General features: G+C 72.1%; 107 protein-coding genes, 3 pseudogenes and 1 riboswitch (2 of these 111 only partly in view). Of the genes and pseudogenes, 49 read left to right on the top strand and 61 right to left on the bottom strand.

Going from position 1 to position 111,995, the window contains the following annotated elements; genetic code table 11:
- A protein-coding gene (locus LCH29_RS12150) for a barstar family protein (RefSeq protein ID WP_446461692.1) crosses the window boundary here: on the bottom strand, positions 1-31 show its 5' portion. It extends 305 nt beyond the left edge of the window; the window shows 31 of its 336 coding nt (coding positions 1-31); the start codon lies at positions 29-31; the stop codon falls past the left edge of the window.
- Between the two features lie 87 nt (positions 32-118).
- Between LCH29_RS12150 and LCH29_RS12145 the strand changes: the two genes are divergently transcribed.
- Positions 119-658: a YbhB/YbcL family Raf kinase inhibitor-like protein gene (locus LCH29_RS12145; RefSeq protein WP_446461691.1), complete on the top strand. Its 540-nt coding sequence runs from the start codon at positions 119-121 to the stop codon at positions 656-658.
- A gap of 104 nt (positions 659-762) precedes the next feature.
- Positions 763-1,266 (top strand): HNH endonuclease, encoded by a 504-nt coding sequence (locus LCH29_RS12140; RefSeq protein WP_446461690.1) that lies wholly within the window; start codon positions 763-765, stop codon positions 1,264-1,266.
- 70 nt (positions 1,267-1,336) lie between these two features.
- Here the strand turns inward: LCH29_RS12140 and LCH29_RS12135 are convergent, their stop codons facing one another.
- The 3 genes from LCH29_RS12135 to LCH29_RS12125 form a co-directional block, all read right to left on the bottom strand.
- A complete protein-coding gene (locus LCH29_RS12135) occupies positions 1,337-2,305 on the bottom strand; it encodes an SPFH domain-containing protein (RefSeq protein ID WP_123103165.1) in 969 nt (322 codons plus the stop codon).
- A gap of 137 nt (positions 2,306-2,442) precedes the next feature.
- Positions 2,443-2,868: an NfeD family protein gene (locus tag LCH29_RS12130; RefSeq protein ID WP_009718995.1), complete on the bottom strand. Its 426-nt coding sequence runs from the start codon at positions 2,866-2,868 to the stop codon at positions 2,443-2,445.
- 106 nt (positions 2,869-2,974) lie between these two features.
- Positions 2,975-3,766, bottom strand: coding sequence for an ABC transporter ATP-binding protein (locus LCH29_RS12125; protein WP_446461689.1), 792 nt, complete (start codon positions 3,764-3,766; stop codon positions 2,975-2,977).
- Positions 3,767-3,876: 110 nt separating this feature from the next.
- Here LCH29_RS12125 and LCH29_RS12120 point away from each other — a divergent pair, with 110 nt between their 5' ends.
- Positions 3,877-4,680: a hypothetical protein gene (locus tag LCH29_RS12120; protein WP_446461688.1), complete on the top strand. Its 804-nt coding sequence runs from the start codon at positions 3,877-3,879 to the stop codon at positions 4,678-4,680.
- Positions 4,681-4,779: 99 nt separating this feature from the next.
- Here the strand turns inward: LCH29_RS12120 and LCH29_RS12115 are convergent, their stop codons facing one another.
- The 3 genes from LCH29_RS12115 to LCH29_RS12105 all read right to left on the bottom strand — a co-directional run bounded on the left by LCH29_RS12115 (position 4,780) and on the right by LCH29_RS12105 (position 6,954).
- Positions 4,780-5,010, bottom strand: coding sequence for a chaplin (locus LCH29_RS12115; RefSeq protein WP_446461687.1), 231 nt, complete (start codon positions 5,008-5,010; stop codon positions 4,780-4,782).
- A gap of 137 nt (positions 5,011-5,147) precedes the next feature.
- Entirely contained in the window at positions 5,148-5,804 is a 657-nt protein-coding gene (locus tag LCH29_RS12110) for a response regulator (RefSeq protein WP_446461686.1), read from the bottom strand.
- Entirely contained in the window at positions 5,797-6,954 is a 1,158-nt protein-coding gene (locus LCH29_RS12105; protein WP_446461685.1) for a GAF domain-containing sensor histidine kinase, read from the bottom strand. The genes LCH29_RS12110 and LCH29_RS12105 overlap by 8 nt, the downstream gene beginning before the upstream one ends.
- A 459-nt stretch (positions 6,955-7,413) precedes the next feature.
- Here LCH29_RS12105 and LCH29_RS12100 point away from each other — a divergent pair, with 459 nt between their 5' ends.
- On the top strand, positions 7,414-8,184 hold the full coding sequence (locus LCH29_RS12100; RefSeq protein ID WP_446461684.1) for a transglycosylase SLT domain-containing protein: 771 nt from the start codon (positions 7,414-7,416) through the stop codon (positions 8,182-8,184).
- A gap of 96 nt (positions 8,185-8,280) precedes the next feature.
- On the opposite strand, the gene LCH29_RS12095 is transcribed toward LCH29_RS12100, so the two are convergent.
- Positions 8,281-10,890 carry an FHA domain-containing protein gene (locus tag LCH29_RS12095; protein ID WP_446461683.1) on the bottom strand — a complete coding sequence of 870 codons (2,610 nt, stop codon included), beginning with the start codon at positions 10,888-10,890 and terminating at the stop codon, positions 8,281-8,283.
- Positions 10,891-11,220: 330 nt separating this feature from the next.
- Here LCH29_RS12095 and serB point away from each other — a divergent pair, with 330 nt between their 5' ends.
- Positions 11,221-12,456 (top strand): phosphoserine phosphatase SerB, encoded by a 1,236-nt coding sequence (serB, locus tag LCH29_RS12090; RefSeq protein WP_009718987.1) that lies wholly within the window; start codon positions 11,221-11,223, stop codon positions 12,454-12,456.
- 101 nt (positions 12,457-12,557) lie between these two features.
- Here the strand turns inward: serB and LCH29_RS12085 are convergent, their stop codons facing one another.
- The 4 genes from LCH29_RS12085 to LCH29_RS12070 all read right to left on the bottom strand — a co-directional run bounded on the left by LCH29_RS12085 (position 12,558) and on the right by LCH29_RS12070 (position 14,999).
- Positions 12,558-13,076 carry a SixA phosphatase family protein gene (locus LCH29_RS12085; protein WP_063731852.1) on the bottom strand — a complete coding sequence of 173 codons (519 nt, stop codon included), beginning with the start codon at positions 13,074-13,076 and terminating at the stop codon, positions 12,558-12,560.
- A gap of 119 nt (positions 13,077-13,195) precedes the next feature.
- Complete coding sequence (locus LCH29_RS12080) at positions 13,196-13,411, bottom strand: hypothetical protein (RefSeq protein ID WP_446461682.1); 216 nt, start codon at positions 13,409-13,411, stop codon at positions 13,196-13,198.
- A gap of 164 nt (positions 13,412-13,575) precedes the next feature.
- Positions 13,576-13,692, bottom strand: a complete 117-nt coding sequence (locus tag LCH29_RS12075) for an SGM_5486 family transporter-associated protein (RefSeq protein WP_257231780.1) — start codon at positions 13,690-13,692, stop codon at positions 13,576-13,578.
- Between the two features lie 23 nt (positions 13,693-13,715).
- Positions 13,716-14,999, bottom strand: coding sequence for a CynX/NimT family MFS transporter (locus tag LCH29_RS12070; RefSeq protein WP_446461681.1), 1,284 nt, complete (start codon positions 14,997-14,999; stop codon positions 13,716-13,718).
- Between the two features lie 194 nt (positions 15,000-15,193).
- Between LCH29_RS12070 and LCH29_RS12065 the strand changes: the two genes are divergently transcribed.
- Positions 15,194-15,874, top strand: coding sequence for a FadR/GntR family transcriptional regulator (locus LCH29_RS12065; RefSeq protein WP_446461680.1), 681 nt, complete (start codon positions 15,194-15,196; stop codon positions 15,872-15,874).
- Positions 15,875-15,882: 8 nt separating this feature from the next.
- Here LCH29_RS12065 and LCH29_RS12060 read toward each other — a convergent pair whose 3' ends face one another.
- From LCH29_RS12060 to fabG, 3 genes are all read right to left on the bottom strand, one after another.
- Positions 15,883-16,239 (bottom strand): hypothetical protein, encoded by a 357-nt coding sequence (locus LCH29_RS12060; RefSeq protein WP_446461679.1) that lies wholly within the window; start codon positions 16,237-16,239, stop codon positions 15,883-15,885.
- Positions 16,240-16,446: 207 nt separating this feature from the next.
- Positions 16,447-17,217 carry an enoyl-ACP reductase FabI gene (fabI, locus tag LCH29_RS12055; RefSeq protein WP_446461678.1) on the bottom strand — a complete coding sequence of 257 codons (771 nt, stop codon included), beginning with the start codon at positions 17,215-17,217 and terminating at the stop codon, positions 16,447-16,449.
- Positions 17,218-17,222: 5 nt separating this feature from the next.
- Positions 17,223-17,927, bottom strand: coding sequence for a 3-oxoacyl-[acyl-carrier-protein] reductase (gene fabG / locus LCH29_RS12050; RefSeq protein WP_446461677.1), 705 nt, complete (start codon positions 17,925-17,927; stop codon positions 17,223-17,225).
- Between the two features lie 470 nt (positions 17,928-18,397).
- On the opposite strand from fabG, the gene LCH29_RS12045 reads away from it, so the two are divergent.
- From LCH29_RS12045 to tyrS, 5 genes are all read left to right on the top strand, one after another.
- Positions 18,398-19,126, top strand: a complete 729-nt coding sequence (locus LCH29_RS12045; RefSeq protein WP_446461676.1) for an HAD family hydrolase — start codon at positions 18,398-18,400, stop codon at positions 19,124-19,126.
- Positions 19,054-19,488: a LysR substrate-binding domain-containing protein gene (locus LCH29_RS12040; protein WP_446461717.1), complete on the top strand. Its 435-nt coding sequence runs from the start codon at positions 19,054-19,056 to the stop codon at positions 19,486-19,488. Before LCH29_RS12045 ends, LCH29_RS12040 begins: the two co-directional genes overlap by 73 nt.
- 100 nt (positions 19,489-19,588) lie before the next feature.
- Entirely contained in the window at positions 19,589-21,121 is a 1,533-nt protein-coding gene (locus LCH29_RS12035) for a TldD/PmbA family protein (protein ID WP_446461675.1), read from the top strand.
- Entirely contained in the window at positions 21,118-22,503 is a 1,386-nt protein-coding gene (locus LCH29_RS12030) for a metallopeptidase TldD-related protein (RefSeq protein ID WP_446461674.1), read from the top strand. The genes LCH29_RS12035 and LCH29_RS12030 overlap by 4 nt, the downstream gene beginning before the upstream one ends.
- A 110-nt stretch (positions 22,504-22,613) precedes the next feature.
- Positions 22,614-24,032 carry a tyrosine--tRNA ligase gene (gene tyrS / locus LCH29_RS12025; protein ID WP_446461673.1) on the top strand — a complete coding sequence of 473 codons (1,419 nt, stop codon included), beginning with the start codon at positions 22,614-22,616 and terminating at the stop codon, positions 24,030-24,032.
- 96 nt (positions 24,033-24,128) lie between these two features.
- Here tyrS and LCH29_RS12020 read toward each other — a convergent pair whose 3' ends face one another.
- Positions 24,129-24,410, bottom strand: a complete 282-nt coding sequence (locus LCH29_RS12020; RefSeq protein ID WP_009718963.1) for a GlsB/YeaQ/YmgE family stress response membrane protein — start codon at positions 24,408-24,410, stop codon at positions 24,129-24,131.
- A gap of 213 nt (positions 24,411-24,623) precedes the next feature.
- On the opposite strand from LCH29_RS12020, the gene LCH29_RS12015 reads away from it, so the two are divergent.
- Both LCH29_RS12015 and LCH29_RS12010 read left to right on the top strand, forming a co-directional pair.
- Positions 24,624-25,049, top strand: a complete 426-nt coding sequence (locus LCH29_RS12015; RefSeq protein WP_446461672.1) for a DUF3099 domain-containing protein — start codon at positions 24,624-24,626, stop codon at positions 25,047-25,049.
- A 211-nt stretch (positions 25,050-25,260) separates the two neighbouring features.
- Positions 25,261-25,500: a hypothetical protein gene (locus LCH29_RS12010; RefSeq protein ID WP_446461671.1), complete on the top strand. Its 240-nt coding sequence runs from the start codon at positions 25,261-25,263 to the stop codon at positions 25,498-25,500.
- A 40-nt stretch (positions 25,501-25,540) separates the two neighbouring features.
- Here the strand turns inward: LCH29_RS12010 and moaA are convergent, their stop codons facing one another.
- From moaA to LCH29_RS11990, 4 genes are all read right to left on the bottom strand, one after another.
- The gene (moaA, locus tag LCH29_RS12005) at positions 25,541-26,530 is read right to left on the bottom strand and encodes a GTP 3',8-cyclase MoaA (RefSeq protein WP_446461670.1); all 990 of its coding nucleotides are present in this window, start codon (positions 26,528-26,530) and stop codon (positions 25,541-25,543) included.
- A 125-nt stretch (positions 26,531-26,655) separates the two neighbouring features.
- Positions 26,656-28,275 carry a solute symporter family protein gene (locus LCH29_RS12000; protein ID WP_446461669.1) on the bottom strand — a complete coding sequence of 540 codons (1,620 nt, stop codon included), beginning with the start codon at positions 28,273-28,275 and terminating at the stop codon, positions 26,656-26,658.
- Positions 28,272-28,394 carry a hypothetical protein gene (locus tag LCH29_RS11995; RefSeq protein WP_446461668.1) on the bottom strand — a complete coding sequence of 41 codons (123 nt, stop codon included), beginning with the start codon at positions 28,392-28,394 and terminating at the stop codon, positions 28,272-28,274. Before LCH29_RS11995 ends, LCH29_RS12000 begins: the two co-directional genes overlap by 4 nt.
- Entirely contained in the window at positions 28,391-28,747 is a 357-nt protein-coding gene (locus tag LCH29_RS11990) for a DUF485 domain-containing protein (protein ID WP_358623421.1), read from the bottom strand. The genes LCH29_RS11995 and LCH29_RS11990 overlap by 4 nt, the downstream gene beginning before the upstream one ends.
- A 349-nt stretch (positions 28,748-29,096) precedes the next feature.
- Between LCH29_RS11990 and LCH29_RS11985 the strand changes: the two genes are divergently transcribed.
- On the top strand, positions 29,097-30,617 hold the full coding sequence (locus tag LCH29_RS11985) for a S8 family peptidase (RefSeq protein ID WP_446461716.1): 1,521 nt from the start codon (positions 29,097-29,099) through the stop codon (positions 30,615-30,617).
- Between the two features lie 90 nt (positions 30,618-30,707).
- The gene (locus LCH29_RS11980; protein ID WP_446461667.1) at positions 30,708-31,229 is read left to right on the top strand and encodes a hypothetical protein; all 522 of its coding nucleotides are present in this window, start codon (positions 30,708-30,710) and stop codon (positions 31,227-31,229) included.
- Here the strand turns inward: LCH29_RS11980 and LCH29_RS11975 are convergent.
- Together LCH29_RS11975 and LCH29_RS11970 are read right to left on the bottom strand one after the other, a co-directional pair.
- Positions 31,204-31,857 (bottom strand): lysoplasmalogenase, encoded by a 654-nt coding sequence (locus LCH29_RS11975; protein WP_446461666.1) that lies wholly within the window; start codon positions 31,855-31,857, stop codon positions 31,204-31,206. The two genes, LCH29_RS11980 and LCH29_RS11975, sit on opposite strands and share 26 nt — an antisense overlap.
- Entirely contained in the window at positions 31,854-32,774 is a 921-nt protein-coding gene (locus LCH29_RS11970) for a sterol desaturase family protein (RefSeq protein ID WP_446461665.1), read from the bottom strand. Before LCH29_RS11970 ends, LCH29_RS11975 begins: the two co-directional genes overlap by 4 nt.
- A 162-nt stretch (positions 32,775-32,936) precedes the next feature.
- On the opposite strand from LCH29_RS11970, the gene LCH29_RS11965 reads away from it, so the two are divergent.
- From LCH29_RS11965 to LCH29_RS11945, 5 genes are all read left to right on the top strand, one after another.
- On the top strand, positions 32,937-33,917 hold the full coding sequence (locus LCH29_RS11965) for a DEDDh family exonuclease (protein ID WP_446461664.1): 981 nt from the start codon (positions 32,937-32,939) through the stop codon (positions 33,915-33,917).
- Positions 33,918-34,114: 197 nt separating this feature from the next.
- Positions 34,115-34,348, top strand: a complete 234-nt coding sequence (locus LCH29_RS11960; protein ID WP_009718952.1) for a hypothetical protein — start codon at positions 34,115-34,117, stop codon at positions 34,346-34,348.
- Positions 34,349-34,426: 78 nt separating this feature from the next.
- Entirely contained in the window at positions 34,427-35,239 is an 813-nt protein-coding gene (locus LCH29_RS11955) for an SURF1 family cytochrome oxidase biogenesis protein (RefSeq protein WP_446461663.1), read from the top strand.
- A gap of 30 nt (positions 35,240-35,269) precedes the next feature.
- Positions 35,270-37,051, top strand: coding sequence for a glycoside hydrolase family 15 protein (locus LCH29_RS11950; RefSeq protein ID WP_446461662.1), 1,782 nt, complete (start codon positions 35,270-35,272; stop codon positions 37,049-37,051).
- A 4-nt stretch (positions 37,052-37,055) separates the two neighbouring features.
- Positions 37,056-37,811 (top strand): SDR family oxidoreductase, encoded by a 756-nt coding sequence (locus LCH29_RS11945; RefSeq protein ID WP_446461661.1) that lies wholly within the window; start codon positions 37,056-37,058, stop codon positions 37,809-37,811.
- A gap of 666 nt (positions 37,812-38,477) precedes the next feature.
- Here LCH29_RS11945 and amaP read toward each other — a convergent pair.
- The 5 genes from amaP to LCH29_RS11920 are packed head-to-tail and all read right to left on the bottom strand — an operon-like array spanning position 38,478 to position 40,643.
- The gene (amaP, locus tag LCH29_RS11940; RefSeq protein WP_446461660.1) at positions 38,478-39,023 is read right to left on the bottom strand and encodes an alkaline shock response membrane anchor protein AmaP; all 546 of its coding nucleotides are present in this window, start codon (positions 39,021-39,023) and stop codon (positions 38,478-38,480) included.
- Positions 39,024-39,032: 9 nt separating this feature from the next.
- Positions 39,033-39,605, bottom strand: coding sequence for a DUF6286 domain-containing protein (locus LCH29_RS11935; protein ID WP_446461659.1), 573 nt, complete (start codon positions 39,603-39,605; stop codon positions 39,033-39,035).
- Positions 39,602-39,940, bottom strand: coding sequence for a hypothetical protein (locus tag LCH29_RS11930; RefSeq protein WP_446461658.1), 339 nt, complete (start codon positions 39,938-39,940; stop codon positions 39,602-39,604). Before LCH29_RS11930 ends, LCH29_RS11935 begins: the two co-directional genes overlap by 4 nt.
- The gene (locus LCH29_RS11925; protein ID WP_009718945.1) at positions 39,924-40,115 is read right to left on the bottom strand and encodes a hypothetical protein; all 192 of its coding nucleotides are present in this window, start codon (positions 40,113-40,115) and stop codon (positions 39,924-39,926) included. The genes LCH29_RS11930 and LCH29_RS11925 overlap by 17 nt, the downstream gene beginning before the upstream one ends.
- 51 nt (positions 40,116-40,166) lie before the next feature.
- Complete coding sequence (locus LCH29_RS11920) at positions 40,167-40,643, bottom strand: Asp23/Gls24 family envelope stress response protein (protein WP_446461657.1); 477 nt, start codon at positions 40,641-40,643, stop codon at positions 40,167-40,169.
- A gap of 88 nt (positions 40,644-40,731) precedes the next feature.
- Here LCH29_RS11920 and LCH29_RS11915 point away from each other — a divergent pair, with 88 nt between their 5' ends.
- The gene (locus LCH29_RS11915; protein ID WP_446461656.1) at positions 40,732-41,469 is read left to right on the top strand and encodes a hypothetical protein; all 738 of its coding nucleotides are present in this window, start codon (positions 40,732-40,734) and stop codon (positions 41,467-41,469) included.
- 3 nt (positions 41,470-41,472) lie between these two features.
- On the opposite strand, the gene LCH29_RS11910 is transcribed toward LCH29_RS11915, so the two are convergent.
- Genes LCH29_RS11910 through LCH29_RS11895 form a run of 4 tightly spaced genes read right to left on the bottom strand, consistent with a single transcriptional unit; the run spans position 41,473 to position 45,254 of the window.
- Positions 41,473-41,931: a MaoC family dehydratase gene (locus LCH29_RS11910; protein WP_446461655.1), complete on the bottom strand. Its 459-nt coding sequence runs from the start codon at positions 41,929-41,931 to the stop codon at positions 41,473-41,475.
- A 32-nt stretch (positions 41,932-41,963) separates the two neighbouring features.
- The gene (locus LCH29_RS11905) at positions 41,964-43,448 is read right to left on the bottom strand and encodes an acyl-CoA synthetase (RefSeq protein ID WP_446461654.1); all 1,485 of its coding nucleotides are present in this window, start codon (positions 43,446-43,448) and stop codon (positions 41,964-41,966) included.
- A 7-nt stretch (positions 43,449-43,455) separates the two neighbouring features.
- Positions 43,456-44,328 (bottom strand): amidohydrolase family protein, encoded by an 873-nt coding sequence (locus tag LCH29_RS11900; protein WP_446461653.1) that lies wholly within the window; start codon positions 44,326-44,328, stop codon positions 43,456-43,458.
- Positions 44,325-45,254 (bottom strand): SDR family oxidoreductase, encoded by a 930-nt coding sequence (locus tag LCH29_RS11895; protein WP_446461652.1) that lies wholly within the window; start codon positions 45,252-45,254, stop codon positions 44,325-44,327. Before LCH29_RS11895 ends, LCH29_RS11900 begins: the two co-directional genes overlap by 4 nt.
- Positions 45,255-45,391: 137 nt before the next feature.
- On the opposite strand from LCH29_RS11895, the gene LCH29_RS11890 reads away from it, so the two are divergent.
- Entirely contained in the window at positions 45,392-45,862 is a 471-nt protein-coding gene (locus tag LCH29_RS11890; RefSeq protein WP_446461651.1) for a MarR family winged helix-turn-helix transcriptional regulator, read from the top strand.
- Here the strand turns inward: LCH29_RS11890 and LCH29_RS11885 are convergent.
- Positions 45,856-46,485 carry a response regulator gene (locus tag LCH29_RS11885; RefSeq protein ID WP_446461650.1) on the bottom strand — a complete coding sequence of 210 codons (630 nt, stop codon included), beginning with the start codon at positions 46,483-46,485 and terminating at the stop codon, positions 45,856-45,858. The genes LCH29_RS11890 and LCH29_RS11885 overlap by 7 nt on opposite strands.
- Positions 46,482-50,753, bottom strand: coding sequence for a HAMP domain-containing protein (locus LCH29_RS11880; protein ID WP_446461649.1), 4,272 nt, complete (start codon positions 50,751-50,753; stop codon positions 46,482-46,484). The genes LCH29_RS11885 and LCH29_RS11880 overlap by 4 nt, the downstream gene beginning before the upstream one ends.
- 96 nt (positions 50,754-50,849) lie before the next feature.
- On the opposite strand from LCH29_RS11880, the gene LCH29_RS11875 reads away from it, so the two are divergent.
- From LCH29_RS11875 to LCH29_RS11865, 3 genes are all read left to right on the top strand, one after another.
- Positions 50,850-52,748 (top strand): SpoIIE family protein phosphatase, encoded by a 1,899-nt coding sequence (locus LCH29_RS11875; RefSeq protein WP_446461648.1) that lies wholly within the window; start codon positions 50,850-50,852, stop codon positions 52,746-52,748.
- A 116-nt stretch (positions 52,749-52,864) separates the two neighbouring features.
- Positions 52,865-54,325 (top strand): aldehyde dehydrogenase family protein, encoded by a 1,461-nt coding sequence (locus LCH29_RS11870; RefSeq protein ID WP_446461647.1) that lies wholly within the window; start codon positions 52,865-52,867, stop codon positions 54,323-54,325.
- Positions 54,326-54,402: 77 nt separating this feature from the next.
- Positions 54,403-55,521 (top strand): NAD(P)-dependent alcohol dehydrogenase, encoded by a 1,119-nt coding sequence (locus LCH29_RS11865; protein ID WP_446461646.1) that lies wholly within the window; start codon positions 54,403-54,405, stop codon positions 55,519-55,521.
- An 11-nt stretch (positions 55,522-55,532) separates the two neighbouring features.
- Here LCH29_RS11865 and LCH29_RS11860 read toward each other — a convergent pair whose 3' ends face one another.
- From LCH29_RS11860 to LCH29_RS11835, 6 genes are all read right to left on the bottom strand, one after another.
- The gene (locus tag LCH29_RS11860; protein WP_446461645.1) at positions 55,533-56,312 is read right to left on the bottom strand and encodes an enoyl-CoA hydratase/isomerase family protein; all 780 of its coding nucleotides are present in this window, start codon (positions 56,310-56,312) and stop codon (positions 55,533-55,535) included.
- A gap of 129 nt (positions 56,313-56,441) precedes the next feature.
- A complete protein-coding gene (locus LCH29_RS11855; protein ID WP_009718933.1) occupies positions 56,442-56,663 on the bottom strand; it encodes a helix-turn-helix domain-containing protein in 222 nt (73 codons plus the stop codon).
- A gap of 368 nt (positions 56,664-57,031) precedes the next feature.
- Positions 57,032-58,630, bottom strand: a complete 1,599-nt coding sequence (locus tag LCH29_RS11850; protein ID WP_446461644.1) for an ABC-F family ATP-binding cassette domain-containing protein — start codon at positions 58,628-58,630, stop codon at positions 57,032-57,034.
- Between the two features lie 173 nt (positions 58,631-58,803).
- Positions 58,804-60,243, bottom strand: a complete 1,440-nt coding sequence (locus LCH29_RS11845; RefSeq protein WP_446461643.1) for a hypothetical protein — start codon at positions 60,241-60,243, stop codon at positions 58,804-58,806.
- 315 nt (positions 60,244-60,558) lie between these two features.
- Positions 60,559-61,689, bottom strand: a complete 1,131-nt coding sequence (locus LCH29_RS11840; protein WP_446461642.1) for an alpha/beta hydrolase — start codon at positions 61,687-61,689, stop codon at positions 60,559-60,561.
- Positions 61,690-61,735: 46 nt separating this feature from the next.
- Positions 61,736-62,494: a class II aldolase/adducin family protein gene (locus tag LCH29_RS11835; RefSeq protein ID WP_446461641.1), complete on the bottom strand. Its 759-nt coding sequence runs from the start codon at positions 62,492-62,494 to the stop codon at positions 61,736-61,738.
- Positions 62,495-62,699: 205 nt separating this feature from the next.
- On the opposite strand from LCH29_RS11835, the gene LCH29_RS11830 reads away from it, so the two are divergent.
- The 10 genes from LCH29_RS11830 (at position 62,700) to cobC (ending at position 74,014) form a co-directional block, all read left to right on the top strand.
- Positions 62,700-64,019 (top strand): inorganic phosphate transporter, encoded by a 1,320-nt coding sequence (locus LCH29_RS11830; protein WP_446461640.1) that lies wholly within the window; start codon positions 62,700-62,702, stop codon positions 64,017-64,019.
- Positions 64,020-64,034: 15 nt separating this feature from the next.
- A complete protein-coding gene (locus tag LCH29_RS11825; RefSeq protein ID WP_009718927.1) occupies positions 64,035-64,265 on the top strand; it encodes a hypothetical protein in 231 nt (76 codons plus the stop codon).
- A gap of 130 nt (positions 64,266-64,395) precedes the next feature.
- A riboswitch (cobalamin riboswitch) is annotated at positions 64,396-64,601 on the top strand.
- A 110-nt stretch (positions 64,602-64,711) separates the two neighbouring features.
- Positions 64,712-65,695 (top strand): cobalamin biosynthesis protein, encoded by a 984-nt coding sequence (locus LCH29_RS11820; RefSeq protein ID WP_446461639.1) that lies wholly within the window; start codon positions 64,712-64,714, stop codon positions 65,693-65,695.
- A complete protein-coding gene (locus tag LCH29_RS11815; RefSeq protein ID WP_446461638.1) occupies positions 65,692-67,224 on the top strand; it encodes a cobyric acid synthase in 1,533 nt (510 codons plus the stop codon). Before LCH29_RS11820 ends, LCH29_RS11815 begins: the two co-directional genes overlap by 4 nt.
- A gap of 61 nt (positions 67,225-67,285) precedes the next feature.
- The gene (locus tag LCH29_RS11810; RefSeq protein ID WP_446461637.1) at positions 67,286-69,451 is read left to right on the top strand and encodes a putative cobaltochelatase; all 2,166 of its coding nucleotides are present in this window, start codon (positions 67,286-67,288) and stop codon (positions 69,449-69,451) included.
- Complete coding sequence (cobO, locus tag LCH29_RS11805; protein ID WP_063731950.1) at positions 69,451-70,047, top strand: cob(I)yrinic acid a,c-diamide adenosyltransferase; 597 nt, start codon at positions 69,451-69,453, stop codon at positions 70,045-70,047. Before LCH29_RS11810 ends, cobO begins: the two co-directional genes overlap by 1 nt.
- Positions 70,041-71,471, top strand: a complete 1,431-nt coding sequence (locus tag LCH29_RS11800; RefSeq protein WP_446461636.1) for a cobyrinate a,c-diamide synthase — start codon at positions 70,041-70,043, stop codon at positions 71,469-71,471. The genes cobO and LCH29_RS11800 overlap by 7 nt, the downstream gene beginning before the upstream one ends.
- Before the next feature lie 18 nt (positions 71,472-71,489).
- A complete protein-coding gene (locus tag LCH29_RS11795; protein WP_446461635.1) occupies positions 71,490-72,011 on the top strand; it encodes a cobalamin biosynthesis protein in 522 nt (173 codons plus the stop codon).
- 64 nt (positions 72,012-72,075) lie between these two features.
- Positions 72,076-72,915 (top strand): sirohydrochlorin chelatase, encoded by an 840-nt coding sequence (locus tag LCH29_RS11790; protein ID WP_446461634.1) that lies wholly within the window; start codon positions 72,076-72,078, stop codon positions 72,913-72,915.
- A complete protein-coding gene (gene cobC / locus LCH29_RS11785; protein WP_446461633.1) occupies positions 72,875-74,014 on the top strand; it encodes an Rv2231c family pyridoxal phosphate-dependent protein CobC in 1,140 nt (379 codons plus the stop codon). Before LCH29_RS11790 ends, cobC begins: the two co-directional genes overlap by 41 nt.
- A 268-nt stretch (positions 74,015-74,282) precedes the next feature.
- On the opposite strand, the gene LCH29_RS11780 is transcribed toward cobC, so the two are convergent.
- Entirely contained in the window at positions 74,283-75,185 is a 903-nt protein-coding gene (locus LCH29_RS11780) for an SCO1860 family LAETG-anchored protein (RefSeq protein ID WP_446461632.1), read from the bottom strand.
- Positions 75,186-75,438: 253 nt separating this feature from the next.
- Entirely contained in the window at positions 75,439-76,542 is a 1,104-nt protein-coding gene (locus LCH29_RS11775; RefSeq protein WP_446461631.1) for an amidohydrolase family protein, read from the bottom strand.
- 274 nt (positions 76,543-76,816) lie between these two features.
- Here LCH29_RS11775 and LCH29_RS11770 point away from each other — a divergent pair, with 274 nt between their 5' ends.
- The 6 genes from LCH29_RS11770 (at position 76,817) to thpD (ending at position 81,835) form a co-directional block, all read left to right on the top strand.
- Positions 76,817-77,383 (top strand): SigE family RNA polymerase sigma factor, encoded by a 567-nt coding sequence (locus LCH29_RS11770; protein WP_446461715.1) that lies wholly within the window; start codon positions 76,817-76,819, stop codon positions 77,381-77,383.
- On the top strand, positions 77,383-78,162 hold the full coding sequence (locus LCH29_RS11765) for a hypothetical protein (protein WP_446461630.1): 780 nt from the start codon (positions 77,383-77,385) through the stop codon (positions 78,160-78,162). Before LCH29_RS11770 ends, LCH29_RS11765 begins: the two co-directional genes overlap by 1 nt.
- A gap of 391 nt (positions 78,163-78,553) precedes the next feature.
- Positions 78,554-79,102 (top strand): diaminobutyrate acetyltransferase, encoded by a 549-nt coding sequence (gene ectA, locus LCH29_RS11760; RefSeq protein WP_179933575.1) that lies wholly within the window; start codon positions 78,554-78,556, stop codon positions 79,100-79,102.
- Between the two features lie 132 nt (positions 79,103-79,234).
- A complete protein-coding gene (ectB, locus tag LCH29_RS11755) occupies positions 79,235-80,497 on the top strand; it encodes a diaminobutyrate--2-oxoglutarate transaminase (protein ID WP_446461629.1) in 1,263 nt (420 codons plus the stop codon).
- Between the two features lie 41 nt (positions 80,498-80,538).
- The gene (locus tag LCH29_RS11750) at positions 80,539-80,943 is read left to right on the top strand and encodes an ectoine synthase (protein ID WP_446461628.1); all 405 of its coding nucleotides are present in this window, start codon (positions 80,539-80,541) and stop codon (positions 80,941-80,943) included.
- Positions 80,944-80,947: 4 nt separating this feature from the next.
- Entirely contained in the window at positions 80,948-81,835 is an 888-nt protein-coding gene (gene thpD / locus LCH29_RS11745) for an ectoine hydroxylase (protein ID WP_446461627.1), read from the top strand.
- A gap of 90 nt (positions 81,836-81,925) precedes the next feature.
- On the opposite strand, the gene LCH29_RS11740 is transcribed toward thpD, so the two are convergent.
- Positions 81,926-82,969, bottom strand: coding sequence for an aminotransferase class V-fold PLP-dependent enzyme (locus LCH29_RS11740; protein WP_446461626.1), 1,044 nt, complete (start codon positions 82,967-82,969; stop codon positions 81,926-81,928).
- A 194-nt stretch (positions 82,970-83,163) separates the two neighbouring features.
- Complete coding sequence (locus tag LCH29_RS11735; protein ID WP_446461714.1) at positions 83,164-84,744, bottom strand: aldehyde dehydrogenase (NADP(+)); 1,581 nt, start codon at positions 84,742-84,744, stop codon at positions 83,164-83,166.
- Positions 84,745-84,830: 86 nt separating this feature from the next.
- Here LCH29_RS11735 and LCH29_RS11730 point away from each other — a divergent pair, with 86 nt between their 5' ends.
- The 4 genes and pseudogenes from LCH29_RS11730 to LCH29_RS11715 all read left to right on the top strand — a co-directional run bounded on the left by LCH29_RS11730 (position 84,831) and on the right by LCH29_RS11715 (position 87,497).
- On the top strand, positions 84,831-85,601 hold the full coding sequence (locus tag LCH29_RS11730) for an IclR family transcriptional regulator (protein ID WP_063731971.1): 771 nt from the start codon (positions 84,831-84,833) through the stop codon (positions 85,599-85,601).
- Positions 85,602-85,710: 109 nt separating this feature from the next.
- A pseudogene (locus LCH29_RS11725) lies at positions 85,711-86,250 on the top strand (hypothetical protein); the annotation flags it as partial.
- Positions 86,235-86,435 (top strand): annotated as a pseudogene (locus LCH29_RS11720) (response regulator transcription factor); the annotation flags it as partial. The pseudogenes LCH29_RS11725 and LCH29_RS11720, both read left to right, overlap by 16 nt.
- Before the next feature lie 81 nt (positions 86,436-86,516).
- The gene (locus tag LCH29_RS11715) at positions 86,517-87,497 is read left to right on the top strand and encodes an aldo/keto reductase (protein ID WP_446461625.1); all 981 of its coding nucleotides are present in this window, start codon (positions 86,517-86,519) and stop codon (positions 87,495-87,497) included.
- A gap of 319 nt (positions 87,498-87,816) precedes the next feature.
- On the opposite strand, the gene LCH29_RS11710 is transcribed toward LCH29_RS11715, so the two are convergent.
- From LCH29_RS11710 to LCH29_RS11650, 13 genes and pseudogenes are all read right to left on the bottom strand, one after another.
- The gene (locus LCH29_RS11710) at positions 87,817-89,037 is read right to left on the bottom strand and encodes a right-handed parallel beta-helix repeat-containing protein (RefSeq protein WP_446461624.1); all 1,221 of its coding nucleotides are present in this window, start codon (positions 89,035-89,037) and stop codon (positions 87,817-87,819) included.
- Positions 89,038-89,319: 282 nt separating this feature from the next.
- A complete protein-coding gene (locus LCH29_RS11705; protein ID WP_446461623.1) occupies positions 89,320-90,621 on the bottom strand; it encodes a pectate lyase family protein in 1,302 nt (433 codons plus the stop codon).
- A gap of 42 nt (positions 90,622-90,663) precedes the next feature.
- A complete protein-coding gene (locus LCH29_RS11700; RefSeq protein ID WP_446461622.1) occupies positions 90,664-91,476 on the bottom strand; it encodes a rhamnogalacturonan acetylesterase in 813 nt (270 codons plus the stop codon).
- A gap of 82 nt (positions 91,477-91,558) precedes the next feature.
- Complete coding sequence (locus LCH29_RS11695; protein ID WP_446461621.1) at positions 91,559-92,890, bottom strand: ABC transporter substrate-binding protein; 1,332 nt, start codon at positions 92,888-92,890, stop codon at positions 91,559-91,561.
- Positions 92,887-93,375: pseudogene (locus tag LCH29_RS11690) on the bottom strand (pectinesterase family protein); the annotation flags it as partial. The pseudogene LCH29_RS11690 and the gene LCH29_RS11695, both read right to left, overlap by 4 nt.
- Before the next feature lie 458 nt (positions 93,376-93,833).
- The gene (locus tag LCH29_RS11685) at positions 93,834-95,369 is read right to left on the bottom strand and encodes a family 43 glycosylhydrolase (protein ID WP_446461620.1); all 1,536 of its coding nucleotides are present in this window, start codon (positions 95,367-95,369) and stop codon (positions 93,834-93,836) included.
- Positions 95,366-96,190: a DUF6807 domain-containing protein gene (locus tag LCH29_RS11680; RefSeq protein WP_446461619.1), complete on the bottom strand. Its 825-nt coding sequence runs from the start codon at positions 96,188-96,190 to the stop codon at positions 95,366-95,368. The genes LCH29_RS11685 and LCH29_RS11680 overlap by 4 nt, the downstream gene beginning before the upstream one ends.
- Entirely contained in the window at positions 96,187-97,395 is a 1,209-nt protein-coding gene (locus LCH29_RS11675; RefSeq protein ID WP_446461618.1) for a Gfo/Idh/MocA family protein, read from the bottom strand. Before LCH29_RS11675 ends, LCH29_RS11680 begins: the two co-directional genes overlap by 4 nt.
- Positions 97,396-97,438: 43 nt before the next feature.
- Positions 97,439-98,350: a carbohydrate ABC transporter permease gene (locus LCH29_RS11670; protein ID WP_446461617.1), complete on the bottom strand. Its 912-nt coding sequence runs from the start codon at positions 98,348-98,350 to the stop codon at positions 97,439-97,441.
- The gene (locus LCH29_RS11665; protein WP_446461616.1) at positions 98,347-99,252 is read right to left on the bottom strand and encodes a carbohydrate ABC transporter permease; all 906 of its coding nucleotides are present in this window, start codon (positions 99,250-99,252) and stop codon (positions 98,347-98,349) included. The genes LCH29_RS11670 and LCH29_RS11665 overlap by 4 nt, the downstream gene beginning before the upstream one ends.
- Before the next feature lie 91 nt (positions 99,253-99,343).
- Positions 99,344-101,074, bottom strand: a complete 1,731-nt coding sequence (araD, locus tag LCH29_RS11660) for an L-arabinonate dehydratase (RefSeq protein WP_446461615.1) — start codon at positions 101,072-101,074, stop codon at positions 99,344-99,346.
- Positions 101,071-101,973 carry a dihydrodipicolinate synthase family protein gene (locus tag LCH29_RS11655; protein ID WP_446461614.1) on the bottom strand — a complete coding sequence of 301 codons (903 nt, stop codon included), beginning with the start codon at positions 101,971-101,973 and terminating at the stop codon, positions 101,071-101,073. The genes araD and LCH29_RS11655 overlap by 4 nt, the downstream gene beginning before the upstream one ends.
- Before the next feature lie 26 nt (positions 101,974-101,999).
- Complete coding sequence (locus LCH29_RS11650; RefSeq protein WP_446461613.1) at positions 102,000-102,716, bottom strand: GntR family transcriptional regulator; 717 nt, start codon at positions 102,714-102,716, stop codon at positions 102,000-102,002.
- A 142-nt stretch (positions 102,717-102,858) separates the two neighbouring features.
- On the opposite strand from LCH29_RS11650, the gene LCH29_RS11645 reads away from it, so the two are divergent.
- Positions 102,859-103,392: a kinase gene (locus tag LCH29_RS11645; RefSeq protein WP_446461713.1), complete on the top strand. Its 534-nt coding sequence runs from the start codon at positions 102,859-102,861 to the stop codon at positions 103,390-103,392.
- Positions 103,393-103,432: 40 nt separating this feature from the next.
- Here the strand turns inward: LCH29_RS11645 and LCH29_RS11640 are convergent, their stop codons facing one another.
- Both LCH29_RS11640 and bla read right to left on the bottom strand, forming a co-directional pair.
- Entirely contained in the window at positions 103,433-103,753 is a 321-nt protein-coding gene (locus LCH29_RS11640; protein ID WP_446461612.1) for a hypothetical protein, read from the bottom strand.
- A gap of 109 nt (positions 103,754-103,862) precedes the next feature.
- Complete coding sequence (bla, locus tag LCH29_RS11635; RefSeq protein WP_446461611.1) at positions 103,863-104,774, bottom strand: class A beta-lactamase; 912 nt, start codon at positions 104,772-104,774, stop codon at positions 103,863-103,865.
- Between the two features lie 138 nt (positions 104,775-104,912).
- Here bla and LCH29_RS11630 point away from each other — a divergent pair, with 138 nt between their 5' ends.
- Positions 104,913-105,803, top strand: coding sequence for a LysR family transcriptional regulator (locus LCH29_RS11630; RefSeq protein WP_446461610.1), 891 nt, complete (start codon positions 104,913-104,915; stop codon positions 105,801-105,803).
- Entirely contained in the window at positions 105,800-106,702 is a 903-nt protein-coding gene (locus LCH29_RS11625; protein WP_446461609.1) for a serine hydrolase, read from the top strand. The genes LCH29_RS11630 and LCH29_RS11625 overlap by 4 nt, the downstream gene beginning before the upstream one ends.
- Before the next feature lie 445 nt (positions 106,703-107,147).
- On the opposite strand, the gene LCH29_RS11620 is transcribed toward LCH29_RS11625, so the two are convergent.
- Positions 107,148-108,746 carry a VWA domain-containing protein gene (locus tag LCH29_RS11620; RefSeq protein WP_446461608.1) on the bottom strand — a complete coding sequence of 533 codons (1,599 nt, stop codon included), beginning with the start codon at positions 108,744-108,746 and terminating at the stop codon, positions 107,148-107,150.
- Positions 108,743-109,933, bottom strand: coding sequence for an AAA family ATPase (locus LCH29_RS11615; RefSeq protein ID WP_446461607.1), 1,191 nt, complete (start codon positions 109,931-109,933; stop codon positions 108,743-108,745). Before LCH29_RS11615 ends, LCH29_RS11620 begins: the two co-directional genes overlap by 4 nt.
- A gap of 799 nt (positions 109,934-110,732) precedes the next feature.
- Here LCH29_RS11615 and LCH29_RS11610 point away from each other — a divergent pair.
- Entirely contained in the window at positions 110,733-111,323 is a 591-nt protein-coding gene (locus LCH29_RS11610) for a L,D-transpeptidase (RefSeq protein ID WP_446461606.1), read from the top strand.
- 152 nt (positions 111,324-111,475) lie between these two features.
- Here LCH29_RS11610 and LCH29_RS11605 read toward each other — a convergent pair whose 3' ends face one another.
- A protein-coding gene (locus LCH29_RS11605; RefSeq protein ID WP_446461605.1) for a hypothetical protein crosses the window boundary here: on the bottom strand, positions 111,476-111,995 show its 3' portion. Its footprint extends 641 nt past the window's final position; 520 of the gene's 1,161 nt are visible here — the last part of the coding sequence; the start codon falls outside the window, past its right edge; the stop codon is at positions 111,476-111,478.

Below are 111,995 nucleotides of genomic sequence, written 5' to 3'. Positions count from 1 at the left end.
GCAGGGGGAGGACGGGGGTCGGGCCGGTCATGGGCGCCATGGTGCCAGCCCGCGGCGGCCGGGTCTCGTTAGGCTGGCCGGACAGCTGATCAACCGCGATCATCAGGAGGTTTTCGACGTGTCCGATCAGAACCGGCGTCCGCTCCCCCATGACTTCCATCCGCCGGTGCCCGCGTTCACCGTGGTGAGCGACGGGGTGGAGGCGGGCGGCACGCTGCCGTCCGCCCAGGTGTACGCGGAGGGGAACACCTCGCCGCAGCTCCGCTGGGAGGGGTTCCCGGAGGGGACCAAGAGCTTCGCGGTCACCTGCTACGACCCGGACGCGCCGACCGGCAGCGGGTTCTGGCACTGGGTGCTGTTCGACATTCCGGCGACCGTGACGGAGCTGCCGACCGGAGCGGGCGGCGGTGACTTCGCGGGGCTTCCCGAGGGTGCCGTGCACGCCCGTAACGACTTCGGCACCCGGGACTTCGGCGGGGCCGCGCCGCCGCCCGGGGACGGGCCGCACCGCTATGTGTTCACGGTGTACGCGGTGGACACCGAGAAGCTGGGCCCGGACGCGGACGCTTCGCCCGCGGTGGTCGGCTTCAACCTGCGGTTCCACACGCTGGGCCGGGCGCATCTGATCGCCGAGTACGAGGTTCCGGCGGCGGGCTGACGCCGCGAAATTGCGTTGTCCCCGGCCGTCCTCCCGGCCAGAGTTGATCCCGGCCCGCCCGCCACGGAGAGGCGGGCGCGGCCGGGATGCGGGAGGTGGTCGGGATGCGCGAGACGCTGGTTCTGAACGCGAGCTTCGAGCCGCTGTCGACGGTGACGCTGCGGCGTGCGGTGGTGCTGGTCCTCCAGGAGAAGGCCGTCGTCGAACGCGCCCATCCCGGGCTGCGGGTGCGCGCCGCGGAGATCGATCTGCCGGTGCCGCGGGTGATCCGGCTGTGCCGTTACGTACGGGTGCCGTTCCGAAGACGTGCTCCGTGGTCGCGGCGCGGGGTGCTGGTGCGGGATCAGCACCGGTGCGCGTACTGCGGGCGGCGGGCGACGACCGTGGACCACGTGGTGCCGCGGTCGCGCGGCGGCGGGGACACCTGGCTGAATACCGTGGCGTCCTGCGCGGAGGACAACCACCGCAAGGCGGACCGGACTCCGGAGCAGGCGGGGATGCGGCTGCTCAACTCGCCGTTCGAGCCGACGCCTTCGGACGCGCTGCTGCTGGCGCTGGGGGCGGCCGGGCGGGACGGGCTGCCGGAGTGGCTGGCGCTGCCCGCCTGAGCGCCCGTAAGCCGCCGGGACGACGGAAGGGCCGGTACCCCGCGGGGTACCGGCCCTTCCGTCGTCGGCGTCAGTCGATCCTGGGCTGCTCGCGGCGCGGGGCGGCCTCCTTGCCGGTGCCCGTCGGGGCGGCCGGGGCGGCGCCGCCGCCGTTCCCGCCGGTCATCGGGCCGAAGTTGCCGATGGCCCCGCCGAGGCCCTTGAGGGCGTCGCCGATCTCGCTGGGCACGATCCAGAGCTTGTTGGCGTCGCCCTCGGCGATCTTCGGCAGCATCTGGAGGTACTGGTAGGAGAGCAGCTTCTGGTCCGGGTCTCCGGCGTGGATGGACTCGAAGACCGTACGGATCGCCTGGGCCTCGCCCTCGGCGCGCAGCGCGGCGGCCTTGGCCTCACCCTCGGCCCGCAGGATCGAGGACTGCTTCTCACCCTCGGCGCGGAGGATCTCGGACTGCCGGACGCCTTCGGCCTGGAGGATCGCGGCGCGCTTGTCGCGGTCGGCGCGCATCTGCTTCTCCATCGAGTCCTGGATGGAGGTCGGCGGCTCGATGGCCTTCAGCTCGACGCGGTTGACGCGGATGCCCCACTTGCCGGTGGCCTCGTCGAGGACGCCGCGCAGCGCCGCGTTGATCTCCTCACGGGAGGTCAGGGTGCGCTCCAGGTCCATGCCGCCGATGATGTTCCGCAGGGTGGTGACGGTCAGCTGCTCGATCGCCTGGATGTAGCTGGCGACCTCGTAGGTGGCGGCCCGGGCGTCGGTCACCTGGTAGTAGATGACGGTGTCGATGTTCACGACCAGGTTGTCCTGGGTGATCACCGGCTGCGGCGGGAACGGGACGACCTGTTCGCGGAGGTCGACGCGGTTGCGGATCGAGTCGATGAACGGGACGACGATGTTGAGGCCCGCGTTGAGGGTGCGCGTATAGCGGCCGAAGCGTTCCACGATGGCGGCACTGGCCTGCGGGATGACCTGGATCGTCTTGATCAGTGCGATGAAGACGAGCACCACCAGGATGATCAGGACGATGATGATCGGTTCCACAGCGGCTCCCCGTGCCCTTCATGCGTGCTTCTGGATGATCGGGATGATCAAGTCCGGTCTTGTGGGTGGAGTCTGTCAGATCGACGGCCGACTCCGCAGCTGAGCGGGGTGGGGCTCAGCTCTTGGTACTACGACGTCTACATGACGACGGCGGTGGCGCCGTCGATCTCGACGACGTCGACCTGCTGGCCCGGTTCATAGGCCTGGTCGGGGTCGAGCGAACGGGCGGACCAGATCTCACCGGCCAGCTTGATGCGGCCGCCGCCGCTGTCGTCGACCCGTTCGAGGACGACGGCCTGTCGGCCTTTCAGCGCCTCGACGCCGCTGCGCAGCCCGGGTTGCTGTTGTCGGCTGCGGACCGCCATCGGGCGGACGACGGCGACCAGCGCGACGGAGACGGCACAGAAGACGATGACCTGGAGCACGACGCCGCCGCCGAGCGCGTCGGTGATCGCACCGGCGACCGCGCCGACCGCGACCATCCCGAATTCGGGCATCGCGGTCAGCACGAGCGGAATGCCCAGTCCTACGGCGGCGATCAGCCACCACACCCACGGATCCACAAGGTCATGGTAGTTCTCATGGTCCGTCGGGGAACAGGGCGCAGTTCGGGGTGCGGAAAGCATGCGCCATGTCCGGGGCGGGGGTTCAGGCCATCGGAGGGCGGTTTCAGGTCAGCGGCAGGCCCTGGGCGGTCCAGCGGTCGCCGTTGCGCTCGACGAGCAGCGGGAGCCCGAAGCAGCGCGAGAGGTTACGGGAGGTCAGCTCCATGTCGATGGGCCCGGCGGTGAGCACCTTGCCCTGACGGATCATCAGCACGTGGGTGAAGCCCGGGGGGATCTCCTCGACGTGATGTGTCACCATGATCATCGACGGCGCGTACGGGTCGCGGGCGAGCCGTCCGAGGCGGCGTACGAGGTCCTCGCGACCCCCGAGGTCGAGCCCTGCCGCCGGCTCGTCGAGAAGCAGCAGTTCGGGGTCGGTCATCATCGCGCGGGCGATGAGGGTGCGCTTGCGCTCACCCTCGGAGAGGGTGCCGAACTTGCGGTCGAGGTATGCGTTCATGCCGAGCCGGTCGAGGAAGGCCCGGGCCCGTGCCTCGTCGACCTGGTCGTAGTTCTCCTGCCAGTGCGCCGTCATGCCGTACGCGGCGGTGAGCACGGTCTGGAGGACGGTCTGGCTGCGCGGCAGCTTGTCGGCCATGGCGATGCCCGCCATGCCGATGCGCGGGCGCAGCTCGAAGACGTCCACGGCGCCGAGCCGCTCGCCGAGGATCCGGGCGGACCCGCCGCTCGGGAAGAGGTAGCTCGACGCGAGGTTGAGCAGGGTGGTCTTCCCGGCGCCATTGGGGCCGAGGATCACCCAGCGCTCCCCTTCTTTGATCGACCAGGAGACCTCGTCCACCAGAGCCCGACCGTCGCGGACCACGGATACGTCCACCAGCTCCAGAACCTCGCTCATGAGCGCGTTGTCTCCCATTGCAGTCTCGAGTGTCGCGTGCGCCTGTGGGCGCAGCCCCCAGAGGAAAACCTACGCCACGCATTGTCGGTGCCAGTCCTTAGGCTGGTCCCATGCTCGATGAACCACGTTCAGGGCGCCTCGCAGCCTGGGGAAATGCCCTTCTCGCCGGACTTGTCTCCCCGGACGACGCCGCGCACCGGATCGCCGGGGAGGACGCGTCGCACCGGGTGGCGGAGCTGCCCGGCGAGTCCGGACCGGTCGGACTGACGCTGGCGCTGGGGCGGCTGAGAGCGCTCGGGGCCAAGGGGCTGCGGGTGGCGCTGCCGATAGCGGGACATCCGCTGGGGCTGAGCGGCCCGCCGGAGTTCAACGAGAAGGCGCTCGACGCGGGCGAGGCGGTGCTGGCCACGGGGGTGGCCCTGGGTCTGGTGCCCGAGGTGTCGGCGGTGGGACCCGAGGGCGATCAGCACATCGAGGTTCTGTGGCGCTGCCTGCCGGTACGGGAGGCGCCTCCGGCGGATGTGCCGTCGCTCGGCGAGGCCGAGCGGGAGCTGGCCGAGGCGCTGCGGGAGGCGACCGAGGTGCTGTCCCGGCTGAACGTGGCCGGGGCCGGTCCGGCCGCCCAGGCGGCGCTGGAGGCGTACCGGGCGCGGGCGGAGCGGGGGCGCGAGGTGCTGGCGCCGGGCTATCCGCCGCGGGCGCTGCGGGTGCTGGAGCTGGCGCAGCGGGTGGGCGCGCTGATCGCCATCGCGTACGCGCCGGGCGGGGACGGCAAGGATCACGGCGGGGCGGTGAGCGCGTCGGAGATCGCGGCCCGGGCGGAGGCACTGCGTCCGGTGGAGCGCACGGCGCGGCGGGCGCAGGTGGCCGCGTACAACGCGTATGTGGAGGAGCTGGAGCGGGGCGGGTCCTGACGCCCCGGGCGCATGCCCGGGCCATGGGGTCGGCCCCGGAGGCGATGCCTCCGGGGCCGGCCGGGGTGGTGCGCGGTGCCTCTGCTCCGAGGGGAGGGCTCAGTCGCAGAAGCTCGGGTTCATGGCCCCGATGACCGAGACGGTGTTGCAGGAGACACCCACCGGCACATGGACGGGCACCTGGGCGTTGTTGCCCGAGACGACACCCGGGGACATCGTCGCCCCGCCGTCGGCCATGGGACCGTCCTGGGCGGAGGCGACACCCGCACCGGCGACGGCAAGACCGCCGGCCGCGATGGTGATGGCAGCGATCCTCTTGATGTTCTTCACTTCTCAAGACCCTTCGTCCATAACGCGTCGCTGCGGCGAATCGCCGCAGTACGCCGTGAAGAACGGCCGGGGGCGGGCGGAGTTGCGCTGTTCGGGTGACATACACACGTTGGTGTGATTGCACGGAGAAACGCTGTTCATGCCCCGATTCCATGGCGTACCGCCCAGAGTGCGGCCTGAGTGCGGTCGGCCAGGTCCAACTTCATAAGAATGTTGGACACATGTGTCTTTACGGTCTTTTCGGACAGTACGAGCCTGCGCGCGATCTCCCGGTTCGACCGGCCGTCCGCGATCAGCCCCAGCACTTCCCGCTCCCGGTCGGTGAGGGAGCCCCCGCGCCCCTGGCCGCCGCCCGCCCCGTCCTGGGAGAGCAGCGCGTCGGCCACCTCGGGCTGGAGCACCACATGCCCGGCGTGGACGGACCGTATGGCGCCGGCGAGGGCGTCCGGGTCCACGTCCTTGTAGACGTAACCGGCCGCGCCCGCGCGCAGGGCGGGGACCACGGTGCGCTTCTCGGTGAAACTCGTCACGACCAGCACCCGGGCCGGGTTGCCCAGGTCACGCAGCTTGCGCAGCGCCTCGATGCCGTCGATGCCGGGCATCTTGACGTCCATCAGGACGATGTCGGGGCGCAGCTCCTCGGCCCGGGCGATGCCCTCCTCCCCGTCCGAGCCCTCGCCGACCACGTCGATGTCGTCCTGGACCTCCAGGAAGGTCCGCAGGCCGCGCCGCACCACCTGGTGGTCGTCGACGAGCAGTACCCGGATCGCCGCTCCGTCCCGTCGCTCACCCACCGGGCACCTCCATCTCGATCACGGTTCCCTTGCCGGGCGCCGACTCCACGGTCAGTCCGCCGCCGACGCCGCTCGCCCGGTCGCGCATCGACACCAGCCCCAGGTGCCGCCCCGCCCGGCGCACGGCCGAGGGGTCGAAGCCGCCGCCGTCGTCGCTCACCCGCAGCAGGGCGCCCTGCCCGTGCCGGGAGAGGGTGACGTCGACCCGGCGGGCGTCGGCGTGGCGCAGCGCGTTGTGGAGGGCCTCCTGGGCGACCCGCAACAGCGCCTCCTCCTGGGCGGCGGGCAGCGCCCGTATGCCGAGGGCCTCGAAGGTGACCCGGGCGGTGTGGGCCCGGTCCAGGACCTGCACCTGGGTGCGCAGGGTCGCGACCAGTCCGTCCTCGTCGAGCGCGGCGGGGCGCAGCTCGACGACGGCGGAGCGCAGCTCGTCGGCGGCCTCGGCGGCGAGGGCCGTGACCTGATGCAGCTCCTCCTTGGCGCGGACCGGGTCGCGGTCCACGAGCGCGGCGGCGGCCTGGGCCGTCAGCCGCAGCGAGAAGAGCTTCTGGGAGACGGCGTCGTGCAGCTCGTGGGCGAGCCGGGCGCGCTCCCCCGCGATGGTCAGCTCGCGGCTGCGCTCGTAGAGCCGGGCGTTGGTGAGGGCGATGGCGGCGTGCTGGGCGAGGATGGCCAGCAGTTCCTCGTCCTCGGCGGTGAAGCCGCAGCCGCCCTCCGGTTTTGCGCAACGCTTGTTGGCCAGGAAGAGCGCGCCGAGGACTTCCTCCCCATCCGCAATGGGAAGTCCAATAAAGTCCGACATGTCCGGATGCTCTGGAGGCCAGCCTTCGAATCGCGGATCCCGCCGGACATCGGCCAGCCGCTGCGGGGTGGCGTCCTCGAGCATCGCGGCGAGGATCCCGTGCTGGCGGGGCAGCGGCCCGATGGCCCTCCATTGCTCGTCACTGACGCCATCTACTACGAACTGGGCAAAACCCCCGTGGTCGTCCGGAACACCCAGCGCCGAGTACTCCGCATCGAGCAGCTCACGGGCGGACACAACGATGGTCTTTAGGACATCCCGGACTTCCAGATGCCTGCTCATCGCGAGGAGCGCGCTGCTCACCCACGCCAGCCCCGCCCCGGCTCCACTGCCCGGCCCTTTGGTCATGGGCCTCACCGTACCGGCGCCGCGGCGGGGTGCGTACAGGCCTTTCGGCAGTGCTTCATTGCGACCCGAGACGTAGTTCGGGACCTAGGCCGAGGGGAGCGGGAGAAGCGCCGGAAGAGGCTGTTACAAGGGCCGGAAATTCAGCCACACTCCGCATTTGCTCGGGCACACCTCGCAATATTAAAGAGCTCGTAATGTGACCCCTGACACAGGACCCACATCACTTACGAACTCGGTTAGTGGATGTTTCAACCCGGGGTGAGCGGGGACGACGCCCGTTCTTCCAGGCAAGGAAGACATACTTATCCACTAAGCAGCATCGTATGTCACACCTTTGCCACAGCATTTTGCGGACGCTAAGAATTTCCCCCAGTCGCACGGCGCCGTAGATCCAGACACGGCGCACAAGGCGCCGATTTGGCCTGCGACACATAGCGATTGGAAGAGGTCTACTCCGCCATGCCCCTGCCGAGCATCTCTGGCTACAACCGCCTGAACAAGAAGACCAAGTACTCCGCCGCCGGCATCGCCGCGGCCGGCGCTGCCGCCATAGCCTTCGCACTCGTCCCCGGTGGCAACGCCGATGCCACGTCGACCGCCAAGGACCTGCCGGCGAAGCCGGTCGCCTTCACCTCGCAGAAGGTCGACAGCAAGGCCCAGCAGGAGGTTCTGCTGAAGCAGGCCGCCCTTACGAGCAAGCAGGCGCAGGCCGAGGCCGCGCAGAAGAAGGCCGCGGAAGCGGCCGCCGCGAAGAAGGCCGCCGCCGAAGCGGCCGCCAAGAAGGCCGCCGCGGAGAAGGCTGCCGCCGCCAAGGCCGCCGCGGCGAAGGCCGCCAAGGAGAAGGCCGCCCAGGAGGCCGCGAGCCGTGCCGCCGCGCGCGCCAAGCTCGCCGCCGCCAAGAAGACCTACCCGAACAACCTCGACGGTTGGATCCGGGAGTCCCTCGACATCATGAAGAAGCACAACATCCCGGGTACCTACAACGGCATCTACAAGAACGTCATCCGGGAGTCCGGCGGTAACCCGCGGGCCATCAACAACTGGGACATCAACGCCCAGAACGGCGTCCCGTCCAAGGGTCTGCTCCAGGTCATCCTCCCGACCTTCCAGGCGTACCACGTCCCGGGCACGCCCTTCGACCAGTACGACCCGGTCGCCAACATCGTCGCCGCGTGCAACTACGCCGCCGACCGGTACGGCTCCATCGACAACGTCAACGGCCCGTACTAAGCCCGGCGTTCACACGCCGAAGGGCGGCGGCACCCCCTGTGTGCGAGGGGTGCCGCCGCCCTTCGGGCCGTACTGCGACGCGTGCCGCTCCGTGCGCTACTTGCGCATGACCTCCGGCTCATGGCGGCGCAGCAGCCGCGCCACCGCGAACGCGCAGATGATGCCGAGCGCCATCAGGATGCCCATGTCGATGGCCCACTGGGCCGTGGTGTGCTCCCACAGCGGGTCGGTGTCCAGCGGCTTCTTGCGGTCCCAGGGCGCCATCAGGTGGCCCGGGCCGGGGCCCAGGTCCAGCGTCGCGCCGACCGCGCCGACCGCCCAGCGGGCGGGCATCAGATACGCGAACTGCTCGATGCCCGGCGATCCGTAGATCTTGAACAGGATGCCGGTGAACACGACCTGGATGATCGCGAACATGACCAGCAGCGGCATGGTCTTCTCGGCGGTCTTCACCAGCGAGGAGATCACCAGGCCGACCATCATCGAGGTGAAGCCGATCGCGATGATGGCCACGCACATCTCGACGGCCGGCGGCATGATCAGCGCCTCTTCGGGCAGCTCACGGGTCGAGAAGCCGATGGCGCTGATGATCACGCCCTGGAAGGCGGTGATCACGCCGAGCACGATCACCTTGGACATCAGATAGGCGGAGCGGGACAGGCCGACGGCCCGTTCCCGTTCGTAGATCACCCGTTCCTTGATCAGTTCTCGTACGGAGTTGGCCGCGCCCGAGAAGCACATGCCGACCACGAGGATCAGGGTGATCGTGCCCGAGTCCTGGTTGAACTGGCCCTTCGGCGCTCTGGTGAAGCCGAAGTCCGACGGGATCACGGTACTGACCGCGCCGAGCACGGCGGGCAGGATCACCATCAGCGCCAAGAAGCCGCGGTCGGAGGCGATGACCGAGACGTAGCGGCGTATCAGCGTCCACAGCTGGGAGCCCCAGCCCTGCGACTTCTGCATCCGCGCGGGCGGCGCCTGCACATCGACGGACTGCGGGGCGACGGCGTCGATGTCCGCGGCGTACATCTGGTAGTGCTGCGAACCGCGCCAGCGGCCCGACCAGTCGTAGTCGCGGTAGTTCTCGAACGCGGAGAAGACGTCCGCCCAGCTGTCGTAGCCGAAGAAGTTGAGCGCCTCGTTCGGCGGGCCGAAGTAGGCCACCGCACCGCCCGGCGCCATCACCAGCAGCTTGTCGCACAGCGCCAGCTCGGCGACCGAGTGGGTGACCACCAGGACGGTACGGCCGTCGTCGGCGAGGCCGCGCAGCAGCTGCATCACGTCGCGGTCCATGCCCGGGTCGAGACCGGAGGTCGGCTCGTCCAGGAAGATCAGCGACGGCTTGGTGAGCAGCTCCAGCGCGACCGAGACCCGCTTGCGCTGACCGCCGGAGAGCGCGGTGACCTTCTTGTCGCGGTGGATGTCGAGCTTCAGCTCGCGCAGCACCTCATCGATCCGGGCCTCGCGCTCGGCCGTCGCGGTGTCGCCGGGGAAGCGGAGCTTGGCGGCGTACCGGAGGGCCTTCTGGACGGTCAGCTCCTTGTGCAGGATGTCGTCCTGCGGGACCAGACCGATGCGCTGACGCAGCTCGGCGAACTGCTTGTACAGGTTCCGGTTGTCGTAGAGGACGTCGCCCTCGTTGGCCGGACGGTAGCCGGTGAGCGCCTTCAGCAGCGTGGACTTGCCGGAGCCGGACGGGCCGATGACCGCGATCAGCGACTTCTCGGGAACGCCGAAGGAGACGTCCTTGAGGATCTGCTTGCCGCCGTCGACGGTGACGGTGAGGTGGCGGGCCGAGAAGGAGACGTCACCGGTGTCGACGAACTCTTCCAGCCGGTCGCCGACCAGCCGGAAGGTGGAGTGGCCGACGCCGACCGTGTCGTTCGGGCCGATCACCTGCTGACGGACCGGCTGACCGTTGACGTACGTACCGTTGTGGCTGCCGAGGTCGCGGATCTCGAAGCGGCCGTCGGGCAGCGCCCGGAACTCGGCGTGGTGGCGGGAGACCTGGAGGTCGGAGACGACCAGCTCGTTCTCCAGCGCACGACCGATGCGCATCACCCGGCCCGCGTCCAACTGGTGGAACGTGGTCGGGCTGCGGTCGCCCTGGCCGGTCCGCGCCTCGCCGGAGCCGCCGGGGCCGCCGCCGTGGCCGTTCTGCGCGTGGTGGTCGCGCGGGTTCTGCTGCTGCGGTACGAACGGCTGCTGCTGCGGGGGCTGCTGCCACCCCTGGGGCTGCGCCGGAGGCTGCTGGCCCTGCTGCGGCCAGCCCGCGCCGGGCTGCTGCTGATACGGCTGCTGCGGGGGCTGCTGGTACTGCTGCGGCGCCTGCTGGGGCTGCTGCTGTGCCTGCTGAGGGGCGCCCATGGCCCCCTGCGGGCTGTACGCGGCGGCACCCGCGCCCGCCCCCGAAACGTTCAGGCGGGGGCCATCGGTGGCGTTGCCGAGATGCACCGCCGAACCTGGACCGATTTCCGTCTGTTGGATTCGCCGGCCTTGCACATAAGTGCCGTTGGTACTGCCGTGATCTTCAACTACCCAACTGCGCCCGCCCCAGCGCACCGTGGCATGCCGCCAGGAGACTCTGGCGTCGTCCAGCACCATGTCGCCCTGTGGGTCACGCCCCACGCTGTATGACCTGGATGGATCAAGCGTCCAGGTTCGTCCGTTCAATTCCAGTACGAGTTCCGGCACTCCATGCCCCACTAGTTGTCCCCCGAGCTACCCCCTGTCAGGGAGTCTAGGGATGGCGAACATCGTGAGGAACTATTTCAGGCTCAGCCGCTTAACCGGAAGTCGGGTTTTGAGCAAGACGGCAACTCGGGCATGTTGGTTCATCCGGAAAACCCCAGAAAGCGGTAAGCGCGCACGGATGGTGCCGACCATGGACGATCCGGGCAACGTGACACGATCATGATCAGCGGCCGGGACGGTGACGCGGTGACGTCCGGCAGATGAACGTTCCCCACCACTTGGCCGTCCACGACGCGGGCTGCCGCGCGCCGGGCGGCGGCGGCCGGATACGGTGGTAAGACCATGAGCGCATCGCAGATTCCTCCTGCCACCGCCGTCCCGGCCGACGGCGATCCCACCCTCCTTGTCAAGATCTTCGGCAAGGACCGTCCCGGCCTCACCGCCGGGCTCTGCGACACCCTCGCCGCGTACGGCGTGGACATAGTCGACATAGAGCAGGTCGTCACCCGGGGCCGCATCGTGCTGTGCGTCCTGGTCACGGCCCCGAAGGGCGACGGGGCGGAGGGAGAGCTGCGGGCCACCGTGCACAGCTGGGCCGAGTCGCAGCGGATGCAAGCCGAGATCATCTCGGGCCGGGGCGACAACCGTCCGCGCGGCACCGGCAGGTCGCACGTCACCGTGCTGGGGCATCCGCTGACCGCCGAGGCGGTGGCCGCGATCGCCTCCCGTATCACCGGCACCGGCGGCAATATCGACCGTATTTTCCGGCTCGCGAAGTATCCGGTGACGGCCGTGGACTTCGAGGTGTCCGGCGCCGAGACGGAGCCGCTGCGCACCGCGCTGGCCACCGAGGCGGCCGACATCGGGGTCGACGTGGCGGTCGTGGCGTCGGGGCTCCAGCGCCGGGCCCAGCGGCTGGTGGTCATGGACGTCGACTCGACGCTGATCCAGGACGAGGTGATCGAGCTGTTCGCGGCCCACGCGGGCTGCGAGGCCGAGGTCGCCGAGGTCACGGCCCGGGCGATGCGCGGTGAGCTGGACTTCGAGCAGTCGCTGCACGCGCGGGTCGCGCTGCTGGCGGGGATCGACGAGTCGGTGGTGGAGAAGGTGCGCGCGGAGGTCCGGCTGACGCCCGGCGCCCGCACCCTGATCCGTACCCTCAAGCGCCTGGGCTACCAGGTGGGCGTGGTCTCCGGCGGCTTCACGCAGGTCACCGATGATCTCCAGGAGCGGCTGGGGCTGGACTTCGCCTCCGCCAACACCCTGGAGATCGTGGACGGCAAGCTCACCGGGCGCGTGATCGGCGAGGTGGTGGACCGGGCGGGCAAGGCCCGGCTGCTGCGACGCTTCGCGGCCGAGGCGGGGGTGCCGCTGGTGCAGACCGTCGCGATCGGTGACGGGGCGAATGACCTGGACATGCTGAACGCGGCCGGGCTCGGGGTCGCCTTCAACGCCAAGCCGGTCGTACGGGAGGCCGCGCACACCGCGGTGAACGTGCCGTTCCTGGACACCGTGCTGTATCTGCTGGGCGTGACCCGCGAAGAGGTCGAGGCCGCGGACGCGCACGAGGAGGACTGACTGCTCCGGTTCCGCCCGTCTCGGTGTTGCAAGGCGGGCGGAACGGTACGGCGGCGGAACGGTAGGGCGGTACGGCGGCGGAAGGGTACGGCGGCGGGCGTTTACTCGTGCGGCGCCCAGAAGTCGTCGAGGCGGCCGACGCCGTGCTCCACCGACTTCCACGAGCCGTTGAAGGTCACCACCGCGATCGCGGAGGTGGGGAAGCCGGTGCGGGCCATCCGCTCCCGGGTGCCCTCCGCGGCCTGGCCCGCGAGGGCGTCGGCGAGGGCGTGCACCCCGGGGTTGTGGCCGACCACCAGCAGGTCGGTGATGTCGTCGGACGTCTCGTTCAGGACCGCGATCAGTTCGCCGAGTGAGGCGTCGTACAGCCGCTCCTCGTAGACCGTCTTGGGGCGCTGGGGCAGCTCGTGGACCACGAGCTTCCAGGTCTCCCGGGTACGCACGGCCGTGGAGCAGAGGGTCAGTTCGGGGACCAGACCGGCTTCGGTGAGCCGGCGCCCGGCGAGTGGGGCGTCCTTGCGGCCGCGCTCCGCGAGCGGCCGCTCATGGTCTGCCACCTCGGGCCAGTCGGCCTTGGCGTGTCGGAGAATGACAATCCTGCGGGGCACATCGACGCTCATGCGTCCCAGCTTCGCATGAAACGGCTGGCGAGGCGCAGGGTGTTGAAACGGTGCTCACCAAAGTGAGCGCACAAAGCGGGTGCCCCCGCGCACCGGAGGGTGCCCCCGCGCACGGTCGATCACGCTCCCAGGTGACCGAGGGTCTGGCGCACCAGCTCCAGGAACTGCGAGAGGGCACCGGAGCCGTCGGCGGCCTGTGCGTCGGACGGCCCGGTGAGCAGGAGCAGCAGCGCCGCGAAGGCGAGGGCGGGCAGCGCGAGGGCCCACCACGGCAGCCGGACGTCCATGCCACCGTCCGCCGGGTTCGCGGGCCGGGTGGGGGTGCGGGCGGACATGGGGATCGCCTCCGGTCGGGGAACCACGCTGCTTCGGATGGTTCGACGGTACGGAGCGGGCGGGCCGGTTCCCATCCGGTGATCCACCCAGTTCCCCCTGACCCTGGCCCCCTAGGGGATGGTGGTGCTGCCCCCACCCCCGCCGGTGCGGGGGCGGGCGGGCGTCAGGGGGAGACGATGGTGGCGATCACGCCGATGACCACAGTGATCCCGAGCATCACGCCCAGGATGAGGAGGAGCTTCTTCTGGCCGTCCGGCGGGTTCTCATCGAGCACTGGCATGGGCTCAGTGTCCCACCCGGCGGTCAGATCTCGTCTTCGAGGGTGCGGTCACGCCCGGCCAGCAGGCCCGTCACGATCTGCGGCACCATCAGCCCGGCCATCAGCGCGAGCGGCGCCCCCCAGCCCCCGCTGTGCTGGTACAGCGCGCCGACCAGCAGCGGACCCGGGATGGACAGCAGATAGCCGGTGCTCTGGGCGAAGGCGGAGAGCCGGACCACGCCCGCGCTGGTCCTGGCCCGCATGCTGATCATCGTGAGGGCGAGCGGGAAGGCGCAGTTGGCGACGCCGAGCAGGACGGCCCACACCCAGGCGCCGCCCGCCGGGGCCAGCCACAGACCGGTGTAGCCGATGAGCCCGCAGACGCCGAGGACCACGGCCAGCACGCCCTGGTTGCGCAGCCGGGCCGCCACGCGGGGCAGGACGAACGCCAGCGGGACGCCCATGGCCATGATGACCGCGAGCAGCACCCCGGAGGTGGAGGCGGAGACCCCCGCGTCGCGGAAGATCTGCGGCATCCAGCCCATGGTGATGTACGCGGCGGTGGACTGGAGGCCGAAGAAGACGGCCATCGCCCAGGCGGTGGGGCTCCGGGTGATCCGGGCGCCCGCCGCGCCGGACGCGGACTGGTCGGAGGCGGGCTCCGGGGCGGCCGCTCGCTCGGTCCGGCGGTGCGTACGGTCGCGGGCGAGGAACAGCCAGGGCACCATCGCGACCCCGGCGAGCACCGCCCACACCCCGAGCCCGGCGCGCCAGCTGCCGCCCAGCGCGTCGGTCATGGGCACCGTGGCGGCCGCGGCGCTGGCCGTGCCCAGTGACAGCCCCATGGAGTAGAGGCCGGTCATCGAGCCCACCCGGTCCGGGAACCAGCCCTTGACGATCACCGGCATCAGGATGTTGCTGACCGCGATCCCGGCCAGGCCGAGGGCGCTGGCGCACAGGAAGGCCACGGTCCCGCCCGCCAACGGGCGCAGCGCCAGGCCCGTGGCGATGGCCACGAGACCGGTGCAGACGACGGCCCCGGGACCGAAGCGGCGGGCCAGCCGGGGCGCGGTGATGCCGAAGACGGCGAAGCAGGCCGCGGGCATCGAGGTGAGCAGCCCGGCGATGGTTCCGCTCATGCCGAGGTCGTCGCGGACCTCCTTCAGGAGTGGGCCGAGGCTGGTGACGGCGGGGCGCAGGTTCAGCGCGGCCAGCAGCAGGCCGACGACCACGATGCGGCGGCGCCACGGCGAGGGCGCGGGGTGCGGTTCGTGGTCCCGTTGGGCGGGGGCCGCGGGGTCGAGCGTCGCGAGGTCGTCGTTGGACATGCCGACCATCATAGAATCATGGGATGAATGCCTGTCCAGTTGATATGTAACCGCGGGGTGACAACCAGACGGCATCATGGAACGGCTCGTGATGGAACGGCTCGTTTCGCAGCCCCAGCAAGCCCAGCAGTCCCAACAGGCCCAGCAGTCCCGACAGGCCCAACAGGCCAGCAGGCCCCAGGCACAGGAGAGTCATGCCGCTGACGTCGACCCAGCGCTCCGCCCTCGCCGACCAGGTGATCGCCCAGCTGCGCGCCCAGATCACCTCGGGCGAATGGCCGGTGGGCTCGCGGATCCCGACCGAGCCCGAACTGGTCGAGCAGCTCGGGGTGGCGCGCAACACCGTGCGCGAGGCGGTGCGCGCGCTGGCGCACAACGGCCTGCTGGACATCCGGCAGGGCTCGGGCACGTACGTCCTCGCGACCAGCGAGCTGGCCGGGGTGATGCACCGCCGCTTCGCGAGCGCCGACCCTCGGCACGTGGCCGAGCTGCGCAGCGCCCTGGAGACGAAGGCCGCGCAGCTGGCCGCGGAGCGCCGTACCGAACAGGACGTCAAGCAGATCGACGCGCAGCTGGACCGGCGCGAGCGGGCCTGGGAGTCCGGTGACGCGGACGTGTTCGTGGAGGCGGACGCGACACTCCACATGGCGATCGTGGCCGCCGCCCACAACGACGTACTGGAGGCGCTCTACGCGGACCTGGGAGCGGTCGTACGGGACTTCCTGCGCGCCGACGTGGCCGACGGCATGAGCCCCGAGGCGTACGTGGACCACGCGCGGCTGGTGGAGGCCATCCGGCAGCGGGACGGGGAGCGGGCGGCGGCCGAGGCGAGCACCCACCCGTTCGCCTGCCGCCTCGGGCCCGAGGCCGACTGAGCGCCCCCTCAGCGGCGGCGGTGGGTGACCCACGCCCGGCGGATGTCCTTCCAGCAGCGCTCGTCCAGCTCCACGTGCTGCGCCGGGCCCACCTCCACCCGGCGGCTGTCCATGTCCGGGTCCCACCAGCGGGCGCATTCGACGTGCAGCTGCACCCGGTCGGCGTCGGGGTAGGGGTTGAAGCAGCTGGCGGTGGCGTGCGAGCCGCGCAGCGCCGTGGAACAGGCGGCCTCGCGCGGCCGGGGGCGCTCCTGCGGGGCGGACGCGACAGAGGCAACGGACGCGACGGAGTCGGAGGCGGCGAGGACGCACCCGATCGCGGCGACGATCAGCGAGGCGACCGCGAAGCGACGGGGCGTACGCATGGCAGGACCTCCTCGGCCGGGCTGTCGCTCCGCGAGTCGTGCCTTGTCGTGTGGTGTCTCCACCCTGCGTGCGGCGCCACCCGCCCGCCCGCCCGCTGGTCCGAACGGGTGAGGTGTTGATACGCACCCCCGACATGCGAACGGCCGCCGCCCCTGCCCCGCTTTCGCGCGGGACGGGACGGCGGCCGTAGCGACGCGTCCGGGTGCTCAGGCGCCCATCATGTGCACGCCGCCGTCGACGTGCACGATCTCGCCGGTGGTGCGCGGGAACCAGTCGGACAGCAGGGCGACGACACCGCGGCCCGCGGGCTCCGGGTCGGTGAGGTCCCAGCCGATCGGGGCCCGGTGGTTCCAGACGTCGGCCAGCTCCTCGAAGCCCGGGATGGACTTCGCGGCCATGGACTTGATGGGCCCGGCCGAGACCAGGTTGCAGCGCACGTTCTTCTCGCCCAGGTCGCGGGCGAGGTAGCGGCTGGTCGACTCCAGGGCGGCCTTGGCCACGCCCATCCAGTCGTACTTCGGCCACGCGAACTGGGCGTCGAAGGTCAGGCCGACGATGGAGCCGCCGCGCGGCATGACCGGCAGGCAGGCCATGGTGAGCGCCTTGAGGGAGTACGCCGAGACGTGCACGGCGGTGCCGACGTCCTCCCAGCTGCCCTCCAGGAAGTTGAACGCACCCTGCGGGCCGAAGGCGATGGAGTGCACGACCCCGTCGAGGCCGACGCCCTCCCCCAGGTGCTCGCGCACCTTGTCGGCGAGCCCGTCGAGGTGCTCCTGGTTCTGCACGTCCAGCTCGATGACCGGGGCGGGCTTGGGCAGCCGCTTGGCGATCCGCTCGACGAGGGAGACCCGGCCGAAGCCGGTCAGGATGACCTCGGCGCCCTCCTCCTGGGCGAGCTTCGCGGCGTGGAAGGCGATCGAGGACTCGGTGATGACGCCCGTGACGAGGATGCGCTTACCGGCGAGAATTCCACTCATGTCGTTCAGTGACCCATGCCCAATCCGCCGTCGACAGGGATGACGGCTCCAGTGATGTACGCGGCCTCGTCGGAGGCCAGGAAGCGGACCGAGGCGGCGATCTCCTCGGGCTGCGCGTAGCGCGCGAGCGGCACCTGCTTGACGATGTTCTCGCGCTGATCGTCGCTGAGCGCGCGCGTCATGTCCGTGTCGACGAAACCGGGCGCGACCACGTTGACGGTGATGTTCCGCGAGCCCAGCTCCCGGGCGAGCGAACGGGCGAAGCCCACCAGGCCCGCCTTGGACGCGGCGTAGTTCGCCTGCCCGGCCGAGCCCATGAGCCCGACCACCGACGAGATCAGCACCACGCGCCCCTTACGGGCCCGCAGCATGCCCCGGTTCGCCCGCTTGACCATGCGGAACGTACCGGTGAGGTTGGTGTCGAGGACGGAGGCGAAGTCCTCCTCCGACATCCGCATCAGCAGCTGGTCACGGGTGACCCCGGCGTTGGCCACCAGAACCTCGACCGCGCCGTGCTTCTCCTCGATCTCCTTGTACGCCTGCTCGACCTGCTCGGGCTCGGTGATGTCGCACTTCACCGCGAGAAAGCCGGCCGGCGGCTCGCCGGACCGATAGGTGATGGCGACCTTGTCGCCTGCGTCGGCGAAGGCCCGGGCGATGGCGAGGCCGATGCCGCGGTTGCCTCCGGTGACGAGAACCGAGCGGCTCAAGGGACCACCCTCTCTTGTAGAAGTCATGCCGGTCGCCACGCCGCACGTACGGGTGCCGACCCTTGCACTAACGAAAACTATCGGGCTCCGGGCGGCTCCGGAGAATCGAGCACACACAGGGGCGTGTGGCCGACCCTGTCGAGTCCCTACAGAAACCCCGCGCCAGCCGCCGATGCCCGGCCTGTGCGGGGAGCACTCGATCTCCGCCGCACTCGGTCCCTTATGGTGCGGACTACCCCCACCTGCGCGGGGAGCACTCGAGCACGACATGTACAAGAGAAGGTGGTCCCGGACCACCCCCGCCTGCGCGGGGAGCCCCCCTTGTACTGGCCTCGGGTGTACTCCGCGGCCGGTCCACCCCCACCCAGGCGGGGGTGGACCGATCCTTCACCTGATCTTGGCCGACGCTATGGAGTGGTCCCCGCGCAGGCGGGGCGCAGCCAGCGAAGGGTCTTGGCTACGCTGCCCGGATGATTCGCGCGGTGGTGCTCGACGTCGGCGAGACCTTGATCCGGGATGACCGGGGCTGGGCGGCGTGGGCCGACTGGCTGGGCGTTCCCCGGCACACCCTCTCGGCGCTGGTTGGCGCGGTCGTGACGCAGGGGCGCGACAACGCTGAGGCGCTGCGGCTCGTCCGACCCGGTATCGATATCGCTGCCGAGCGGGCCGCCATGGAGGCCAGCGGCGTCATCGAGCAGCTGGACGAGTCCGATCTCTATCCGGATGTACGTTCGGCCCTCGCAGCTCTTCGCCAACGCGGCGTGCGCGTCGTCATCGCGGGCAACCAGACGGCGCGTACCGGACAGTTGCTGCGGGACCTCGGGCTGCCGGTTGATGCGGTCGCCACCTCGGGAGAGTGGGGTGTGGCCAAGCCGGAACCCGGGTTCTTCGCCCTCGTCCTGGAGCTTGCGGGAACGGCTCCCGGTGAAACCGTCTACGTAGGCGATCACCCCGCGAACGACACGGGCCCGGCGAAGGCGGCGGGCCTGCGCGCCGCGCATCTGCGGCGTGGGCCCTGGGGCCATCTCTGGTCGGGTACGCCCGAGGCAGCTGCCGCTGACTGGCAGGTCGACTCGTTGTCGAGGGCGGGCCGCAGCCGGATGACACGCGGTTCGAGCAGAGCCCCCTGCTGGAGGAGCCGTACTTCCTGCTGGTGCCCGCCGACCACGCGCTGGCGCGGGCGGGGTCGGTGCGGCTGAAGGACGCGGCGGGCGAGGACTGGATCGTCGCAGACCCGGGCACCTGCGACCACGCGCAGCGGGTACGGGTGCTGTGCGCGGCGGCCGGGTTCTCGCCGCGGATCGTGCACGCCGCCACCCAGTGGTTGACGGTCTGGTCGCTGGTCGGGAACGGGCTGGGCGTCTCGCTGATCCCGCGGCTGGCCGAGGGCGGCTCGGCGGTGCGGGTTCCGTTGGCGAGCGGGACCATGCCGACGCGGCGGATCCTCACCTGCGTACGCCGGGGCAGTCGGCGGAACCCGCTCGTCGACCTCGGGATGCGGGCGCTGGACGACGCGGCGCGCGGCCACGGGGCCAGGGACGACTGGCCCCGATCCGCCTGACGGCTCACCGCCGCCCGCACCGGGTAACGCGATGGACACCCCCGGTGTCGTAGCGGCATGGTTCACTGCGGTCGGACATACATCGACGAAGGGGTCGCCCGTGTCGCACGAGATCGATCCGTCCTTCCTCGCGCTGCCGTTGCACGCGCTCGCCGACGCGGCGCTCGCGCGGGCGCGGGCGTTGGGGGCCGAGCATGCGGACTTCCGGTTCGAGCGGGTGCGCAGCGCCTCGTGGCGGCTGCGGGATGCCCGGGTCGCGGGGTCGTCCGACATCACGGACCTGGGGTATGCGGTGCGGGTGGTGCACGGGGGGAGCTGGGGGTTCGCGTCCGGCGTGGACCTGTCGATGGACGCGGCGGCGCGGGTGGCCTCGCAGGCCGTGGCGATGGCGAAGCTGTCGGCCAAGGTGATCGAGGCGGCCGGGTCGGACGAGAGGGTGGAGCTGGCGGACGAGCCGGTGCACGCCGACAGGACGTGGGTGTCGTCGTACGAGATCGATCCGTTCGACGTGCCGGACACGGACAAGACGGGACTGCTGGCCGAGTGGAGTGCGCGGCTGCTGGCGGCGGACGGGGTGGCGCATGCGGACGCGTCGCTGCTGACCGTCCATGAGAACAAGTTCTACGCGGATACGGCGGGCACCACGACCACCCAGCAGCGGGTGCGGCTGCATCCGCAGCTGACCGCGGTGGCGGTGGATCCGGCGAGCGGCGAGTTCGACTCGATGCGCACGCTGGCCCCGCCGGTCGGCCGCGGCTGGGAGTACCTCACCGGGGGCGGGGCCGGTAGCTGGGACTGGGACGCGGAGCTGGCCGAACTGCCCGGTCTGCTGGCGGAGAAGATGGCGGCTCCGTCGGTCGAGGCGGGCACGTACGACCTGGTGATCGATCCGTCCAATCTGTGGCTGACGATCCATGAGTCGATCGGCCACGCGACCGAGCTGGACCGGGCGCTGGGGTACGAGGCGGCGTACGCGGGGACGTCGTTCGCCACCTTCGACCAGCTGGGCAGCCTTCGGTACGGCTCGGAGATCATGAACGTCACCGGCGACCGGACCGCCGAACACGGGCTGGCCACGATCGGGTACGACGACGAGGGCGTCGCCGCGCAGTCCTGGGACCTGGTGAAGGACGGCAGGCTGGTGGGGTATCAGCTGGACCGCAGGATCGCCCGGTTGACCGGTCTGGGCCGGTCCAACGGGTGTGCGTACGCTGATTCGCCGGGGCATGTGCCGGTGCAGCGGATGGCGAACGTGTCGCTGCGGCCCGACCCCGGCGGCCCGGCCACGGACGGGCTCATCGGCGATGTCGAGAACGGGCTCTATCTGGTCGGCGACCGCTCCTGGTCGATCGATATGCAGCGCTACAACTTCCAGTTCACGGCGCAGCGGGCGTACCGCATCCGGAACGGGGAGCTGGCCGGGCAGGTGCGGGACTTCGCGTACCAGGCGACCACCACCGACTTCTGGGGCTCGATGACGGCGGTCGGCGGGCCGGAGACGTACGTCCTGGGCGGCGCCTTCAACTGCGGCAAGGCCCAGCCCGGCCAGGTCGCGTCGGTGTCGCACGGCTGCCCCTCCGCGCTCTTCCGCGGCGTGAACATCCTCAACACCACCCAGGAGGCGGGAGCATGAGCGTGAAGCCGCACGAGATCGTGGAGCGCACCCTGGAGCTGTCCCGCGCGGACGGCTGCGTGGTGATCGCGAACGAGACGTCGACCGCCAACCTCCGCTGGGCGGGCAACGCGCTGACCACCAACGGCGTCACCCGCGGCCGCACCCTGACCGTGGTGGCCACCGTGGACGGCGCGGAGGGCACCGCCTCCGGGGTGGTGTCCCGGTCGGCCGTGACCGCCGAGGAGCTGGAGCCCCTGGTACGGGCCGCCGAGGCGGCCGCGCGGGACGCGGGCCCGGCCGAGGACGCCCAGCCGCTGGTCGAGACCCGGGCCGCCTCCCCCGACTTCACCGACTCCCCCGCCGAGACCTCCTCGGAGGTGTTCGCGGCGTTCGCGCCCGCCCTCGGCGAGGCGTTCGGCGCCGCCCGCGCGGGCGGCCGGGAGCTGTACGGGTTCGCCAGCCATGAGGTGGTCTCCAGCTATCTGGGCACCTCCGGCGGGCTGCGGCTGCGCCACGACCAGCCGAGCGGCACGCTGGAGCTGAACGCCAAGTCGCCGGACATGACGCGCTCGGCCTGGGCCGGGCGGGCGACCCGCGACTTCACGGACGTCGACCCGGCCGCGATCGACGCCGAGCTGGCCCGGCGGCTGCGCTGGGCCGAGCGGAAGGTCGAGCTTCCGGCGGGCCGCTACGAGACGCTGCTGCCCCCGACCGCCGTCGCCGATCTGCTGATCTACCAGCTGTGGTCCTCGTCGGCCCGGGACGCGGCGGAGGGCCGTACGGTCTTCAGCAAGCCGGGCGGCGGCACCCGGGTCGGGGACACGCTGTCGGAGCTGCCGCTGACGCTGCGCAGCGACCCGCACGAGCCGGGTCTCGAGGCGGCGCCGTTCGTGATCGCGCACTCCTCCGGGGACGACGCGTCGGTGTTCGACAACGGGCTGCCGCTGCCCGCCACCGACTGGATCCGGGACGGGGTGCTGAAGCACCTGGTCACCACCCGGCACTCGGCGGGGCTGACCGGGCTGCCCCTGGCGCCGGGGATCGACAACCTGATCCTGGACGCGGGCGGCACCCGCTCGCTGGAGGAGATGGTCGCCTCGACCGAGCGGGGCCTGCTGCTGACCTGCCTGTGGTACATCCGCGAGGTCGATCCGGCCACCCTGCTGCTGACCGGGCTGACCCGGGACGGGGTGTACCTGGTGGAGGGCGGCGAGGTCGTCGGCGAGGTGAACAACTTCCGGTTCAACGAGTCGCCGGTGAGCCTGCTGTCCCGCGCCACCGAGGCGGGGCGCACCGAGCCGACCCTGCCGCGCGAGTGGGGCGACTACTTCACCCGGGCGGCGATGCCCGCGCTGCGGATCCCGGACTTCAACATGAGCTCGGTCAGCAAGGGGGTGTGAGACGGCAGGGGGGTGGGACCGGCCGGACGATATTGAGTCCGGCCGTGCGGGACCGGCGAATAGACTGGTCCCCGCCCACCCGTCCGCCTCCCACTCTCACCAGGAACCCCATGACACGCCTCGGCGCATCCGTCGCCCGCGCCCGCGAGCTGCTCGACCAGGACCTCTCCTCCGACAAGACCGTCGAGCAACTGCTCGCCGAGACGTCCGCCCGGCGCTCCCTCGATCTGAGCGACCTGTCGGCACAGGAGCAGGCCGAGCTGATCGCCTCCCGTACGGTCGAGGTCCTGCCGGGGATCAAGGAGCTGGCCGAGCGGATCGAGGAGCGCCGGGCCGCGGGCCAGGGCCTCGCCATCAAGCTGGGCATCGATCCGACGGCCGCCGATGTGCACCTCGGCCACACCGTGCCGATGATCGTCCTCAACCGCTTCCAGCGGATGGGGCACGACGTCACGCTGCTGATCGGTGACTTCACGGCCAAGATCGGCGACCCGTCGGGGCGTACGGCCGAGCGGCCGCCGCTCACCGACGACGACATCGCGCGGAACCTCGCGGGCTACCAGGAGCAGGTCCGGCCGTTCTTCGACTTCGAGAAGGTCAGCTTCCGGCAGAACAGCGAGTGGCTGTCGCCGTACACCTTCCCGGAGTTGCTGGGGCTGCTCGCCCAGGTGCCGGTGTCGCAGCTGCTCCAGCGCGAGGACTTCCGCAACCGGCTGGCCGCGGGGTCCGGGCTGACCATGTCCGAGCTGTTGTACCCGATCGCGCAGGGCCTGGACTCGGTGGCGTTGGAGAGCGACGTGGAGCTGGGCGGCGCCGATCAGCTGCTCAACCTCCAGATGGGCCGCAAGCTGATGGAGCTGCGCGGCCAGCAGCCGCAGCTGGTCGTCACCATGCCGCTGATCGAGGGCACGGACGGCACCGGCGCCAAGATGTCCAAGTCCAAGGGCAACTACGTGGCGCTCAGCGCGCCCGCCGACGATGTCTTCGGCAAGATCATGTCGATCCCGGACCGGCTGATGAAGCCGTACCTGGAGGCGTGGACGGAGTGGACGGACGCGGAGATCGCCGCCGCGACCACCCGGCTGGAGACCAAGTCCCTGCACCCGATGGACCTCAAGAAGGTGCTGGCGGGTGAGGTCGTGGCGGCGCTGTACGGCGTCGAGGCGGCGATGAAGGCGCGCGCGGGGTTCATCGCGCAGTTCTCCAAGAAGAGCTTCACCGACGTCGGGACGCTGCCGGTGGTCGACGCCGCGGAGCACGGCGGCGAGACCATCGCGACCGTGCTGAGCAAGGTCCTGGAGTTCCAGCCGAGCGCGTCGGCGGCCCGCCGGGTCGCCAAGCAGAACGGTCTGCGGCTGGTCGTGGAGGCCGAGGACGGCCAGAAGGCGATCGTGCTCGCCGAGGCCCAGGCGGTACGGCCGCTGGCCGAGGTGGTCGCGGAGGTGCTGGCGGACGCCGGGCTCGCCCCGGCCTCCGGCGGGGTCTACCTCAAGGCCGGACGGAAGATCGCCCAGCTCCAGGGCGTGTGACCCGCCACATCCCGGACGGAGCGGCGGCCGGTGCGCTTCCACCATGCGCGCCGGCCGCCGCGGCTTCCGCAGTGCGCCCCCGGCCCTCGGCCCCGCTCAGGCCCGTTCTCTCCTGCCGCCGTGGCGGATCGTCTGCCACAGCGGGGTGCCGAGCGCGACGATCACGATGGCTCCGGCCAGCTGGAGCAGATGCCGGATCCAGTCGAATCCGCCGGTGTGCCTGACCCCGATCCATCCGGCCACCGCGTTGCCGACGATGGCTCCGAGGATGCCGTAAATGCAGGTCAGCCACAGCGGGATGTCTTGCTTGCCCGGCAGGATCGCCCTGGCGATCACACCGAGGATGATTCCTACGACGATCGCCCACAGCCAGTTCATGTCGCCTCCTGACGCGGCGGGGGATGCGCGTTTCCTCCCAGTGTTCGACCGTTTTCGCTACGGCGCATGTTGAACCGTCCCGTACGTGCCGTGGCGTACGGGCGTCGCCACCCATCGGGGTGCCCCGGTCTCGAACCGTATGGGGGCGCGGCGTAACGTTGAGTACGTATCGGAGCGGGGGGTACCTGCTCGGGGACCAGGTGGTGGAACGTGATGCGGAAGCACAGCGAGACCGAGGTCTTCCGGATCACCGGGGCCCGTCAGGGGCTGGCCGACGACGTGCGCGGTCGGCAGCGGCGCTATGTGATCTCGATGTCGGTGCGGACGGTGGCGGTCGTGCTGGCGGCCGTGCTGTGGAACGTCGAGCGCCATGTGGCCATCGTTGCCCTGGTGCTGGGTGTGCTGCTGCCCTATGTGGCGGTGGTGATCGCGAACGCGGGCCGGGAGAACGCCCCTTCGCTCCCCACGACCTTCGTCCCGACGCCGATGCGCCCGATGCTCACCGCGGGCCGGGACGAGGCACCATCGGATGCGGAACCGCCACCGGCGCCGCATTCGGCACCGCATGCGGCATCGGCGGAACCCGGTCCGGAAGATGCCGCACACACCAGCGAGGATGGACGCGGGGGACACGGCTGACCTGCCGCGTTTCCGGAAGCTCAGGAAAACCTCAGATCAATCATGCTGTTCCGGTGCACCGCGCCCTATCCCTCGTGACATACTTCGTACGCGCTCCGCATCCCCCGTCGGAGCGACGGACCGACGCCGGGCGGCTCCCCCCGTGGCTGCCCGGCGTCGTCATGTCCGCGCCACTTTCTGTCAAGACGACGGTGTCCGTAGCATCTGCGGTGTGAACATCCTCAACGCCGCCACCGAGACCGACACCCCGATCTGCTCCGCCAAGGGCTGCCGCGCCCCCGCCGTCTGGGTGCTGGCCTGGAACAACCCCAAGCTCCACACCCCGGAGCGGCGGAAGACCTGGCTGGCGTGCGAGGAGCACCGCGAGCACCTGTCGAAGTTCCTGGGCATGCGCGGCTTCCTGAAGGACGTCGTGGCCCTGGAGGAGTGGTCGGCCGCCGAAAACCAGTGAGCGGCCGCGGACGCCGGTGAGCGCCCGCGGACGCCGGTGGTCAGCCGCCGATCGCCGACATCGGGCGGTCCGGCTGGAGGAACGACGGGTCGTCCAGCCCGGACCCCGCCTTCTTCCCCCACATCGCCTGCCGCCACAGCCGGGCGATCTCCTCGTCCGGCGCGCCGGAGCGCAGCGCGCCCCGCAGGTCGGACTCCTCGCGCGCGAACAGGCAGGTGCGGACCTGTCCGTCGGCGGTGAGCCGGGTGCGGTCGCAGGCGCGGCAGAAGGGGCGGGTGACGGAGGCGATGACGCCGACGCGGGCCGGGCCGCCGTCGACGAGCCAGCGCTCGGCGGGGGCGGAGCCGCGCTCGTCGTCGCCCTCCGCGGTGAGGGTGAAGCGGGTGCGCAGGCTCTCCAGGATGTCCCCGGCGGTGATCATGCCCTCGCGCTGCCAGCCGTGCTGGGCGTCGAGCGGCATCTGCTCGATGAAGCGCAGCTCGTAGCCGCTGTCCAGGGCCCAGGCGAGCAGGTCGGGGGCCTCGTCGTCGTTGAGCCCGGGCATCAGCACGGCGTTGACCTTGACCGGGGTGAGCCCGGCGGCGTGCGCGGCGGCGAGGCCGCGCATCACGTCGCCGTGGCGCTTGCGCCGGGTCATGGTCTGGAAGACGTCGGGGCGCAGGGTGTCGAGCGAGACGTTGACCCGGTCCAGACCGGCGTCGCGCAGGGCGGCGGCGGTGCGCTCCAGCCCGATGCCGTTGGTGGTCAGCGACATCTCGGGGCGCGGGGTCAGGGCGGCGCAGCGCTCGACGATGGAGACGAGGCCGGGGCGCAGCAGCGGCTCACCACCGGTGAAGCGGACCTCGGTGACGCCGAGGTCCGTGACGGCGATCCGGATCAGCCGGACGATCTCGTCGTCGGTGAGCAGATCCGGTTTGGCGAGCCATTGGAGTCCCTCTTCCGGCATGCAGTAGGTGCACCGCAGGTTGCACCGGTCGGTCAGGGAGACACGCAGGTCGGTGGCGACTCGACCATAGGTGTCGATCAGCATGTCGGCGGCCCCTCACGGTTCGCTTGCGTGACTGCGGTCAATTGTCCCGCACCGTACGCGAAGGCACTGACAGCGAGGGGCCGCCGGGGGTTGTCAGGGGTGTTCGGCAAGACACCCCTGAGGCCTCAGTGGGCGCCGTGTCCGGTGAGCGAGCGGACCTCCAGTTCCGCGTACTTGGCCTTGTCCGGCTCCTCCTTGGAGACGATCGTGCCCAGCCAGCCGAGCAGGAAGCCCAGCGGGATGGAGATCAGGCCGGGGTTCTCCAGCGGGAACCAGTGGAAGTCGACGTCCGGGAACATCGAGGTCGGCTTGCCGGAGACGACGGGCGAGAAGAGCACCAGGAAGACGGAGGAGATGAGCCCGCCGTAGATCGACCAGAGGGCGCCCTGCGTGGTGAAACGTTTCCAGAACAGGCTGTAGAGGATGGTGGGCAGATTGGCGGAGGCCGCGACCGCGAAGGCGAGGGCGACGAGCCCCGCGACGTTGAGATCTCGCGCGAACACCCCGAGGACGACGGCGACGGTGCCGATGCCGACGGTGGCCCAGCGGGCGGCCCCGATCTCCTCCTTCTGCGTCGCCTGGCCCTTGCGGATCACGTTGGCGTACAGGTCGTGGGCGAAGGACGACGAGGAGGCGAGGGTGAGCCCGGCGACCACGGCGAGGATGGTGGCGAACGCCACCGCGGAGATCACCGCGAGCAGGATCGCGCCGCCGGTGGAGTCCGCGCCGCCGCCGATCTCCTCGGCGAGCAGGGGCGCCGCGGTGTTGCCGGACTTGTTGGAGGCGATGATCGCGTCGTGGTCCAGCAGGGCCGCCGCGCCGAAGCCGAGCGCGATCGTCATCAGGTAGAAGCCGCCGATGATGCCGATCGCCCAGTTGACCGACTTACGGGCGGCCTGGGCGGTGGGGACGGTGTAGAAGCGGATGAGGATGTGCGGCAGTCCGGCGGTGCCGAGGACCAGCGCGATGCCGAGCGAGAGGAAGTCGAGCTTGGAGGTGGCGTTGACGCCGTACTTCAGGCCCGGCTCCAGGAACGCGCTGCCCATGCCGCTGTTCTTGGCCGCCTCGCCCAGCAGCTCGGAGACGTTGAAGTTGAACTTGAGCAGCACCAGGAAGGTGATCAGCAGCGTTCCCGCGATGAGCAGGACGGCCTTGACCATCTGCACCCAGGTGGTGCCCTTCATGCCGCCGATGGTGACGTAGAGCATCATCACCACGCCGACCAGCACGACGATGAGGATCTTCCCGGCCTCGCTGGTGATGCCCAGCAGCAGCGAGACGAGGACGCCCGCGCCCGCCATCTGGGCCAGCAGGTAGAAGATCGACACGACGATGGTGGAGACGCCCGCGGCGGTGCGCACCGGGCGCTGGCGCATCCGGTAGGCGAGCACGTCGCCCATGGTGTAGCGGCCGGAGTTGCGCAGCGGCTCGGCGACCAGGAGCAGGGCGACCAGCCAGGCGACGAGGAAGCCGATGGAGTACAGGAAGCCGTCGTAGCCGGAGAGCGCGATGGCTCCGGCGATGCCGAGGAAGGACGCGGCGGACATGTAGTCGCCGGAGATGGCGAGCCCGTTCTGGAAGCCGGAGAACTGTCTGCCGCCGGCGTAGAAGTCGTTGGCGTCCTTGGTCTGCCGGCCCGCCCAGACGGTGAGGGCCAGGGTCGCCACGACGAAGACCGTGAAGAGCGTGATGATCAGCGGACGGTTGTCCGAAGCGCTCTCGGCCGCAAGTAGGTAGTTACTCACGCCGTGCCCCTTCCATTCGCCCCGCCGCGGTAGCGGCTGATGTCACTGCCGCCCACGCGGCGCAGAGGCGCGGCTTTGCGTGTCGTCTGCGGCCCGGCGGCCGCGTGTGCGTCGCTCATGAGCCATCCCCCAGCCGGGCCTTGATGGCCTCCGCGCGCGGATCGAGCTTGGCGGCGGCGTGCCGGGAGTACCACCAGGCGATGAGGAAGGTGGTCAGGAACTGGGCGAGGCCGAACACCAGGGCGACATTGATGTTGCCGACGAGCTTGGTGCCCATGAAGCCGCCCGCGTAGTTGGACAGCAGGACGTAGAGCAGGTACCAGCTGACGAACGCGATGGTCAGCGGGAAGGCGAACGACCGGTGTGCGGTGCGCAGTTCGCCGAATTCGGGGCTCGCCTGTACCTCGTCGTACGGGGGGCGATGATGCTGCCGCTGATCGTCGGGACGATCGCTGGCCGGTGCGGTATCCACGGTCTCTCCTGGTGAGTGGGTCTGACGGGGACGTACGACGGCGACGGTGATCCGGATCACGCATGGTAAAGCGGGAGCGAAGCCCACAACAGGGTCTGGTGGTTGAAAGACGGAGGGAAAAATCGCTGATGCGTTTGGATCCGGGCGCTGTGGCGGGTTTTCTTCCGGAATGTATTGATACCCGGCGATGATCAGCGATAGCTTCGCTCGTCATGTACCCGCCCACGCGCATCCGCGCTGCGGCGGTCGTTACGGATGAGGTGGAGACCCCATGGCTCAGCTGAGATCGGATGCCCCCAGACCCGGGACAGGTTCCACTGCGCGAGAGAAGACTTCCGGATCGCGGGGGCTGACGCCACGGGCCGTCGCCATACCCGCCGCCTTAGCGCTCACCGGCGCGCTGGCGTTCCTGCCGACCTCGGCGGGCGCGATCGGGCAGGACCAGCACATGCCCGCCGCCCCGGCGGCGACCGCCGACGGCCCGTCGCTGAGCTACGTCGTCAACGTCCGGCCGGGCCACCACGACGGCTCGCGGATCGGGAAGGCGATCAAGCAGGCCGGCGGCACGGTGGTCACCTCGTACGACCGGATCGGCGTCATCGTCGCCCACTCGGCGAACCCCGACTTCGCCAAGACCCTCCGTACGGTCCGCGGCGTCGCCTCCGCCGGTGCCACCCGCACCGCGCCGCTGCCCGCCCAGTCCACCGGCGACACCGGCGCCCCGAAGCTGCTGAGCGAGAAGGAGCGCAAGGCGGTCGCGGCCCGCGCCGAGGCCGGTCAGGACCCGCTGGAGCCGCTCCAGTGGGACCTGCCCGCCATCAAGGCGGACAAGGCCCACGAGAAGACCCTCGGCAGCCGCAAGGTGACGGTCGCGGTCATCGACACCGGCGTGGACGACACCCACCCCGACCTGGCGCCCAACTTCGACCGCAAGGCGTCGGTCAACTGCGTGTCCGGCAAGCCGAACACGGCCGACGGCGCCTGGCGGCCGAGCGCGGAGGAGAGCCCGCACGGCACCCACGTCGCGGGCGAGATCGCCGCCGCGAAGAACGGCATCGGCGTCACCGGGGTCGCCCCGGGCGTCAAGGTGTCCGGCATCAAGGTGTCCACGACCGCCGGGTTCTTCTACACCGAGGCCGTCGTCTGCGGCTTCATGTGGGCCGCCGAGCACGGTGTCGACGTCACCAACAACAGCTATTACACCGACCCGTGGTACTTCAACTGCACCGGGGACCCGGACCAGAAGGCCCTGGTCGACGCGGTGCGCCGGGCCTCGTCGTACGCCGAGCGCAAGGGCGTGGTCAACGTGGCCGCCGCGGGCAACGAGAACTACGACCTCACCTCCGACAAGATCACCGACACCTCCAGCCCGAACGACACCACTCCCGGTGAGCGGGTCATAGACCCCAGCACCTGCCTGGACATCCCGACCCAGCTGCCGGGTGTCGTCACCACCGCCTCGACGGGCGCCAAGGGGCTCAAGTCGTCGTTCTCCAACCACGGTCTCGGCGTCATCGACGTCGCGGCCCCCGGCGGCGACAGCACCGTCTACCAGAAGCCCGCGCCCCCGGCCGAGGACGGACGGATCTACAACACGCTCCCGGGCGGCAAGTACGGCTACATGGCGGGCACCTCGATGGCCTCCCCGCACGCGGCGGGCGTCGCGGCGCTCATCAAGAGCACCCACCCCGGGGCCTCCGCCGCACAGGTGAAGGCCCTCCTGAAGGCCCAGGCCGACGACACCGCCTGCCCGACGTCGTACGACATCGACGGCGACGGCGAGATCGACGCGGTGTGCGAGGGCGGCAAGGGCTACAACGGCTTCTACGGAGCCGGGCTCGTGGACGCCCTGGACGCGGTCAAGAAGTGACGCGCTGACAGGATGTACGGGCCGCCGGGCAGCGCTTCCGCCCGGCGGCCCGTACGTGTTCCCGGGAAGCGCGCGAGAGGATCCGCCGCCGTGTACCACGACGATTCCTGGGGCCCGCTGCCGCCGAGGTCGGCCACCCCGCTGGTGTTCCGGTTCGTTCTGAGCGTGCTGATCCTGCCGCTGTGGTGGCTGCTGCTGGCGGTGCTCTTCCTGGTCTTCCTCGCGTTCGCCCTGGTGGCCGACATCTTCACCCTGATCCCCGGGTTCGAGAAGGGGTTCGGAAAGGTGATGGACCGCTTCCACGAGGCGGCAGAGCTGTGGCCCGCCTGGTCCGTGACCTGGCCGGAGCTGCGGCACGAGGGCGACGCGGACTACTACCGGGCGCGGGCCGACGGGAAGCTCGCCGGTCTGACCGCCCGGCAGCTGGCCGCCCGGGAGGCCGGGAAGGCACCGCCGCCCGGCCCGTACGACATCCCGGTGCGCGACTACCGCGCCGTGGGCGCGGGCCATGTCGTCGAGGTGGCGCGGGCCCAGGGCTGGGACCTGAGCCACGACCTGCCCTCCGACCCGGCCCGGATCGTCCGGCTCAGACGGCTGCCGGAAGCGCCCTGAGCGGCGCTTCGCGGGCCGTTCGGCGCAGCAGTCCAGCGGTCAGCAGGTATTGCGCGGCGCTATAGGTGGCCATGATCCAGAACTGGGGTACGGGCAGCTGCGGCCAGTCCGCGAGACCGGCCGCGATCAGGCCGTCGGAGAGCAGGAACAGCGCCCCGCCGAGCCCGGCCCACGGGCCCGCCCGCAGCGCGCCCAGGGCCATCGCCGTCAGCAGCAGGCCGTACGCCGCGACCGGGACGCGCAGCCCCGCGTCCAGCCCGGGCCACAGCGCGGCCGTGCTGCCGAGCCACACCGCTCCGTAGCCCGCCGCCACCCATGGCGCCGTACGCGGCCGCCCGGACCGCGCGAACAGGGCGAGGTAGCAGAGGTGCCCGGCCGCGAAGCAGCCCATTCCGGCCAGGAAGGCGGTCTCGCCGCCGAGTTGCAGAGCTACGTCCCCGCCGCAGCCGCACAGCAGGGCCGCCACCAGCGGGCGCGGCCCGCCGCGCAGCAGGACGTGCGCCGCGAGGACCGGCATCAGCGCGGGCTTCGTCAGATGGACGAGCGTGGTGGCGTCCGCGAGCAGCGCGCCCAGATGGGTGGCGGCCAGCAGCGCGAAGAGCCCGGCCAGGGCGCGCGCGGCGCTCATACGGCGCGCTCCGGCTCCGGCTCGCGCTCCCCCGCGCCCGCCGCGCCGGGCGGCGCCGCACCCGCCGCACCCACCGCGTCGGGCGGCGCCGCGGGTGCCCAGCCCGGGCCGCGGAAGACCCGCCCGGCCCGCTCGCGCCAGTCGCGGGCGGCCGCGATGTCCCGGGCGATGGCCGCGTACTCATGGGTGGCCACGCGCAGCGGGTTGTAGGTGTCGATGTTCTTGGTGAGCCCGAAGACCGGGCGATGGGTCTCGGGGACGAACGACCGGAAGAGCCGGTCCCAGACGATGAGGATCCCGCCGAAGTTGCGGTCCAGATAGCCCCCTTGGGAGGCGTGGTGGACGCGGTGGTGCGACGGGGTGTTGAAGACGAACTCGATCGGGCGCGGCAGGGTGCCGATCCGCTCGGTGTGGATCCAGAACTGGTAGACGAGGTTCACCGACGAGCAGAACGCGACCGCGGCCGGGTGCACGCCGAGCGCGATCATCGGTACGTAGAACGGCCACACCGTCCAGGTGGTCCACGGTTGCCGCAGCGCGGTGGTGAAGTTGAACTTGCGGCTGGAGTGGTGCACCACATGACAGGCCCACAGGATGCGGATCACATGGTGGCCGCGGTGCGACCAGTAGTAGAAGAAGTCCTGCGCGAGCAGCATCAGCGGCAGCGTCCACCACTCCACCGGGACGCGCAGCGGGGTGAGTTCGTACACGGCGGCGTAGACGGCCACGATGGGGACCTTCCACACCAGGTCGAAGACGAGGCTGCCGAGCCCCATGGTGACGCTCGTCGCGGCGTCCTTGGCCGCGTATCCGGCGGCGTCCTCATCGGGGTGCAGGCGGTAACTCACCATCTCCACGACGGTGAGCAGCACGAAGGCGGGTATCGACCACAGCACGGCGTTGGGCAAATGCGGCATACCGGCAACATAGAACCGGTTTCGCCGCACCGCCAGAGGTAGTTACCAACAAGTATGCTAGACGTGATGTCAACAACGAGCCCGGGCCGGTCGGCTGACGGCACGTGCCCACCCGGGCCCGGCGGCCCGGAGTGTCGGCGCCGGCCCGTATCCTCATGGACCATGCTCGAAGACCCCACGGCAGCCGCACCGCGAACCGCGTCAACACCCTCGTGGCCGGAGGCCTATCCGCAGGGGTATGCGGTGGTCGACGTCGAGACCACCGGTCTCGCCCGCGACGACCGGATCGTCTCCGCGGCGGTCTATCAGCTCGACGCCCGGGGCGCGGTGCAGGACCGCTGGTACACGCTGGTCAACCCGCAGCGCGATCCGGGGCCGGTGTGGATCCACGGCCTCACCCGGGAGACGCTCACCGACGCCCCGCTCTTCCCGGACATCGCCGCCGCGTTCGCCGAGCGCCTCGACGGCCGCGTCCTGGTCGCGCACAACGCCGCGTTCGACTGGTCGATGATCGCCCGCGAGTTCGCCCGGTCGAAGACCGAGGCGCCGGTGCGTCAGCGGCTGTGCACCATCGCCCTCTCCAAGGAGCTCGGGCTGCCGCTCGCCAACCACAAGCTGGAGACCCTGGCCGCGCACTACGGGGTCGTCCAGGAGCGGGCCCACCACGCGCTGGACGACGCGCGCGTGCTCGCCGAGACCTTCCGGCCGAGCCTCCACCGGGCCGCCGAGGCCGGGGTGCGGCTGCCCCTGCTGGCCTGTCAGCCGCTCACCGAGTGGTCGGACCCGCCCTCCCGCGGGATCGGCGCCCAGCGCTCGTACCGGCAGCAGAGCTGGCGCCCCAGCCGCAAGCGCCCCGCCTGCCCCTACCCCAACCCGGGGCGCTACCAGCCGGGCGGGCCGCTGACCCAGGGCATGCGGGTGGCGTTCTCCGGGGACACCTCGGTCGACCGGGAGCTGCTGGAGGACCGGGCGATCGAGGCGGGGCTGCACGTGGCGACGAGCGTGTCCCGGCTCACCAGCCTGCTGGTCACCAACGATCCGGACGCGGCCACCTCCAAGACCGTCAAGGCCCGCTCCTTCGGGACGCCCATCGTCGACGAGGCCGCCTTCACCCACCTCCTCCTCGACGTCACCCCCGCCTGAGGGGGTGTCTTCCGGATCATGCCGGGCTCGCGGGCCCTGGCACGCTCCCCCAGCTACCGCTGGGAGGTGCCCCCTGACCCCGCTCCCTGACCCGGCCTGATCCGAAAGACACCCCCTAACCGACAATCAGGTGAAACTCACGCGACGCGCCCGCCCGCGGCTCGCCCGCCACCGCCCGGCACCGCACGCTGTGGCGCATGGCACGCTGTGAGGTCTGCGGAAACGACTACACCATGACGTTCGAGGTGCACGCCCAGGGCAATGTGCACGTCTTCGACTGCTTTTCCTGCGCCATCCACCGCATGGCGCCCATCTGCGAGCACTGCCGGTGCCAGATCATCGGCCAGGGAGTGGAGGTGGACGGCCATTACTACTGCGGCGCCCACTGCTCCCGCGCGGAAGGGAAGGAGGGCATCGTCGACCACGTCTGAGTCCCGTCCGGATGCGTGGATTGTCATCCGGTGCCCCCCGTGGCCGGGGGACAATCCACGCCGAGTAGTGTCAAGGACGTGTACCGCTTCCTGTTGACCCGGCAGTGGGTGATCCTCACCCTGATCGGGCTCGCACTGATCCCCACCATGATCAGGCTGGGCTTCTGGCAGCTGCACCGCCACGAGGCCAAGGTCGCGCAGAACCAGCTGATCGGGAACAACCTCGGCGCCCCCGCCGTGCCGGTCGACAAGCTCACCGCCCCCGGCCGCACCGTCCCCCGCGACGACACCTTCCGCACGGTGACCGCCACCGGGACGTACGACACGGCTCACGAGGTCGTCGTCCGCCAGCGCACCGGCTCCGACGAGCAGAGCATCGGCTACTTCGTCCTCACCCCGCTGATCGAGGGCAAGCGGGCCGTCCTGGTCAACCGGGGCTGGATCCCCGCCGGGGCCGACCTCACCAAGTTCCCCGAGGTCCCCGCCGCCCCCAGCGGCAAGGTCACCGTCACCGGCCGCCTCAAGGCCGACGAGACCAGCGCGGACAGCGGCATCAAGGACAAGCAGGGGCTGCCCCCGCGCCAGGTCATGCTGATCAACAGCGAGCAGCAGGCCAAGGCGCTCGGCCGCCCCCTCCAGGGCGGCTACATTGAGCTGACCTCGTCCTCCCCCAAGGGCGCCGAGCAGCCCGACCCGGTACCGGAGCCGGAGCACGACGACATCGGCCCCCATATGGCGTACGCCGTCCAGTGGTGGCTGTTCTCCGCCGGAGTGCCCGTCGGCTGGTTCGTCCTGGCCCGCCGGGAGCGCCGTGACCGGGCGGCCGAGGCCGCCAAGGCCGCCGCCGGGACCGCCGAGCCGAAGACCCCCGCCGCCGCGCACGCGGACTAGTTCTCCCGCTCTCCGGGAAGATGCCCGGACGTGGCACAGGACATCGACGACTACGCGCTCATTGGGGACCACCAGACGGCGGCCCTCGTCGGCCGCGACGGCTCGATCGACTGGCTGTGCCTGCCCCGCTTCGACTCCGCGGCCTGCTTCGCCGCCCTCCTCGGCGACGACGACAACGGCCACTGGCGGCTCGCCCCCAAGGGAGCCGGTGCCTGCACCCGCCGCGCCTACCTCGACGACTCCCTCGTCCTGGAATCCGTCTGGGAGACCGGCACCGGAACCGTCAAGGTCATCGACTTCATGCCGCAGCGCGACCGGGCGCCCGACGTCATCCGCATCGTGGAGGGCGTCTCCGGCAGCGTCGACATGGCGGGCGTCCTGCGGCTGCGCTTCGACTACGGGCACATCATCCCCTGGGTGCGGCGCACCGACGGCCACCGCATCGCCGTCGCCGGGCCCGACTCCGTATGGCTGCGCTCCGAGCCCGAGGTGCACACCTACGGCAAGGACTTCAGCACCCGCTCCGAGTTCACCGTCGCCGCCGGTGACCGGGTCGCCTTCGTCCTCACCTGGCACCCCTCCCACGAGCCCCGGCCCCGCCAGGTCGACCCGTACGAGGCCCTGCGGTCCAGCCTGGACGACTGGCGCTCCTGGGCCGCCCGCTGCCGCTACCGGGGCCCGTACCGGGACGCCGTCGTCCGCTCCCTCATCACCCTCAAGGCGCTCACCTACGAGCCCACCGGCGGCATCGTCGCCGCCCCCACCACCTCGCTGCCCGAGCGGCTCGGCGGGGTACGCAACTGGGACTACCGCTACTGCTGGCTGCGCGACTCCACCCTCACCCTGAAAGCCCTCCTCTCCGCCGGCTACCGCGAAGAGGCCGCCTCCTGGCGCGACTGGCTGCTCCGCGCCATCGCGGGCGACCCGGCCGAACTCCAGATCATGTACGGGCTCGGCGGCGAGCGACGCCTCCCCGAGCACGAGCTGCCCTGGCTGGAGGGATACGGCCACTCCACCCCCGTCCGCGTCGGCAACGACGCCGTCACCCAGTGCCAGCTCGACGTCTACGGCGAGGTCCTCGACACCTTCCACCTCGCCCGCGCCCACGGCATGGCACCCCAGCCGCACGCCTGGAAGATCCAGAGCGCCCTCATGGACTTCCTCGAATCCGCCTGGCAGGACCCCGACGAAGGGCTGTGGGAGGTCCGCGGGCCCCGCCGCCACTTCGTCCACTCCAAGGTCATGGCCTGGGTCGCCGCCGACCGCGCCGTCCGCACCATCGAGGCCCACCCCGAGCTGGACGGCGACACCGACCGGTGGCGCGCCATGCGGGACGCCGTCCACCGCGAGGTCTGCGAGAAGGGCTACGACGCCTCCCGCACCACCTTCACCCAGTCCTACGGCTCCACCGCCCTCGACGCCGCCACCCTCCTCATCCCCCGCGTCGGCTTCCTCCCCGCCGACGACCCCCGCGTCATCGGCACCATCGACGCGGTCCGCCGCGAGCTCAGCCACGACGGCGTGATCCGCCGCTACTCCACCGACGACACCGCCGACGGGCTCCCCGGCAGCGAGGGCGCCTTCCTCGCCTGCTCCTTCTGGCTCGCCGACGCCCTCCACCTCGCCGGCCGCCGCCGGGAGGCCTCCTCCTTGTTCGACCGTCTGCTGTCCCTGCGCAACGACGTCGGCCTCCTCGCCGAGGAGTACGACCCCGGGGCCGACCGGCTGCTCGGCAACTTCCCGCAGGCCTTCAGCCACATCGGTCTGGTGGGGACCGCCCTCACCCTTTCGGACCCGGCCCAGGCAGACTGAACCCATGGATCTTGGACTCAAAGACCGCGTGTACATCGTCACCGGAGCCACCCGCGGGCTCGGCCGCGCCGCCGCGGCCGAGCTGGTCGCCGACGGCGCCAAGGCCGTCATCACCGGCCGCGACGCCGACAACGCCGCCGCGGCCGCCGCCGGCCTCGGCCCGGACGTGGTCGGCGTCGCCGCCGACAACGCCGACCCCGACGCCGCCGAACGCCTCATCGCCACCGCCCGCGAGCGGTTCGGCCGCTTCGACGGCATCCTCATCAGCGTCGGCGGGCCGCCCGCCGGGCCCACCGCCGACATCACCGACGCCCAGTGGCAGACCGCCTTCGACTCGGTCTTCCTCGGCGCCGTGCGGCTCGCCCGGGCCGCCGCCGCCGAACTCACCCCCGGCGGCGTGATCGGCTTCGTCCTCTCCGGGTCCGTCCACGAGCCCGTCCCCGGGCTCACCGTCTCCAACGGCCTGCGGCCCGGGCTCGCGGGCTTCGCCAAGAACCTCTCGCTGGAGCTCGGCCCCCGCGGTGTCCGCGTCGTGGGTCTCCTTCCGGCGCGCATCGACACCGACCGGGTGCGGGAGCTGGACGGGCTCTCGGGTGACGCGGATGCCGCCCGTGAGCGGAACAGTGCGGCGATTCCGCTGCGGCGGTACGGGACGCCTGACGAGTTCGGCAAGGCCGCCGCGTTCCTGCTCTCGCCCGCGGCGTCCTACCTCACCGGGCTGATGCTTCCGGTGGACGGGGGTGCGCTGCACGGCTGGTGAGGCCGGGGGGTTGTTCCCCACCCCGCCCCTACCCGACCCCGGGGCTCCGCCCCGGACCCCGTTGGGGCTCCGCCCCCAAACCCCCGCCGGGGCTCCGCCCCTGGACCCCGCTGGGGCTCCGCCCCAGACCCCGCTCCTCAAGCGCCGGAGGGGCCTGGGTTGTACGCCCGAAGGGGCTGGGCTGCACGCTCGGAGGGGCTGGGTTGTACGCCCGGAGGGCCGGGTTGTGCTGCTCAAGCACCGGAGGCGCGGGGTTGTACGCCCGAAGGGGCTGGGCTGCACGCTCGGAGGGGCTGGGCTGTACGCCCGGAGGGCCGGGTTGTGCTGCTCAAGCACCGGAGGCGCGGGGTTGTACGCCCGAAGGGGCTGGGTCGTACGCCCGGAGAGCCTGGGCTGTAGGCCCGAAGGGGGTGTGCTGTAGGCCCGAAGGCGGCGCGGTTGGCTCGGCGGGTGGTGTGCCGGGCAGGGCCATCGGCGGGTGGCCGCCGATGGCGGGAGGGGGCGGGGTCGGAGGGGTGGGGTCCTGGACGCCACGTGTATGTGTGGCGCCGATTGGTCGACGTTCACGACACGCTCTACGGCGGCGGCGCCGCAAATAGACGGTCCAGGACCCCGCCCCGGAGACCCCGCACCCGCACCCACCACCGAACCCCGGCGCACCCGCGCCTACCGCGCCCGCTCCGCCCCGTGGTGTTCGCGCCGTAGGCGGACCTCCGCCGGGAGGTGGGGGAGGCCCGCTGAGGTGCGGGCCTGGGTCAGGGTCTCGGCCTCCAGGGCCCGCAGGGTCGCCATCGGTTCCGCCCTGGCGTCCAGGACCAGGCCCACCCGCGCCCGCGGCGCGGCGCGGCGGCCGTGGAGGTGGACGTGGGCGTGGGCGACGCCGGACAGGGACTCCGCGTCGGCCCTCAGGGCGGCTTCGAGGGCGCGGCCGCGCAGGCGGGCGCCGGTGCCGTCGTCCAGCGGGACCAGGACGTCGTCCAGACGGCGGCGCCGCAGTTGGGCCAGGGCCCACCACAGCGCGAGCAGGACCAGCACGCTCAGCCCCGCGATGACGCCGGGCCACCACCAGTCCTCGGCGCGCCAGCGCACCCGGTCCGCGCGGGTCAGCAGGACGGAATTCGGGGAACGCCGTCCGGCCAGGAGAGTCGCCACGCCCGCGGCCGTCAGAGCGAGGCCCAGTACGGCCAGCAGCAGCCGATTCACGATCCTCATGGCGCCCGATCACCTCGCCGGTCGCCGTACGCTGACGGACAGGCCCGGCCGCCGGGCGAGCCCGAGTTGCCGGATGCCGTCGCCGAGGGCGGTCAGCAGGTCGGCCCGTACCTCGTCGAGGTCGCGGAAGTGCGCCTGGGCGCGGGCCCTGATGCGGCGGCGGCCGACATCGACGCGTACGGCGCGTACGCCGGGCACCGCCATCGCCCGGTCGAGGAGCACCAGGCGGACGGCGGTGCGGTCGATTCCCGCCCGGATGGCATCGGCATCGTTCTCGGCATGGGAATCGGCATCGCCCATCGGCAGGAGCCCCCGCAGGCCCGGGGTCAGGGCGAGCGCCACCATCCAGGCGCCGATCACGACCAGGGCCACCGCGATGCCCACGATCCAGCCGTCGTGGAGGGGGCGCGTGGCGAGCTGTTCGGCGAGCCAGCGCCGCCACTCCATCACGGGGTGGCCGGTGCGTTCGGAGACGATGTCGTACAGGAGCAGGCCGAGCGCGCCGAACAGCACCAGGGCGGTCAGCCCGGCCGGTACGCGCCGGGCTGACCAGAAGCGGCCGGGGCGGCCCGCACCGTTCATCGGACGTGCCCCCGGTCCAGCTGCGGTGAGGACAGGCGTTCCACGGTCACCGACACGTCCGGCACCTCCATACCCGTCAGTTCGCCGACCCGGGTCGTCACCTGGCGCCGTACCGCAGCGCACTGCGCGGCGATGTCGGACGGATAGCCCAGCTCGACGGCGACCCGGACGCGCGCGGCGCCCGCGCGGACCGCGACGGCCGCGTACGGCAGCAGCCCGGGCCCGCTGCCCAGCGCTTCCCGCGCCGCCCGTGAGGCGATCTTCGCGACGACGCGGTCCGCGATGCGCGTCGCGCCGCGCTCGCCCGGCTCGCTCACCTCACCGCCGCCGTTCACCACGGTCGCGGGTGCGGAAGAAGTCGCCCGGTTCCAGGTCACCGTCCAGGAACCGGCCCGCCACGAACCCGACGGCGCCCAGCGCCGCCACCAGCAGAAAGGCCCCGAAACCACCGAAGAATCCGGCGAAACCCAGCGCCATCCCCGCGATCATCCCGATCACGGCCATGCTCATCGTGTGCTCCCCTGCTGGAGCCGCCCGGAGCGCCACGGCGCCGCGGCGCCGCTACTGAAGCCTGGGCTCCGGCGATTCCTCTTCCTCGTCCGGCAACTTCACATCGCTGACCGCGATGTTGACCTCGACCACCTCGAGGCCGGTCATCCGCTCGACCGCCGCGATCACGTTCTCCCGCACGGCCCGGGCGACGTCGGCGATCGAGACGCCGTAGTCCACCACGATCTCCAGGTCGAGGGCCGTCTGCACCTCGCCCACCTCGGCCTTCACCCCGCGGGCGACCGACTTGCCGCCGCCCGGCACCCGGTCGCGGACGACTCCGAAGGTGCGGGCGATGCCGCCGCCCATGGCGTGGACGCCGACCACATCGCGGGCGGCCATTCCGGCGATCTTTTCGACCACCCCGTCGGCGATGGTGGTACGGCCGCGCGCTCCCGGGTCGATGCTGCTCCCGAAGGTCTTCGGCGTACCGGCGGACGGTTCCGCGACGGGGGTCTGGGGCCGGTTCCGTGGCGCGGTCTCGGACATCACCATTCGCCCCTTTCTTGTCCATTCGACCTACTTGCCACACTAAAGCTGCTTGGCGCGCAATGCGCACGTTATGCATCATTCAGGCATGGTCACGGACCGGCTCGCACAAGCCGTGCGGCAGCAGCTGCGGCTCGGCCGTCTCCTCCCGCTGGGCGGGCCGGAGGACGGGGCCTGGCTGACCGAGCACGCGGCGGACGCCGTGCTGCGCCGGGCGGCCGAGGCCGTGCCCGGCGTACGCCTCGGGACGCTCCGTATCGCCCTGGCCGACCCGGAGGCCGCCGCGCCGCCCGCGGTCCCGGCCCCGCCGAGCGCGCTGCCGCCGGGGCCGCTGCGGGTCGAGGCGGAGGTGGCGGCGACGGTGGACCGGCCGCTGCCGGAGACGGCGGACCGGCTGCGCGGGGCCCTGCTGAGCGCGGCGGCGGAGCGGCTGGGGCTGGCGGTGGGCGCGGTGGACCTGCGGGTGACGGACGTGCTGGACGTGCTGGACGTGCTGGACGAGATTCCGGGGCGCCCGCCCGCCGGGGAGCCGACCCGGCGGGCGGAGGAGCCGGACGACGGCTCGGCCGTCGCCGCCGCGGTCACCGCCGTGCCCGGCGTGGCCCGGCTCGCCCCGGCGCTGAGCCATCGGGCCGTACGGATCGAGGGGCCGCACCTCCGCGTCGAGCTGGCCGTCGCTCCGGGCCACCGCGCCCTGGACGTGGCCCGCGCGGTGCGCGGGGCGGTCGCGGCCACCGCGCCGCCCCCGGCGACGGTGGCCGTCCTCGTCACCGCCGTGGACGACGGCAGAGAACCCTCACCAGTGGTAGCGGACGACGGCGGCTGACCGTCACCAGTGGTAGCGGTGGACCGCCTGGGCGACGCAAGCCGGCTTGTCGCCGCCGTCCCGTTCCACCACCAGGTCGATGACGGCCTGGGCGCCGCCGTCGCCGAGTTCGTCGACGGAGGCGAGCGTCGCCCCGGCCCTGATCCGGGCGCCGACCGGGACCGGCGCCGGGAACCGGACCTTGTTGAGGCCGTAGTTGACGGCCATCCGGACGCCGCCCAGTTCGAGGATCTCGCTCCACAGCGGGATCAGGAGGGACAGGGTGAGATAGCCGTGGGCGATGGTGCCGCCGAAGGGGCCGTCCTTGGCGCGCTCGGGGTCGACGTGGATCCACTGGTGGTCGCCGGTGGCGTCGGCGAAGGTGTCGATCCGGTTCTGCTCGATCTGGTGCCACGAGCTGTGCCCGAGGTGCTGTCCGGCCAGCTGCTTCAGCTCGTCGAAGCTGTTCACGGTCGTGGGCATGCGGGGTCTCCGTTCATGGGGGTTGCGTATCGTCAGCGCAGGGCGGATTTGCGGATCTTTCCGCTGGCGGTGCGCGGCAGCACGGTCCGGAACTCGACCGCCTTCGGCACCTTGTACTTCGCGAGGCGGCCCGCGAGGTGGTCGAGCAGGTCCTGCGGCTCGGTGGCGGCTCCGGCCCGGAGGACCACGACGGCCTTGCCGACCTCGCCCCACCGGGCGTCCGGCATGCCGATCACGGCGCATTCGACGACGTCGGGGTGGCCGTACAGCGCGTTCTCGACCTCGGCCGGATAGACGTTCTCGCCGCCCGAGATGATCATGTCTTTGACGCGGTCCACGATGGACACATAGCCGTCCTCGTCCCGCACCCCCACGTCCCCGGAGCGGAACCACCCGCCCTCCAGCAGCGCTTCCGCGGTCGCGTCCGGCAGGCCGTAATAGCCGCGCATCACATGGGGGCCGTGCACCAGGATCTCGCCGGGCTCGCCGGGAGCCACCTCGCCGGTCAGGTCCGACCGGACCAGCCGGACGTCGGTGAAGAAGTGCGGCACGCCCGCGGAGCCCGCCTTGACGGCGCTCATCTCGCGGTCGAGCAGCAGCGTCCCGGGGGACGCCTCGGTCATCCCGTACCCCTGGATGAAGGAGAGGCCGCGCCGCAGATAGACCTCGATCAGCGCCGTGGGGACGGGCGAGCCGCCGCACATCAGGATGCGGACGCTCGACAGGTCGGCCGTCTCCCAGCGCGGCGACTCCGCGACCGCCGCGAACATGGTGGGGACGCCGAACAGGCAGGTCACGCCCTGGCCCTCGATCAGGTCGAGCATCCGTTCCGCGTCGAAGCCGGGCTCTATCACCACGCGGCCGCCCTTGAGCAGGGTCGGCAGACAGGTCATGTTGAGCGCGGCGGTGTGGAAGAGGGGCGCGGTGACGAGGGTGATCTCGTCCGAGGCCAGATCGGTGTCGACCAGGACGTTGAGGCTGTTCCAGGTGATGTTGGCGTGGCTGAGGACGGCGCCCTTGGGTCGGCCGGTGGTGCCGGACGTATACATGATCATGCACGGGTCGTCGTCGGCCATGACCTCGTCCGCCCGGTCGTCCCCGTCACCGGCCCCGCTCACCAGGTCGTCCACCGCCACCGCGATGCCCGGGCCCGCCTCCGCGGCGGTCTCCGCACAGCCCGGGTCGTGGAGGAGCAGCCGCGCACCGGAGTCGCTCAGCATGTACGCCAGTTCGGGCGCGGCGAGCCGGGTGTTGAGCGGGACGAAGACGCCGCCCACCGCGCAGGTGGCGAAGAGCGCGTGGAGGAACGAGGGGTGGTTGGGGCCGAGGTAGGCGACGCGGTCGCCGCGCCCGATCCCGCGCGCCCGCAGGGCCCGGGCGAACCGGGTGACGGTCTCGTCCAGCTCCCGGTAGGTCTGGGTGTCGTCGCCGTGGACGATCGCGATCCGCCCGGGGGTCTTACGGGCCCGCCGCCGCGGCCACGATCCGATGCCGGTCCCCTGCTGCTCGATCATCATCTCCCGCTCACTCCTTCGTGAGGCCGAGCAGCCGCGCCGCGTTGTCCTTGAGGATCAGCGGCCGAACCTCGGGCTTGATATCGAGTCTGTCGAAGTCGGCCAGCCACCGGTCCGGGGCGATCACCGGGTAGTCGGAGCCGAAGAGAACCTTGTGCTTGAGCAGCGAATTGGCGTAGCGGACCAGCTGCGGCGGGAAGTACTTGGGCGACCAGCCGGACAGGTCGATGTAGACGTTCGGCTTGTGCGTGGCGACGGCCAGCGCCTCGTCCTGCCAGGGGAACGACGGATGGGCCAGGATGATCCGCAGATCCGGGAAGTCCACGGCGACGTCGTCCACGTCCATCGGGTTGGAGTACTTCAGCCGGATGCCGCCGCCCCCGGGCACGCCCGCGCCGATCCCGGTCTGCCCGGTGTGGAAGAGCGCGGGCACCCCGAGCTCCTCGATGGCCTCGTACAGCGGATAGAACCGCGGGTCGTTCGGCCGGAACGCCTGGAGGGACGGGTGGAACTTGAAGCCGCGCACCCCGTGGCCCTCGACCAGCCGCTTGGCCGCGCGTACCGCCGCCCGGCCCTTCCACGGGTCGACGCTGGCGAACGGGATGAGGACGTCGGCGTGTTCGGCGCAGGAGGCGGCGACCTCCTCGTTGCTGATCGGCGGATGGCCGGTGGCGCTCTCCGCGTCCACTGTGAAGACGACGGCGGCGATGCGGCGTTCGCGGTAGTGGGCGGCCAGCTCGGGGATGGTGGGCTGCCGGGCGCCATGGGTCTTGAAGTACGCGGCGGACGCCTCGGCCAGTTCGCCGCTCAGCGAGGAGTGGCCGTCGGCCGAGACCTCGGCGTGGGTGTGGACGTCGATGGCGACGAGGTCGTCGAGGTTCACCGCCCGGCCCCCTCCGTGCTGTTCGGGTCGACGGGCGCGGGGATGCCCACGCCCTCCGGGTGCCGCCCCAGCGACGTACCCCAGACGCCCGCGATGGCGTCCGCGTCCCAGCCGCCCTCGCGGTAGACCGCGGAGGTCTCCTCGGGGTGGGTCCACAGGGTCAGCCGGTCGCCGCCGACGCCGATGGCCTGCCCGGTGATCCCGTCGGCGGCGTCCGAGGCGAGGAAGACCACGAGCCCGGCGACGTCGTCGGCGGTGCCGAAGCCCTCGCCCTGCCGCAGCCAGCCGGGCAGCGGTTCGCCGCGCTCCTCATGCGCCTCGACGTACGGCGCGAAGGCGGGGATGGTCGCGGTCATGGCGGTCGCGGCGACGGGGATCACCGCGTTGACGCCGATCCCGGCCTTGGCGCACTCCATCGACCAGGTGCGGGTCATGCCGACGATGCCCGCCTTGGCGGCGGAGTAGTTGGTCTGCCCGAAGTTGCCGCGCTGTCCCGCGGGTGAGCCGATGAGGATCAGACGGCCGCCCCCGCCGCGCTCGCGCATGTGCCGGACGGCGGCGCGGGCGCAGGTGAAGGTGCCCTTGAGGTGGACGCCGACAACCGCGTCGAAGTCCTCGTCGGTCATCTTCCACAGCACCCGGTCGCGCAGGATGCCCGCGTTGGTGACGAGCACGTCCAGCCGTCCGAACGCCTCGACCGCGCGGTCCACGAGCGCGTCGGCGACCTCGCTGGTGCCGACCGCCCCGGGCGCGGCGACCGCCGTACCGCCCTCGTCGGTGATGACCTTGACGGCCTGTTCCGCGGTGGCCGCGTCGGCGTCGTTGACGACCACGCGGGCCCCCGCCCGGGCCAGGGCGCGGGCGTAGGCGAGGCCGAGGCCGCGCCCCGCGCCGGTCACGAGGGCGGTCTTCCCCGTCAGCTCCATGGGCTTCGCTTCCTTCCACGAGTATCATCAGGGTTCCTGATGCTTATGGTGAGTCCAGCACTCCGGGAGGTCGGGTGTCAATGGGCGGAGCAACGGCCGGACGCCGTGCCCGGTCACCGGTCGGGCAAGATGGCCGAATGACCACTTCCGAGCAGTCCGACACCGCGCAGCTGGACCAGGTCGGCACGCTCTACCTGGTGAAACGGCTGGAACAGGCGATACGGGCCCATCTGGACGCGCTGCTGCGCCCCCTCGGCCTGACCACGCTCCAGTACACGGCGCTGACGGTCCTGGAGCGCCGGGACGGGCTGTCGTCGGCCCAGCTCGCCCGGCGCTCGTTCGTCAAGCCGCAGACGATGCACGAGATGGTCCAGACGCTGGAGGAGCGCGGGTTCATCGAGCGCCGCCGGGACCCGGCCAACCGCCGGGTGCTGCTCATCAGCCTCAGCGACCGGGGGCGCGAGGCGCTGCGCGCTTACGACGAGCAGGTGCGGCTGCTGGAGGAGCGGATGCTCGGCGGGCTGAGCGAGGACCAGCGCGGGGAGCTGCGCCATGCGCTGATCGACTGCACCCGGGCGATGTCGGCCGCGCCGCCGCAGGATCATTGACCCTGGTAGGCCTGCCGGGCGGCCCGCAGCTCCTCCACGGTGCGGCTCAGCTCGGTGACGCAGTCGGCCAGCCCGGCCGCCTCCTCACCGCCCCCGCCGCCCTCGCGCAGCATCGCCGCGGTGCGGGCGAGCTGTTCGGACACCCGCTCCAGCCGCTCGTCCGAGGGGTCCGGTTCACCGGCCAGCTGCCGGCGCAGCTGCTCGGCCTGGGCGGCGAGCTGGAGGTTCTTGCGGTGGAGGTCCAGGAAGACGTTGACCTTGGTCCGCAGCAGCCAGGGGTCGATGGGTTTGGTGAGGAAGTCGGCGGCGCCGATGGCGTAGCCCCGGTAGGGATAGTCCGAGTCGACGTCGGTTCCGGTCAGCAGGATGATCGGGACGTCCTTGGTCTGGTCGAGGCGCTTCATGTTGGCGGCGGTCTCGAAGCCGTCCATGCCGGGCATCAGGACGTCGAGCAGCACGACGGCGAAGTCCTGCCGGAGCATCGCCTTCAGCGCCTCCTCACCGGAGTGGGCACGGACGAGGCGCTGATCGAGCGGGCCCAGGACGGCTTCCAGCGCGACCAGGTTCTCCTCCATGTCGTCGACGATCAGGATTCCGGCACGGTCGGGTGCGGCGGCGCTCATGACTCCCCCTGTCTCGGCCTCGGCGGGCGCGTCTCCGCGTCCGGGCCGGTCTCGTCGGCGGTCTCGGCGCCGGTTACGTCATCGCGCTCGTCCCCGGGCGCGCCGCCGTCGTCAACGGACTCCGCACCCTCCCCCGGTTCTCCGGGGACCGGTCCGGGCACGGGGTCGAGCAGGTCGCAGACCGTGGACATCAGCCGGTCGACGTCCACCGGCTTGGGGACATAGCCGTTGGCGCCGCTTTCGAGCGCCTTCTCGCGGTCGCCGGGCATGGCCTTGGCGGTCAGGGCGATGATCGGCAGATCGGCGAGCCGGGGCGTGCCGCGGATGGCCCGGATCGTCTCGTAGCCGTCCATCTCCGGCATCATCACGTCCATCAGCACCAGGGACACATCCGGATTGCGGTGCAGGACGTCCAGCCCCTCGCGGCCGTTCTCCGCGTACTTCACGGTCATGCCGACGCGGCCCAGCACATGGGTGAGCGCGAAGACGTTGCGGATGTCGTCGTCGACGATGAGGATGCGGCGGCCGGTCAGCACCCTGCTGGGGCGGCCGCACTGCCACTCCTGGAGCCGGGGGGCGTCCGTCCGCGCCTCGTCCTCGCCGCCGCGGTCCTGGGGGGCCAGCAGGTTCTCCAGGGATCCGCGGTCGCCGGTCACGCCGCTCTGGTCGCTGAACACGCCGCTGGGGGCGTGGTCGGCGGTGTCCGGGAGCGGTTCGTTCGTGGTGGGCAGCGCCGCCGGGACGGTGGCGCCGGTGGCCCGCGGGTCGGACACGTCGGGCGGCGGGACGACCCCGGCGTAGTGCGCGGGGACGTAGAACGTGAAGCAGGAGCCGACGCCCTGCTCGCTCTCGGCGATGATCCGGCCGCCCAGCATTCCGGCGATCTCCCGGCTGATGGACAGGCCGAGGCCGGTGCCGCCGTATTTGCGGCTGGTGGTGCCGTCGGACTGCTGGAACGCCTCGAAGATCACGGGCAGCTTCTCGGGCGCGATGCCGATGCCGGTGTCCTTGACGGAGAACGCGACGACCGCGTCCGCGTCGCGCAGCGTCTCCTCCTGGAACTCCGTGCCGACCGCCCGCTCCACGCGCAGCTTCACCCCGCCCGAGGAGGTGAACTTCAGGGCGTTGGAGAGCAGGTTGCGCAGGATCTGCTGGAGCCGCTGCTCGTCGGAGTACAGCTCGCGCGGTACGTCCTCGCCGACGGCGATCTCGAACGACAGGCCCCGGTCGATGGCGAGCGGCCGGAAGGTGGCGTGCACGTAGTCGAGCAGCTTCATCAGCGGCAGCTTCTTCGGGCGGACGTCCATCCGCCCGGCCTCGATCTTCGACAGGTCGAGGATGTCGTTGATCAGCTGGAGCAGATCGGAGCCGGAGCGGTGGATGGTGGTGGCGAACTGCACCTCCTGGGGGGACAGCCGCTGGTCGGCGTTGTCGGCGAGCAGCCGGGCCAGGATGAGCAGCGAGTTGAGCGGTGTGCGCAGCTCGTGCGACATGTTGGCCAGGAACTCGGACTTGTACTGGGAGGCGGTGGCCAGCAGCGCGGCCTTCTCCTCCAGCTCCGCGTTGGAGCGCTGGAGCTCGTTGGAGCGCTGCCGCAGCTCGGTGGTGAGCCGCTGGGATTCGGACAGCAGCGACTCGGTGCGGGCGTTGGCGATGATGGTGTTGATCGAGACGCCGATGGTGTTGACGAACTGGTCGATGAAGGCGAGGTGGACCTCGCTGAACCGGCTGAAGGAGGCCAGTTCGATGACGCCGAGCACCAGGTCCTCGTACAGGATCGGCAGGATGACGACGCTGGTGGGGAGCGCGGCGCCGAGCCCGGAGTTGATGGTGATGTAGTCGGGCGGGACGTTGTTGATCAGGATCCGCTTCTTCTCCTGGGCGGCCTGGGCGACCAGTCCGCGGCCGCCGGCGCCGGAGGCCGGAAGCGGGCCGTTGTTCTGCTCGGTGCCGTATCCGGCGATCAGTTTCATGCCCTCGCCGGGTCCGGCGCCGGGCTGGCCGAGGAAGAACGCTCCGAACTGGGCGTTCACCAGCGGCGCCAGCTCGCGCAGGATCAGGTCGGCGACCTCGACCAGATCGCGGTGGCCCTGCATCAGGGAGGCGATACGGGCCAGGTTGGACTCCAGCCAGTCCTTGGCGCGGGTGGTCTCGCGCAGGTTGGCCACCATGAGGTTGACGTTGTTCTTCAGCTCCGCGACCTCGCCCTGCGCCTCGACCGAGATGGACCCGGACATGTCGCCCTTGGCGACGGCGGAGGCGACCTCGGCGATGGCGCGCACCTGGGTGGTGAGGTTGAGGGCGAGGTCGTTGACGCTGGTGGTCAGCCGCTTCCAGGTGCCGTAGACGCCCTCGACCCGGGCCTGGCCGCCGAGCCGTCCTTCGCTGCCGACCTCGCGGGCGACACGGGTGACCTCGGAGGAGAACGAGGAGAGGGTGTCGACCATCGTGTTGATGGTCGTCTTCAGCTCCAGGATCTCGCCGCGGGCGTCCACGTCGATCTTCTTGGACAGATCGCCCTGGGCGACCGCGGTGGCGACCTGGGCGATGTTGCGGACCTGGCTGGTCAGGTTGGACGCCATGAAGTTGACGTTGTCCGTCAGGTCCTTCCACACCCCGGACACGCCCCGCACCTCGGCCCGGCCGCCGAGCTGGCCCTCGGTGCCCACCTCGCGGGCCACCCGGGTCACCTCGTCGGCGAACGCCCGGAGCTGCTGGACCATGGTGTTGACGGTCTCCTTGACCTCCAGGATCTCGCCCCGGGCGTCCACGGTGATCTGCTTGGACAGGTCGCCGTCGGCGACGGCCGTGGTCACCTGGGCGATATTGCGGACCTGGGTGGTCAGGTTGAGCGCCATGAAATTGACGTTTTCGGTCAGGTCCTTCCAGACCCCGGACACGCCGCGGACCTGCGCCTGGCCGCCGAGGTTTCCCTCGGTGCCGACCTCGCGCGCCACCCGGGTCACCTCGTCGGCGAAGGACGACAGCCGGTCCACCATGGTGTTGATCGTCGACTTCAGCTCCAGGATCTCGCCCTTGGCCTCCACGCCGATCGTCTTGCTGAGGTCTCCTTCGGCGACCGCGGTGGCGACCTGGGCGATGTTGCGGACCTGGGAGGTCAGGTTGTCCGCCATGAAGTTGACGTTCTGGGTGAGGTCCTTCCACACCCCGGACACGCCCCGCACCTGGGCCCGGCCGCCCAGCCGGCCCTCGGTGCCCACCTCGCGCGCCACCCGGGTCACCTCGTCGGCGAACGCCGACAGCTGGTCGACCATGGTGTTCACGGTGTTCTTGAGCTGGAGGATCTCACCCCGGGCGTCGACGGTGATCTTCTGTGAGAGGTCACCGGTGGCGACCGCGGTGGTCACCTGGGCGATGTTGCGGACCTGGCTGGTCAGGTTGGACGCCATGAAGTTGACGTTGTCCGTCAGGTCCTTCCACACCCCGGACACGCCCCGCACCTGGGCCCGGCCGCCGAGTTCGCCCTCGGTGCCGACCTCGCGCGCCACCCGGGTCACCTCGTCGGCGAACGCGCGCAGCTGGTCGACCATGGTGTTCACGGTCAGCTTCAGCTCCAGCAGCTCACCGGTGGCCTCGACGGTCACCTGCTGGGTGAGGTCGCCGCGGGCCACGGCCGTGGTCACCACGGCGATGTCGCGGACCTGACTGGTCAGCCGGGAGGCCATGGTGTTGACGGCCTCGGTCACCTCGCGCCAGTCCCCGGACAGCCCCTGGACCTTCGCCCGGCCGCCGAGACGTCCTTCGGTGCCGACCTCGCGGGCCACCCGGGTCAGCTCACCGGTGAACAGCGACAGCTGATCGACCGTGCGGTTCACGCCGCGGGCCAGCCGCCGCAGATCGCCGCGCAGCTGACGGTTGCCGTCATGCAGGTCGACCCGCCGGGTCAGATCGCCCTCGGCGATGGCGTCCAGCACCCGGGTGGCGTTGGACACGGGGCCGGTCAGCGCGTCCACCAGCTGATTGGCGTCGTCCACGCTGGCCGCCCATCCGCCCTGGCCGGGACTCGCGGTGATCCGCTCGTCGAGGCGCCCCTGGCGCACCACCTCGCGGCGGACCCGCTGGAGCTCGGAGGCCAGGTGGGCGTTGCGTGCCACCAGTTGGTTGAACGTTCCGGCCACTTCGCCGAGCACGCCCTCGCCCGTGCCGTCCATACGTACCGTGAAGTCGCCGTCGCACAAGGCGTTCATCGCCGCCAGCAGCGACCTCAGCTCGGCGGTGCACTCCGCGGGATTCGGGTCGCTTGCCATGGCGCTGTCCCTTTAAAAGATCATTAGATATCCCTACGTCTGTCATAATATGGCACCTAGATGGCCTAATCCGCCCGAATTGCCCAGGAGCCGCACGTGGGAGCTTTGCTTCCTCTCTCGCGCGAGTCCGTCGCCCGGACCACGCTGCCCGGAAGCGTGCGCGCGCCAGGGGCCGCGCGCTCCTTCGTCCGCACCACCCTCGCGGGGGAGACCGCGACCGAAATCCTCGGGGCCGACGCGGTCGGCGCGCGGGTGACCGAAGACGCGGTACTGCTGGTGAGCGAGCTGGTCACCAATGCCGTACTGCACGCGGGCACCCGGGTCGAGGTCACCTGCCGCCTCCGGGCCGGGAACGGACCGGATGATTCCGACTACGCCCCCGCAGACACCCCCGCCGATGCCCCCGCCGATGCCTCCGCCGACGCCGAGCCGCGGGACCGCCCGGGCATCGTCATCGAGGTGGCCGATCTGCACCCCGCCAGCGTGGTGCTGGGCGGACCCGACACCCAGCGCCACGGCCGGGGCCGCGGCCTCCAGCTGATCGGCGCGCTCGCCGAGTCCTGGGGCGTGACGTACCACCGCACCCGCAAGTCCGTGTGGTTCCGCCTGGACACCGAGACGGCCTCGCCCCGGGTCGACGTCGGCCCCGACGAGGCCCCGCACCGCGCGCCGCGCGCCGCCGCGCCCCGTACCCCCGCCCCGCCGGAGGGGCGCCGCGACCGGACGGCCGAATGGGTCGACCGCGGCGGACCGTCGTTCCTCGCCGAGGCCAGCGAGCTGCTCACCGGACAGCTGGACGAGAACATGGTCGCCTCCCTCGCCGGGCAGCTGCTGGTGCCCCGGCTGGCCGACTGGTGCGCGGTGTGGCTGAACTCCAAGAGCGGCCGGCTGGAGCTGCGCCGGGTCTGGCACAACGACGAGCGCCGCATCGAGGCGCTCCGCGCCACCCTGGAGCGCGATCCGCCACCTGCCGGGCTCGGCGCTCCCGGCACTCCCTGGCCCTGGCCCGAGGCCGCCGCCCCCTCCGGCACGGGTGGCTCCGCGCTGACCTTCCCGCTCCTCGCCCGTGGCCGCGGCTACGGCGTGCTGCTGCTCGGCCGCGCGGGGGTGCCGCAGATGACCGAGGGCGTGGTGCGGCTCTCCGACGACCTGGCGCGGCGGATGGCCCAGGCCGTGGCCACCGCCCGGCAGTACACCCAGCAGGCCACCATCAGCCGGGCGCTCCAGCGCCGCCAGCTGCCGGTCTCGCTGGCCCACATCCCGGGCGTGGACACCGCGATCGTCTACGAGCCGCACGGCGAGGGCCAGACTGTCGGCGGCGACTTCTACGACCTGTTCCCGATGGGCGGCCGCCGCTGGTGCTTCCTGCTCGGCGACGTCTGCGGCAGCGACCCGGAGGCCATGTCGGTCACCGGCCTCGCCCGCCACCTGGTGCGGCTGCTGGCCCGCGAGGGGCACGGCGTGGAGTCGGTACTGACCCGGCTCAACCAGGCCCTGGTGGAGGAGGAGGCGGAGGCCGCGGCCCTGGGCGGCGATCAGGCCCGGTCGCGCTTCCTCAGCCTGCTCTACGGGGAGCTGGAGCCCGACCCGGAATCGGGCGGCGCGCACTGCGTCCTGGCCAGCGCCGGGCATCCGCTGCCGCTGCGGCTGAGCACCGACGGCGAGGTGGCGCCCGCGGCGCTCCCGCAGATGCTGCTGGGCATCGACGACGAGCCCGACTTCCACGCCGACTCCCTGGACCTGGCGCCGGGCGAGACGCTGCTGTGCGTGACCGACGGGGTGACGGAGCGGCGGGACGGCAACCGGCAGCTGGACGACGACGACGGCCTCGCCGACATCCTGCGCGGCTGTGCGGGGCTCGGCGCCAAGGCCATCGCGGAGCGGGTGCGGCTGGCCGCCCATGACTTCGGCACCGAGCCGATCGACGACGATCTCGCGGTGCTGGTGCTGGAGGCGGTGCCGACATCGGCGCAGGAGCTGATGCGGGCGCAGTGAGACCGCGGGCCTGCGGGCTTTCGAGCGCAAAGTTCTTGAAATGTGTACGTCCCGGGCCTTGTCGCGCCCTCCCCCGAGGCGCATCATCAGGATTCCTGAACATTGAGGAGTCCGCGATGAGCCTGCTCTCCACCGCCGACTGGGCGGACAGGATCTTCACCGGCGGCTGGGACCTCCCGGCGCGGCCCGGCACCATCGACATCACCGAGCCCGCGACCGGGCAGCACCTCGGCTCCGTCGGCCGGGCCACCGAGGCGGACGTCGCCCCCGCGGCCCGCACCGCGGCGGCCGCGGGGCGCGCCTGGGCCGCGGCTCCCTTCCCCGAGCGGGCCGCGGCCCTGCGGCGCGCGGCCGACGCCTTCCGGAGCCACGCCGACGAGATCGCCGACTGGATCGTGCGGGAGGCCGGATCGTCACGGGCGAAGGCCGCCCTGGAGGTGGCGGTCGCCGCCGCGGAATGCGAGGAGGCCGCCGCCCTGCCCGCGGCGCCCACCGGTGAGCTGCTGCCCTCGACGCAGCCGCGGCTGAGCATGGCGCGCCGGATCCCGGTCGGGGTGGTCGGCGTGATCTCGCCGTTCAACTTCCCGCTGATCCTGTCCATCCGCTCGATCGCCCCGGCGCTCGCGCTCGGCAACGCCGTCCTCCTCAAGCCCGATCCGCGCACCCCGGTGTCCGGCGGGGTGGTGCTCGCCCGCGTCTTCGAGGAGGCCGGGCTGCCCGCGGGGCTGCTGCACTGCCTGCCGGGCGGCGCGGACGTCGGAGCGGCGATCGTCCGCGACCCGGCGGTGCGGGTCGTGTCGTTCACCGGCTCCACCGCCGCGGGCCGCGCGGTCGGGGCGCTGGCCTCCGAGCAGCTGACCCGGGCCCATCTGGAGCTGGGCGGCAACAGCGCCCTGATCGTGCTGGACGACGCGGACATGGAGGCCGCCGCGTCCTGCGGGGCCTGGGGGAACTTCCTCCACCAGGGGCAGATCTGCATGGCGGTCGGCCGTCATCTGGTGCACGAGTCGCGGTACGAGGAGTACCTCGGCCTGCTCGCCAAGAAGGCCGAGCAGCTCACCGTCGGCGACCCCTTCCGCGAGCCGGTCGCCCTCGGCCCGCTCATCGACGACCGGCAGCTCGGCCATGTCGTGGACGTCGTCGAGCGCAGTGTGGCCGCGGGCGCCCGGGTGGTCACCGGCGGCACCCACCGGGGGCGGTTCTACCGGCCCACGGTGCTGGCCGACTGCGGCCCCTCCGTGCCCGCCTGGGACGAGGAGGTGTTCGGCCCGGTCGCGTGCGTACGTCCGTACCGGGACGACGACGAGGCCGCGGCGCTCGCCGCCGACTCCCCGTACGGGCTGAGCCTGGGCATCCTCACCGCCGACACCGCGCGCGGGCTCGCGCTGGCCGAGCGGATTCCCAGCGGAATGGTCCACATCAACGACCAGACGGTCAACGACGATCCGAACGCGCCCTTCGGCGGCCTTGCCGCGTCCGGTTTCGGCCGGGTGGGCGGCGCCCGGGCCAATCTCGACGCCTTCACCGAGACGCAGTGGCTGACCCTGCGCGGCGATACCGCGCGCTACCCGTTCTGAGCCCTTCCGAGCTGTTCCGAGCCGTTCCGAGCCGTTCCGAGCCGTTCCGAGCCGTTCCGAGCCACGGAGATTCCACGATGCCCGAAACCCTCGCCGCCGTGGTGAACAAGCCCGGCGCCCCCTTCTCCCTGGAGCGGATCACCCTGGACGAGCCCCGGCCGGACGAGGTCGTGGTCCGGCTGGCCGCCGCCGGGGTCTGCCACACCGATCTGACCGTGCGCGACGGCCATCTGCCCTTCCCTCTCCCCGGCGTCCTCGGCCACGAGGGCGCGGGCGTCGTGGAGCGGGTCGGATCATGGGTCGGCCGGGTGCGGCCGGGCGACCATGTCGTCCTGACCTTCACCTCGTGCGGTACGTGCGGCACCTGCCGCGACGGCCACCCCGCCTACTGCGCCTCCTGGCTGCCGCTCAACCTCCTCGGGGGCACCCGCGGCGACGGCACCGCGACCCTGCGTTCCGCTTCCGGGGCCGGAGGGCTGGGCGGCCACTTCTTCGGCCAGTCGTCCTTCGCGACGCACGCGCTGGTGGACGAGCGCAGCGTGGTCCGGGTCCCGGCGGACATCCCCCTCACCACCCTCGCCCCCTTCGGCTGCGGCATCCAGACCGGGGTCGGCGCCGTCCTGAACGTCCTGCGGCCCCGGCCCGGCAGCACGATCGCGGTCTTCGGCACCGGCGCGGTCGGGCTCGCCGCCCTGATGGCCGCCGTACTCGGCCCGGTCCGGCAGGTGATCGCCGTCGACCGGCTCGCCCCGCGGCTGGCGCTGGCCCGGAAGCTGGGCGCCACGGCCGTGATCGACGCCTCGGAGGAGGACACCGCGGCCGCCCTGGTCGAGCTGACGGACGGCCTCGGCGTCGACTGCGCCCTGGAGACCACGGGCCACCCCGGCGTCCTGCGCACCGCCATCGACGCGCTCGCACCCCGGGGCGAGGTCGCGGTCATCGGGGCACCGCCCATGGGCACCGAGGTCGCGGTCGACGTCAACAGCATGCTTCCGGGCCGCCGCATCACCGGCGTCACGCTCGGCGACAGCGAACCGGAGCAGCTGATACCGCTGATGGTCGCCCTCCACCAGCAGGGTCGGCTGCCCGTGGACCAGCTGATCCGGACCTATCCGTTCGCCCGGATCGAGGAGGCTGCGGCGGACATGACGGCGGGCACCACGATCAAGCCGGTGCTGACCTTCGAGGACGCGTGAACGGCGGTGAACTAGTCGGCCACACCGGCGAGGTCGCGGATGCGGCGAGCCTGGGCGGCGCGCTCGGCGGCGCGCTGCTCGTCGTACGTACGGTCCGCCGCGCCCCGCAGCAGCGCCTTGGTCTCGACCACCGCGTCGCGGGGGGCGGCGAGCAGGGCCGCGGCCAGGTCCTGGACCGCGCCGTCCAGCTCGGCGGCGGGCACCACGAGGTTGGCGAGACCGGTGCGCTCGGCCTCCTCGGCGTGGACGGAGCGCCCGGTCGCGCAGATCTCCAGCGCCCGGGCGTACCCCACGAGCCCGACCAGCGGATGGGTGCCGGTCAGGTCGGGCACCAGCCCGAGGCTGGTCTCGCGCATCGCGAACTGCGCGTCCTCCGCGCACACCCGCAGGTCACAGGCGAGGGCGAGCTGAAAGCCCGCGCCGATCGCATGGCCCTGCACCGCGGCGATGGACACGATGTCGTTGCGCCGCCACCAGGTGAACGCGTCCTGGTAGGCGGCGATGATCCCGTCCAGCTCGACGTCCGGGCGGCGGGCCATCTCCGGGAAGGACGGCTCGCCGTCGAAACCCTCGGGGGTGAACGCCTGCCGGTCGAGCCCCGCCGAGAAGGACACGCCCTCGGCGCGCAGCACCACCACCCGCACGCTGCCGGGCAGCAGCGACCCCGCCTCGGCCAGCGCCCGCCACAACGCGGGCGACTGGGCGTTGCGCTTGGCCGGATTGGTCAGGGTCACCGTGGCGACCGCGTCATCGACGGTGAGCGATACGCCGTCCTTGTCGAGCAGGGTCACAGGAAGCCTCCGGTCGGCCGCAGTCAGTACAAGTGACTGCACAGTAACCACCCGGTCGAACGGACGATCAACCGGGTGGCACTGTCCACACCTGCTTCCGGTGACGAACCGCGGACGCGAGACGCGCGATCAGGCCGATGCGGCCTTCTTGCCTCGCGTCGCGCCACCGCGACCACGTAGGGACACTCCTGATTCGCTGAGCATCCGGTGGACGAATCCGTAGGAACGGCCGGTCTCCTCGGCCAGCGCCCGGATGCTCGCACCGGAGTCGTACTTCTTCTTCAGGTCTGCCGCGAGCTTTTCGCGCGCGGCGCCGGTCACCCGGCTGCCCTTCTTCAGAGTCTCGGCCACCCGTGCCTCCTCATGGGAAGTGCGCTCTGGACTCTCATGATCACCCCTAGGCGGCTTCCTGGCCACCCATTCGGCAAGACCTGTGGAGGAAGGATTCCGAGAAATGGCGCCATACGAGCCTTCGGATTCCAGAATTCCGGCGGCTTACGCCCTGCCAGTCTTTCTTGATCCGCGAAGAAAGGGCAGGTCAGGACCTATGTGCCAGAGGTTGGACGGAGAGCGACCGGCGCGCGGCACGTGCCGTGCGCCGGTCGTGGGCGGCGCGCCGCGATACCAGCCGTTCTCACTCAGATGACGGATCACGCCTAGGCCGAATGATCTACGAGGCCATGGTTGGGGGAATCAGGCCGGAGCCCGACGCCCGGAGGTCAGGCCAGCGCGACCAGATCCGCGTAGTCCTCGCCCCACAGGTCCTCGATCCCGTCCGGCAGCAGAATGATCCGCTCCGGCTGGAGGGCGTCCACCGCGCCCTCGTCGTGGGTCACCAGCACCACAGCGCCGGTGAAGGTGCGCAGCGCGCCGAGGATCTCCTCGCGGCTGGCCGGGTCGAGGTTGTTGGTGGGCTCGTCGAGCAGCAGGACGTTGGCCGAGGAGACGACCAGGGTGGCCAGCGCGAGCCGGGTCTTCTCACCGCCGGAGAGCACCCCGGCGGGCTTGTCCACGTCGTCGCCGGAGAACAGGAACGAGCCGAGCGTCTTGCGGATGTCGACCAGGTCGAGGTCGGGCGCGGCCGAGCGCATGTTCTCCAGGACGGTGCGGTCCGGGTCGAGCGTCTCGTGCTCCTGCGCGTAGTAGCCGAGCTTCAGCCCGTGGCCGGGCGTCACCTCGCCGGTGTCCGGCCTCTCGACCCCGGCCAGCAGCCGCAGCAGGGTGGTCTTGCCCGCGCCGTTGAGGCCCAGGATGACGACCCGGGAGCCCTTGTCGACGGCCAGGTCGACATCGGTGAAGATCTCCAGGGACCCGTACGACTTCGACAGGCCCGCGGCGGTCAGCGGGGTCTTGCCGCACGGGGCCGGGTCCGGGAAGCGCAGCTTGGCGACCTTGTCGGACTGGCGCACCTCCTCCAGCCCGGAGAGCAGCTTCTCGGCGCGCCGGGCCATGTTCTGCGCGGCGACCGTCTTGGTGGCCTTGGCGCGCATCTTGTCGGCCTGCGAGTTCAGCGCGGCGGCCTTCTTCTCGGCGTTGGCGCGCTCGCGCTTGCGGCGCTTCTCGTCGGACTCGCGCTGGGCCTGGTAGAGCTTCCAGCCCATGTTGTAGATGTCGATCTGCGAGCGGTTGGCGTCCAGGTAGAAGACCTTGTTGACGACCGTCTCCATGAGGTCGACGTCGTGGGAGATGACGATGAAGCCGCCGCTGTAGGTCTTCAGGTAGTCCCGCAGCCAGATGATGGAGTCGGCATCGAGGTGGTTCGTCGGCTCGTCCAGCAGCAGGATGTCGGAGTCCGAGAACAGGATCCGGGCCAGCTCGACGCGGCGCCGCTGACCGCCGGAGAGGGTGTGCAGCGGCTGGCCGAGCACCCGGTCCGGCAGGCCCAGGCTGGCCGCGATGGTCGCGGCCTCCGCCTCGGCCGCGTAGCCGCCCTTGGTCAGGAACTCCGTCTCCAGGCGCTCGTACTTCTTCATCGCGCGCTCGCGGGTGGCGCCCTTGCCGTTGGCCATGCGGTCCTCGTTCTCGCGCATCTTGCGCAGCACGGAGTCGAGGTCGCGGGCGGAGAGGATGCGGTCGCGCGCGAGGACGTCGAGGTCGCCGGTGCGCGGGTCCTGCGGCAGATAGCCGACCTGGCCGGAGCGCGTGATGCTGCCGCCGGCCGGGATGCCCTCGCCCGCCAGGCACTTGGTGAGGGTGGTCTTCCCGGCGCCGTTGCGGCCGACGAGGCCGATGCGGTCGCCCTTGGCGATGCGGAAGGAGGCGGACTCGATCAGAACACGGGCGCCGGCACGCAGCTCGACGCCGGATGCGGTGATCACGGGAATTACTCCTGGGCAGAATGGGCGGCGGACGGGACAGACCAGCGGGCGGGGCCGACGCCGTCTAATGCACGAGGAGAATTGCCATGCGGCTAGTTTAGCGGTGCGGGCAACCGGTTTTTCCCTGGGGTCCGGAAGCTCCCCGTCTCCCTGGGCCCCGTCCGCGGGGCCTCTCAGACGCCGCCCGTGTGGACCTGGAAGGCCGCCCGGCGCACCGCCTTGGCGAGGGCCGGGTCGGGGTGGGCGGCGGCCAGCGCCACCAGCACCTGCACCGTCCGGGGGTGGCCGACGGCCCGCACCTCCGCCAGCAGCGCGGGCACCGTGCCCTGCACCGCAGACTCCAGGTGGCGCACCAGCAGCGGGCTCTCGCCGTGGTCGGAGATGGCCGCGGCGGTGTCCACCCACAGCCAGGTGGCCTCCTCGCGGGTGAGCACGTCCAGCGCGTCCTCGGGGTCGGCGCCCTCGTGCTCGGCGAGCCACAGCAGCGCGTACGGCCGCAGGCACGATTCGTCCACGACGGCCCGCACCGCGGGCTCGGCGGGTGCCCCGGCGACCCGCAGCGCCTCGAACGCGAGCCCGCGCAGCAGCGCGTCGTCGCCGCGCGCGGCGTCCAGTAGCTCGGTGATGGCGCTGCCGATCGGGCGGGCGGCGAGCCAGGCCCGGTACTCGGCGCGGGCCGGGCCGGGGGTGAGGCCCGCGCAGCCGCGCAGCATGTCGGCGGCGGGGTGCTCGATGTTCCCGGCGGGGCTCTGGGCGGCCACGCAGATCTGCTCCAGCTTGACCCACACCGCCCAGCTGCCGAGCGCGGTGAGGACGGCGTCGCCTTCGAGGACGGTGAGCGCCCCGACCGAGGCGAGCGCGTCCAGGGCCCAGCCGAGCAGGCCCTCCAGCGCGTCGTCGTCCTCCTCGGCGCCCTCCGCCCGCTCCCCGTGCGCGGTCCCGGGGTCGGCCGGGTCCGGGCGCGCGGCGGGGTCGGCGGGGGCATCGCCGTCGACCGGTGCGGCCACCCCGTACGGCACCTCGCAGCGCTCGGTGCGCAGCTCCGCGACCCGCTTGCGCAGCATGTCCAGCAGCGTGGAGATCTGCACCGGGCCCGCGGACAGCTGGAGCAGGGGGAGCAGCTGCGGTACGGCCTCGACCACCTCGGCGACGGCCGCGGGCTCGGCGGTCTCCGGCGCGGGGGTGGCCAGCGACCAGGCGTCGAGCAGCGCGACCCAGCCGCGCAGCACCGCGCTGTCGTCGCGGTCCCAGGCCTGGAGCCGCCAGCCGGGGCGGGCGGTGCCGCCGTGCAGGTCGACGAGCCCGACGAGCCGGGCCCGGTCCCAGTCGGCGCGCACCTCCTCGGGGCTGCGCCCGAGCGCCGCGGCGGCGCGGGCGGTCGCCTCGTCGGAGAGGGCGCCGAGCGAGTCGTCCTCGCCCGCGGCCCAGCGCGCCACCTCCACGGCCCCGACAAGCCCCGCACGGGCCTGCCGGGCCAATTCCGGCCGGGGCGGCGTGCCCTCCGGCGGGCGTGGCGCCGGCCGGGAGCGGTTCGGCGCGGGCCGCGGCGCGGTGGCCATCGGCCGCTGGCGGACGAGTCGGAGCCGGGAGTCGCGCGGAGTACGGGACGTCACAGAAGCAGTCTCGCCGTTGACGGCCCGAAAGCCCAATCGGCACCCGTCCGGCGGTCGCCGCGGCCGGATTCCGATGGGTAGCCGGGCCCGCCGGAGGCCCTAGGTGTGCTGTCCGGGGAGGTTGGTGACGCGGCTGACTGGGGTGTGGCCTGGCACGGCACCTCGCGGCCCCGCGCTCGTCGCTCCCCCAGCTACCGCTGGGCGGTGCCCCCCGCGCTCTCCTCACGCGACTTGCGAGCTACCGCTCCCCCACCTACCGCTGGGAGGTGCCCCCTGACGCCGCTCGCTGATCCGGCCTGATCGACAAGACACCCCCTAGATGAGAGGCGTGAGGAACCGGCGCAGCGCCTCCTCGTACCCCCGGGGGTCGGCGTTCCACATCGCGGCGTGCGGCGCGTGTCGCACCGGATGAAGGGTGACCAGCTCGGGCCGGGCGGCGGCGAGTTCACGGGAGGCGCCCCAGGGCGCGAGGGTGTCGCCGGGGCCGTGCACGATGAGCGTGGGCACCGGCAGGCTCTCGGGGTCGGCCGCCTCCGCGAGCTTGCTGTCGTGGAGCCCGGTGCGCCCTTCCGCGGCCCGTACGGCGAGCGGGAGCAGGGCGGCGGGGGTGCGGCGCGCCGCGGCGAGGGCGCGCAGGGTGGCCCGCCAGTCGAGCACCGGGGAGTCCAGGACGATGCCGCTGAGCCGGTGCCGCAGTGCGGAGTTGGCGGCCGCGTGCAGGGCCATGGAGGCGCCGGTGGACCAGCCGTGCAGGACGACGCTCTCCGCCCCGTAGCGGACCGCGTAGCGGATGGCGGCGTCGAGGTCGCGCCACTCCGTGTCGCCGAGGTGGCTGATGCCGTCGGGCGGGCGCGGGGCGCCGGGGTCGCCGCGGTACGCGAGGTCGAGCACCGGGATCCGCATCCGGTGCAGCATCGGCATGACGACCATGGGGTGTTCCCGGGTGGTGCCGAGGCCATGGGTGGTGATGACCCAGGTGGTGCGCTCGCCGGGCAGGAACCAGGCGGGCAGCGGACCGAGTTCGCCGGGAATGTCGACATCGGCGTGCTCGAGGCCGAGCGCGTCCCTGGGGTTGCCGAGGTGCACCTGCGGGGTGAGCCGCACCCGGGTGCCCGTGCCGAGGGTGCCGTGCGTCACCCGCTCCAGGCGGCGTACGACGCAGTCGGCGGGGTGCGGAACGTCGTCGTCCACCGGGCCGACGACGGCGTGGCAGGCCCGGCCGACGAGACCGTAGGTGCCGGGGCGCAGCGAGGCGAGCGAACGGGTGAGGGTGATCCGCCCGTCGTCGTCCATGGCGTGCACCGTGAGTGGCGGCTCGTTCGGCAGCGGCCGGTCGGGGGCCGGTTTGAGCGCAGCGTCGGTGACGTACCGGCCCGCCGCCACCGCGGCCGCGCCGACACCGAGCAGAGTGGTGGCGGCAGCGACCGCCGTTGTCCGCACACGCATCCCTCCCAGTGTGGGCGGGCGGCCGCGCGGCGGCCAGCGGAAGGGGCTATTTCGGGACGCCCGGAGCGCCGCCCTCCGTACCGCCGTCCCGTGACTGGCCGTAACCGCTGAGCTTGGCCGCTGCGCGGTCCAGCTCGGCGGGCGGGATGAGGGTGGGGGTGCGCCCGGGGACCGCGGCCGCGGCCAGCCAGACCTGACACATCCATTCGAGCTGGGCGGTGCGGTCGTAGGCCTGGTCCAGCGTCGCGCCGTATACGAGGGTGCCGTGGTTGCGCAGCAGACAGCCGGAGCGGTCGCGCAGCGCGGACAGCATGTTTTCGGCCAATTCATCGGTGCCGTAGAGCGCGTAGCCGGCGACCCGGACCGGCCCGCCGAGGGCGGCGGTCATGTAGTGGATCGCGGGGAGCTCGTCGACCAGCGTGGAGACGGCGGTGGCGTGAACGGCATGGGTGTGGACGATGGCCGCGGCATCGTCCGTGTGACGGTAGACGGCGAGGTGCATGGGCAGCTCACTGGTGGGCGCGAGCGTGCCCAGCACCTGTCGGCCGTCGAGGTCCACGCCGACCACGTCACGCGGGCCGAGCCGGTCGTAGGGGACGCCGCTCGGGGTCACCAGGACGGTGTCGCCGACGCGGGCCGACACATTGCCCGAGGTGCCGACGACGAGCCCGTCGGCGGTGGTTCTGCGGGCCGTCCGCACCACCTGCGTCCACGCCTGCCGCAGGGGCTGGGTCAGCCTCGGCTGTGGCCGTCGTGCCGATCGCGGCTCCGTCACGGGCCTCACCTCCGGGCGCGATCCTTCCATACGGGCGCCGGAGCGGAGCGGTTACACCGCCTCGATGTACGGACACCAAATCCCGTATGGCGAAAGGGAGTACGGTCGAAAACCAGCCGTTCTCACACCCGTGTGCCCGTGTCACCGTGAAGCCCGCCTCAGTTCATCTTCCGTTCACCCAGTTTCCTTACGTTCACCGTGCACTGACAGCCCTCCGAACTGATTGACCGGGTGTATGGAACACATCACGCTTCTCATCGGGATCGTGATCGTCACGGCCTTGGTGTTCGACTTCACGAACGGCTTCCACGACACGGCCAACGCCATGGCCACCACCATCTCCACCGGAGCGCTCGGTCCCCGGGTCGCGGTGGCGATGTCGGCAGTCCTCAACCTCGTCGGCGCCTTCCTGTCCGTGGAGGTCGCCAAGACCATCTCCGGCGGAATCATCGACGAGGGCTCCGGCATCCAGCCCGAAGTAATCTTCGCGGGGCTCGTCGGCGCGATCCTCTGGAACCTGGTGACCTGGCTGGCCGGTCTCCCGTCCAGTTCCTCGCACGCCCTCTTCGGCGGCCTCATCGGCGCCACCGTGGTCTCCGTCGGCATGGACGGGGTCAACGGCGACGCGATCGTCATGAAGGTCCTCATCCCGGCCGTGGCCGCGCCGGTCGTGGCGGGCATCGCCACGGTGGCCGCCACCCGGCTCACGTACCGGCTGGCCCACAACCGGGCCGCGGAGGACACCGCGAAGGGCTACCGCGCCGGGCAGATCGCCTCGGCCGCTCTGGTCTCCCTGGCGCACGGCACCAACGACGCCCAGAAGACGATGGGCGTCATCACCCTCGCGCTGGTCACCGGCGGCGTCATCGCGCCGGACGCCGACCCGCCCATGTGGGTGATCGTCTCCGCCGGTCTCGCGATCGCGCTCGGCACCTACCTGGGTGGCTGGCGCATCATCCGGACCATGGGCAAGGGCATCACGGACATCCAGCCGCCGCAGGGCTTCGCCGCCCAGACCGGCGCCGCGACCGTCATCCTGGCCTCGTCCCACATCGGCTTCGCGCTGTCCACCACGCAGGTCTGCTCGGGTGCCGTCATGGGTGCGGGCGTCGGCCGCAAGGGCGGTGTGGTGCGCTGGTCGACCGCGGGCCGCATGGTCGCCGCGTGGGCGCTGACCCTGCCGGCCGCCGGTCTGGTGGCCGCCGCCGCGGCACTGCTGGCCGACCAGGGCAACGGGGGCATCGCCGCGGTCGCCGTCCTCGCGGTGGTGGGCTGCGGTGTCATCTGGGTGCTGTCGCGCCGCAAGCCGGTGGACGCCACCAACGTCAACGAGCCGGGTGCGGATTCCGCCGAGCCGGTCGGTGTCGTCACCGCCGCCGTGCGGTCGGTGGCCCCGCCGCCCGCCGGAAAGAACACGTCGGCCTCTTCTGACGGCACCGGCGGCACGGATGCCGCAGACGCCTCGAAGAACACCTCGGACTCGACGTCCACCGGGGACGCCTCGTCCGAATCCGCCCCGACCCCCGCCACCGCGGGATCCCGTTCCACCAGCTGACAGGGAGCACACGCAATGCACATCGACTGGGCGGCCCTCGGCCAGGTCTTCGGCGTCAGCCTCGCGGTGACGGTCGGCGTCGTAGGGGTCTTCACCCTGGGCATCATCGGCACCTCCCGTACGGCGCAGCCGCAGCCCCAGGCCGCCGCGGGCGGCGCGTCCCCGGTTGCGCGCACCGGCGCGTACGCCTGTTTCGCGCTGTGCGCCGCGGTGGTGGCGTACGGCATCTATCTGATCGTGGCCTGAAACCAACGGAGGCCACGCAAGCCGCGGGGCGGTGGGCGCTGTTCGGCGCCCACCGCCCCGCGGTCGTTCCCACGGGGGCCCTGTGGATCTCGGCACACTCTGGCATCGCAGGTCAAATGCGAGTTGACGGCCATTCGCGCCCCATGGTGGACTTCCCGAGCCAAACGGCGGCAGGAGAGGAAGCCGGTGAGAATCCGGCGCGGTCCCGCCACTGTCACCGGGGAGCGCTCTCCCCTCACCGCAAGGGGTCACGGCCGTCCGTACGCCAGGAGGGCTGGAAGACCGGGAGAGCCGCGGATCCGGGAGCCAGGAGACTCTCACCGCCGGTCACGTCGAGCCAGGGCGCGGACCCTGAGTGAGGACATACCGCCATGCCCGGCACTGCCACGCCGTCAGCTCCCCCTGTTCGTGTGCCCCGCCGCAGAGGCATGACGGCGGTCTGAAGGATGCGTGCCGACCACGCCTCGTACGCGTGCGGCGCCGCACTCGGCTTCCTCGGCGACCTCGCCGTAGGCGATCCGCGCCGCGGCCATCCGGTGGCCGCGTTCGGACGCGCCGCCGCGGCCGTCGAGCGACGGCTGTGGCGCGATCACCGCGGTTCCGGGGCCCTGCACACCGCGCTGTGCGCGGGCGGCGCGGCCGCCGGTGCCGCGCTGCTGGCGCGTACCGTACGCGGCTTCACGGGCCGCCGCCGTACGACGGCCGATGCCGCGCTGACCGCCGCCGCCACCTGGGCCGTGCTGGGCGGCACCTCGCTGGTGCGGGAGGCCCGGGCCATCGGTGACGCGCTGGCCGCCGGGGACGTCGACGCCGCGCGGGAGCGGCTGCCGCATCTGTGCGGACGCGATCCGCAGGCGCTGGACGCGCAGCAGATCGCGCGGGCGATCGTCGAGTCGGTGGCCGAGAACACCTCGGACGCGGTGGTGGGCGCGCTGGTGTGGGGGGCCGTGGCCGGGGTGCCGGGGCTCGTCGGCTTCCGCGCCGTCAACACCCTGGACGCCATGGTGGGCCACAAGTCGGCCCGCTACCGCCGGTTCGGCTGGGCCGCGGCCCGGCTGGACGACGTCGCGGGCTGGCCCGGCGCCCGGCTCACCGCCGCCCTGGCCGCCCTCGCCGGGCCCGATCCGCGCGGCGCGTGGCGCGCCTGGCGCGAGGACGGCGGACGCCACCCGAGCCCCAACGCGGGCCCGGTGGAGGCGGCGTTCGCGGGCGCGCTGGGGGTCCGGCTGGGCGGGACGCTGGCGTACGCGGGCCGGGTCGAGCACCGCCCGGTGCTGAACCCGGGCGGCCGCCCCGTGGCGGCGGCCGACATTCCGCGGGCGATCCGCCTCTCGCGGCGGGTGTCGGCGCTCGCCCTGCTCGCCACCGTCGTGGCTCGCTCCGGAGCCGGTCGGGGCTCCGGAGCCGATCAGGAAGGGGTGAACCGATGACCCTGGGGGGCGGACTGCTCGTCGCGGGAACGACTTCGGACGCCGGGAAGAGCGTCGTCACCGCGGGCATATGCCGCTGGCTGGCGCGCAAAGGGCTCCGGGTCGCCCCGTTCAAGGCGCAGAACATGTCGCTCAACTCCTTCGTCACCCGGGAGGGCGCCGAGATCGGGCGCGCCCAGGCGATGCAGGCCGCGGCCGCGCGCGTCGAACCGAGCGCCCTGATGAACCCTGTCCTGCTGAAGCCGGGCAGCGACCGCAGCAGCCAGGTGGTGCTGCTCGGCAAGCCGGTGGGCGAGATGAGCGCGCGCGGCTACCACTCCGAGCGGCGGCGTGAAGGGCTGCTGGAGACCGTCACCGACTGCCTGAGCGAGCTGCGGCGCACCCATGACGCGGTGATCTGCGAGGGCGCGGGCAGCCCGGCCGAGATCAATCTGCGCCGCACCGACATCGTCAACCTCGGTCTCGCCCGGGCCGCGGGGCTGCCGGTCGTCGTGGTCGGCGACATCGACCGCGGCGGCGTCTTCGCGTCGTTCTTCGGTACGACCGCGCTGCTGTCCCGCGAGGACCAGCGGCACATCGCCGCCTATGTGGTGAACAAGTTCCGCGGTGATGTGAGCCTGCTGGAACCCGGTCTGGTCATGCTGCGCGACCTCACCGGACGGCCGACCGTGGGTGTGCTGCCGTACGCGCACGGCCTCGGCATCGACGAGGAGGACGGCCTGCGCGTCTCGCTGCGCGGCACGGTGCGCGAGAGCGTCGTCGCACCGCCGTACGGCGCGGACGTGCTGCGGGTCGCGGTGGCCGCCGTACCGCTGATGTCCAACTTCACCGACGTGGACGCGCTGGCCGCCGAGCCGGGCGTGGTCGTGCGCTTCGTGGACCGGCCGGAGGAGCTGGCCGACGCCGATCTGGTGGTGCTGCCGGGCACCCGGGGCACCGTGAAGGCGCTGGAGTGGCTGCGGACACGCGGTCTCGCCGACGCGATCGCGCGGCGGGCCGCGGAGGGGCGGCCGGTGCTCGGGATCTGCGGCGGCTTCCAGGCGCTGGGCCACGCGATCGAGGACGAGGTCGAGTCGAAGGCCGGGACGGTCGAGGGCCTCGGGCTGCTGCCCGTACGGGTCCGCTTCGCGGCCGAGAAGACCCTGGCCCGGCCGGTGGGCGAGGCACTGGGCGAGCCGGTGGCGGGCTACGAGATCCACCACGGGGTCGCCGAACTGCTCCACGGGGGCGACGAACCCTTCCTGGACGGCTGCCGGGTGGGCCCGGTGTGGGGCACCCACTGGCACGGCTCGCTGGAGAGCGACGGCTTCCGCCGTGCCTTCCTGCGGCGGGTCGCGGAGGCGGCGGGCCGGGCGTTCGTGCCCGCGCCGGACACCCGCTTCGGGGCGCTGCGCGAGGAGCAGCTCGACCGGCTGGGCGATCTGATCGAGGAGCACGCGGACACGGACGCGCTGCTGAGGCTCATCGAGGACGGCGTACCGGACGGGCTGCCCTTCGTGCCGCCCGGGGCGCCGGGAGGAACGGATTGAGCACGACGAGACGCGAGCCCGCACGCACCGACCGCGCACGCACCGTAGGAGGTTCCGAAGCATGACCACCGCTGCCTACCCGTTCACCGCGGTCGTCGGAATGGACGACATGCGGCTCGCCCTGCTCCTCAACGCCGTCTCGCCCGCCGTGGGCGGGGTGCTGGTGCGCGGCGAGAAGGGCACGGCCAAGTCGACGGCCGTGCGCGCGCTGTCCACGCTGCTGCCGCCGGTCGACGTCGTGCCCGGGTGCCGCTTCTCGTGCGATCCCGCCGCGCCCGACCCGGGCTGCCCGGACGGGCCGCACGAGACCGCCCCCGGGGACGCGCGCCCCGCGCGGATGGTGGAGCTTCCGGTCGGCGCGTCCGAGGACCGCCTCGTCGGGTCGCTGGACATCGAGCGGGCGCTGTCGGACGGGGTCAAGGCGTTCGAGCCGGGGCTGCTCGCGGACGCCCACCGCGGGGTGCTGTACGTCGACGAGGTCAACCTGCTGCACGACCACCTGATCGACCTGCTGCTCGACGCGGCCGCCATGGGCGCCTCCTATGTGGAGCGCGAGGGCGTCTCCGTACGGCACGCCGCGCGCTTCCTGCTGGTGGGCACCATGAACCCGGAGGAGGGCGAGCTGCGGCCGCAGCTGCTGGACCGCTTCGGGCTCACCGTCGAGGTCACGGCGTCGCGGGACACCGAGGAGCGGGTCGAGGTGGTGCGCCGAAGGCTGGCGTACGACGAGGACCCGGCCGGGTTCGCCGCGCGCTGGGCGCGCGAGGAGGGCGAGCTGCGGGACCGCATAGCGGCGGCGCGCGCCCTGCTGCCCGCCGTCCGGCTGGGCGACCGCGCGCTGCGGCAGATCGCCGCGGTGTGCGCGGCGTTCGAGGTGGACGGGATGCGCGCGGACATCGTGACGGCGCGTACGGCGACGGCGCTGGCCGCCTGGGCGGGCCGGACGGACGTACGGACCGAGGACGTACGGCAGGCCGCGCTCCTGTCGCTCCCCCACCGGCGTCGGCGGGCGCCGTTCGACGCGCCGGGGCTGGACGAGGACAAGCTGGACGAGGTGCTGCGGCAGTTCGAGGACGAGGAGCCGGAGTCCGAGCCCGAACCCTCTGATGCTGATGAGGGGCCCGATGACGACCCCGACGGGCCAGGCGGGGGCGGAGGGTCCGACGGCGGGGACGGCCCCGACGGGCCCGGCGGTGGCCGCCCGCAGGAGGGCGAGCAGGAGCAGGCGCCGCCGCCCGGCGGGCCCGAACCGTCCATCCCCGAGCAGCGGTCGCCCGAACCCGAGTCGTCCGCCGACGCCGCGCCCGCGGAGTCGGAGTCCCAGGCAGACGACGGCGGGGCCGGTGGCGGCGGTGGCGAGCGGGCGGCCGTGGGCGCCGCGGAGCCGTTCCGCACCCGGCGCCTCGACGTGCCGGGGCTGGGCGAGGGCGCGGCCGGGCGGCGGTCGCGGGCCCGCACCGCGCACGGCCGCACCGCCGGTGCGCGCCGCCCCCAGGGGACGCTGACCTCGCTGCACCTGGCGGCGACCGTACGGGCCGCCGCCCCGCACCAGCACATCCGCGGGCGGCGCGGCCCGGGGCTGCTGGTGCGCCGGGACGATCTGCGGGAGGCGGTGCGCGAGGGCCGGGAGGGCAACCTCGTGCTGTTCGTCGTGGACGCGTCGGGGTCGATGGCCGCCCGCAAGCGCATGGGCGCGATCAAGGGCGCGGTGCTGTCGCTGCTGCTGGACGCCTATCAGCGGCGGGACAAGGTCGGCCTGGTCACCTTCCGGGGTTCGGACGCGGCGCTGGCGCTGCCGCCCACCTCGTCGGTGGACGCGGCCGCCGCCCGGCTGGAACAGCTGCCGACCGGTGGCCGCACCCCGCTCGCGGCGGGGCTGTTGAAGGCCCGCGAGGTGCTGCGGGTGGAGCGGCTGCGGGACCCCTCGCGCCGTCCGCTGCTGGTCGTGGTGACCGACGGGCGGGCCACCGAGTCGAAGAAGGCCGCGGTGTCCGACGGGTCCACGCCGGTGGAGCGGGCCGGGCGCGCGGCGCGGCTGCTCGCGGGCGACGGGGTCGCCTCGGTGGTGGTCGACTGCGAGTCGGGTCCGGTGCGGCTCGGCTTGGCGGGCACGCTCGCGCGCGATCTGCGGGGCACCCCGGTCACCCTGGACGAACTGCGCGCGGACAGCGTGACGGCGCTGGTCCGCGATGTACGGACGGTACAGAACTCACGGAGGGCAGCCTGATGCCGCAAGGACAACCGACCGTCGTCCCCGACGACGGGCTGACCACCCGCCAGCGCCGCAACCGGCCGCTCGTGCTCGTGCACACGGGCGTGGGGAAGGGCAAGTCGACGGCCGCGTTCGGTCTGGCGCTGCGGGCGTGGAACCAGAACTGGCCGGTCGGTGTATTCCAGTTCGTAAAGAGCGCGAAATGGAAGGTCGGCGAGGAGCGTGCGCTGCGCGTCCTCGGCGACTCGGGCGAAGGGGGGACCGTCGCATGGCACAAGATGGGCGAGGGCTGGTCGTGGGTCCAGCGCGACATGGCTTCCAGCGAGGAGGCCGCACGCGAGGGCTGGGAACAGGTCAAGCGCGATCTCGCGGCGGAGACATACCGGCTCTATGTGCTGGACGAGTTCGCGTATCCCATGCACTGGGGCTGGGTGGATCCTGAGGAGGTGGTGTCGGTCCTGCGCGACCGGCCGGGTACGCAGCACGTCGTCATCACCGGGCGGAACGCACCGGCGCCGCTGGTGGACTTCGCCGACCTCGTCACCGACATGTCCAAGGTCAAGCACCCGATGGACGCCGGTCAGAAGGGCCAGCGAGGCATCGAGTGGTGAGAGTTCCCCGACTGGTCGTCGCCGCGCCCGCCTCCGGCAGCGGCAAGACGACCGTCACCGCGGGGCTGATGGCGGCCTTCGCCCAGCGCGGTCTGGACGTGTCCCCGCACAAGGTGGGCCCGGACTACATCGATCCTGGCTATCACGCGCTGGCCGTCTCCTCCGCCGGTGGCGGCCGCGCGCCTGGTGGCGGGGCCGGGCGGCCGGGGCGGAACCTGGACGCCTATCTGTGCGGTCCGGACCGGATCGCGCCGCTGTTCCTGCACGGGGCGGAGGGCTGCGATCTGGCCCTGGTCGAGGGCGTGATGGGGCTGTTCGACGGGGCGGCCGGGCAGGGCGAGCTGGCGTCGACGGCGCAGGTGGCCAAGGTGCTGCGGGCGCCGGTTGTGCTGGTGGTCGACGCGTCCTCGCAGTCGCGTTCGGTGGCGGCCCTGGTGCACGGCTTCGCCTCCTGGGACCCGGAGGTGCGGGTCGCGGGGGTGATCCTCAACAAGGTGGCGTCCGACCGGCACGAGGCGATGCTGAGGGAGGCGCTGGAGGGCGCCGGGGTGCCGGTGTTCGGCGCGCTGCGCCGGATGCGCGAGGTCGGGACGCCGAGCCGTCATCTCGGTCTGGTGCCGGTGGCCGAGCGGCGCGCGGAGGCCACGGATGCGGTCGCGGCGCTGGCCGCGTGGGTGCGGGAGGGGTGCGATCTCGACGGGCTGATGGCGCTGGCGGGCAGCGCGCCTCCCCTGTCGGGACCGGTGTGGGATCCGGTGGCGGAGCTGGGGCCTGCCGCGGAGGCCGCCGCGGAGGGCCCCCTGCCGGAGGACCGGCGGCCGGTCGTCGCCGTGGCGGGCGGGGCCGCCTTCACCTTCTCCTACGCGGAGCACACCGAGCTGCTCACCGCCGCCGGCGCGCGGGTCGTGCCGTTCGACCCGCTGCGGGACGAGCGCCTCCCCGACGGGACCGGCGGGCTGGTGATCGGTGGCGGCTTCCCGGAGGTGTACGCACCGGAGCTGTCCGCGAACGAGCCGCTGCGCGCCGAGGTCGCCAAGCTGGCGGCGACCGGTGCGCCCCTCGCCGCCGAGTGCGCCGGGCTGCTGTATCTGGCGCGCTCGCTGGACGGGCTCCCGATGTGCGGAGTGGTGGACGCCGAGGCACATATGTCGGATCGGCTGACGCTGGGCTACCGTGAGGCCGTGGCCATTTCCGATACGTCCCTCGCCGCCGCGGGGACCCGGGTGCGGGGCCATGAGTTCCACCGCACCACCGTCGAGCCGGGGGCCGGGCAGACGCCCGCCTGGGGGCTCGTCCATCCGCAGCGCCGCACCGAAGGGTTCGCACCGGGAAACGTGCATGCCTCGTATCTCCATGTGCACTGGGCGGCGGTGCCCGGTGTGGCGGCCCGGTTCGTGGCCGGATGTGTGCCCGCCGCCGGGTGACGGGGGCGGTGACCTGACGTGCGCCCTCCCCAACGGCCGGATCTGGTGGTCGGCGTCGGCGCGCGGCGAGGGGTCTCCGTGGACGAGGTGACCGGGCTGGTGGGAGCGGCCCTCGCCGGGGCGGGCCTCACGCCCGGCGGCGTCGCCGAGTTGGCGACGGTCGAGGCCAAGGCCGATGAGCCCGGGCTGCTGGCCGCGGCCGAGCGGCTCGGGGTGCCGCTGCGCGGGTACGGGGCGGAGACCCTGGCCGCCGTCGACGTGCCGAACCCGTCCATGGCGGCCCTCACCGCCGTGGGGACGCCCGGTGTGGCCGAGGCGGCCGCGCTGCTGGCCGCCGGGCCGGGAGGCGAACTGCTCGTCGCCAAGCGGGTGTCGGAGCCGGGTGGGGGCGGACCGTCGCGGGCCACCTGCGCGATCGCCCGCCGTGGCCCGCGGGACGGCCACCCGCAGGACGGCCCGCCTCAAGACGGCCGCTCGCGAAGCGGCCCCTGCGAAAACGGCCGAAGACCTGCCGTGGCGTGTCCCGACGGCGCTCAGTAACGTCTCGGGGCGAGACTGCGCTTTGCACCGTGAGACCCGTTTCACCCTGCACCAAGGAGACTTCGTGACGACCCCGCCCGCGCTGCTCATCGCAGGCATCGGCACCCGAGACGAAAGGCGCGCCGGCGCCTTCCACGATTTCGTACGGGAGTTGGGCGCGCAGCACCCGGATCTGCCCGTGGCGGGCGGCCTCACCGGGCCGGGCGCGCCCCCGCTGTCCGATGCGGTGACCCGCCTCGTCGGCGAGGGCGTGACGCGTTTCGCCGTCGTGCCCCTCAGCCTGATCCCGGTGGAGCATCCGAGAGACGGGGTCGCCGCCGCGCTCGCCCAGGAGGCGGAGCGGCACGCGGACGCCTCGTTCGTCTTCGGCCGTCCGCTGGGCCCGGACCACCGGCTGCTGCGGGTGCTGGAGCGGCGGCTGGACGAGGCGCTGGGCGGCGGTCGGCGCTCCCCCTCGGACCGGGCGCGGACGACGGTGCTGCTGGTGGGCGACGGGTCGCCGCTGCCGGAGGGCAACGCCGAGGTGCACCGGGCCGCCCGGCTGCTGTGGGAGGGGCGCGGTTTCGCGGGCGTCGAGACGGCGTTCGCCTCGCTCGCCGCGCCGGACGTGCCCTCGGGTCTGGACCGCTGTGTGCGGCTCGGGGCGCAGCGGATCGTGGTGCTGCCGTATTTCCTCTTCGGCGGCGACGCGCTGGAGCGGGTGCGGCAGCAGGCGGAGGGCTGGCAGCTCGCGTATCCGGAGGCCGACGTGGTGTACGCCGATGTCATCGGCTCGACCGTGGAGTTGGCGGAGCTGGTCATGGAGCGCTACGAGGAGATGGCCGGGGTGCCCGAGCGGGCGCGGCTCGAAGCGGAGGCGGCCCATGCCCACTCCCACCCGGACATCCACGCCGATGTCCGCTGAGATACCAGCCGCTGAGATACCGGCCGCTGAGACGCCCGCCGGTGGTGCGGTCCCCGGGTTCGACCTGCGGCATCACGGGGACGCGGAGGTGCGCGGCGCCGATGCCGGGCTGACGGACCTCGCGGTCAACGTCCGGGCCGGTACGCCGCCGCGTTGGCTCAAGGACCGCATCGCCGCGTCCCTCGACGGGCTGGCCGCCTACCCCGACGGGCGGGCGGCGCGCGCCGCGGTGGCCGCGTGCCATGGCGTGCCCGAGGGCCGGGTGCTGCTGACGGCCGGGGCCGCGGAGGCGTTCGTGCTGATCGCCCGCGCCCTTCCGGCCCGGCGCCCGGTGGTGGTGCATCCGCAGTTCACCGAGCCGGAGGCCGCGTTGCGGGACGCCGGGCACACGGTGGAGCGGGTGTTGCTCGACGAGCGGGACGGCTTCCGGCTGGACCCGGCGGCGGTGCCGGACGACGCCGATCTGGTGGTGGTCGGCAATCCCACCAACCCCACCTCCGTGCTGCACCCGGCCGCCGCGCTCGCCGAACTGGCGCGGCCCGGACGGACGCTGGTGGTGGACGAGGCGTTCATGGACGCCGTGCCGGGCGAGCCCGCGTCGCTGTCCTCCCGAATGGATGTGCCGGGGCTGGTCGTGCTGCGCAGCCTCACCAAGACCTGGGGGCTGGCGGGCCTGCGCATCGGGTACGTGCTGGCGGACCCCGCGATCGTCGCCGGGCTGGAGCGGGTGCAGCCGCTGTGGCCGGTGTCCACCCCCGCCCTGGCCGCGGCCGAGGCGTGCTGTGCGCCCGACGCGCTGGCCGAGGCGGCGCGGGCCGCCGAGCGGTCCGCCGCCGACCGCGCCTATCTGGCCGAGCGGCTGGGCGAGTTCGCCGGGGCCGGGCTGCGGGTGTGCGGTCCGGCGGCCGGTCCGTTCCTGCTGATCCGGCTGCCGGACGCGGCGGCGATACGCACCCGCCTCCGCGAACTCGGCTTCGCGGTGCGCCGCGGCGACACGTTCCCGGGCCTGGGCCCGGACTGGCTGCGGCTGGCCGTCCGCGACCGCGATACGACGGACCGCTTCGTGATCGCCCTGGCCAAGGCCCTCCAGGACGGCTGAACCCCACAGGACACCGCCGTCTGGGGGCCTGCCCGGGCGGGGTAAGCCGCACCGGGCAGGCAAGGGGGTGTCTTGTCGGTCAGGCCGGATCAGCNAGCGGTAGCTGGGGAGCGACGAGCGCGGGGCCGCGAGGTGCCGCCCGCCGCGGCAGCGGCTGATGTCACAGCGGCGTCGGGAGCCCGGCATGATCGGCAAGACACCCCCTGAGGCCGGTGCCGGAGGTCGGGGTGGGTCGACCGCCGGCACCGGCTGCTAGGTGGGGTCGTGCTTACGCATCACCGCGCGTTCCGGTGGCCCGCCGGCGGCGGGCCATGAACACCGCGCCGCCACCCGCGGCGAGCAGCACGGCGCCGCCTGCCACCAGGTACGGGGTGGCCGAGCTGCCGCCGGTCTCGGCGAGGTGCTCCGGCTTGGGCTCCGGCTTGGTCTGGTTCACGACCTCCGGCTCCTCCTCCTTGGCCGGGGCGACGGGCGCCTCACAGGTGGCGTGGGCCAGGGTGACCTGGCCCTCGACCTCGGAGACGTTGAGCTTGAGCGGGTTCACCGAGACCTTCAGCGACAGCGCCGTGGCCGCCGCGGTGCGCGAGGTGGTGGAGGTGCGCGACAGATCCAGGGTCACCTGACCGAGCGAGGGCACGTCCACCTTGGTGGAGGCGCCCGCGGTCAGGGTGACCTTCTTGCCGAGCACGCTGACGGTGCCGAGCACGTTGGAGTCGGCGGTCGGCTTCTTCCCGGCCGCGCACACGGCCTTCGAGGTGACCTGCTCCACGGTGAGGAGCGGCACCGCGAGCAGCCCCGGCACGTTCACCTTGGCGTTGACGAGGTTGGAGTAGCCCTCGGAGCGGGACTTCTCCGTGACGGCGCGGGCGGTGGCCACGTCGGCGCGCAGCACGCTGAAGGGGCGGTCGCCGTTGACGCCGGCCACGGTCGCGCTGAGCGCGGTCTTGCTGGCGGTCTGCGGCGCCTTCACCTCGTTCAGCGAGGTCACCAGCGGTGCGGTGACGGTCTTGTTGAGGAGCGAGACGCTCAGGTCGGTACGGAGCACGGCCGCGCCGGCCTTGCCGGTGGCGGTGGTGTCGCCGGTCCGGGCGTGCGCCGTGCCCGCGGGCAGGACGCCCAGGACGGAGACGGCGGTGGCGGCGGAGACGGCCGCCACACGGCGGGCGGGCATGCCGAAGAAGGTATTGCGTGAAAAGGACACGTGAGTAGACCCCCACAGGAGACATGGAGCCGCCGGCGCCTGCCGCGGGGGACTCCACGGGCGCCGACGGCCTCGACCACGCCATATTTGCGCACCGAGGGTAAACAGGCAGACACATGAAGTCCGTTCATCCCAAAGGGTGTTGTTCGCCGAAGCGTTCGATGGCCACGTATCCCCGGACCCCGCCACGTATCCCCGAGCCCCCAGGTCCCCCGGGTCCCGCTCAGAACACCCGGCCCCGCAGCACCACCCACCGCGGCGCCGTCAGCACCCGTACGTCGGCGCGCGGGTCGGCCTCGTACACCACGAGGTCGGCGGGGGCGCCTTCGGTGATCCCCGGCCGTCCCAGCCAGGCCCGGGCGCCCCAGGTGGCCGCCGACAGCGCGTCCCGTACCGGGATGCCCGCCTTGACCAGCTCGGCGACCTCCTGGCCGACCAGCCCGTGCGCGAGCGAACCGCCCGCGTCGGTGCCGGTGTAGACGGGGATGCCCGCGTCCCAGGCGGCGCGCACCGTGTCGTAGCGCCGCGCGTGCAGCCGTCGCATGTGGTCGGCCCAGCGGGGGAACTTGGCCTCGCCGCCCTCCGCGAGGCGCGGGAAGGTGGCGATGTTGACCAGGGTCGGGACGATGGCGACGCCCCGCTCGGCGAACAGCGGAATGGCCTCCTCGGTCAGCCCGGTCGCGTGCTCGATGCAGTCGATCCCGGCCTCGACCAGCGGGGCGAGGGTCTCCTCGGCGAAGCAGTGCGCCGTGACCCGCGCCCCGAGCCGGTGGGCCTCGGCGATGGCCGCCTCGACCGCCCCGCGCGGCCAGCAGGCGGACAGGTCGCCGGTCTCCCGGTCGATCCAGTCGCCGACGAGCTTGACCCAGCCGTCGCCGCGGCGCGCCTCGGCCGCCACGTAGGCGACCAGGTCCTCCGGTTCGACCTCGTGCGCGTAGTTGCGGATGTAGCGCTTGGTGCGGGCGATGTGGCGACCGGCCCGGATGATGCGGGGCAGGTCCTCGCGGTCGTCGACCCAGCGGGTGTCGGACGGCGATCCGGCGTCGCGCAGCAGCAGCGCCCCGGCGTCGCGTTCGGTGAGTGCCTGCTTCTCGCTCGTCGCGTCGTCCACCGCGCCGTGGGCGTCCAGGCCGACGTGGCAGTGGGCGTCGACGAGCCCCGGCAGCACCCAGCCGTCCAGCCGTCGGACGTCCCGGGCCCCGGCCGGCCGGTCGAAGGTGATCTTTCCGTCGACCACCCACAGCTCGTCCCGGACGCCACCGGCGTCCCCGTCCTCCGGGCCGACCAGGATCCGCCCCTTGATGCGCAGCACCGTGCTCTCCCTCATGTCACGCACTGTACGAGACGGCGGCCGGCCGCTGACCGGCCAATTCCGGGTAAGCGGAAGGGCTCCACTCGTACAACACGGGGAGCGCTGCTACGCTCACGCAACCCACCGGACGAGGGACAGCAGGGACAGTGAGGAGGCCCGCGTGAGCGCTCCTACCGACGGCCCGGCCGCCGCGGCCACCACACCGGCGTCCGGCTTACCGGCGGACGGCTTATCCGCGGCCGACCCGCAGGCGGAGTTCCGGGAGTTCTTCGAGCGGCACCATGCCGAGCTGGCCCGCCTCGCCCACTTGCTGCTGGGCAGCTCCGACGGGGCGGACGACCTGGCGGCCGACGCGCTGGTCGCGGTCTGGCACCGGTGGGACCGGGTGCGGGTCGCCGAGCATCCGGCCGCGTACGCCCGGGGCGTGGTCGCCAACCTGGCCCGGTCCCGGATCCGCAGTCTGGTGCGCGAGCGGCGGCGGGTGGCGCTCTTCTCGTCCGAGCGCTCGGACCGGGTGGACGATCCGGATGTGTCCGCGGTGGTGGACGTGCAGGCCGCGCTGGTGAGGCTGCCGTTCCGGAAGCGGGCGTGCGTGGTGCTGCGGCACGCGTTCGACCTCTCGGAGCGGGACACGGCCCGTACGCTCGGCATCTCGGTGGGCACGGTCAAGAGCCAGACCTCCCGCGGCATCGCCGAGCTGGAGCGGCTGCTCGGCCCGCCCGACGACGACACCGAGCGGCCCGCGGCGGGCACAGAGGCGCAGGCCCCGCCGTCGGCGCCGGCCGCGCAGGAGACGGTGCGGGGGCTCCGCCCCGGCCGTGTGGGTCATGCCGGGCACCCAGGAGGGAACGGTTGATGATCGACCATCGCGACGACCGGCGCGATGTCGCCGCCGCGCTGCGCGAGGCCGCCGAGGCGCACCAGCCGGACCGGGCCCGGATGCTGGCCCGGGTCACGGCGGGCATGGCGGCGGGCGAGCGGCGGAGCGTCCGCCGGACCCCCGCCCGGCAGTGGACCCGCGTGGTGGGCCCGGCCGCGGGGCTGGCCGCGGCGGTCGCGGCCGCCGGGATCGCGGTGGTGACCACCGACACCGCCGACGGGCCGCAGACGGTACGGACGTCGAGCGAACCGGCCGGGCCACCTGCGGGCGAGGGCGGAGGTGCGGAGCGACGGCCGGGCGGCGGCGCGGGGGACGGGGCTGGGCGGCACACCCCGAGCGCATATCCCACCTCGGTCGGTCCAAACCATCTCGCCGATCCCGCGGTGCGCTCGCGGGGGGCGATCAACCCCAACTCCAACCCGTACTGGGCGCAGAGTGACGTCACGCTCACCAACAGCAAGCCCCTGACGTCGCTGACGGTGGAGCTGCGGGTCGCCGAGAACGGCGGGGTGCGCACCACGGGATCCTGGAGCACCCTGCCCGCGGACGACCTGGCCGTCTCGGTGCGCCCCGAGGGCGGGGTGCTGGTCTACCGCTGGACGCTCCGGAAGGGGGCCACGGTGCCGACCGGGCGCCATGTCTTCGCGGGGCAGTACAACCACGCCGAGGGCAGCCGGAACGCCGGACGGGACCGCTACTCCGCCTCCGGCAACGGCCCCTCCGGCGCATTCGCCGTACGCGGCGACTTCCGGTGAGTTCGGCGGTAGGTTCCGTACAAGCAGTCGCGAGTTCAGCGCGAGAAGTGATGCGCCGAGCCCGGTGGAATGAATTCCGGAAGACCGGAAGACAAATTCGGGGCGCTTTTCATGCACATCTTCCCATCTCGTCTTCCCGCTCTTCCGGTCTCTAAACGCACTTTTTTTAGTGGTCCAGGACACGGTAATTCGGCGCCATCACGCCCTCGTTACGCACATGTGACACACTCCACACGACGACCGTTTCGCCCCGCTAACTCCCCCACAAAATAGCGCTTTTCAACGATCTGCCGCGCGTGCGCGCGCACTCGCGTGTTACCACATCGACCCCCGTCTACGTAACCCCTCTCCTCGATGCATTTTTAGATCCTGCTGGGTAAATTGAATTTGCATGACCGCCGCACAAGCAGACCGAGTAGGCGCCCGTAGCGAATTTGATTTGCCAGAGGGGCTGACCCTCGACACACCACGCGTCGAGGACGGAGCCGCGATCTGGCGAATCGCCCGCGACTCCAAGACTCTGGACCTCAACTCCTCCTACAGCTACCTGTTGTGGTGCCGCGACTTCGCCGCCACCTCCGTGGTGGCGCGCGACGCCGAGGGCGGACCGGTCGGCTTCATCACCGGCTACATCCGCCCCGACCGGCCCGAGACCCTGGTGGTCTGGCAGGTCGCCGTCGACCAGGCGTGGCGCGGTCGCGGACTGGCCGCCACCCTGCTGGACGGGCTGACGGCGCGCGTCGCCGCGACGGGTATCCGGGGCATCGAGACCACGATCACCCCGGACAACACCGCGTCGAACCGGCTGTTCACGTCCTTCGCCGAGCGGCACGGCGCGCCCGTCGAGCACGAGGTGCTCTTCGACGGCGGCCTGTTCCCGGACGGAGGGCACGAGCCCGAGGTGCTCTACCGCATCGGCCCGCTCGCGGACCGCGGCTGAGCCCGGGGCAACGGCACCCGAGGTCATCCCCGATTTCTGCCCCCGATCCCCCGTACAGCGACCCCCTGAACACCCCGAGGGCGCACGCCCTCACCCCCCTCACCCCTCGCACTCATCTCCCAGGAGAATGCTGTGACCATCACCCCGCCCGCCCTGAGCGTCTTCGAGGCCCTGGAGTCGGAGGTGCGCAGCTACTGCCGCGGTTGGCCCGCCGTCTTCGACCGCGCGCAGGGCAGCCACATGTACGACGAGGACGGCCACACCTACCTCGACTTCTTCGCCGGAGCCGGGTCACTCAACTACGGCCACAACAACCCGGTCCTGAAACGGGCGCTGATCGACTACATCGAGCGTGACGGCGTCACGCACGGTCTCGACATGTCCACCACGGCCAAGCGCGCGTTCCTGGAGTCGTTCCAGAACAACATCCTGCGCCCGCGTGACCTGCCGTACAAGGTCATGTTCCCGGGCCCGACGGGCACCAACGCGGTCGAGGCCGCGCTGAAGCTCGCCCGTAAGGTCAAGGGCCGCGAGGCGATCGTCTCGTTCACCAACGCCTTCCACGGCATGTCGCTGGGCTCGCTCGCCGTCACCGGCAACGCGTTCAAGCGAGCCGGCGCCGGTATCCCGCTGGTGCACGGCACCCCGATGCCGTTCGACAACTACTTCGACGGCACGGTCGAGGACTTCCTGTGGTTCGAGCGGCTGCTCGAGGACCAGGGCTCCGGCCTCAACAAGCCCGCCGCCGTGATCGTCGAGACCGTGCAGGGCGAGGGCGGCATCAACGTCGCGCGCGCCGAGTGGCTGCGCGCCCTGGCCGACCTGTGCGAACGCCAGGACATGCTGCTGATCGTCGACGACATCCAGATGGGCTGCGGCCGCACCGGTGCCTTCTTCTCCTTCGAGGAGGCGGGCATCACCCCGGACATCGTCACGGTCTCCAAGTCGATCAGCGGTTACGGCCTGCCGCTGGCGCTCACCCTCTTCAAGCCGGAGCTGGACGTCTGGGAGCCTGGTGAGCACAACGGCACGTTCCGTGGCAACAACCCCGCGTTCGTGACCGCCGCCGCGACCCTGGACACCTACTGGGCCGACGGCCAGATGGAGAAGCAGACCCTGGCCCGCGGCGAGCAGGTCGAGCAGGGGCTCCGCGCCATCTGCGAGGAGGGCTCCGGCATCTCCTACCGCGGCCGCGGCCTGGTCTGGGGCATGGAGTTCGAGGACAAGCCGCGCGCCTCGGCCGTCTGCAAGCGCGCCTTCGAGCTCGGCCTGCTGGTCGAGACCTCCGGCCCGGAGAGCGAGGTCGTCAAGCTGCTGCCGGCGCTGACGATGACGCCCGACGAGCTGGACGAGGGTCTGCGGATCCTCGCCCGCGCGGTCCGCGAAACCGCCTGAACACCCTCAGTAACGCAACTGCAGAAAGGCAGCGACTCACCGTGATCGTCCGTTCCTTCAAGGACATCGAGGGCACCGAGAGGCATGTAAAGGCCAAATCGGGTACCTGGGAGAGCAAGCGCATCGTGCTCGCGCGGGAGAAGGTCGGCTTCTCGCTCCACGAGACCACGCTCTACGCGGGCACCGAGACGTCCATGTGGTACGCCAACCACATCGAGGCGGTCCTCTGCGTCGAGGGCGAAGCCGAGCTCACCAACGACGAGAACGGTGAGAAGCACATCATCACGCCCGGCACGATGTATCTGCTGGACGGCCACGAGAAGCACACCATGCGCATCAAAAAGGACTTCCGTTGCGTTTGTGTCTTCAACCCCCCGATCACCGGACGGGAGGACCATGATGAGAACGGGGTATACCCGCTGATCACCGAGGACGAGGAGGCCTGATCTGATGACCACGGTCACTGACCTGTACCCGACCCGCGGCCCCATCGAGGTGGCCACGCCCCGCGTGGACCCCGTCGTATGGTCCGAGCCGGGGGCCGAGGGTCCGATGCAGCCGTCCGAGCTGAGCGATTTCGATCGTGATGGCTTTCTGGCGATCGATCAGCTCATCACTCCGGACGAGGTCGCGGTCTACCGCGCCGAGCTGGACCGGCTGATCGTCGACCCGGACGTGCGCGCCGACGAGCGCTCGATCATCGAGCCGAAGTCGCAGGACGTACGGTCGGTGTTCGAGGTGCACAAGATCAGCGAGGTCTTCGCCAACCTGGTGCGCGACCCGCGTGTGGTGGGTCGCGCACGGCAGATCCTCGGCTCGGACGTCTACGTCCACCAGAGCCGGATCAACGTCAAGCCGGGTTTCGGGGCCTCGGGCTTCTACTGGCACTCGGACTTCGAGACCTGGCACGCCGAGGACGGGCTGCCGAACATGCGGACCGTGTCGGTTTCGATCGCGCTCACCGAGAACTACGACACCAACGGCGGCCTCATGATCATGCCGGGGTCGCACCGTACGTTCCTCGGCTGCGCGGGCGAGACGCCGAAGGACAACTACAAGAAGTCCCTGCAGATGCAGGACGCGGGCACGCCGTCCGACGAGGCGCTGAGCGGCTTCGCCGACAAGCACGGCATCAAGCTGTTCACCGGCAAGGCGGGTTCGGCGACCTGGTTCGACTGCAACTGCATGCACGGCTCGGGCGACAACATCACGCCCTACTCGCGCAGCAACGTCTTCATCGTGTTCAACAGCGTGGAGAACACGGCGGTGGAGCCGTTCGCGGCGCCGGTGCGGCGTCCGGAGTTCATCGGGGCGCGGGACTTCACCCCGGTGCGGTGAACCACCGGTCCTCTTGACCGTGGATGGCCAGGGGGAGGGCGGCACACGCCCTCCCCCTGGCCATCCGCGTTTGTCCGCTGGAAGGGCCCGCTACGCGAGGGCCTCCAGCAGGCGGTCCACGTCGGCGGGGGTGTTGTACAGGTGGAAGGCGGCGCGCAGGTTCCCGGCCCGCGCCGAGACGTGCACACCGGCCTTGGCCAGCCGGGGCGCCGCCTCACCGAGCCCCGGTACGGAGACGATCGCCGAGCCCGGGGCGGGCACGCAGGAGTGCCCCAGGCCGGTGATCCCGGCGCGGAAGCGGTCGGCGAGCGCGCGGTCGTGGGCGCGTACGGCCTCGGTGCCCACCTCGTGGAGCAGGGCGAGCGAGTGCCGGGCCGCGGCGTACGGGAGCAGGGCCGGGCTCTCGTCGTAGCGCCGGGCCGAACGGGCCAGCTCGGCCACCGGCCCGTAGCAGCTGTCCCACGGATTCTCCCCCGCCACCCAGCCCGCGAAGACCGGAGTGAGGCCGCCCAGGTCCTCGGGCACGGTGAGGAAGGCGGTGCCGTGCGGGGACAGCAGCCATTTGTAGCCGACGGCCACGGTGAAGTCGGCGGCCCCGGCGCTCACCGGCAGCCAGCCGACGGCCTGGCTGAAGTCGATCAGGGTGCGCGCCCCGTGCGCCCGGGCGGCGTCCCGGATCGCGTCGAGGTCGGCGATCCGTCCGTCCGCCGACTGGACGGCGCTGACCGCGATCAGCGCGGTTTCCGGACGTACCGCCTCCGCCAGCTCCCCCAGCGGTGCGGTGCGCAGCTTGAGGTCACGGCGTACGGCGAACGGGTTGACCAGGGAGCTGAAGTCGCCCTCGGCGGTGAGGACTTCGGCGCCGGACGGCAGCGAGGTGGCGATCAGTCCGGCGTACACGACGACCGAGCCGCCCGTCGCGACCCGCCGCACCGGTACGCCGACCAGCCGGGCGTAGGCGGCGCGGGTCTCCTCGACCGCCTCGAAGGCCACATCGGTGGAGCGGCCCCCGGCGGCCGCGTCGTCGAGGGCCGCCTTCATGGCGGCGACGGAGCGTGCGGGGATCAGACCGCTGGAGGCGGTGGTGAGATACGTCGTCTGTGGCGCGAACTCGGCGCCCGCCAGGCTCTCCATGTCCAACCACTATGGGCCGGGCCCGCCCCGGCGTCCATCGCACATCTCTGTAGCGTTCCCGCCACGGATGCTTACGTATCCCCTCCGACCTGCGTCGATGACCGCTACCGGAACCCTGAACGCCCGGAACGCGAGACGGCCGCCGGGCGGGCGGGTCAGGTCCGCGCGCCCGACGGCCGTGCCGTCACCGGAGGTCAGCCCTGCTGTTCCCGGATGCCGTTCACCCGGCGGGGCAGCCCGAGCGGGTTGTCGTCGCGCAGCTCCGGCGGGAGCAGCGCGGGCGGGGTGTCCTGGTAGCTGACCGGCCGCAGCCAGCGCTCGATGGCGGTGCCGCCGACCGAGGTGGAGGTGGAGGTGGTCGCCGGGTACGGGCCGCCGTGGTGCTGCGCGGGGGCGACGGCGACGCCGGTCGGCCAGCCGTTGACCAGGACCCGGCCCGCGAGCGGGGTCAGCTCGGCGATCAGCTCCCCGGCCCGGCCCTCGGTGCCCTCGGCCTCGGCGGCGGAGATCTGGACGGTGGCGGTCAGGTTGCCCTGGAGGCGGCCGAGGACGGCGGAGATCTCGGCGTCGTTCTCGTACCGGGCGACGACGGTCACCGGGCCGAAGCACTCCTCCAGCAGCACATCGTGCGGCCCCTCCTCGGCGAGGCGCCGGGCCGGGACGGTGAGGAAGCCGGGGCTGACGCTGTGCTCGCCGCCGGAACCGGGGGTCACCGGGGCCTCGACGTCCGCCAGCTCGGCGCGCTCCTTGACCCCGGCCACGAAGTTGTCCCGCATGCGGTGGTCGAGCAGCACCCCGGCGTCGGTGTTGCTGACGGCCTCGGTGAGCGACTTGACCAGCGCGTCCCCGGCCGCGCCCGCGGGCGCCAGCACGAAGCCGGGCTTGGTGCAGAACTGGCCCACACCCAGCGTCATCGAGCCGCTGAGCCCGGAGCCGATCTGCTCGCCGCGCTCGGCGGCGGCGGCCTCGGTGACCACGACCGGATTGAGGCTGCCCAGTTCGCCGTGGAAGGGGATCGGCACCGGCCGGGCAGCCGCGGCGTCGTACAGGGCGCGGCCGCCGCGGATCGAGCCGGTGAAGCCCGCGGCGGCGACCAGCGGGTGCTTGATGAGTTCGAGGCCCGCGTCGAAGCCGTGCACCACGGAGATCACGTCGGCGGGCAGCCCGACCTGCTCGGCGGCCCGGCGCAGCGCGGAGGCGGCCACCTCGGAGGTCGCGGGGTGGTCGGGGTGGGCCTTGACGACGACCGGGCAGCCCGCGGCGAGGGCGCTGGCGGTGTCGCCGCCGGGCACGGAGAAGGCCAGCGGGAAGTTGCTGGCGGCGTAGACGGCGACGACGCCGAGCGGCAGCTTGTAGCGGCGCAGATCGGGCCACGGCGGGGTCTGGGCGGCGTCGGCGTGGTCGACGTGGACGTCGAGGAAGGCGCCCTCGTCCACGATCGTCGCGAACGAGCGGAGCTGGTAGCTGGTACGGGCCAGCTCGCCGGTGAGCCGGGCCGGGCCGAGCGCGGTCTCGGCGTCGGCGGCCTCGACCAGCGTGTCACGGGCCTCGTCGAGCAGATCGGCGGCGGTGCGCAGGAAGGCGGCGCGCACCGTACGGTCGGCCAGGGCGCCGCGTGCGGCGTCGGCCGCCCGCACGACCTTGTCGACCTCCTCCGCCGTGGCTTCGACCGCTACCTGCTCGCGCTGCTTCCCGGTTCGGGGGTCGACGCTCCACACTGGTGCTGACACCGCGGATTCCTCCTGCTGTGTTACCGCTGCTTGCGTCTCGCACATCGACGGGTGTTCGATATGCTGAACGCTGTCCCGGTTGATGAATTCCATCGGGACTCTATGGCTGGTCGAACAGAGGGGTCAAGGCGATGACAGCTGCCGAGACGGGCGGGGCCCAGGTCAAGTCGGCGGTCCGCACGGTCGAACTGCTGGAGTTCTTCGCCGGCCGGCCCGGGATGCACAGCCTGGCCTCCGTGCAGGAGGCCGTGGGCTACCCCAAGTCGAGCCTATACATGCTGCTGCGCACCCTGGTCGAGCTGGGCTGGGTGGAGACGGACGCGACCGGCACCCGGTACGGCATCGGAGTGCGGGCGCTGCTCGTCGGCACGTCCTACATCGACGGCGACGAGGTCGTGGCCGCGGCCCGGCCCACCCTGGACCGGCTCTCGGACGACACCACCGAGACCATCCACCTCGCCCGGCTCGACGGCACCAACGTGGTCTACCTCGCCACCCGCCAGTCGCAGCACTATCTGCGCCCCTTCACCCGCGTCGGCCGCCGCCTCCCGGCCCACTCCACCTCGCTGGGCAAGGCGCTGCTGGCCACGTACACCGACGAGCAGGTGCGCAAGCTGCTGCCGGAGACGCTGAGCCCGCTCACCGAGCACACGATCACCGACCGCGAGAAGCTGATCGAGGAGCTGCGCCTCATCCGCGAGCAGGGGTACGCGGTGGACCGCGAGGAGAACACCCTGGGGCTGCGCTGCTTCGGCATCGCCATCCCCTACCGCACCCCGTCGCGGGACGCCATCAGCTGCTCGGTGCCGGTGGCCCGGCTGACCGGGGCCCATGAGCAGATGATCAAGGACGCGCTGTTCGACGCCCGCGACCGCCTCACGCTCGCCACCCGCCGCCTCTGATCCGAAGACCGCGGGTCGCGGGGAGGACGGCGGCCTCCGCCGCACGGCGGAGGCGGATCGTCGGACAGGGCGAGGTACGGGAGCCGGACGCTCCGCAAGGCTGGTGTACATGACACAGCCCCACGCCACCACCGCTCCCCGCCGGGCGCTGCGCGCCGTCGCCATCCTCGCCTGCCTCCGCTCCATCGCCCTCAAGGTCGCCTGGATCGAGGGGGGTCACGTCGGGATCCCCGAGGGCAGCGATCTGCGCGACCCCGCGGAACGTCCCGTCATGCTCGCCTTCAACGGGCTCTCCGTCCTCATGGACGCCGCCGTCGTCGTCCTCGCCCTCCTCCTCACCCGCCCCCGGGGCAGGCGGGTCCCGGCCTGGCTGCCGGCGCTGCCCGTGTGGTGCGCCTGCGGGCTGCTGGCGCCGATCATGACCGGCTTCCCGGCCCAGCTGATCGTCACCGCGCTCGGCCACGGCACCGGGGCGGGCACGGCCGCCGACGACAGCCGGTTCCTCGCCGACTGGGTCTTCGGCCTCGTCTACGGCGGGTTCATCGTCCAGGGCCTCACCCTCGGCGCCCTCTTCGTGCTGTACGCCCGTGACCGCTGGGGCCATCTGTGGCACGGCCGGATCGCCGATCTGCCGACCGCCTCTCCGACCGGGAGGCCGACGTGCTGCGGCTGATGGCCGCCGGGCTGTCGAACGCCGAGATCGCCGCCCGGCTCACGGTCGGACCGGCGACCGTCAAGACGCATGTCGCCGCGGTCCTCGGCAAGCCCGGCGTCCGGGACCGCACCCAGGCGGTGATCGCGGCGTACGAGTGCGGTTTCGTCACTCCGGGCTGAATCAGGGCTGACATCCGCCTCCCGGGGTGGTCTCCTGTGACCGGCCAAAGCCATGGCCAAATGCCATGAGAGGAGACCGCCATGGAGTACGCACGACTGGGCACCTCGGGGATCAAGGTGTCGCGGATCTGCCTGGGCATGATGAGCTACGGCGACCCCGCGTACCGGGCGTGGCAGCTGGACATCGACGCGTCCCGGCCGATCGTGCGGCGGGCGGTGGAGAGCGGGGTGACGTTCTTCGACACCGCCGACATGTACGCGGTCGGCCGCAGCGAGGAGATCACCGGCGAGCTGCTGGCCGAGTGCTTCCCGCACCGCGACGACTATGTGCTGGCCACCAAGGTCTACAACCCGATGGGTCCGGGCCCCAACGACCGTGGCCTGTCCCGCAAGCACATCCTGGCCGGGATCGACGCCTCGCTGCGGCGGCTGGGCACCGACCACGTGGACCTGTACCAGATCCACCGCTACGACCACGAGACGCCCATCGAGGAGACGATGGAGGCGCTGCACGACGTGGTGCGCGCCGGGAAGGCCCGCTACATCGGCGCGTCCTCGATGTACGCCTGGCAGTTCGCGAAGGCCCAGCACACGGCCGACGCCCACGGCTGGACGCGGTTCGTCTCCATGCAGAACCACTACAACCTGCTGTACCGGGAGGAGGAGCGGGAGATGAACCCGCTCTGCCTCGACCAGGGCGTCGGCGTCATCCCGTGGAGCCCCCTCGCCCGGGGCCTGCTGGCCGGTACCCGCGACCGCGACCGCACCGGCCCCACCACCCGCGCCGCCAACGACCCCCTGGTCGAGCGGTGGTACGCGGACGCCGACTTCGACATCGTCGACGCGGTGCGCGGGGTCGCCGGTGAGCGCGGCGTCTCCCCCGCCCAGGTAGCCCTGGCCTGGCTGCTGAGCCGCCCCGCCGTGACCGCGCCGATCGTCGGCGCCACGAAGCTGTCCCACCTGGAGGACGCGGTGGCGGCGGTGGACCTGACCCTCACGGAGGACGAGACGGCCCGCCTGGAGTCCCCCTACCGCCCCCGCGCCATCCAGGGCCACCAGTAACCCCCGACCAGCGCGCCCGCCGGACCGGCACGCGCCCGGCGGGACCGGCCCAACCGGTCGGCGGTGGCGGTCTGCTGGCCCCACGCCCCCGCGCGCCTGCCGGATCGGCCTGCCCCCGCCGCCCGGGGGCGGGCCGCAGGCCCGGCGGGGCACCCACCGGACCGGCTCAGCTGGTCGGCCACGGCGGTCTGCTGACCCCGGCGCCTGCCGGATCGGCCTGCCCCCGCCGCCCGGGGTGGGCCGCAGGCCCGGCGGGGCCCGGGGGCGGAGCCCCTGGTTCGGGAAGGGGCGGGGTGGGGAAAAACCCGGCGGCAGGGGGTCAGTTCATGGTCGAGCCGACCTCCGTCGCGCCTGCGACGACGAGGAAGCTGGTCACGGGGAGCGAGCCGTCCTGGCGTCGGGACGCGTACGCCGTGCCCGGGTCGGTGGTCACGAAGGGCGGGGTGATCGAGGCGTCCGGCTTCCAGTTGTTGCCGCGGGAGACCGCCAGGTCGCCGATGTCGGCCTGGCCGCGGCCGTTGGCGACGGCGAGGTTCTGCTGGAGCAGGACGCGGGAGTCGGGGAAGGCGTAGCCCTGGCCCTCGTTGGCGTAGGCGGTGGTGCGCAGCAGCCGGAGGGCGCCGGTGTTGCCGCCCGCGGCGAAGCCGTTCTTGGAGTTCTTCCAGGCGGCGGACGCCCGGACGACATGGGCGGGGGCGGGGGCGGAGTCGGTGTCGGCGCCGAGCTGGAATCCGCTGCCGTCGCCCTCGAAGTCGGGGATGTCCCAGCGGTTGATGCCGTTGCCCCAGGCCCAGGAGTGGTCGATGGAGACGGGGCTCGCCCACATCCACAGGTCGAGGCCGTCGTCGCTGTTGTCGAAGAGGCGGGAACCGCTGATCACGTTGCCGGAGCCGGAGCCATGGGTGATCGCGATGCCGTCGGCTCTCTTGCCGCCGGTGGCGTCGTCGTGGTTGCCGTAGGAGTCCAGGTTCCGGATGAGGTTGCCGTCGGTGTTGTCGCCGCGGAGGGTGAACCCGGTGTCGCCGTTGCCGTGCGTGGTGAGGTTGTTGAAGACGCCGCGCGAGCAGGAGGTGCAGACGAGGCCGCCGCCGGGGGCGTTGCGCAGTTCGAGGCCGGAGACGGTCCAGTAGTCGGCGCTGAGGGAGAGCAGGGAGGCGCCGTCGCGGAGCCGGGAGCCGTCGATCCTGACCTTCTCGCCGTGGTACGGCCGCAGATGGACGCGTTCCCCGGCGGTGCCGCTGACGGAGCTGCGCAGGGTCCGGGTCGGGTAGTACGTACCGCCGCGCACCTCGATGGTGGTGCCGGGCTTCGCCGCGGCGAAGGCCCTCTCCAGCGTGCGGTACGGAGAGGCGAGCGTGCCCGTCTGGCTGTCGCTGCCGCCGGGCGCCACGTAGACGGTGGTGGGGACGGCGCTCGCGCCGTCGGGGGAGGCGGTCAGGTACACCCCGGCCACGGCCGATGCCACGATCACCGCGCTGCCGAGCGGCAGCGTGCGGTCCTTGCGACGGCGGTGCCGGCCGCGGCTTCGCCTCACTCTCATGGCAACTCCTGTTCTGCGTCGAGAGAGCGGGCCGTGGGATCCTGGACGACCCGCTCCATGGCGTAGTTGCCGCCGATCCAGACTAGGTTGCCGCCGTATCGAGGATTCTCAGATTACGGAATCGCGATCGTCCAGCGATAGAGCATGGCGACTCTTGATCATTCTGCGACCGACATTGCCCGGCAGTCCAATTGGAGTTGACCATAGCGTCGGATGGCCGAAGGGGAGGCCAGGCGGGGCCAGTTACGCCCGGCCTCCCCTGCTCAGGGGGCCGACCGGACGTCAGAGGCGGCCCGCGCCCGCGTCCTTGCCCACGACGCCCGGCACCGCACCCGGCGCGTCGACGCGCGTGCGCAAGCTGGGGGTCCAGCCCGCGTCGCCGCCCAGCTGCTCGTCGGGGACGCCCGCGTTGTGGAGGGCGAGGAGGTCGGCCGCCTTGCCACCGAGGTGGTTGTTCTTCGCGGTCAGCGACGTGCCCTTCCACTTCTTGATGATCGTCGCGGGGTCGACGGATGCGGGCACCGTGAAGGCGTTGGCTTCGGCGTAGAGCTGGGACTCGACGCCGACGCCCCAGCTGTACGCGTAGCCGCTGCGGGGCGCCACGAAGTGGTTGTTGTACGCGTCGACCTTGCCGAACCGCACCCGCGGCGCGCGCTCCACGATGTTCTTGAAGAGGTTGTGATGGAGCGTGACGCGCAGCTTGCCGCGGTCCGTGGCGCCCGCGCTGTCGCTGTTGCCGATCATCAGCGTCTTGTCGTGGTCGGCGAACACGTTCCAGGAGGCGGTGACGAGGTCGGCGCCGCGCACCACGTCCAGTTCCCCGTCGTGCTGCTGGTAGAGGCGGCCGAAATAGCTGGGCTGGGCGCTGTCGGGGCGGCGGCCGTCGGTGAACGTGTTGTGGTCGACCCAGACGTGGGTGGAGCCGTACACCACCAGGTTGTCGTACTCGGAGTTCCAGTTGCCGTCGTCGCCGTCGGTGGGGTCCCAGGCGGGGAAGCAGTCGAAGGCGTCCTCGAAGGTGACGTTGCGGACGATGACGTTGTCCACGCCCCGGATCTGGAGGCCGGCCCCCAGCAGCCTGGCGTTCCGGCCGACGCCGAGGATGGTGGTGTTGGAGCCCACCTTCAGTTCGACGCGCTCGTACTGCCGGGCGGCGGACGCGGCGCGGGCGTCCTCCTGGGGGCCGGACGGCGCGGCCTTGCCCCAGGTGGCGGGGTCGTACGCCGCCAGGTACGCGTCCAGGGAGTAGCCGTCGGTCGCGTAGTCGGCGCAGGAGAGCGGCTTTCCGGCGTCGTCGGTGTTGGCGTCGATCGTTCCCTTGACGCGGATCAGCCTCGGGGTCGCGTCGCCGTCGCCGAGGGCCTTCACCAGCTCGGCCCGGTTGGTGACCGTGAAGGTGTGCGCCGTGTCGGCCTTGGCGCCGCCGGTCGTGCCGCCGTCGGCGGCGGCCCAGCCGTCACCGGCCGGGAGGGCGCCCCGGGCGCCTCCGGTCTCCTGGGCGGCGGCCGACGGGCCCTGGGCCACGCCGAGGGCGAGTACGGCGCAGCCGAGCACGGCGGCCACGCGGGCATGACGTCTGAACATGACGGCTCCTGAGAACAGAAGAAGGGGGGCGGTGAGCGGGGACTACCAGGTGATCCAGCTGTCCGGGATCGCGGCGTTCAGCCGCCGCAGGTCGCGCGGCCGCAGCACCCGCCGGGCCGCCAGCTCGCGCGCGACGAGCCGGGCCACCTCGATCGCGCCGTGCGGCTGGAAGTGGGTGTTGTCCCGGCGCCCGGCCGGGTAGTTGGGCGACTCCCCCGGCTCCAGCCAGTTGAAGTAGCCCTGGGTGGCCTCGGGCCCGAGGCGCTGCCACAGCGCGATGCTGGACGCCTGGACGTCCAGGAGCGGCACCCGCTCGGCGCGGGCGAGGCGGCGTACGGCGTCGGGGTACGCGCCGTGCGTGGGCCGGGCGGTGCCCGCCGCGTCGAACGTGCGGCGCTCCACGGAGGTCAGCAGCACGGGGCGCGCGCCGCGCTCGCGCGCGCCGTCGAGGTAGAGCCGCAGATACTGCGGATACGTGGTCCCCGGATCGGTGCCGCGCACCGGGTCCTCGATCTTCTCGTCGTTGTGGCCGAACTGGACGAGGAGGAGGTCGCCGGGGCGGAGGGCGGCCAGGATGGGGGCGAGCCGCCCCTCGTCGTAGAAGCTCTTGGAACTGCGGCCGTTGACGGCGTGGTTGGCGACCGTGAAGCGGTCGTCGGCCAGGAAGAACGGCAGGGCCATGCCCCAGCCGGTCTCGGGCGCGGCGGTGGGCTGCTTGGCCGCGGCGGTGGAGTCGCCCACGAGGTGGACGGTGGTGCGGCGGCGGGCTGTCGCGGCGGTTGCCGTGCCGGGGGCGGCGAGGGCGAGGGGCAGCGCGGCGAGGGACGCGACCGCGTGTCTTCGGGTCAGGGACATGGCGGAGCGAAAGCCTTCCGTAAGGGGCGTACGGGGCGGCCACCGGTGCGGTGCGGCCGCCCCGTACGCCGGATCGGGAGCCCTACTGGTTCTTCTTCCATTCGGCCTGGGCCTTGTTCAGCTCGTCCGCGACCTTGTCGCAGAAGGCCTTGGCGGTCATCTGGCCGAGCAGCACCTTCTGGAAGCTCGGCTCGTTTTCGGCCTTGCTGATGTTGTTCCAGTCCGGGAGGTAGTACGGCAGCTGGACGACCTTCGTCTGCGGGTCGTTCAGCGACTCCAGCGCGGCCTTGGTCGGCGGGGCCTTGGCTATCCAGGCGTCGTCGGCGGCGCCGACGTTGGCCGGGATCGCGCCGACGTCCTCGTTCCAGAGGCTGTTCATCTCCGGCGAGGCCGCGAACTCCATGAACTTCCAGGCGGCGGCCTTGTTCTTGCTCGCCTTGAAGAGGCCGAGGCCGTCGACCGGGTTGGAGACGATCGTGCGGGCCGCCCCCTTCTTGGACGGCGGCAGCGGTATGCCCGCGATCTTGTCCTTGCCGAGCTGCTTCACGTGGTCGACGTAACTGCCGAGGTTGTGCTGGAGCATGCCGATGTCGCCCTGGTCGAACTGGGCGACCATCTTGGCGAAGTCGTTGTTCAGGTCGGCGGAGGGGGTGACCTTCTTGAAGAGGGCGACGTACTTCTCCAGCGCCTCGACGTTCTTCGGGTCGTTGAGCGTCGTCTTGTCGCCGTCCCAGAAGGAGGAGATCCCCGACTGGGCGTACATCATGTCCAGCGCCTGGGCGATCGAGCCCGCGCCGCCGCGCAGGGTGAAGCCGAACGCGTTCTTGCCCTTGTCGGTCAGCTCGTCCGCGGCCTTGTAGAACGCGTCCCAGGTCGTGGGGGCGGGCAGCTGCGCCGACGTGAACAGGTCGGTGCGGTACCAGAGGGTGCCCTGGTTGGCCGAGGTCGGGACGGAGAACAGCTCCTTCTCGTCACCGCCCGCCGCGCGGACGCTGTCCACCATGTTCTTGATCAGCTTGCCCTTGAGGGGGCTGTCCTCGATCCGGTCGGTGACCGGGTCCAGGGCGCCCTGGGCGGCGAGGTTCGCCAGGTACGCGGTGCCGACGCCGCCGACGTCGGGGAGGCTGTCGCCGCCGCTCTGGATGGCGGTGTCGTACTTCGACTGCACGTTCGTGATCGGGATCGGAACGTACGTGACCTTGATGTCGGGGTTCTTGGCCTCGAACTTGGCGATGATCTTCTTCCAGACCTTCGTCCGGGGACCGCCGTTGTTGTCCCAGAACGTGATGGTGCCCTTGCCCGACCCCTCCTCCCCCGTCGACGACCCGTCGTCGCCGCAGGCGGTGGCGGTGAACGCGAGGCTCAGGACGGCGGCGACGGCCGCGGCGGTGCGGGTGGCTCTTGCTCTGCTCATGAAGCGCATCTCCTGGTGTGGTGGTGAGGTGCCCAGCCGTCCGTCCCGGCGAGGTAGTCGGCGACCTCGTGGCCCGCGGCGTCGGCCTCGTTCATCTGCGGCCGCGTCGCGGCGGGGTCCTCCGGCCCCGCCGCGCCCGGTCCGGTGTTGCGGTACTCGGTGAAGCGGGCCTCCTGCCACGGGAATCCGCTCATGTCCGTCCAGGGGGCGGACTTGACCGCGGCGGGGAGGTACGTGTCGCGGATGAGCACCTGCGCGACCGCGTCCGGCTCCCCGCCGGGGTGCCACGGGCGCCCGAGGTGGAAGGTCTGATCGGGCGCGTCGCTGACGATGCGGCTGCGGGTGATCAGGAAGCCGTAGGGGTTGTCCTTCCAGGTGCTCGCGGCGGTGATGTAGCCGTTGTTGGTGTCGCTGCCGCGGGTGAGTGCCGTGATGGTGGAGCGCTCGATGACGGCCTGGACGGTACGGAAGTCGCCGGTGCCGTCGGCGGCGACGTGCAGTGTTCTTGTTGCGCTTGCTGCTGCGCTTGCTGCTGCGCTTGCGCTGGGCGCGCCACCGAGCACCACGAGCAGGCTGGCGCCCACCGGCCCCAGCGCGGTCGCGGCCGTGCCGCGTGGCCGCCGGGGGCCCGTTCCCCAGGGGCGCGGCCCCGCGGGGAACGGAGGTGAGCTCGTGCGAACCGGTGAAGCGGGCGCGCCCGAACCGCGGGCCGGTGGCCGCCGGGGTAAGCGCCATCGTGGCCGGGGTGCGTGGCCCATCGCGGGCCGGGTTGTGCCCACCCGTTCCGCCCAGGGGGCACCTCCCAGCGGTAGCTGGGGGAGGAACGCCTGCCCACAACCCGGGCAACATGCTGCGGCCCGGGCGGGGGCCAGGGGCGCAGCCCCGGCGGGGGCCGGGGCGGAGCTTCCGGGGTCGGGGAGGGGCGGGGTGGGGGACATCTCCATCACTCCTGGCCGGGCGTCGCGTGGAAGTTTCGGAAGTCGCCGTGACCCGCGGCGCCCCCGCCCGGTGGGGCCGTGGCGAATACGGCCAGGAGGGCGCCCACCCAGCGCCACGGCGTGGCGGCGAAGACCGGGCCCGAGGGGCGGAAGCCGTCGCCCGTATCGGCGGAGAAGCGGCAGCGGGCCCCCGCGGTGACCTCGATGCGGAGGCGGGCCCGGGCGGCGGGGGCCGGGCGGGGGTGTTCCGCGTCGCGTTCGCGCTCGGTGGTGACGCCGGCGAAGCGGTGGACCAGGCGGACGCCGTCCGCCGCCCGCTCCAGGCCGATCCAGCCGAACGCGTCGCCCAGCACCGCCAGCCCCGCCTTGGCACCCACGGCCTCGCTGTGCAGCGCCAGGTCGACGGTCGCGGTGAAGGACTCGGCGGGGAGGCGTTGCACCAAGACGTTCGGCAACCCCCGCAGGTCGTCCGCCGCGTCATGGCGGTGGCAGGTGAGCCAGAGGCCGGGGCCGTCGTGGGCGGTCGTCCAAACCGCCGCCGGGTTGGCGGTCCAGGACCACTGGGGGCCGTACCGGCCGTCGGGGAAGGTGTCGTCCACGGCCGGGGCACACGGCTCGGCGGCGGGCCCCTTCGGCTTGCGGTACCAGGCCACCGGCTCACCGCCGTCACCGACCACCGGCCAGCCCGCGTCGTCCCAGTCCACCGGCTGGAGGTGCACCACGCGCCCGTATGCACCCCGCTGCTGGAAGTGCAGGAACCAGTCCTCACCGGACGGGGTGGAGACCCAGGCGCCCTGGTGCGGGCCGTTGACGTCGGTGCGGCCCTGGGCGAGGATCGTCCGTTCCTCGTACGGGCCGAAGAAGTCCCGCGAGCGGAAGGCGCCCTGCCAGCCGGTTTCGACGCCGCCGGCCGGGGCGAGGATCCAGAACCAGCCGTCGCGCCGGTGGAGCTTGGGGCCTTCGAGGGTGAACCACCCGGGGATGGCGTCCCCGTCCACGATGACGCGGCCCTCGTCGAGGAGTTCCCGCCCGTCGGGGCTCATGCGGTGGCCGGTGAGCCGGTTGTTGACGCCGGAGCGGGACTTGGCCCAGGCGTGGACGAGGTAGGCGTTGCCGTGTTCGTCCCACAGCGGGCAGGGGTCGATGAGGCCCTTGCCGGGCTTGATCAGGTGCGGCGGGCTCCACGGCCCCTGCGGATCGCGGGCGTTGATCTGGTGGACACCCGTGTCAGGGTCGCCCCAGAAGATCCAGAAGCGGCCGTCGTGGTGGCGGATGCTGGGCGCCCAGACGCCGCAGTCGTGGCGCGGGAGGGCGAAGGCGTCGGCGGGTTCGAGCCGGGCCACCGCATGGCCCAGGATGCGCCAGTTGACGAGGTCCCGGGAGTGCAGGATGGGCAGTCCGGGGGCGCGTCCGAAGCTGGAGGCGGTGAGGTAGTAGTCGTCGCCGACGCGGACGACGTCGGGGTCGGACCAGTCGGCGTTGAGGATGGGATTGCGGTACGTACCGTCGCCGAGGTCAGCCCGCCACAGCGGCCCGCTCATACGGCGGCCCCCTTGTCCGACAGCTGCCCCGCGATCCGCGCCGCCTCGTCCCGCTCCAGGCAGCCGTCCGCGACCGCGGTGACGATGCGCCGGGTCACGGTGTCGGCCGGGGCGATGGTCAGCGGCTGTTCGCGGGTGGCGAGGGCCGAGCCGACGCCGGGGTGGTCACCGGTGCGGACGTGCCAGGGGGCGGACCGGGTGTCGCCGGTGGCCCCGGCGAAGACCAGCGTCCAGTCCTCGGCGGCCAGCGCCACCCAGTCCGCGGGCCGCCCGTGCACGGCGGCCTCACCCTCGTCGCCGCCCGCGCTGAAGACCCGCGGCGGCTGCGGACGGCGCGGCGCGCTCCAGAAGAAGCCGCCGCCGGACGCCGAAACGTCCTGCCCGGTGACATTGGTGAGGGCCGTGGTGAAGTCCAGCGCCCAGCACCCCGCCGACAGCGGCCGCACGGCGACCGTGCGCCGTTCCAGCAGCAGTTGCCGTCCGCCCGCGGTCCAGGACAGCTCCTCCACGAATCCGTCCGGGTCGCGCAGCAGCCAGCCCAGGTGGCGCTGGCTGCCGTAGGTGGTGACGGGGCTCGGACCGCCCCCGAAGTTCCGCCCCGAGACGTCCGGTACGGCCATGGACACGCCCAGCTGGGCGGCGGGCTGGCCCCCGGTCCGCAGGTCGGTGACGGTGATGCCGCCGAGGGTCCGTACCGGGTGCAGATACGGGCGGGGGGCGAGCGTCCCGGCGAGCTGCGGCCGGTGGACGTACGTACCGACGGGCCGGTTCTCGTGGCGCAGCACGGTGCAGGGGGGACGGTTGGTGAAGGTGGGGTTCATGGGTGCGGGACCTCCGCGGGGGGTGCGGCCCAGGGGGCGCGCAGTTCGGAGTACAGAGCGAGGCGCTCGGCCCCGGCGGTGACCAGCTGGTCGATGCCGGTGACGACGCGCCGCTTCGCGCCCGCCGACGCGCCCGCCGCACCGGGTTCGGTGCGCCAGGCGTCGGGGGGCAGCGGGACCGGTGCGGGGGCGGTGCGGACCGCCTCGATGACGCGCATGAACGCGCCGGTGCGGTCCGGTGGGACGAGCAGTTCGGTGCCGTCGCGCACGTGGGCGGCCAGGTCCTCCAGCAGGTCGGTGCGCGCGTAGTGGGTGGTCTCGGGGGGCGCTCCCGCGCGCTCGACCCGGACCCGGTCCTGCTTGTACCAGAAGGTGATGCGGCCCCGGTCGCCGTGGACGACGACGTACGGCTCGCCGGGCTCCTCCGCGCACAGGGTGACGGCGGCGGTGATCGTGGTGCCCCAGCAGGTCCGGATGCGCACGCAGGAGGTGTCGTCGGCCTCGATGTCGTTGGCCCGGTACAGCTCCAGTTCCAGGGCGGTGACGTCCTCGGCGCGGTCGGCGCCGTCGATGCGCAGGGCGGTGGCCACGGCGTGGGCGAGGGGGTTGGTGAGGACGCCGTCGATGACGTCGCGGCCGCCCAGGGTGCGGTGCCCGGCCCAGGGGGCGCGGGTGTAGTACGCCTCGTCGCGCGACCACGCCCCGGCGGCGCCTATGCCCCGTACGGACCCGATGGCGCCGTCGGCGATGAGCTTCCGGATGGCGGGCAGGGCGTGGGAGCCGAGGGACTGGAAGCCGATCTGGCAGGCGGCCTCGTGGTCCGCGAGCCCGTCCCTGAGCCGGGTGAACTCGGCGTACGAGGGCGTGGGCGGCTTCTCCAGCAGCAGGTGCGCACCCTGCGCGGCGGCGGTGAGGGCGAGGTCGGCATGGGTGTGGATCGGGGTGCAGATGACGGCGATCCGAGCGCCGGTACGGGCCACCAGGTCGCCGAGGTCGCCGGACTGCTCGGGCTCGGACCCGGACCCGGGCTCGCCGAATCCGCCGCCCAGCTCTCCGGCGTCGAGCGGCCGGAGTTCGCACACCCCGGCGAGCCGCACCAGCCCCTTCCCCACCAGCCGCCGGATGTTCTCCAGGTGCCAGCGGCCGTGTCCCCGCGCGCCCGCGAGGACGACGGGCAGGGGCGTGTATCCCTGCGTCGTGCGCATGGTCGGACCTCCTTGTCCGCGAAACAGTGGCCGGGTCGGTCGGTCAGCCCTTGACGGCGCCGGCGCTGAAGCCGGTGATCAGCCACTTCTGGATGAAGGCGAAGACGATGACGACCGGCACCGCCGCGATCACCCCGCCCGCCGCCAGCGCCCCCAGGTCGACGCTGTCGGCGCCGATGAGGGTGTTGAGGCCGACCGGGATGGTCTGCATGTCCTGCGAGCTGAGGAACATCAGCGCGAACAGGAAGTGGTTCCAGCTGTGCACGAAGGCGAAGGAGCCGACCGCGATCAGCCCCGGACGCAGCAGCGGCAGCACCACCGCGCCGAAGGCCCGCAGCCGCCCGCAGCCGTCGACCCAGGCCTGTTCCTCCAGGGAGACCGGCACGTTCTTGATGAAGCCGCTGATGAGGATGATGGACAGGGGCAGTTGGAAGACGGTCTCCGCGATGATCACGCTCCCCAGCGAGTTGATCATCTGGAGGTTCTTGAAGATCTCGAAGAGCGGTACGAGCATCAGCGCGCCCGGGATGAACTGCGAGGCGAGCAGGGCCAGCATGAAGCCCTTCTTGACGCGGAAGTCGAAGCGGGCGAGCGCGTAGCCGCCCGCGAGCGCGACCACGGTCGTCATCAGCAGCGACGCGACGCCGACGATCATGCTGTTCTGGAAGAAGGTCCCGAAGGCGCGCTCGTTCCAGACCTTCGCGAAGTGCTCCCCGGTGACCGGCCACGGCACCAGCGAGGTGGAACCCGCGGGGCGGAGCGCGAAGAGCAGCATCCAGTAGAAGGGGACGAGGGTGAACAGCAGGTACAGGCCCAGCGGCGCGTAGATCTGCCAGCGCGGTACGCCGTCGTCGACCGAGCGTCCGCGCCGCTTGCCGGGGGCGGCGGGCGGGACGGGGGCTGCGGGGGCGGACAGGGCCGGGCCGCGGTCCTGCTCCGCGAGTGCGGCTCTCACTTGGTGTCGCCTCCGAACTTGCTCAGGCGCAGATAGAGGATCGAGCAGAAGAGGAGGATCACGAAGGCGACGGTGGTCAGCGCGGAGGCGTAGCCGAAGTCGTGGCCGTTGATCCCGGTGTTGGCGACGTACAGCGGCAGCGTGGTGGTCTGCCCGGCCGGACCGCCGCCGGTGAGGGTGTAGAGCAGGTCGACGTTGTTGAACTCCCACACCCCGCGCAGCAGCGTCGACAGCACGATGGCGTCCTTCAGGTGCGGCAGCGTGATGTGGAAGAACTGCCGGGCCCGCCCGGCGCCGTCGACCGAGGCCGCCTCGTACAGGTCCTTGGGGATGGACTGGAGGTCGGCGAGGATGAGGATGGCGAAGAAGGGGACGCCGCGCCAGAGTTCGGCGAGGACGGCGGCCCAGAAGACCGTGCCGGTGTCGGAGAGCACGGAGGTGCCGTACGTGCCGATCCCGGCGTCCGCGAGATAGCGGCTGATGCCGGTCGACGGGTTGTAGAGCAGCATCCAGATGGTGGTGGTCAGCACCCCGGAGACGGCCCAGGGCGAGAAGACCAGGGCGCGGGCGATGCCGCGTCCGATGAAGGTCTGGTTGACCAGCAGGGCGAGCGCGACGCCGAGCACGAGCTGGAGCAGCACCTCGGTGACGACCCACTTGCCGCTGAAGGTCAGCGCGTCCCAGAACTGCGGGTCGTCGGTGAAGATGCGGGTGAAGTTCTCGAAGCCCGCGTAGCCGTTCCGCCAGGGCTTGGTGACGTTGTAGTTCTGAAGGCTGTAGTAGAGGACGCTGAGCATCGGATAGGCGATGAAGCCCAGCATCAGCAGCCCGGCGGGGGCGATCAGCAGGTACGGGAGGCGGCGTGGTGCCGCTCCCGTACGTTTCGCCACGGCGTTGGCCATGACTGCTTCTCCGTTCTCACGGTAAGCGCTTACTCGAAGGAGGAAGCGCTTTCCGTACGTCGTTCGGGATACCGGTCAAAAAATTTTTCGCTCAGCCCGCGTACGGTTCCGGCACCGCGCCCTCCCGGGCCAGGAAGCGGAAGTCGCAGCCGGTGTCGGCCTGGGTCATCTGCTCCTGGTAGAGCGCCCCGTAGCCGCGCTCGTAGCGGGGCGGCGGGGCCGTCCAGTCGGCCCGGCGCCGCTCCAGCTCGGCGTCGTCCACCTCCAGCCGCAGCACCCGCGCCGCCACGTCGAGCGTGATCAGGTCGCCGTCGCGGACGAGGGCGAGCGGTCCGCCGACGTACGACTCGGGCGCGATGTGCAGCGCGCAGGCGCCGTAACTGGTGCCGCTCATCCGGGCGTCGGAGATCCGCACCATGTCCCGAACCCCCTTCTTCAGCAGGTGGTCGGGGATGGGCAGCATCCCGTACTCGGGCATGCCGGGCCCGCCGAGCGGACCGGCGTTGCGCAGCACCAGCACGGTGTCCTCGGTGATGCCGAGGCCGGGGTCGTCGATGGTGGCCTGCATCGTCTTGTAGTCGTCGAAGACGACGGCGGGCCCGGTGTGCTTCAGCAGGTGCTGATCGGCGGCGATGTGCTTGATGACCGCGCCGTCCGGGCACAGGTTGCCGCGCAGTACCGCCACCCCGCCCTCCCCGGCGAGGGGGTTGTCGCGCGGCCGGATGACGTCCGGGTTGTGCACGAGGGCGCCGTCGAGCTGTTCGCGCAGGGTGGCGTGGGCGGCGGTGGGGCGGTCCAGGTGCAGCGTGTCCGTCAGCCGGGAGAGAAAGCCCGGCAGTCCCCCGGCGAAGTGGAAGTCCTCCATCAGGTACCGGCCGCCGGGCCGCAGGTTGGCGAGGACGGGCACCGTACGGGCGGTCCGGTCGAAGTCGTCCAGGGTGAGCCGCACCCCCGAGCGCCCGGCCATGGCGATCAGGTGGATGACGGCGTTGGTGGAGCCGCCGAGCGCGAGCACGGTGGTGACGGCGTCCTCGTACGCGTCCCGGGTGAGGATCTCCGAGAGCCGCAGGTCCTGCCACACCAGCTCGACGATGCGCATCCCGGAGGCCGCGGCCATCCGCTCGTGCCCGGAGTCGACGGCCGGGATGGACGAGGCGCCCGGCAGGGTCACGCCCAGCGCCTCGGCGGCGGCCGTCAGCGTGGAGGCGGTGCCCATGGTCATGCAGTGGCCGGGCGAGCGGGCGATGCCGCGCTCCAGTTCGGCGATCTCGCAGTCGCCGATGAGCCCGGCCCGCTTGTCGTCCCAGTACTTCCACATGTCGGTGCCCGAGCCCAGCACCTCGTTGCGCCAGTGCCCCGGCAGCATCGGCCCCGCGGGCACGAAGACGGTCGGCAGATCGGCGGTGGCGGCGCCCATGAGCAGCGCCGGGGTGGACTTGTCGCAGCCGCCCAGCAGCACGGCGCCGTCCACCGGGTACGAGCGGAGCAGTTCCTCGGCCTCCATGGACAGCAGATTCCGGTACAGCATCGGCGTCGGCTTCTGGAAGGTCTCGGAGAGGGTGGAGACCGGGAATTCGAGGGGGAAGCCGCCCGCCTGCCAGACCCCGCGCTTGACCGCCTGGGCGCGGTCGCGCAGGTGGACGTGGCAGGGGTTGATGTCGCTCCAGGTGTTGAGGATCGCGATGACGGGCTTGCCGAGGTGTTCCTCGGGCAGATAGCCGAGCTGGCGGGTGCGGGCCCGGTGGCTGAAGGTGCGTAACCCCTCGGTGCCGTACCACTGGTGGCTGCGCAGCTCCTCCGGTCTTCTGCGCGGGCGGCTCATAGCGCCCACCCCTGTATGAGGGCCGCGACCTCCGCGCGCTGCGGCTCCGGCAGCAGTCGGCTGGGCGGGCGGACGTCGCGGCGGCACAGGTCGAGCGCGGCGAGTGCCTCCTTCACCACGGTCACGTTGTTGGCCGACTGCCGGGCGGCCCGCAGATCCTCGAACGGCCGGATCTGCTCCCACACCTTCATCGCGGCCGCGTAGTCCCCGGCGCGCAGCGCGCCCAGCATGTCGAGCGAGACCTTCGGGGCGACGTTCACCAGTCCGGAGGTGAAGCCGGTGGCGCCGACGGCCCAGTACGAGGGCGCGTACAGCTCGGCGAGCCCGGCCACCCAGACGAACCGGTCGAGGCCCGCGTCCCGCGCGAAGGCCGCGAAGCGGGCCGCGTCGGGGACCGCGTACTTCACGCCGATCACGTTCGGGCACGCCTCGCCGAGGCCCGCGAGCGCCGCGCCCTCGATCAACGGGTTGCGCAGATACGGCACCACGCCCAGCTCCGGAACCGCCTCCGCGATCTCGCGGTGGTAGTCGACCCAGCCGTCCTGCGACACGTACGGGTGCACCGGCTGGTGCACCATCACCATCTGCGCCCCGGCCTCCCGGGCGTGCCGCGCGGCGTCCACCGCGGTCGCCACGTCCTGCCCGACGCCCACCAGCACGGCGGCCCGGCCGCCCGCCTCCTCGACGCTCAGCTCGGTGCACAGCCGGCGCTCCTCGAGGGTGAGGGCGTAGAACTCCCCCGTGTTGCCGTTGGGGGTGACGGCCCGTACGCCGCCGTCGAGAAGCCGGCGCAGCAGGGCGCGGTAGGTGGTCCGGTCGACGGCGCCCGTGGCGTCGTACGGGGTCACCGGGATCGCCACGACGTCCGCGAGCGCGGTTCTCAGCGGTGTGAAGTCCATACGGGCCTCTCTGGTTCGTGTTCGGGCTAGTTCGTGTTCGCGTTGGTCTGCGCGGTGCTGTCCGCGGTGGTGTCCGGGTCGGTGTCCGGATCGGTGTCCGGGTCGGTGTCCGGGTCGGGAAAGGCCCGCTGGACGAAGGAGGAGATGTGGTGGTGCAGCGCGCGGGCGGCCCCGTCGGCGTCCCCGTCGTGCGCGCGGGCCAGGATCTCGCGGTGCTCCCGCGCCTCCCGCTCCCACGACGGCACCGCCTGCCAGGCGACGGCGGACACCAGCGCCGCCTGGTCGCGCAGCTCGTCGAGCATCCGGGTCAGCAGCGGGTTGCCGCAGGGGAGGTAGAGCGAGCGGTGGAAGTCCCGGTTGGCCAGCGACCGGTCGGCGGGGTCGGCCGCCGCGTCCGACCGCTCCAGCGCGGCCCCCGCCGCCGCCAGGCTCGCCCGCGCGGTGACGGTCCGCCGCAGCGCCTCGGGCTCCAGCAGCAGCCGTACGTCGTATACGGCCCGCGCCATCGCGGTGTCGACGGTCCGGACGGTCGCGCCCTTGTACTCGCTCATCACCACGAGGCCCCGGCCCGCCAGGGTCTTCAGCGCCTCCCGCACCGGCGTCTTCGACACCCCGAACTGCGCGGCCAGCTCGGTCTCGACCAGCGGCTGCCCCGGCCGCAGCCGTCCCGTGAGGATGGCGTGCTTGACCGCTTCCAGCACGTACTGGGTACGGGAGGGAATCGGGCTGGGGGCGATGTCCATGGGGGGCTCTCAGATCTCACGTATCGCGTCTCATATATGACGTACGAAGTACGACGCGATGAAGTTAGGGCGGCCCCACGGATTCGTCAACGGTCCTGACGAAACTTCAACTTTCGATGCCGGTAACGTCGTCGGGGTGCTAATGGGCTCCCCGACGACGCGGCTGATCCTCCTCCGCGGCAACTCCGCCTCCGGCAAGTCCTCCGTCGCGCGCGAGCTGCGCGCCCGCTACGGGCGGGGGCTCGCGCTGGTCGGCCAGGACACGCTGCGGCGGGAGGTGCTGCGGGAGCGGGACGTCCCGGACGGCGCGAACATCGGCCTCATCGACACGGTCGCGCGTTACGCCCTCGACCACGGCTACCACGTGGTGGTCGAGGGCATCCTGTACGCGGCCCACTACGGCGCGATGCTCGACGCCCTGCGCGAGGACCACCGGGGCCGCACCCATGCGTACTACCTCGACGTGCCGTTCGCCGAGACGGTGCGCCGCCACGCCACGAAGCCGCAGGCGGCCGAGTACGGCGAGGCGGAGCTGCGCGCCTGGTACCGCCCGCTGGACCTGCTGCCGGGCGGCGCCGAAACCGTGATCCCTGCGACGAGCGGGCTCGATGAGACGGTGGAGCGGGTGCTGCGCGAATCCGGGCTGATACGACGAGGTCCCCGCGAGCGCGGCTGAGACGCGCGCTCGCGGGGACCTGAGCATTCGGGACCCGGTGTCAGGGACCCGGGTGGATGAAGCCCCACCAGCCGTCGGGGGCGGGCTGGCAGTACCCGCCGTTCGACGGGGCGTGCGTGATGTACTCGATGACGCCCGCGTTGCACTCCGCCTCCGTCGGGTACCACGACAGGCACCGGAACTGAGGCCCGGCGTGCGGCGGCGGCGCTTGGGGCGGGCAGGACTTCGGCGTGACGCCGGTCTGGGACACCGCCGCCTGGGCCGGGCCCGACGCCGCCGTGGCGGTCGGGGCCGAGATGATCGCTCCGCCCAGCCCGGCCGCGAGCACCGCGGCGGTGGCGACGAGACGTTGGATGCGCATGCGTGCTCCCTCGCTTCTGTGCGTCGGACGAACTTCCGTCCGTCCGCACCGCCCATGGCACCGGGCGGGCGTGGTAGCCGCGTGGTACGCGCGTGGCACCCGCGCCGGGCTACGACAGCGTGTCCGCGACCACGGAGGCCGCCTCCGCGATCAGCTTGTCGTCGTGCACGTCGTCCTTCTCGCCGCGGTTGGTCAGGACCGCCATGACGATGGGCGCGGCGTCCGGGCGCCACACCACGGCGATGTCGTTGCGGGCGCCGTAGAAGAAGCCGCTTCCGGTCTTGTCGCCGACCACCCAGCCCCCCGGCACCCCGGCCCTGATGAGGGCGTCCCCCGTGGTGTTGGTCTTCAGCCACGTCGTGAGCTGGGCGCGTTCGGGCTTGCGCAGGACGTCGCCGAGGGCGAAGGCGCGCAGGTCCTTGGCGAGCGCGCGCGGCGTGGTGGTGTCCCGCGTGTCACCCGGAACCCACTTGCTCAGCTCGGGCTCGATGCGCTCCATCCGGGTGACGTCGTCCCCGACCCTCCTGACCTCGCGTTCGAGCGCCTTGGGCCCGCCGATCGCGTCGAACAGCAGGTTGGCGGCGGTGTTGTCGCTGTAGCGGACGGCGGCGTCGCACAGCTCGCGCAGGGTCATTCCGGTGTCGACGTGCTTCTCGGTGATGGGCGAGTTGTCGACCAGGTCGTCACGGGAGTACGTGATCCGCTTGCTCATTCCGCTCAGGGAGTACTTGCGCAGCACGGCTCCGGCGGCGAGCGCCTTGAACGTGGAGTGGAAGCCGAAGCGCTCACCGTCCCGGTAGGCCACCTGGCGTCCGGTGCCGGTGTCGACGGCGTAGAGGCCGAGCCGTGCGTCGTACTCGCGCTCCAGGGCCTTGAGTTCGCCGGTGTACGGCTTGGCGTCCGCGATCGACGTCGCCGTGGCGGCGGGCGCGGAGTTGTCCTGGCCGCAGGCCACGACCGGAACGAGAAGCAGCGCGGCGAGCGCACCGAGGGCGGTGCGGCGGGCACGGGTGTAGCGCATGGGTTCGATCTCCAAGAATCATCGCTGGCCGGTGAGTTGGGAACACCTTCGCCATCGGCCACTCATGCGGTCCAATACGCTCACGCGCCACTTCATGCGGATTCGGCATGACGCAGACCTGGCATAGGGTTGCGAGCTGTGGATCTCGTGGGGGCATGCCGTGCGTTCGTCAGCGTGAGCGAGCACGGCAGTTTCACCGTCGGCGCGTCCGCTGCCCGGATGTCCCAGTCGGTGGCCAGCCGTCGCGTCGCCGCCCTGGAGGAACGCTTCGGTGAGCCGCTGTTCGAGCGGACGTCGCGGCGGGCCGTGCTCACTCCGTTCGGCCGCGACATGCTGCCGACGGCCCGGCAGCTCGTCCAGGCGGCTGATGTGCTGCTGCACGAGGCCGAAGCCGTCAAGCGCAAGCCGTGGCGGCTCGCCGTGCCCGGCATCTGCACCACGGCCGGTCTCGCGCGGCTCGTCGCCGAGGCGCGGGGGCTCGGCGTCACCCTGGACCTCCGCGTCGCGGCACCGGCACGGCGGCGGGAGCTCCTCCACGCCGAGCAGGTACGGGCGGCCCTGCTCGCCGTGCCGCCGGACGATGCGGCGTGGCGCGTACCGCTCGGGCTCGCCGGGGCCGTGGATCCCGGCGTGAAGCGCGTCTACCTGGAGACGCTGCGCGTCGGACGCGCCTCCTCCGGCCCGGCCCGGCGCGTCTGGATCCAGCCGGAGGACGACGTACCGCACATTCGCGACCCGCTGACCCGGCTGCGCGACGCGGTCGGCCTGCGGCCCGCCCAGCTCGTCGCCGCGCTCGACCTGACCACGGCCGTGGCGGAGGTCTTCGGTACGCACGACGTCCTGCTGTGCTCCCCCGCGCAGGCCGCCGAACTCGGCCTGAACTGGCGGCCCGTCGGCGAACTGCCCCTCGGCCGGGGGTACGCCCTCGCCACCGCGGAAGGCAGCCCCCAGCACATCGAAGCGCGCCTGGGCGGGGCCATGGCCCGTTGCCTGGGTGCCGGAAGCTCCGGAACGGAATCTGGTTGGTGAACACCGAAGCCCTGCTCCACGACCTGCGGCGGCAGCTGCACGACGGCGGCCTGCGCGGCTGCTTCCTCGTACGGGACCTGCACACGGGAGACGAACTGGGCATCGACCCCGACACCCAGCTCCCGTCGGCCTCCCTGGTCAAGGTCCCGCTGGCACTGGCGACGGTGGAACGCATCCGGCGGGGCGAGCTGGACGGCGCGACGATGCTCGACGTACACCCCGGCCGGATCACCACACCCGGCCCCACCGGGCTGAGCCGCTTCCGCCACCCGGCGCGGGTCGCGGTCGACGACCTGCTGTACCTGAGCACCTGCCTGAGCGACGGAACGGCCGCCGACGCGCTGTTCGCCCTCACCCCGCCCGCTCTGGTCGCCGACCTGCTCAACGAGTTCGGTCTGCGGGACATCACCGTCCGCCACACCATGGACGAGCTGTCCGACACCCCCGTGGAACGCTTCGACGCCGCCCAGGTCGATCTGGCCCACGCCCTCGCCATCGGCGCCGGAACGGGCGGCCGCGGCCACCGGGTCCCGCAACTCGACACCACCCGCGCCAACACGGGCAGCGCGCGGTCGTACGTCGACCTGCTCCAGGCGCTGTGGACCCCGTCGAAGATCCACCCCGAGGTGGCGGAGCGGGTACGGACGCTCATGGCCCACAACGTCCTCCGTCACCGCCTCACGCCGGACTTCAGCTCGGACGCCACGAAATGGTCGTCCAAGACCGGCACCCTGCTGAACCTCCGCCACGAGGTGGGCGTGGTCGAGCACGCCGACGGCCAGACCTTCGCCGTGGCGGCCCTGACGGAATCCGAGGTCCCGGCCGCGGTCCAGCCGGGCGCGGAGGCGTTGATGTCCCAGGTGGCCCGGACGCTACGGGACCATGTGCGTCAGCTCTGACGGGGTGCGCTTCATGGGGGTGCCACTAACGGTTTCACGGGCGGGTGCGGCAGCGTGGCCGGGTTGTGCCCACCCGTCCCTCCCCCAGCTACCGCTGGGAGGTGCCCCCCTCCGCGGAACGATTGCCCACAACCTGGCCTCTCCGACGCCCAAGGGCGGGTGCCCACCCAGCCCTTCCGGACGCGCCCCAGCTCCTCCGCCGTTTGAGGCCCCTCCGGGCGCACCCCAACCCCTCCGGGCGGAGCCCCAGCCCCTCCGGGCGCGTCTCGGCCCCTCCGGGCACAACCAGCCCCTCCGGCGTTTGAGGAGCGGGGGCCGGGGCAGAGCCCCCAACCGGTCTCCGGGGCGGAGATGCCCCACCACCCAGCCCCTCCGGCGATTGAGGAGCGGGGGCCGGGGCAGAGCCCCGGTTCGGGAAGGGGCGGGGTGGGGAAAGGCCCCCGCCCTAGATCACGCGAAACAGATCCGCCGCCGCATGCACATCCCCAAGGTCGTCGACAGAGCGAAGGTTGTCGCACAACGCCTCCAGCACCGACCCCGCCTCCGCAGCCCGCGCCGTACCCACCGCCACACCAAAAACCCGGAACCCCAGCACCCGCTTGGCATCGTTCCACCCCCGCATCCACTCCTCCGTGACCCCGCACTCGTCATCGGTGATCATCACGATGTCCCCCCGCCTGCGCGCGGCATCGTTGAACTCCTCCTCCAGCACCTCACGCGCCACCGACAACGGCGCCTCATAGCTGGTCCCGCCGCCAAGAAACGTCTCCGCGAAATCGAGCACCCCATCGACACCGGCAGGCTGCCCGGCCGGAAAGCGAAAGACCCGCACCTTATCCGCCGCGGAAAACAAGATCCCCACGAAATCGCGCCCCGCCGCACGGGCCTGATCCAGCAACGCCAAGGCGCACCCCTTGGCCCACGCCTCCCGCGTAACCCCACCGGGCCCGGCCTCGTACATGGAGTGCGAGGTGTCCACGCACGCGATGATGGCGCCCTGCCCGGTGGCCTGCTCCCCCTCGCTGTCGTACAGCATCAGCTCCCCGGCGGCGTAGCGCGCGGCGAACACCGCGCGCAGCTCGGGCAGTCCGAGGTTGGCCAGCTCGGAGGGGATGACCCGGGAGAGGTCGTCGCCGAGCGTGACGCCGACCAGTTCCCCGGTGGCGTTCTCCACCTTGCGGGCGCGCTCGCCCCCGGCCATCTGCCGGAAGCGGCCGATCAGTTCGGCCCACCGGGCGAGACGGCCGGTGCGGAGCCGTTCGGCGAGCCGGGCACGCTGGTCGAACGGCATTCGTTCCAGCTCGCCGGGGCCGACGCCCCACGCCCGCATCAGCGCGCCCTCCTCCCGTACGGCCTCGGCCGCCTTCGCGGCCGCGTTCCGCGCGGCAGCGCGGATGCCGGGGGCGGCTGCGGCGAGCGCCTGCGCGGCACCGTCGGCGGCCTGCCGCGCCGCGGCCTCGGCGGCTTCGGCGGCGTCGATGGCCCGTCGTACGGCGTCGGCGGCCGCGTCGGGCACGTCGCCGCCCTCGTCGGCGGCCCCCTGAAGCGCCTCGCCCACGGCCGTGGCCGCACCCTCGGCGTCCCTCCGCGCCTTCCCCGCCCGCTCACCCCGCTCCTGGACCTCCCGCAAACGCTCCAGCATCCCGCGCAGCGCGGCGGCCTGGGCGAGTACGGCCATGGCGGCGGCGTACGGATCACCGGCCGTCTCCCGGTGCAGCTCGGCGAACTGCCGTGACTCCACCAGCGCGGTGATGACCTGGCGGTTGACCAGCCGGGAGGTATCCATCTCCGCCGGCTCCCGCACCCGCGGGCCGACCTTGTACGCGGCGAGGAACACATCGGCCAACAGGTCGTTGGCGTACTCGTAGCGCGCCCTCAGCTCCTCCGCCACCTCCCGCAGCCCGGCCGACTGCTCATACGTATCGCGCCACGTGACACGGTCGAACCGGTCCGCGACCACGGCCCCGGTGTGCCGCCGTGGCGCGGCGGCGGACCGGGCCAGCCATGTCCCGCCGAGGTGCGCCAGCTCGTCGAGGCTGCTCACGGCTGGGCCTGCACCATGTTCGCGTCCACGCCGAGCGCCTCGGTGAGGACGCGGGCGCGGACGGCGCGCTGGCGGCCGGTGACCCGATCGATGGCGGCAGTGGAACGCCCGGCTCGCGCCGCGTCCTCGCGCAGCTTCTCCAGCCGCTTCCCCGCCATGGCGAGCTGGTTGTGGGCCTTCTTGATGACCCATTCGCTCAGCGCCTCGCGGGACTGCCCCGCCATGGCGTCGAGCTGGGCCTCCAGCTCCTCGATGGTGTCGGCCAAGTCGAGCGCCTCCTTGGCGTCGGGGTTGACCAGGTGCAGTACCTCGCGCTCGACGGTCGGGCGCTGCGCGGGCGAATCCCACAGCACATGCGTCAGCACCGACAGATCGGCCTCGCCGACCTCCGGACGGCCGTCGAGGTACGCGGACGCCTGGAGCAGCCCCACCGCCTGCCGCCAACGGCGGTCGGAGGTGACGAGCTCCTTACGCCGCAGGGCGGCCCGCAGCGTACATACCGCGTCCACGATCGCGTCGGGTACGTCCACGGCCGGGACGTCCTCGGCCACGGCGTGCTGCAACGCCGCCAGCTCGACCGTGGTCCGCGGCGGCGCCACCGGACGGCCGACGGCGGACCGCACGAGCGCGGCGAAGTTGGACGGATCCGCCAGATACCCGACCTCGATCCGCACCAGCAGCCGGTCGTAGATCGCGGCCGAATCCTCCCCACCGGGCAGCTCGTTGCTCGCCGTGATGGCCCCGATCAGCGGACAACGGATCGGCTCGCCGCCGCTCTCGGGGTGGTAGATCCGCTCGTTGAGATAGCCCAGTGTCTCGTTGAGCGCGGCCGTGGAGCACTTGAAGATCTCGTCGATGAACGCGATGTGCGCGGTCGTGGCGCGCCCGTCGTACACCTGGCGGTACTCGCCCCGGGCGAGCGCGGCCACATCGATGGGGCCGAACATCCGCGTCGGCGCGGTGAACTTCGACAGCAGGATCTCCCAGTACGCCGCCCCCTCGACCCGCCCCGTCAGCTCCCGCGCCATCTCGGACTTCGCCGTCCCGGGCGGCCCGAGCACCAGCGAGTGCTGCCCGGCCAGAAGCGTCACGATCAGCGTCCGCACGACGTCGGCCCGCTCGTAGAAGCGGTCCGACAGCTCATCGCCGATAGCCCGCAGCCGCTTGGCCGTGTCGTGTCCGTCCATATCCAACTCCTCGCCGCGACGCCCGGTTGGGCTGACGGGGACGACGCTACGACGAGGTGGGGGGTGGTGGCGCCTTTCGCACGCGGGCGCGGCCGCGTGAGGTGGGTAGGGTTGTGCCCCCCCGGTTCCGCCACGCTGAGCAAGTGCAGATGCCGCTCACGCCCACGGGCCTGCCCGGGCAGCAGTGCACCAGACAGCCGCCCCCGGCGTTACCTTGCTCTCTACCGTCGGCCCTGACCACACCGGCTCAACCGGTAGGTCCCTCCAACGCCTCCAATAATCCTAGCGGCTCCTCAAGTTCAGGTTGATGGACCTCGGGCCGGGCCTGAGCCAGCTCACGCCGGATCTCCACCGCCTCCCGGATAACCTCCAACGCCTCCTCCCCCCGGCCCCAGACCAGCCAGAGTGATGGCGAGGTTGTTCAGGCTGCCAGCGAGGTTGGGCCGGAAAGCGTCGGGCCGCACCTGCGCCAGCTCGCGATACACCTCCACCGCTTCACCGATCGCCTCCACATTGGCTGGAGGCGCATTCCGACGAGCAGCTGCACAGGACCCGGAGAAATGGTGCGCGCGAATGCCTGGAGCGCGGCGGAGTCGTCGGCGACCGTCCGCACGCCGGAGGCCCTCGGCCTCCCGGACAAAGGCCGGACAGGAATCCGGACAGGCTCTGAACGGGCCGGACAGGGTGGCTTCTGTCCGGGACACCGGACGCCGTTGCCCGGCCCGCCCACGCCCCGCAATGCTCTGTCGCAGCCCGAGCAAGACCGCCGGGCCCTTCGACACCACAACGGGGAAAACTCATGAGGTTTCGCGCACAATTCGCCACCGCCGCGCTCTCCATGGCCCTCGTCGGCGGCCTGACGGCCGCGGCGACGACCACGGCCCAGGCCCGTCCGACGGACTCCACCGCGACCACCGCGGCGGCCGCGAAGTACTACCTGAAGTTCGACAAGAGCACGGTCACCAATTCCCGGCTCTCTCTGATGAAGAGCGTCTCCGGCCCCGACAAGGTCATCAAGAAGTACAAGGCCGGTTCGGGTGTCAACACCAACAGCTGCGCCCGCAACAAGGGCTGGCTGCCCAACGGCGACTACAAGATCCAGTTCCACCAGAAGAACTACCCCGGCAGCAAGATCCACGGCTACGTCATCAAGATCTCCGACAAGAAGTGCCACAACGGCACCAAGCGTGACGACCTGTTCATCCACAGCGAGATGACGCGGAACGGCGGACAGGGCAGGGCCGAGTCCGAGAGGTGGACCAACAGCAACCCGAACGACTACTACTCCAACGGCTGCATCAAGCTGAACCCAGCCAACATCAAGAACCTGTTCGCCAAGGTGGACAGCCTCGGCTGGTCGAAGCTGGCCAAGCTGAAGGTGGTCAGCTGACCGCGTTGCTCCCGACAGCGGTCCGCCGGCTCCGGCCGGCGGACCGCTCCGGCGTTTCACTCGCGTCACCCGCGCCCCGCCCCGAGGCGCGGAGCGGGGTCCGGGGCGGAGCCCCGCGGGGCCCAGGGGCGGAGCCCCCAACCGGGGAAAGGTCACCCCAGGCGCCCCAGCGCCTTCCGCACCTCCCCCACATCCCCCTCCGACGCCAACCCCGCGTGGTACAGCCGAATCTCATCCGCGCCCAACTCCACCGCATGCGCCGCGTCATCCACCAGCGAGGACGGCCGACCCCCCATCCCCGCGACCACCGTGAAGTTCGCGGCGAGCACCGTCCCCTCCCGCCGGTGCGGAACGAACGGCGGGAGCACCGCGGTACGGACCGCCGCGTCGCCCGTACACGGCAACACCACCCCGTCCGCGTGCGCCAGCACATCCGCCGGGTCGACGCCCACGTTGGCGCCCACCGCCCGCCGCGAGGGCACCGCGTGCAGCAGCACCTGAAAACCGGAACCGGGCGCCGCAGCCCGCACCGCCGCCACCGCGTCCCGCTGCAAGCCACTCGCCATGCCGTCCCGCCACGCCGCGAAGACGCCCGCCACATCCGCACCCAACGCGCCAGGCGCACCCCCCGCCCACACCGGCTCCAAGGCGCCCCGCACGGCAGCCCGCAGC

The organism is Streptomyces sp. BRA346, assembly GCF_052851135.1.
This window is presented reverse-complemented; position numbering and strand designations above follow the sequence as displayed.

What these genes read in the sequence shown, in the direction of transcription:
- LCH29_RS11975 (WP_446461666.1), bottom strand. Translation starts at nt 31,857, where the DNA reads ATGAGCGCCGCGCGCGCCCTGGCCGGGCTCTTCGCGCTGCTGGCCGCC.
- thpD (WP_446461627.1), top strand. Translation starts at nt 80,948, where the DNA reads ATGACCACGGTCACTGACCTGTACCCGACCCGCGGCCCCATCGAGGTG.
- moaA (WP_446461670.1), bottom strand. Translation starts at nt 26,530, where the DNA reads ATGCTGATCGACACCTATGGTCGAGTCGCCACCGACCTGCGTGTCTCC.
- LCH29_RS12105 (WP_446461685.1), bottom strand. Translation starts at nt 6,954, where the DNA reads ATGACCAAAGGGCCGGGCAGTGGAGCCGGGGCGGGGCTGGCGTGGGTG.
- LCH29_RS11865 (WP_446461646.1), top strand. Translation starts at nt 54,403, where the DNA reads ATGCCCGAAACCCTCGCCGCCGTGGTGAACAAGCCCGGCGCCCCCTTC.
- LCH29_RS12020 (WP_009718963.1), bottom strand. Translation starts at nt 24,410, where the DNA reads ATGAACTGGCTGTGGGCGATCGTCGTAGGAATCATCCTCGGTGTGATC.
- LCH29_RS11960 (WP_009718952.1), top strand. Translation starts at nt 34,115, where the DNA reads ATGGCACGCTGTGAGGTCTGCGGAAACGACTACACCATGACGTTCGAG.
- LCH29_RS11890 (WP_446461651.1), top strand. Translation starts at nt 45,392, where the DNA reads ATGACCACTTCCGAGCAGTCCGACACCGCGCAGCTGGACCAGGTCGGC.
- LCH29_RS11830 (WP_446461640.1), top strand. Translation starts at nt 62,700, where the DNA reads ATGGAACACATCACGCTTCTCATCGGGATCGTGATCGTCACGGCCTTG.
- LCH29_RS12080 (WP_446461682.1), bottom strand. Translation starts at nt 13,411, where the DNA reads ATGTCCGCCCGCACCCCCACCCGGCCCGCGAACCCGGCGGACGGTGGC.
- LCH29_RS11905 (WP_446461654.1), bottom strand. Translation starts at nt 43,448, where the DNA reads ATGATGATCGAGCAGCAGGGGACCGGCATCGGATCGTGGCCGCGGCGG.
- LCH29_RS11925 (WP_009718945.1), bottom strand. Translation starts at nt 40,115, where the DNA reads ATGAGCATGGCCGTGATCGGGATGATCGCGGGGATGGCGCTGGGTTTC.
- araD (WP_446461615.1), bottom strand. Translation starts at nt 101,074, where the DNA reads ATGAGCCGCCCGCGCAGAAGACCGGAGGAGCTGCGCAGCCACCAGTGG.
- LCH29_RS11840 (WP_446461642.1), bottom strand. Translation starts at nt 61,689, where the DNA reads ATGCGTGTGCGGACAACGGCGGTCGCTGCCGCCACCACTCTGCTCGGT.
- LCH29_RS12140 (WP_446461690.1), top strand. Translation starts at nt 763, where the DNA reads ATGCGCGAGACGCTGGTTCTGAACGCGAGCTTCGAGCCGCTGTCGACG.
- LCH29_RS12100 (WP_446461684.1), top strand. Translation starts at nt 7,414, where the DNA reads ATGCCCCTGCCGAGCATCTCTGGCTACAACCGCCTGAACAAGAAGACC.
- serB (WP_009718987.1), top strand. Translation starts at nt 11,221, where the DNA reads ATGAGCGCATCGCAGATTCCTCCTGCCACCGCCGTCCCGGCCGACGGC.
- LCH29_RS11700 (WP_446461622.1), bottom strand. Translation starts at nt 91,476, where the DNA reads ATGTCCCTGACCCGAAGACACGCGGTCGCGTCCCTCGCCGCGCTGCCC.
- LCH29_RS11645 (WP_446461713.1), top strand. Translation starts at nt 102,859, where the DNA reads ATGGGCTCCCCGACGACGCGGCTGATCCTCCTCCGCGGCAACTCCGCC.
- LCH29_RS11715 (WP_446461625.1), top strand. Translation starts at nt 86,517, where the DNA reads ATGGAGTACGCACGACTGGGCACCTCGGGGATCAAGGTGTCGCGGATC.
- LCH29_RS11735 (WP_446461714.1), bottom strand. Translation starts at nt 84,744, where the DNA reads ATGTGCGAGACGCAAGCAGCGGTAACACAGCAGGAGGAATCCGCGGTG.
- LCH29_RS11820 (WP_446461639.1), top strand. Translation starts at nt 64,712, where the DNA reads ATGCGTGCCGACCACGCCTCGTACGCGTGCGGCGCCGCACTCGGCTTC.
- tyrS (WP_446461673.1), top strand. Translation starts at nt 22,614, where the DNA reads ATGACACGCCTCGGCGCATCCGTCGCCCGCGCCCGCGAGCTGCTCGAC.
- LCH29_RS11815 (WP_446461638.1), top strand. Translation starts at nt 65,692, where the DNA reads ATGACCCTGGGGGGCGGACTGCTCGTCGCGGGAACGACTTCGGACGCC.
- LCH29_RS11915 (WP_446461656.1), top strand. Translation starts at nt 40,732, where the DNA reads ATGGTCACGGACCGGCTCGCACAAGCCGTGCGGCAGCAGCTGCGGCTC.
- ectA (WP_179933575.1), top strand. Translation starts at nt 78,554, where the DNA reads ATGACCGCCGCACAAGCAGACCGAGTAGGCGCCCGTAGCGAATTTGAT.
- LCH29_RS11650 (WP_446461613.1), bottom strand. Translation starts at nt 102,716, where the DNA reads ATGGACATCGCCCCCAGCCCGATTCCCTCCCGTACCCAGTACGTGCTG.
- LCH29_RS12065 (WP_446461680.1), top strand. Translation starts at nt 15,194, where the DNA reads ATGCCGCTGACGTCGACCCAGCGCTCCGCCCTCGCCGACCAGGTGATC.
- LCH29_RS11945 (WP_446461661.1), top strand. Translation starts at nt 37,056, where the DNA reads ATGGATCTTGGACTCAAAGACCGCGTGTACATCGTCACCGGAGCCACC.
- LCH29_RS11910 (WP_446461655.1), bottom strand. Translation starts at nt 41,931, where the DNA reads ATGCCCACGACCGTGAACAGCTTCGACGAGCTGAAGCAGCTGGCCGGA.
- LCH29_RS11810 (WP_446461637.1), top strand. Translation starts at nt 67,286, where the DNA reads ATGACCACCGCTGCCTACCCGTTCACCGCGGTCGTCGGAATGGACGAC.
- LCH29_RS11880 (WP_446461649.1), bottom strand. Translation starts at nt 50,753, where the DNA reads ATGGCAAGCGACCCGAATCCCGCGGAGTGCACCGCCGAGCTGAGGTCG.
- LCH29_RS11615 (WP_446461607.1), bottom strand. Translation starts at nt 109,933, where the DNA reads ATGGACGGACACGACACGGCCAAGCGGCTGCGGGCTATCGGCGATGAG.
- LCH29_RS12125 (WP_446461689.1), bottom strand. Translation starts at nt 3,766, where the DNA reads ATGAGCGAGGTTCTGGAGCTGGTGGACGTATCCGTGGTCCGCGACGGT.
- LCH29_RS11970 (WP_446461665.1), bottom strand. Translation starts at nt 32,774, where the DNA reads ATGCCGCATTTGCCCAACGCCGTGCTGTGGTCGATACCCGCCTTCGTG.
- bla (WP_446461611.1), bottom strand. Translation starts at nt 104,774, where the DNA reads ATGCGCTACACCCGTGCCCGCCGCACCGCCCTCGGTGCGCTCGCCGCG.
- cobO (WP_063731950.1), top strand. Translation starts at nt 69,451, where the DNA reads ATGCCGCAAGGACAACCGACCGTCGTCCCCGACGACGGGCTGACCACC.
- LCH29_RS11895 (WP_446461652.1), bottom strand. Translation starts at nt 45,254, where the DNA reads ATGGAGCTGACGGGGAAGACCGCCCTCGTGACCGGCGCGGGGCGCGGC.
- fabI (WP_446461678.1), bottom strand. Translation starts at nt 17,217, where the DNA reads ATGAGTGGAATTCTCGCCGGTAAGCGCATCCTCGTCACGGGCGTCATC.
- LCH29_RS11655 (WP_446461614.1), bottom strand. Translation starts at nt 101,973, where the DNA reads ATGGACTTCACACCGCTGAGAACCGCGCTCGCGGACGTCGTGGCGATC.
- LCH29_RS11695 (WP_446461621.1), bottom strand. Translation starts at nt 92,890, where the DNA reads ATGAGCAGAGCAAGAGCCACCCGCACCGCCGCGGCCGTCGCCGCCGTC.
- LCH29_RS12015 (WP_446461672.1), top strand. Translation starts at nt 24,624, where the DNA reads ATGCGGAAGCACAGCGAGACCGAGGTCTTCCGGATCACCGGGGCCCGT.
- LCH29_RS11705 (WP_446461623.1), bottom strand. Translation starts at nt 90,621, where the DNA reads ATGTTCAGACGTCATGCCCGCGTGGCCGCCGTGCTCGGCTGCGCCGTA.
- LCH29_RS11640 (WP_446461612.1), bottom strand. Translation starts at nt 103,753, where the DNA reads ATGCGCATCCAACGTCTCGTCGCCACCGCCGCGGTGCTCGCGGCCGGG.
- LCH29_RS12030 (WP_446461674.1), top strand. Translation starts at nt 21,118, where the DNA reads ATGAGCGTGAAGCCGCACGAGATCGTGGAGCGCACCCTGGAGCTGTCC.
- LCH29_RS11685 (WP_446461620.1), bottom strand. Translation starts at nt 95,369, where the DNA reads ATGAGCGGGCCGCTGTGGCGGGCTGACCTCGGCGACGGTACGTACCGC.
- LCH29_RS12085 (WP_063731852.1), bottom strand. Translation starts at nt 13,076, where the DNA reads ATGAGCGTCGATGTGCCCCGCAGGATTGTCATTCTCCGACACGCCAAG.
- LCH29_RS11825 (WP_009718927.1), top strand. Translation starts at nt 64,035, where the DNA reads ATGCACATCGACTGGGCGGCCCTCGGCCAGGTCTTCGGCGTCAGCCTC.
- LCH29_RS11665 (WP_446461616.1), bottom strand. Translation starts at nt 99,252, where the DNA reads ATGGCCAACGCCGTGGCGAAACGTACGGGAGCGGCACCACGCCGCCTC.
- LCH29_RS11710 (WP_446461624.1), bottom strand. Translation starts at nt 89,037, where the DNA reads ATGAGAGTGAGGCGAAGCCGCGGCCGGCACCGCCGTCGCAAGGACCGC.
- LCH29_RS12070 (WP_446461681.1), bottom strand. Translation starts at nt 14,999, where the DNA reads ATGTCCAACGACGACCTCGCGACGCTCGACCCCGCGGCCCCCGCCCAA.
- LCH29_RS11675 (WP_446461618.1), bottom strand. Translation starts at nt 97,395, where the DNA reads ATGCGCACGACGCAGGGATACACGCCCCTGCCCGTCGTCCTCGCGGGC.
- LCH29_RS11780 (WP_446461632.1), bottom strand. Translation starts at nt 75,185, where the DNA reads ATGCCCGCCCGCCGTGTGGCGGCCGTCTCCGCCGCCACCGCCGTCTCC.
- LCH29_RS11870 (WP_446461647.1), top strand. Translation starts at nt 52,865, where the DNA reads ATGAGCCTGCTCTCCACCGCCGACTGGGCGGACAGGATCTTCACCGGC.
- LCH29_RS12075 (WP_257231780.1), bottom strand. Translation starts at nt 13,692, where the DNA reads ATGCCAGTGCTCGATGAGAACCCGCCGGACGGCCAGAAGAAGCTCCTC.
- LCH29_RS11680 (WP_446461619.1), bottom strand. Translation starts at nt 96,190, where the DNA reads ATGAACCCCACCTTCACCAACCGTCCCCCCTGCACCGTGCTGCGCCAC.
- LCH29_RS11995 (WP_446461668.1), bottom strand. Translation starts at nt 28,394, where the DNA reads ATGAGCGACGCACACGCGGCCGCCGGGCCGCAGACGACACGCAAAGCC.
- amaP (WP_446461660.1), bottom strand. Translation starts at nt 39,023, where the DNA reads ATGAGGATCGTGAATCGGCTGCTGCTGGCCGTACTGGGCCTCGCTCTG.
- LCH29_RS11835 (WP_446461641.1), bottom strand. Translation starts at nt 62,494, where the DNA reads ATGGAAGGATCGCGCCCGGAGGTGAGGCCCGTGACGGAGCCGCGATCG.
- LCH29_RS11730 (WP_063731971.1), top strand. Translation starts at nt 84,831, where the DNA reads ATGACAGCTGCCGAGACGGGCGGGGCCCAGGTCAAGTCGGCGGTCCGC.
- LCH29_RS11765 (WP_446461630.1), top strand. Translation starts at nt 77,383, where the DNA reads ATGATCGACCATCGCGACGACCGGCGCGATGTCGCCGCCGCGCTGCGC.
- LCH29_RS11965 (WP_446461664.1), top strand. Translation starts at nt 32,937, where the DNA reads ATGCTCGAAGACCCCACGGCAGCCGCACCGCGAACCGCGTCAACACCC.
- LCH29_RS12045 (WP_446461676.1), top strand. Translation starts at nt 18,398, where the DNA reads ATGATTCGCGCGGTGGTGCTCGACGTCGGCGAGACCTTGATCCGGGAT.
- LCH29_RS11885 (WP_446461650.1), bottom strand. Translation starts at nt 46,485, where the DNA reads ATGAGCGCCGCCGCACCCGACCGTGCCGGAATCCTGATCGTCGACGAC.
- LCH29_RS12120 (WP_446461688.1), top strand. Translation starts at nt 3,877, where the DNA reads ATGCTCGATGAACCACGTTCAGGGCGCCTCGCAGCCTGGGGAAATGCC.
- LCH29_RS12060 (WP_446461679.1), bottom strand. Translation starts at nt 16,239, where the DNA reads ATGCGTACGCCCCGTCGCTTCGCGGTCGCCTCGCTGATCGTCGCCGCG.
- cobC (WP_446461633.1), top strand. Translation starts at nt 72,875, where the DNA reads ATGCCCACTCCCACCCGGACATCCACGCCGATGTCCGCTGAGATACCA.
- LCH29_RS11935 (WP_446461659.1), bottom strand. Translation starts at nt 39,605, where the DNA reads ATGAACGGTGCGGGCCGCCCCGGCCGCTTCTGGTCAGCCCGGCGCGTA.
- LCH29_RS11775 (WP_446461631.1), bottom strand. Translation starts at nt 76,542, where the DNA reads ATGAGGGAGAGCACGGTGCTGCGCATCAAGGGGCGGATCCTGGTCGGC.
- LCH29_RS11920 (WP_446461657.1), bottom strand. Translation starts at nt 40,643, where the DNA reads ATGTCCGAGACCGCGCCACGGAACCGGCCCCAGACCCCCGTCGCGGAA.
- LCH29_RS11740 (WP_446461626.1), bottom strand. Translation starts at nt 82,969, where the DNA reads ATGGAGAGCCTGGCGGGCGCCGAGTTCGCGCCACAGACGACGTATCTC.
- LCH29_RS11610 (WP_446461606.1), top strand. Translation starts at nt 110,733, where the DNA reads ATGAGGTTTCGCGCACAATTCGCCACCGCCGCGCTCTCCATGGCCCTC.